General features: G+C 73.5%; 116 protein-coding genes, 4 tRNA genes and 3 pseudogenes (2 of these 123 running past the window's edge). 104 read left to right on the top strand and 19 right to left on the bottom strand.

Features of this window, described 5'->3' with window-relative positions:
• The 11 genes from HL189_RS06795 to HL189_RS06745 all read left to right on the top strand — a co-directional run.
• On the top strand, positions 1-1,414 hold the 3' portion of the coding sequence (locus HL189_RS06795) for a glutamyl-tRNA reductase (RefSeq protein WP_369132926.1). It extends 8 nt beyond the left edge of the window; only the last 1,414 of its 1,422 coding nucleotides appear in the window; its start codon lies off the left edge, out of view; the stop codon is at positions 1,412-1,414.
• Positions 1,411-2,355: a hydroxymethylbilane synthase gene (hemC, locus tag HL189_RS06790; protein WP_369132925.1), complete on the top strand. Its 945-nt coding sequence runs from the start codon at positions 1,411-1,413 to the stop codon at positions 2,353-2,355. The genes HL189_RS06795 and hemC overlap by 4 nt, the downstream gene beginning before the upstream one ends.
• A 107-nt stretch (positions 2,356-2,462) precedes the next feature.
• Positions 2,463-4,025, top strand: coding sequence for a uroporphyrinogen-III synthase (locus HL189_RS06785; protein ID WP_369132924.1), 1,563 nt, complete (start codon positions 2,463-2,465; stop codon positions 4,023-4,025).
• Entirely contained in the window at positions 4,022-5,074 is a 1,053-nt protein-coding gene (gene hemB / locus HL189_RS06780; protein WP_369132923.1) for a porphobilinogen synthase, read from the top strand. The genes HL189_RS06785 and hemB overlap by 4 nt, the downstream gene beginning before the upstream one ends.
• Positions 5,075-5,233: 159 nt before the next feature.
• Positions 5,234-6,601, top strand: coding sequence for a glutamate-1-semialdehyde 2,1-aminomutase (gene hemL, locus HL189_RS06775; RefSeq protein ID WP_369132922.1), 1,368 nt, complete (start codon positions 5,234-5,236; stop codon positions 6,599-6,601).
• Positions 6,602-6,666: 65 nt separating this feature from the next.
• Positions 6,667-7,302 (top strand): histidine phosphatase family protein, encoded by a 636-nt coding sequence (locus HL189_RS06770; protein ID WP_369132921.1) that lies wholly within the window; start codon positions 6,667-6,669, stop codon positions 7,300-7,302.
• On the top strand, positions 7,295-7,873 hold the full coding sequence (locus HL189_RS06765) for a TlpA family protein disulfide reductase (protein WP_369132920.1): 579 nt from the start codon (positions 7,295-7,297) through the stop codon (positions 7,871-7,873). The genes HL189_RS06770 and HL189_RS06765 overlap by 8 nt, the downstream gene beginning before the upstream one ends.
• A 1-nt stretch (position 7,874) precedes the next feature.
• A complete protein-coding gene (locus HL189_RS06760; RefSeq protein ID WP_369132919.1) occupies positions 7,875-8,699 on the top strand; it encodes a cytochrome c biogenesis CcdA family protein in 825 nt (274 codons plus the stop codon).
• Between the two features lie 73 nt (positions 8,700-8,772).
• Positions 8,773-10,404: a cytochrome c biogenesis protein ResB gene (locus HL189_RS06755; RefSeq protein ID WP_369132918.1), complete on the top strand. Its 1,632-nt coding sequence runs from the start codon at positions 8,773-8,775 to the stop codon at positions 10,402-10,404.
• Positions 10,401-11,363 (top strand): c-type cytochrome biogenesis protein CcsB, encoded by a 963-nt coding sequence (ccsB, locus tag HL189_RS06750; protein WP_369132917.1) that lies wholly within the window; start codon positions 10,401-10,403, stop codon positions 11,361-11,363. Before HL189_RS06755 ends, ccsB begins: the two co-directional genes overlap by 4 nt.
• A gap of 125 nt (positions 11,364-11,488) precedes the next feature.
• Entirely contained in the window at positions 11,489-11,776 is a 288-nt protein-coding gene (locus HL189_RS06745) for a hypothetical protein (RefSeq protein WP_369132916.1), read from the top strand.
• Positions 11,777-11,835: 59 nt separating this feature from the next.
• Here the strand turns inward: HL189_RS06745 and HL189_RS06740 are convergent, their stop codons facing one another.
• Complete coding sequence (locus tag HL189_RS06740; RefSeq protein WP_369132915.1) at positions 11,836-12,066, bottom strand: hypothetical protein; 231 nt, start codon at positions 12,064-12,066, stop codon at positions 11,836-11,838.
• Positions 12,067-12,249: 183 nt separating this feature from the next.
• On the opposite strand from HL189_RS06740, the gene HL189_RS06735 reads away from it, so the two are divergent.
• Together HL189_RS06735 and HL189_RS06730 are read left to right on the top strand one after the other, a co-directional pair.
• Positions 12,250-12,678: an Lrp/AsnC family transcriptional regulator gene (locus tag HL189_RS06735; RefSeq protein ID WP_369132914.1), complete on the top strand. Its 429-nt coding sequence runs from the start codon at positions 12,250-12,252 to the stop codon at positions 12,676-12,678.
• The gene (locus HL189_RS06730; protein ID WP_369132913.1) at positions 12,671-12,958 is read left to right on the top strand and encodes a DUF4229 domain-containing protein; all 288 of its coding nucleotides are present in this window, start codon (positions 12,671-12,673) and stop codon (positions 12,956-12,958) included. The genes HL189_RS06735 and HL189_RS06730 overlap by 8 nt, the downstream gene beginning before the upstream one ends.
• Before the next feature lie 47 nt (positions 12,959-13,005).
• Here the strand turns inward: HL189_RS06730 and HL189_RS06725 are convergent, their stop codons facing one another.
• Positions 13,006-13,875, bottom strand: coding sequence for a 1,4-dihydroxy-2-naphthoate polyprenyltransferase (locus tag HL189_RS06725; protein WP_369132912.1), 870 nt, complete (start codon positions 13,873-13,875; stop codon positions 13,006-13,008).
• A complete protein-coding gene (menE, locus tag HL189_RS06720) occupies positions 13,875-15,038 on the bottom strand; it encodes an o-succinylbenzoate--CoA ligase (protein WP_369132911.1) in 1,164 nt (387 codons plus the stop codon). Before menE ends, HL189_RS06725 begins: the two co-directional genes overlap by 1 nt.
• Before the next feature lie 59 nt (positions 15,039-15,097).
• Between menE and HL189_RS06715 the strand changes: the two genes are divergently transcribed.
• Both HL189_RS06715 and menD read left to right on the top strand, forming a co-directional pair.
• Positions 15,098-16,060, top strand: a complete 963-nt coding sequence (locus HL189_RS06715; RefSeq protein WP_369132910.1) for an o-succinylbenzoate synthase — start codon at positions 15,098-15,100, stop codon at positions 16,058-16,060.
• On the top strand, positions 16,057-17,805 hold the full coding sequence (gene menD / locus HL189_RS06710; protein ID WP_369132909.1) for a 2-succinyl-5-enolpyruvyl-6-hydroxy-3-cyclohexene-1-carboxylic-acid synthase: 1,749 nt from the start codon (positions 16,057-16,059) through the stop codon (positions 17,803-17,805). The genes HL189_RS06715 and menD overlap by 4 nt, the downstream gene beginning before the upstream one ends.
• Here menD and HL189_RS06705 read toward each other — a convergent pair.
• Positions 17,802-20,423, bottom strand: coding sequence for a putative bifunctional diguanylate cyclase/phosphodiesterase (locus HL189_RS06705; protein WP_369132908.1), 2,622 nt, complete (start codon positions 20,421-20,423; stop codon positions 17,802-17,804). The genes menD and HL189_RS06705 overlap by 4 nt on opposite strands.
• Positions 20,424-20,540: 117 nt before the next feature.
• Positions 20,541-21,803 carry an isochorismate synthase MenF gene (locus tag HL189_RS06700; RefSeq protein ID WP_369132907.1) on the bottom strand — a complete coding sequence of 421 codons (1,263 nt, stop codon included), beginning with the start codon at positions 21,801-21,803 and terminating at the stop codon, positions 20,541-20,543.
• Between the two features lie 38 nt (positions 21,804-21,841).
• On the opposite strand from HL189_RS06700, the gene HL189_RS06695 reads away from it, so the two are divergent.
• From HL189_RS06695 to HL189_RS06595, 21 genes and pseudogenes are all read left to right on the top strand, one after another.
• Positions 21,842-22,558 (top strand): demethylmenaquinone methyltransferase, encoded by a 717-nt coding sequence (locus HL189_RS06695; RefSeq protein WP_369132906.1) that lies wholly within the window; start codon positions 21,842-21,844, stop codon positions 22,556-22,558.
• 489 nt (positions 22,559-23,047) lie between these two features.
• Positions 23,048-24,280 (top strand): glycosyltransferase family 2 protein, encoded by a 1,233-nt coding sequence (locus tag HL189_RS06690; protein ID WP_369132905.1) that lies wholly within the window; start codon positions 23,048-23,050, stop codon positions 24,278-24,280.
• On the top strand, positions 24,277-25,977 hold the full coding sequence (locus tag HL189_RS06685; protein WP_369132904.1) for a right-handed parallel beta-helix repeat-containing protein: 1,701 nt from the start codon (positions 24,277-24,279) through the stop codon (positions 25,975-25,977). The genes HL189_RS06690 and HL189_RS06685 overlap by 4 nt, the downstream gene beginning before the upstream one ends.
• Before the next feature lie 26 nt (positions 25,978-26,003).
• Positions 26,004-27,059 (top strand): nitrous oxide reductase family maturation protein NosD, encoded by a 1,056-nt coding sequence (locus HL189_RS06680; RefSeq protein WP_369132903.1) that lies wholly within the window; start codon positions 26,004-26,006, stop codon positions 27,057-27,059.
• A 455-nt stretch (positions 27,060-27,514) separates the two neighbouring features.
• Positions 27,515-27,877, top strand: a complete 363-nt coding sequence (locus HL189_RS06675) for an NADH-quinone oxidoreductase subunit A (protein ID WP_369132902.1) — start codon at positions 27,515-27,517, stop codon at positions 27,875-27,877.
• Positions 27,878-27,886: 9 nt separating this feature from the next.
• A pseudogene (locus HL189_RS06670) lies at positions 27,887-28,339 on the top strand (NADH-quinone oxidoreductase subunit B family protein); the annotation flags it as partial.
• A 209-nt stretch (positions 28,340-28,548) separates the two neighbouring features.
• The gene (locus HL189_RS06665) at positions 28,549-29,241 is read left to right on the top strand and encodes an NADH-quinone oxidoreductase subunit C (protein WP_222271636.1); all 693 of its coding nucleotides are present in this window, start codon (positions 28,549-28,551) and stop codon (positions 29,239-29,241) included.
• A complete protein-coding gene (locus tag HL189_RS06660; RefSeq protein WP_369132901.1) occupies positions 29,238-30,563 on the top strand; it encodes an NADH-quinone oxidoreductase subunit D in 1,326 nt (441 codons plus the stop codon). Before HL189_RS06665 ends, HL189_RS06660 begins: the two co-directional genes overlap by 4 nt.
• A complete protein-coding gene (gene nuoE / locus HL189_RS06655) occupies positions 30,563-31,579 on the top strand; it encodes an NADH-quinone oxidoreductase subunit NuoE (protein ID WP_369132900.1) in 1,017 nt (338 codons plus the stop codon). Before HL189_RS06660 ends, nuoE begins: the two co-directional genes overlap by 1 nt.
• 5 nt (positions 31,580-31,584) lie before the next feature.
• Positions 31,585-32,913, top strand: a complete 1,329-nt coding sequence (gene nuoF, locus HL189_RS06650; protein WP_369132899.1) for an NADH-quinone oxidoreductase subunit NuoF — start codon at positions 31,585-31,587, stop codon at positions 32,911-32,913.
• Entirely contained in the window at positions 32,910-35,375 is a 2,466-nt protein-coding gene (locus HL189_RS06645; protein ID WP_369132898.1) for an NADH-quinone oxidoreductase subunit G, read from the top strand. Before nuoF ends, HL189_RS06645 begins: the two co-directional genes overlap by 4 nt.
• Positions 35,372-36,778: an NADH-quinone oxidoreductase subunit NuoH gene (gene nuoH, locus HL189_RS06640; protein WP_369132897.1), complete on the top strand. Its 1,407-nt coding sequence runs from the start codon at positions 35,372-35,374 to the stop codon at positions 36,776-36,778. Before HL189_RS06645 ends, nuoH begins: the two co-directional genes overlap by 4 nt.
• Positions 36,771-37,406: an NADH-quinone oxidoreductase subunit NuoI gene (nuoI, locus tag HL189_RS06635; protein WP_369132896.1), complete on the top strand. Its 636-nt coding sequence runs from the start codon at positions 36,771-36,773 to the stop codon at positions 37,404-37,406. The genes nuoH and nuoI overlap by 8 nt, the downstream gene beginning before the upstream one ends.
• Positions 37,403-38,251 (top strand): NADH-quinone oxidoreductase subunit J, encoded by an 849-nt coding sequence (locus HL189_RS06630; RefSeq protein WP_369132895.1) that lies wholly within the window; start codon positions 37,403-37,405, stop codon positions 38,249-38,251. The genes nuoI and HL189_RS06630 overlap by 4 nt, the downstream gene beginning before the upstream one ends.
• 154 nt (positions 38,252-38,405) lie before the next feature.
• Positions 38,406-38,705: an NADH-quinone oxidoreductase subunit NuoK gene (gene nuoK, locus HL189_RS06625; RefSeq protein WP_369132894.1), complete on the top strand. Its 300-nt coding sequence runs from the start codon at positions 38,406-38,408 to the stop codon at positions 38,703-38,705.
• A gap of 19 nt (positions 38,706-38,724) precedes the next feature.
• Positions 38,725-40,629 (top strand): NADH-quinone oxidoreductase subunit L, encoded by a 1,905-nt coding sequence (gene nuoL, locus HL189_RS06620; RefSeq protein WP_369132893.1) that lies wholly within the window; start codon positions 38,725-38,727, stop codon positions 40,627-40,629.
• Between the two features lie 28 nt (positions 40,630-40,657).
• The gene (locus HL189_RS06615; RefSeq protein ID WP_369132892.1) at positions 40,658-42,289 is read left to right on the top strand and encodes an NADH-quinone oxidoreductase subunit M; all 1,632 of its coding nucleotides are present in this window, start codon (positions 40,658-40,660) and stop codon (positions 42,287-42,289) included.
• Positions 42,289-43,836, top strand: a complete 1,548-nt coding sequence (gene nuoN, locus HL189_RS06610; RefSeq protein ID WP_369132891.1) for an NADH-quinone oxidoreductase subunit NuoN — start codon at positions 42,289-42,291, stop codon at positions 43,834-43,836. The genes HL189_RS06615 and nuoN overlap by 1 nt, the downstream gene beginning before the upstream one ends.
• A gap of 49 nt (positions 43,837-43,885) precedes the next feature.
• Positions 43,886-44,959 (top strand): polyprenyl synthetase family protein, encoded by a 1,074-nt coding sequence (locus HL189_RS06605; RefSeq protein ID WP_369132890.1) that lies wholly within the window; start codon positions 43,886-43,888, stop codon positions 44,957-44,959.
• 52 nt (positions 44,960-45,011) lie between these two features.
• A complete protein-coding gene (locus HL189_RS06600; RefSeq protein WP_369132889.1) occupies positions 45,012-46,226 on the top strand; it encodes a sorbosone dehydrogenase family protein in 1,215 nt (404 codons plus the stop codon).
• Between the two features lie 185 nt (positions 46,227-46,411).
• Positions 46,412-46,888 (top strand): hypothetical protein, encoded by a 477-nt coding sequence (locus HL189_RS06595; protein WP_369132888.1) that lies wholly within the window; start codon positions 46,412-46,414, stop codon positions 46,886-46,888.
• Positions 46,889-47,019: 131 nt separating this feature from the next.
• On the opposite strand, the gene HL189_RS06590 is transcribed toward HL189_RS06595, so the two are convergent.
• Both HL189_RS06590 and HL189_RS06585 read right to left on the bottom strand, forming a co-directional pair.
• On the bottom strand, positions 47,020-48,111 hold the full coding sequence (locus HL189_RS06590) for a 2-oxoacid:ferredoxin oxidoreductase subunit beta (protein WP_369132887.1): 1,092 nt from the start codon (positions 48,109-48,111) through the stop codon (positions 47,020-47,022).
• A complete protein-coding gene (locus HL189_RS06585) occupies positions 48,108-50,036 on the bottom strand; it encodes a 2-oxoacid:acceptor oxidoreductase subunit alpha (protein ID WP_369132886.1) in 1,929 nt (642 codons plus the stop codon). Before HL189_RS06585 ends, HL189_RS06590 begins: the two co-directional genes overlap by 4 nt.
• A 214-nt stretch (positions 50,037-50,250) precedes the next feature.
• On the opposite strand from HL189_RS06585, the gene htpX reads away from it, so the two are divergent.
• On the top strand, positions 50,251-51,123 hold the full coding sequence (htpX, locus tag HL189_RS06580) for a zinc metalloprotease HtpX (RefSeq protein ID WP_369132885.1): 873 nt from the start codon (positions 50,251-50,253) through the stop codon (positions 51,121-51,123).
• Positions 51,124-51,205: 82 nt separating this feature from the next.
• On the opposite strand, the gene HL189_RS06575 is transcribed toward htpX, so the two are convergent.
• On the bottom strand, positions 51,206-51,697 hold the full coding sequence (locus HL189_RS06575; RefSeq protein WP_369132884.1) for a YajQ family cyclic di-GMP-binding protein: 492 nt from the start codon (positions 51,695-51,697) through the stop codon (positions 51,206-51,208).
• A gap of 96 nt (positions 51,698-51,793) precedes the next feature.
• Here HL189_RS06575 and HL189_RS06570 point away from each other — a divergent pair.
• A tRNA-Tyr gene (locus HL189_RS06570) sits at positions 51,794-51,875 on the top strand.
• A 59-nt stretch (positions 51,876-51,934) separates the two neighbouring features.
• Here HL189_RS06570 and HL189_RS06565 read toward each other — a convergent pair.
• Entirely contained in the window at positions 51,935-52,375 is a 441-nt protein-coding gene (locus HL189_RS06565; protein WP_369132883.1) for a pilus assembly protein TadG-related protein, read from the bottom strand.
• A 629-nt stretch (positions 52,376-53,004) separates the two neighbouring features.
• On the opposite strand from HL189_RS06565, the gene HL189_RS06560 reads away from it, so the two are divergent.
• From HL189_RS06560 to HL189_RS06485, 16 genes are all read left to right on the top strand, one after another.
• Positions 53,005-55,542 carry a putative bifunctional diguanylate cyclase/phosphodiesterase gene (locus HL189_RS06560; protein ID WP_369132882.1) on the top strand — a complete coding sequence of 846 codons (2,538 nt, stop codon included), beginning with the start codon at positions 53,005-53,007 and terminating at the stop codon, positions 55,540-55,542.
• 96 nt (positions 55,543-55,638) lie between these two features.
• Positions 55,639-55,711, top strand: a tRNA-Thr gene (locus HL189_RS06555).
• A gap of 43 nt (positions 55,712-55,754) precedes the next feature.
• Positions 55,755-55,828, top strand: a tRNA-Met gene (locus HL189_RS06550).
• 108 nt (positions 55,829-55,936) lie between these two features.
• Positions 55,937-56,101 (top strand): 50S ribosomal protein L33, encoded by a 165-nt coding sequence (rpmG, locus tag HL189_RS06545; RefSeq protein ID WP_222271228.1) that lies wholly within the window; start codon positions 55,937-55,939, stop codon positions 56,099-56,101.
• Positions 56,102-56,140: 39 nt separating this feature from the next.
• On the top strand, positions 56,141-56,587 hold the full coding sequence (locus HL189_RS06540) for a MaoC family dehydratase N-terminal domain-containing protein (protein ID WP_369132881.1): 447 nt from the start codon (positions 56,141-56,143) through the stop codon (positions 56,585-56,587).
• A complete protein-coding gene (locus tag HL189_RS06535) occupies positions 56,584-57,009 on the top strand; it encodes a MaoC/PaaZ C-terminal domain-containing protein (protein ID WP_369132880.1) in 426 nt (141 codons plus the stop codon). The genes HL189_RS06540 and HL189_RS06535 overlap by 4 nt, the downstream gene beginning before the upstream one ends.
• Positions 57,010-57,020: 11 nt before the next feature.
• Positions 57,021-58,427 carry a M1 family aminopeptidase gene (locus tag HL189_RS06530; RefSeq protein ID WP_369133064.1) on the top strand — a complete coding sequence of 469 codons (1,407 nt, stop codon included), beginning with the start codon at positions 57,021-57,023 and terminating at the stop codon, positions 58,425-58,427.
• A gap of 210 nt (positions 58,428-58,637) precedes the next feature.
• Positions 58,638-58,713, top strand: a tRNA-Trp gene (locus HL189_RS06525).
• A gap of 40 nt (positions 58,714-58,753) precedes the next feature.
• Positions 58,754-59,200, top strand: a complete 447-nt coding sequence (secE, locus tag HL189_RS06520) for a preprotein translocase subunit SecE (protein WP_369132879.1) — start codon at positions 58,754-58,756, stop codon at positions 59,198-59,200.
• Positions 59,201-59,240: 40 nt separating this feature from the next.
• Entirely contained in the window at positions 59,241-60,143 is a 903-nt protein-coding gene (nusG, locus tag HL189_RS06515; RefSeq protein ID WP_369132878.1) for a transcription termination/antitermination protein NusG, read from the top strand.
• Positions 60,144-60,248: 105 nt separating this feature from the next.
• Positions 60,249-60,677, top strand: a complete 429-nt coding sequence (rplK, locus tag HL189_RS06510; RefSeq protein ID WP_222271248.1) for a 50S ribosomal protein L11 — start codon at positions 60,249-60,251, stop codon at positions 60,675-60,677.
• 136 nt (positions 60,678-60,813) lie between these two features.
• Positions 60,814-61,533, top strand: a complete 720-nt coding sequence (gene rplA / locus HL189_RS06505) for a 50S ribosomal protein L1 (protein WP_369132877.1) — start codon at positions 60,814-60,816, stop codon at positions 61,531-61,533.
• A 368-nt stretch (positions 61,534-61,901) separates the two neighbouring features.
• A complete protein-coding gene (gene rplJ / locus HL189_RS06500) occupies positions 61,902-62,498 on the top strand; it encodes a 50S ribosomal protein L10 (RefSeq protein WP_369132876.1) in 597 nt (198 codons plus the stop codon).
• Between the two features lie 27 nt (positions 62,499-62,525).
• Entirely contained in the window at positions 62,526-62,906 is a 381-nt protein-coding gene (gene rplL / locus HL189_RS06495; protein ID WP_369133063.1) for a 50S ribosomal protein L7/L12, read from the top strand.
• A gap of 725 nt (positions 62,907-63,631) precedes the next feature.
• On the top strand, positions 63,632-67,024 hold the full coding sequence (gene rpoB, locus HL189_RS06490; protein ID WP_369133062.1) for a DNA-directed RNA polymerase subunit beta: 3,393 nt from the start codon (positions 63,632-63,634) through the stop codon (positions 67,022-67,024).
• 92 nt (positions 67,025-67,116) lie between these two features.
• The gene (locus HL189_RS06485) at positions 67,117-71,016 is read left to right on the top strand and encodes a DNA-directed RNA polymerase subunit beta' (RefSeq protein WP_369132875.1); all 3,900 of its coding nucleotides are present in this window, start codon (positions 67,117-67,119) and stop codon (positions 71,014-71,016) included.
• Between the two features lie 221 nt (positions 71,017-71,237).
• Here the strand turns inward: HL189_RS06485 and HL189_RS06480 are convergent, their stop codons facing one another.
• From HL189_RS06480 to HL189_RS06465, 4 genes are all read right to left on the bottom strand, one after another.
• A complete protein-coding gene (locus HL189_RS06480; protein WP_369132874.1) occupies positions 71,238-72,287 on the bottom strand; it encodes an LLM class F420-dependent oxidoreductase in 1,050 nt (349 codons plus the stop codon).
• Between the two features lie 59 nt (positions 72,288-72,346).
• Positions 72,347-72,586, bottom strand: coding sequence for a hypothetical protein (locus tag HL189_RS06475; protein ID WP_369132873.1), 240 nt, complete (start codon positions 72,584-72,586; stop codon positions 72,347-72,349).
• A gap of 92 nt (positions 72,587-72,678) precedes the next feature.
• Positions 72,679-72,903, bottom strand: a complete 225-nt coding sequence (locus HL189_RS06470; protein WP_369132872.1) for a hypothetical protein — start codon at positions 72,901-72,903, stop codon at positions 72,679-72,681.
• Positions 72,904-72,958: 55 nt separating this feature from the next.
• Positions 72,959-73,999, bottom strand: coding sequence for a hypothetical protein (locus HL189_RS06465; RefSeq protein ID WP_369132871.1), 1,041 nt, complete (start codon positions 73,997-73,999; stop codon positions 72,959-72,961).
• 682 nt (positions 74,000-74,681) lie between these two features.
• Between HL189_RS06465 and rpsL the strand changes: the two genes are divergently transcribed.
• The 36 genes and pseudogenes from rpsL (at position 74,682) to truA (ending at position 97,590) form a co-directional block, all read left to right on the top strand.
• Positions 74,682-75,056, top strand: coding sequence for a 30S ribosomal protein S12 (gene rpsL, locus HL189_RS06460; RefSeq protein WP_012950487.1), 375 nt, complete (start codon positions 74,682-74,684; stop codon positions 75,054-75,056).
• A gap of 1 nt (position 75,057) precedes the next feature.
• Positions 75,058-75,528, top strand: a complete 471-nt coding sequence (gene rpsG / locus HL189_RS06455; RefSeq protein ID WP_222271295.1) for a 30S ribosomal protein S7 — start codon at positions 75,058-75,060, stop codon at positions 75,526-75,528.
• A 91-nt stretch (positions 75,529-75,619) separates the two neighbouring features.
• Positions 75,620-77,719, top strand: coding sequence for an elongation factor G (fusA, locus tag HL189_RS06450; protein WP_369132870.1), 2,100 nt, complete (start codon positions 75,620-75,622; stop codon positions 77,717-77,719).
• A 176-nt stretch (positions 77,720-77,895) separates the two neighbouring features.
• Positions 77,896-79,089 (top strand): elongation factor Tu, encoded by a 1,194-nt coding sequence (tuf, locus tag HL189_RS06445; RefSeq protein ID WP_369132869.1) that lies wholly within the window; start codon positions 77,896-77,898, stop codon positions 79,087-79,089.
• Positions 79,090-79,208: 119 nt separating this feature from the next.
• The gene (rpsJ, locus tag HL189_RS06440) at positions 79,209-79,514 is read left to right on the top strand and encodes a 30S ribosomal protein S10 (RefSeq protein WP_014742859.1); all 306 of its coding nucleotides are present in this window, start codon (positions 79,209-79,211) and stop codon (positions 79,512-79,514) included.
• Positions 79,515-79,528: 14 nt separating this feature from the next.
• A complete protein-coding gene (rplC, locus tag HL189_RS06435) occupies positions 79,529-80,194 on the top strand; it encodes a 50S ribosomal protein L3 (RefSeq protein ID WP_369132868.1) in 666 nt (221 codons plus the stop codon).
• Entirely contained in the window at positions 80,191-80,991 is an 801-nt protein-coding gene (gene rplD, locus HL189_RS06430) for a 50S ribosomal protein L4 (RefSeq protein ID WP_369132867.1), read from the top strand. Before rplC ends, rplD begins: the two co-directional genes overlap by 4 nt.
• Positions 80,988-81,290 (top strand): 50S ribosomal protein L23, encoded by a 303-nt coding sequence (gene rplW, locus HL189_RS06425; RefSeq protein ID WP_091061394.1) that lies wholly within the window; start codon positions 80,988-80,990, stop codon positions 81,288-81,290. The genes rplD and rplW overlap by 4 nt, the downstream gene beginning before the upstream one ends.
• A gap of 41 nt (positions 81,291-81,331) precedes the next feature.
• A complete protein-coding gene (gene rplB / locus HL189_RS06420; RefSeq protein WP_369132866.1) occupies positions 81,332-82,165 on the top strand; it encodes a 50S ribosomal protein L2 in 834 nt (277 codons plus the stop codon).
• A gap of 22 nt (positions 82,166-82,187) precedes the next feature.
• Entirely contained in the window at positions 82,188-82,469 is a 282-nt protein-coding gene (gene rpsS / locus HL189_RS06415) for a 30S ribosomal protein S19 (RefSeq protein WP_153359827.1), read from the top strand.
• A 25-nt stretch (positions 82,470-82,494) separates the two neighbouring features.
• Positions 82,495-82,845 (top strand): annotated as a pseudogene (gene rplV / locus HL189_RS06410) (50S ribosomal protein L22); the annotation flags it as partial.
• A 113-nt stretch (positions 82,846-82,958) separates the two neighbouring features.
• The gene (gene rpsC, locus HL189_RS06405) at positions 82,959-83,912 is read left to right on the top strand and encodes a 30S ribosomal protein S3 (protein WP_369132865.1); all 954 of its coding nucleotides are present in this window, start codon (positions 82,959-82,961) and stop codon (positions 83,910-83,912) included.
• Positions 83,913-83,915: 3 nt separating this feature from the next.
• Positions 83,916-84,332 carry a 50S ribosomal protein L16 gene (rplP, locus tag HL189_RS06400; RefSeq protein ID WP_369132864.1) on the top strand — a complete coding sequence of 139 codons (417 nt, stop codon included), beginning with the start codon at positions 83,916-83,918 and terminating at the stop codon, positions 84,330-84,332.
• Positions 84,332-84,565: a 50S ribosomal protein L29 gene (gene rpmC, locus HL189_RS06395; RefSeq protein ID WP_014742850.1), complete on the top strand. Its 234-nt coding sequence runs from the start codon at positions 84,332-84,334 to the stop codon at positions 84,563-84,565. Before rplP ends, rpmC begins: the two co-directional genes overlap by 1 nt.
• Positions 84,562-84,858 carry a 30S ribosomal protein S17 gene (rpsQ, locus tag HL189_RS06390; protein ID WP_369132863.1) on the top strand — a complete coding sequence of 99 codons (297 nt, stop codon included), beginning with the start codon at positions 84,562-84,564 and terminating at the stop codon, positions 84,856-84,858. Before rpmC ends, rpsQ begins: the two co-directional genes overlap by 4 nt.
• 191 nt (positions 84,859-85,049) lie before the next feature.
• Complete coding sequence (gene rplN / locus HL189_RS06385; protein WP_026844850.1) at positions 85,050-85,418, top strand: 50S ribosomal protein L14; 369 nt, start codon at positions 85,050-85,052, stop codon at positions 85,416-85,418.
• Positions 85,419-85,453: 35 nt separating this feature from the next.
• Positions 85,454-85,768, top strand: coding sequence for a 50S ribosomal protein L24 (rplX, locus tag HL189_RS06380; RefSeq protein WP_369133061.1), 315 nt, complete (start codon positions 85,454-85,456; stop codon positions 85,766-85,768).
• 5 nt (positions 85,769-85,773) lie between these two features.
• Complete coding sequence (gene rplE / locus HL189_RS06375; protein ID WP_222271352.1) at positions 85,774-86,358, top strand: 50S ribosomal protein L5; 585 nt, start codon at positions 85,774-85,776, stop codon at positions 86,356-86,358.
• 22 nt (positions 86,359-86,380) lie between these two features.
• Positions 86,381-86,566: a type Z 30S ribosomal protein S14 gene (locus tag HL189_RS06370; RefSeq protein ID WP_113838243.1), complete on the top strand. Its 186-nt coding sequence runs from the start codon at positions 86,381-86,383 to the stop codon at positions 86,564-86,566.
• Between the two features lie 130 nt (positions 86,567-86,696).
• On the top strand, positions 86,697-87,107 hold the full coding sequence (gene rpsH, locus HL189_RS06365; RefSeq protein WP_369132862.1) for a 30S ribosomal protein S8: 411 nt from the start codon (positions 86,697-86,699) through the stop codon (positions 87,105-87,107).
• Between the two features lie 15 nt (positions 87,108-87,122).
• Entirely contained in the window at positions 87,123-87,662 is a 540-nt protein-coding gene (gene rplF / locus HL189_RS06360) for a 50S ribosomal protein L6 (protein WP_369132861.1), read from the top strand.
• A complete protein-coding gene (gene rplR / locus HL189_RS06355) occupies positions 87,662-88,069 on the top strand; it encodes a 50S ribosomal protein L18 (protein ID WP_369132860.1) in 408 nt (135 codons plus the stop codon). The genes rplF and rplR overlap by 1 nt, the downstream gene beginning before the upstream one ends.
• A gap of 37 nt (positions 88,070-88,106) precedes the next feature.
• On the top strand, positions 88,107-88,721 hold the full coding sequence (gene rpsE / locus HL189_RS06350; protein WP_222271380.1) for a 30S ribosomal protein S5: 615 nt from the start codon (positions 88,107-88,109) through the stop codon (positions 88,719-88,721).
• 1 nt (position 88,722) lies between these two features.
• Positions 88,723-88,905, top strand: coding sequence for a 50S ribosomal protein L30 (gene rpmD, locus HL189_RS06345; protein WP_222271382.1), 183 nt, complete (start codon positions 88,723-88,725; stop codon positions 88,903-88,905).
• Positions 88,906-88,918: 13 nt separating this feature from the next.
• Complete coding sequence (gene rplO / locus HL189_RS06340) at positions 88,919-89,362, top strand: 50S ribosomal protein L15 (RefSeq protein ID WP_369132859.1); 444 nt, start codon at positions 88,919-88,921, stop codon at positions 89,360-89,362.
• A gap of 128 nt (positions 89,363-89,490) precedes the next feature.
• Positions 89,491-90,801: a preprotein translocase subunit SecY gene (gene secY, locus HL189_RS06335; RefSeq protein WP_369132858.1), complete on the top strand. Its 1,311-nt coding sequence runs from the start codon at positions 89,491-89,493 to the stop codon at positions 90,799-90,801.
• On the top strand, positions 90,801-91,400 hold the full coding sequence (locus HL189_RS06330; RefSeq protein ID WP_369132857.1) for an adenylate kinase: 600 nt from the start codon (positions 90,801-90,803) through the stop codon (positions 91,398-91,400). The genes secY and HL189_RS06330 overlap by 1 nt, the downstream gene beginning before the upstream one ends.
• A gap of 82 nt (positions 91,401-91,482) precedes the next feature.
• Complete coding sequence (gene map, locus HL189_RS06325; protein ID WP_369132856.1) at positions 91,483-92,286, top strand: type I methionyl aminopeptidase; 804 nt, start codon at positions 91,483-91,485, stop codon at positions 92,284-92,286.
• Between the two features lie 240 nt (positions 92,287-92,526).
• Positions 92,527-92,748 carry a translation initiation factor IF-1 gene (gene infA / locus HL189_RS06320; RefSeq protein WP_012950459.1) on the top strand — a complete coding sequence of 74 codons (222 nt, stop codon included), beginning with the start codon at positions 92,527-92,529 and terminating at the stop codon, positions 92,746-92,748.
• Between the two features lie 64 nt (positions 92,749-92,812).
• The gene (gene rpmJ, locus HL189_RS06315; protein ID WP_012950458.1) at positions 92,813-92,926 is read left to right on the top strand and encodes a 50S ribosomal protein L36; all 114 of its coding nucleotides are present in this window, start codon (positions 92,813-92,815) and stop codon (positions 92,924-92,926) included.
• 14 nt (positions 92,927-92,940) lie between these two features.
• The gene (gene rpsM, locus HL189_RS06310) at positions 92,941-93,321 is read left to right on the top strand and encodes a 30S ribosomal protein S13 (protein ID WP_369132855.1); all 381 of its coding nucleotides are present in this window, start codon (positions 92,941-92,943) and stop codon (positions 93,319-93,321) included.
• 93 nt (positions 93,322-93,414) lie between these two features.
• Positions 93,415-93,822 carry a 30S ribosomal protein S11 gene (gene rpsK / locus HL189_RS06305; protein ID WP_026844840.1) on the top strand — a complete coding sequence of 136 codons (408 nt, stop codon included), beginning with the start codon at positions 93,415-93,417 and terminating at the stop codon, positions 93,820-93,822.
• Positions 93,823-93,857: 35 nt separating this feature from the next.
• Entirely contained in the window at positions 93,858-94,484 is a 627-nt protein-coding gene (gene rpsD / locus HL189_RS06300) for a 30S ribosomal protein S4 (RefSeq protein ID WP_369132854.1), read from the top strand.
• A gap of 159 nt (positions 94,485-94,643) precedes the next feature.
• Entirely contained in the window at positions 94,644-95,711 is a 1,068-nt protein-coding gene (locus HL189_RS06295) for a DNA-directed RNA polymerase subunit alpha (protein ID WP_369132853.1), read from the top strand.
• Between the two features lie 207 nt (positions 95,712-95,918).
• Positions 95,919-96,269: pseudogene (rplQ, locus tag HL189_RS06290) on the top strand (50S ribosomal protein L17); the annotation flags it as partial.
• Positions 96,270-96,741: 472 nt separating this feature from the next.
• Positions 96,742-97,590, top strand: coding sequence for a tRNA pseudouridine(38-40) synthase TruA (gene truA, locus HL189_RS06285; RefSeq protein WP_369132852.1), 849 nt, complete (start codon positions 96,742-96,744; stop codon positions 97,588-97,590).
• On the opposite strand, the gene HL189_RS06280 is transcribed toward truA, so the two are convergent.
• Together HL189_RS06280 and HL189_RS06275 are read right to left on the bottom strand one after the other, a co-directional pair.
• The gene (locus HL189_RS06280; protein WP_369132851.1) at positions 97,587-98,249 is read right to left on the bottom strand and encodes an SDR family oxidoreductase; all 663 of its coding nucleotides are present in this window, start codon (positions 98,247-98,249) and stop codon (positions 97,587-97,589) included. The genes truA and HL189_RS06280 overlap by 4 nt on opposite strands.
• 32 nt (positions 98,250-98,281) lie before the next feature.
• On the bottom strand, positions 98,282-98,866 hold the full coding sequence (locus tag HL189_RS06275) for a molybdenum cofactor guanylyltransferase (RefSeq protein ID WP_369132850.1): 585 nt from the start codon (positions 98,864-98,866) through the stop codon (positions 98,282-98,284).
• Between the two features lie 44 nt (positions 98,867-98,910).
• On the opposite strand from HL189_RS06275, the gene fdhD reads away from it, so the two are divergent.
• Together fdhD and HL189_RS06265 are read left to right on the top strand one after the other, a co-directional pair.
• On the top strand, positions 98,911-99,741 hold the full coding sequence (gene fdhD / locus HL189_RS06270; RefSeq protein ID WP_369132849.1) for a formate dehydrogenase accessory sulfurtransferase FdhD: 831 nt from the start codon (positions 98,911-98,913) through the stop codon (positions 99,739-99,741).
• A gap of 21 nt (positions 99,742-99,762) precedes the next feature.
• Positions 99,763-100,125 (top strand): nuclear transport factor 2 family protein, encoded by a 363-nt coding sequence (locus tag HL189_RS06265; protein ID WP_369132848.1) that lies wholly within the window; start codon positions 99,763-99,765, stop codon positions 100,123-100,125.
• 15 nt (positions 100,126-100,140) lie between these two features.
• On the opposite strand, the gene HL189_RS06260 is transcribed toward HL189_RS06265, so the two are convergent.
• From HL189_RS06260 to glp, 4 genes are all read right to left on the bottom strand, one after another.
• Entirely contained in the window at positions 100,141-100,500 is a 360-nt protein-coding gene (locus HL189_RS06260) for a VOC family protein (protein ID WP_369132847.1), read from the bottom strand.
• Positions 100,497-100,991 carry a molybdenum cofactor biosynthesis protein B gene (locus HL189_RS06255; protein ID WP_369132846.1) on the bottom strand — a complete coding sequence of 165 codons (495 nt, stop codon included), beginning with the start codon at positions 100,989-100,991 and terminating at the stop codon, positions 100,497-100,499. Before HL189_RS06255 ends, HL189_RS06260 begins: the two co-directional genes overlap by 4 nt.
• Positions 100,984-101,460, bottom strand: a complete 477-nt coding sequence (gene moaC / locus HL189_RS06250) for a cyclic pyranopterin monophosphate synthase MoaC (protein ID WP_369132845.1) — start codon at positions 101,458-101,460, stop codon at positions 100,984-100,986. The genes HL189_RS06255 and moaC overlap by 8 nt, the downstream gene beginning before the upstream one ends.
• A gap of 245 nt (positions 101,461-101,705) precedes the next feature.
• The gene (glp, locus tag HL189_RS06245) at positions 101,706-102,911 is read right to left on the bottom strand and encodes a gephyrin-like molybdotransferase Glp (protein WP_369132844.1); all 1,206 of its coding nucleotides are present in this window, start codon (positions 102,909-102,911) and stop codon (positions 101,706-101,708) included.
• 81 nt (positions 102,912-102,992) lie between these two features.
• Between glp and HL189_RS06240 the strand changes: the two genes are divergently transcribed.
• The 12 genes from HL189_RS06240 to tsaB form a co-directional block, all read left to right on the top strand.
• Positions 102,993-103,478, top strand: coding sequence for a beta-class carbonic anhydrase (locus tag HL189_RS06240; RefSeq protein WP_369132843.1), 486 nt, complete (start codon positions 102,993-102,995; stop codon positions 103,476-103,478).
• 170 nt (positions 103,479-103,648) lie between these two features.
• Positions 103,649-104,092, top strand: coding sequence for a 50S ribosomal protein L13 (gene rplM / locus HL189_RS06235; RefSeq protein WP_369132842.1), 444 nt, complete (start codon positions 103,649-103,651; stop codon positions 104,090-104,092).
• The gene (gene rpsI, locus HL189_RS06230) at positions 104,089-104,508 is read left to right on the top strand and encodes a 30S ribosomal protein S9 (protein ID WP_369132841.1); all 420 of its coding nucleotides are present in this window, start codon (positions 104,089-104,091) and stop codon (positions 104,506-104,508) included. Before rplM ends, rpsI begins: the two co-directional genes overlap by 4 nt.
• Before the next feature lie 22 nt (positions 104,509-104,530).
• Positions 104,531-105,874 carry a phosphoglucosamine mutase gene (gene glmM / locus HL189_RS06225; RefSeq protein WP_369132840.1) on the top strand — a complete coding sequence of 448 codons (1,344 nt, stop codon included), beginning with the start codon at positions 104,531-104,533 and terminating at the stop codon, positions 105,872-105,874.
• 57 nt (positions 105,875-105,931) lie between these two features.
• A complete protein-coding gene (gene glmS / locus HL189_RS06220; protein WP_369132839.1) occupies positions 105,932-107,794 on the top strand; it encodes a glutamine--fructose-6-phosphate transaminase (isomerizing) in 1,863 nt (620 codons plus the stop codon).
• 101 nt (positions 107,795-107,895) lie between these two features.
• Positions 107,896-108,279, top strand: a complete 384-nt coding sequence (locus tag HL189_RS06215) for a holo-ACP synthase (protein ID WP_369132838.1) — start codon at positions 107,896-107,898, stop codon at positions 108,277-108,279.
• On the top strand, positions 108,276-109,718 hold the full coding sequence (locus tag HL189_RS06210; RefSeq protein WP_369132837.1) for an NAD(P)H-hydrate dehydratase: 1,443 nt from the start codon (positions 108,276-108,278) through the stop codon (positions 109,716-109,718). The genes HL189_RS06215 and HL189_RS06210 overlap by 4 nt, the downstream gene beginning before the upstream one ends.
• Before the next feature lie 25 nt (positions 109,719-109,743).
• Positions 109,744-110,898, top strand: a complete 1,155-nt coding sequence (gene alr, locus HL189_RS06205) for an alanine racemase (RefSeq protein ID WP_369132836.1) — start codon at positions 109,744-109,746, stop codon at positions 110,896-110,898.
• The gene (locus HL189_RS06200; RefSeq protein WP_369132835.1) at positions 110,895-112,073 is read left to right on the top strand and encodes an alpha/beta fold hydrolase; all 1,179 of its coding nucleotides are present in this window, start codon (positions 110,895-110,897) and stop codon (positions 112,071-112,073) included. Before alr ends, HL189_RS06200 begins: the two co-directional genes overlap by 4 nt.
• 24 nt (positions 112,074-112,097) lie before the next feature.
• Entirely contained in the window at positions 112,098-112,724 is a 627-nt protein-coding gene (locus HL189_RS06195; RefSeq protein WP_369132834.1) for a uracil-DNA glycosylase, read from the top strand.
• Complete coding sequence (gene tsaE, locus HL189_RS06190) at positions 112,721-113,176, top strand: tRNA (adenosine(37)-N6)-threonylcarbamoyltransferase complex ATPase subunit type 1 TsaE (RefSeq protein WP_369132833.1); 456 nt, start codon at positions 112,721-112,723, stop codon at positions 113,174-113,176. The genes HL189_RS06195 and tsaE overlap by 4 nt, the downstream gene beginning before the upstream one ends.
• 11 nt (positions 113,177-113,187) lie before the next feature.
• A protein-coding gene (gene tsaB / locus HL189_RS06185) for a tRNA (adenosine(37)-N6)-threonylcarbamoyltransferase complex dimerization subunit type 1 TsaB (RefSeq protein WP_369132832.1) crosses the window boundary here: on the top strand, positions 113,188-113,436 show its start. It continues 384 nt past the right edge of the window; the window shows 249 of its 633 coding nt (coding positions 1-249); its start codon is at positions 113,188-113,190; its stop codon lies off the right edge, out of view.

The following is a 113,436-nucleotide window of genomic DNA, read 5'->3' as shown; positions in this document are numbered from 1 at the left end:
GCTCGCCGTCGGCATCAGCCACCAGACCGCCCCGGTCACGCTGCTCGAGCAGGTCAGCATGTCCGGTGACGACACGGTCAAGACGCTGCACGAGCTGGTCGACAGCGACCACGTCAGCGAGGTCCTCGTGCTGGCCACCTGCAACCGCATCGAGGTGTTCGCCGAGGTCGACCGCTTCCACGGTGGCATCACCGACGTCAGCCGGGTCCTCGCCCGGCACGCCGGGGCCACCGTCGAGGAGCTGGCCCCCTACGTCACCGTCTACTACGAGGACCAGGCGATCGCGCACCTGTGCACCGTCGCCGCGGGCCTGGACTCCATGGTGGTCGGCGAGACCCAGGTGCTCGGCCAGCTCCGCGCCGCGTACGCGCTGGCCCAGGAGCAGGGCACCGTGGGTCGCGAGCTGCACCCCATCGCGCAGCGCGCCCTGCGGGTGGGCAAGCGGGTGCACAGCGAGACGGGCATCGACCGGGCCGGCGCCTCGCTGGTGTCGGTCGCCCTGGACCGGGCGTCCGAGGTGCTCGGCGACCTCACCGGCCGGCCGGTGCTCGTGGTCGGCGCGGGCTCCATGGGCGCCCTGGCCGCCACCACGCTGGCCCGTCGCGGGGCCGCGGTGACCGTCAGCAGCCGGACGCCGGACCACGCCGCCCGGCTGGCGGAGGCCGTCGGCGGCCGGCAGGCCGACCTCGAACGGCTCCCGGCCGAGCTCGCGGTCGCCGACGTGCTGATCACCTGCACCGGCGCGACGGGCACCGTCGTCGGCACCGACGTCGTCGGCACGGCCATGGCCGGCCGCGGCCACCGCCCGCTGGTCGTCGTCGACCTGGCCCTGCCCCGGGACGTCGAGCCCGCCGTCGCCGGTCTCCCCGGCGTGCACGTCGTCGACCTGGCGATGCTGCAGGGGGAGCGCGCGGCCAACGACGGGCGCCCGGTCGCGGGCTCGGTCGCCGCCGACGACATCGCCGCCGCGCACGCCCTCGTGGAGCTGGAGACCTCGATGCTCCGCGCCGAGCGGCAGGCCGCGGCGGTCGCCCCGACCGTCTCCGCGCTGCGCAGCCAGGCCGCCGAGGTCGTCGACGCGGAGCTGCTGCGGCTGTCCACCCGGCTGCCGGACCTCGACGCCAAGGCCCGCAGCGAGATCGCGCGCACCGTCCGCCGGGTCGTGGACAAGCTGCTGCACGAGCCCACCGTGCGCGTGAAGGAGCTGGCCGGCGCCCCGGGGGGCACCGACTACGCCGACGCGCTGCGCGCGCTGTTCGGGCTGGGCCTGTCCGGGGACGCCGACGTCGACGGCACCGCGCTGTCCCGGGCGGTCGCCGTGGACCCGCAGCCGGCCGGCGGCATCCGGCTGTCCGCGCTGGACGTCCGGACGCCGGAGACCCCGCGCGACCGCGACGCCGGGGCCACCGCGTGACCGCCCCGCTCCGGCTGGGCACCCGGGGCAGCCAGCTGGCGCTGACCCAGTCCCAGCACGTCGCCGACGCCCTCACCGCCGCCCACGGCGTGCCGGTGGAGCTGGTGCCCGTGAGCACCTACGGCGACCGGTCGCAGGCCGCGATCAGCCAGCTCGGCGGCACCGGCGTCTTCGTCGCCGCGCTGCGCGAGGCGCTGCTGGCCGGCTCGGTCGACCTGGCGGTGCACAGCTACAAGGACCTGCCGACCGCGCCCGCCCCCGGCCTCGCGCTGGCTGCGGTGCCGACCCGGCAGGACCCCCGCGACGTGCTCATCGCCCGCGACGGGCTGACCCTCGGGGAGCTCCCGGCCGGGTCCCGCGTCGGCACCGGCGCGCCGCGGCGGATGGCCCAGCTGCGCGCCCTCGGCCTCGGGCTGGAGGTCGTGCCGATCCGCGGCAACGTCGACACCCGGATGGCCCGGGTCACCGGCCGCGACGGCGGGCCGGGCGACCTGGACGCCGTCGTCCTGGCCCGCGCGGGCTTGGCCCGGCTCGGCCGGCTGGCCGCCGTCACCGAGGTCCTCGACCCGATCCAGGTCCTGCCCGCCCCGGCGCAGGGCGCGCTGGCCGTGGAGTGCCGCAGCGACGACGCCCGGATCCGGGAGCTGCTCGCCGACCTCGAGGACCCGGCCGCGCGGACCTGCGTCGCCGCGGAGCGCGCGGTCCTCGCCGCCCTCGAGGCCGGCTGCAGCGCCCCGGTGGCCGCGCACGCCGAGCTCGCCGAGGACGAGGACGGCGCCGCCGAGCTGTACCTGCGCGCCTCCGTCACCGCCATCGACGGCAGCGACGCCGTCCGCGGCTCGCTCACCGGCCCGGCCGCCGCGCCCGAGGACCTGGGCCGGCAGCTCGCCGCGGAGCTGCTCGACCGCGGCGCCGCCGCGCTCATGGCCGGTCCCCGGTGACCGCCTCCCGGCGGGCAGCAGCGCCGTCCACCCGGCCCACCCCACCCCCCACTCGTCCGGCACCACCCGCAGCGACCCCCGCCAGGGGGCAGGAACAGGAGCACGCGATGACGCGCTCACGCAAGCAGAACACCGGCCGGAAGGGCACCGTCGTCTTCGTGGGCGCCGGGCCCGGCGATCCCGAGCTGCTCACCGCCCGGGCCTCGGCCGCGATCGCCGGCGCCGACGCCGTCCTCGTCGACCCCGACGTGTCCACGGCGGTGCAGGACGCCGTCCGCGAGGCCAACCCGGACCTCGAGCTGACGCCGGCCACCGGCGAGCCCGCCGAGGTCGCGAAGGCGGCCGTCACCGCCGCCAAGACCGGCGGCGTCGTCGTCCGGCTGGTCGCCGGCGACCCGTTCACCAGCGACGCCGTGGTCAAGGAGGCGCTGGCGGTCACCCGCACCAGCATCCCGTTCGACGTCGTCCCGGGCGTCGCGGTGAGCACCGCCGTCCCGGCGTACGGCGGGGTCGCGCCCGGGAGCACGTCGCTGACCGCCGACCTGCGCCCGGGCACCGAGTCCCCGGCCGACCTGGGCGCGCTCGCCGCCGCGGCCGCCCGCACCGGCGCCACCCTGGTGCTGCAGGCGACCGCGGACCAGCTGCCGACCGTCGCCGCCGGGCTGGCCGAGGGCGGCCTGTCCGGCAGCACGCCGGTCCTGGTGACCACCGAGGGCAGCGGCACGTCGCAGAAGAGCGTCGCCGCCAAGCTCGCCGCCGTCGCCGAGAAGAGCGCCGGGCTGGACAGCCTGGCCGGCCCGGTCGTGGTCAGCGTCGGCTCGGCGGTGGACAAGCGCGCCAAGCTCTCCTGGTGGGAGAGCCGGCCGCTGTTCGGCTGGCGGGTGCTGGTGCCGCGCACCAAGGAGCAGGCCGGCGAGATGAGCGACCGGCTGCGCGCCTACGGCGCCGTCCCCGTCGAGGTGCCCACCATCGCCGTCGAGCCGCCGCGCAGCCCCGCGCAGATGGACCGCGCCGTGAAGGGCCTGGTCACCGGCCGGTACGGCTGGATCGTGTTCACCTCCACCAACGCCGTCCGCGCGGTGCGGGAGAAGTTCGTCGAGCTCGGCCTGGACGCCCGCGCCTTCGCCGGGGTCAAGGTCGCCTGCGTCGGCGAGCAGACCGCCCAGGCGGTGCGCGACTTCGGCATCGCGCCGGAGCTGGTGCCCACCGGTGAGCAGTCCAGCGAGGGCCTGCTGGCGGACTTCCCGCCCTACGACGACGTGTTCGACCCGATCGACCGGGTGCTGCTGCCCCGCGCCGACATCGCCACCGAGACCCTCGCCGCGGGCCTGAAGGAACGCGGCTGGGAGATCGACGACGTCACCGCCTACCGCACCGTCCGGGCGGCGCCGCCGGCGGCGGCGGTGCGCGAGGCGATCAAGGGCGGCGGCTTCGACGCCGTCTGCTTCACCTCCTCGAGCACGGTGCGCAACCTGGTCGGCATCGCCGGCAAGCCGCACGCCAAGACGGTCGTCGCGGTGATCGGCCCGGCGACGGCGGCCAGCGCCACCGAGTTCGGCCTGCGCGTGGACGTGCAGCCGGAGACGGCCGCCGTCGGCCCGCTGGTCGACGCGCTCGCCGAGTTCGCCCTGGCCCGCCGGGCCGAGGCGGAGGGCGGGGACACCAAGTGACCGCCGGTCGGGGTGGTGTGGGCGGGGGGCAGCAGGGCGGGTCGGCCCCGGGCTTCGCCCGGGGCCGCCGGCTGCGGTCGACCCCGGCGATGCGCCGCTGGACGGCGCAGACCCGGCTCGCCCCGGCCGACCTGGTCCTGCCGGTGTTCGTCAAGGAGGGCCTCGCCGAACCGCAGCCGATCAGCTCGATGCCCGGCGTCGTCCAGCACACCCAGGAGTCGCTGCGGAAGGCCGCGCACGAGGCGGCCGAGGCCGGGATCAGCGGCCTGATGCTGTTCGGCATCCCGGCGGAGAAGGACCCGGTCGGCTCGCAGGCCGACGCCGCCGACGGCGTGGTCAACGTGGCGCTGCAGCAGCTGCGGGCCGACCTCGGCGACGCGCTGGTGCTGATGGCCGACCTGTGCCTGTGCGAGTACACCGACCACGGGCACTGCGGCGTGGTCACCCCGGCCAGGGGTCCGCTCCGGGGGCAGGGCGGGGCGATGGTCGTGGACAACGACCCGACCCTGGACCGGTACGCCGCCGTCGCGATCGCCCAGGCGCAGGCCGGGGCGCACGTCATCGCGCCCAGCGGGATGATGGACGGCCAGGTCGCGGCGATCCGCGCCGGGCTGGACAGCGCCGCGTCCACCGAGACGCCGATCCTGGCCTACGCGGCCAAGTACGCCTCCGGCTTCTACGGCCCGTTCCGGGAGGCCGCCGAGGGCGCGCCGCAGTTCGGTGACCGCTCGACCTACCAGATGGACCCGCCGAACGCCGACGAGGCGCTGCGGGAGGTCGCGCAGGACCTCGCCGAGGGCGCCGACGCGGTCATGGTCAAGCCGGCGCTGCCCTACCTGGACATCGTCGCGAGGGTCGCCGACGCCGTCGACGTCCCGGTCAGCGCGTACCAGGTGAGCGGCGAGTACGCGATGGTCGAGGCCGCCGCGGCGCACGGCTGGGTGGACCGGCGGCGGGCCGTCCTGGAGACGCTCACCGCGATCCGCCGGGCCGGCGCCGGGTCGGTGCTCACCTACTGGGCGGTCGAGGCCGCCCGCTGGCTCCGCTGAAGAAGGTGGAAGGACCCCGTCCTCCTCACCCCTCGCAAGCTCAGGGCGAGCCTCTGGACGGGGCCTGGCCCCGACACCCGCGAGCTCGTGTCGGGCCCCTGCAGCGGGGCCGTTCCAGTACGTCGCGAGCCACACAGGCACGCCTGGGAGAGTGAGAGCGTGAGCGAGCCGTACGCCTACGAGGCGCCCGTGTCGGCGCGGCTGTTCGAGCGGGCCGGGCGGGTGACGCCGGGCGGGGTCAACTCGCCGGTGCGCGCCTTCCGGGCCGTCGGCGGCACCCCGCGGTTCATGACGCAGGGGTCCGGCGCCTGGCTGACCGACGCCGACGGCCGCCGGTACGTCGACCTCGTGGCCTCCTGGGGCCCGATGATCCTCGGGCACGCCCACCCCGAGGTGGTGGCCGCGGTGACCGAGGCGGCCCGGCGGGGGTTCACCTTCGGCACACCTACCGCCGGTGAGGTCGACCTGGCCGAGGAGATCGCCGGCCGGATCGCGCCGGTCGAGCGGGTGCGGCTGGTCAACTCCGGCACCGAGGCCGTGCTGTCCGCCGTCCGGCTGGCCCGCGGGGTCACCGGCCGCCCGCTGGTGGTGAAGTTCGCCGGCTGCTACCACGGCCACGTCGACGCGCTGCTGGCCTCCGCGGGCTCCGGGGTGGCGACCCTCGGGCTGCCGGACACCCCCGGCGTCACCACCGGCGCCGCCGCCGACACGGTCGTGCTGCCCTACAACGACGTGACCGCGGTCGAGGCGGTGTTCGCCGAGCGCGGGGAGCAGATCGCCTGCGTGATCAGCGAGGCGGCGGCCGGCAACATGGGCGTCGTCCCGCCGCTGGACGGCTTCAACGCCGCGCTGCGCCGGATCACCGCCGCGCACGGCGCGCTGCTGGTGCTCGACGAGGTGATGACCGGTTTCCGGGTCTCCCGCTCCGGCTGGTACGGCCTCGACCCGGTCGACGCCGACCTGTTCACCTTCGGCAAGGTGATGGGCGGCGGCATGCCCGCGGCGGCGTTCGGCGGCCGGGCCGAGGTGATGGACCAGCTGGCCCCGGCCGGGCCGGTCTACCAGGCGGGCACGCTCGCCGGGAACCCGGTCGCGGTGGCCGCCGGGCTGACCACCCTGCGGCTGTGCACCGACGAGGTCTACGCCCGCTGCGACGAGGTCGCGGCCACCCTGCGCGGTGCCGCCGGCGCCGCGCTGTACTCGGCGGGGGTGCCGCACCGGGTGCAGCAGGCCGGCAACATGTTCTCGGTCTTCTTCGTCCCCGACGAGCGGCAGGTGCGCGACTACGACGACGCCCGCAGCCAGGACGTCGCCGCGCACACGGCCTTCTTCCACTCGATGCTGGCGCAGGGCGTCTACCTGCCCCCGTCGGCGTTCGAGGCGTGGTTCGTCAGCGCCGCCCTGGACGACGACGCGGTCGGGCACGTGCTCGCGGCACTCCCCGGCGCCGCACGCGCGGCCGCTGCGGCGCAGGGCGGGCCCGCCCCGTCACCCGAGTCCTACGACGCCCAGGAGCTCTCCCCGTGAGCGGACAGGGGCGTGAGCATCGCAGCGAGGAGCGGAGCGGCCCGCGGAGCGAACCGGAGGACATCGTGACCGAGCGGACCGTCGTCCACCTGCTGCGGCACGGCGAGGTGCACAACCCCGACGGCATCCTCTACGGCCGGCTGCCCGGCTTCCGGCTGTCGGTGACCGGGGAGGCGATGGCGCTCACGGCGGGGGAGTGGTTCGCCGGCAAGGACGTCACGCACCTGGTGTCCAGCCCGCTGGAGCGGGCCCAGCAGACGGCCCGGCCGATCGCGGAGACCCTCGGCCTGCCGATCGGCACCGACGACCGGCTGATCGAGGCCGGCAACTCGTTCCAGGGCAAGACGTTCGGCGTCGGGGACGGTGCGCTGCGCCGGCCGGCCAACTGGTGGCTGCTCCGGAACCCGTTCCGGCCGTCGTGGGGGGAGCCCTACGTCGAGATCGCCGCCCGGATGCTCGGCGCGGTCGAGGCGGCCCGGGACGCCGCGCGCGGGCACGAGGCGGTGCTCGTCAGCCACCAGCTGCCGATCTGGACCCTGAGGCTGCACATGGAGGCCCGCCGGTACGTGCACGACCCGCGCCGCCGGCAGTGCGGCCTGGCCAGCGTCACCTCGCTCACCTACGACGGCGACCGGTTCGTCCGGCTGGACTACGCCGAGCCGGCCGGGGCGACCGACCCCGACGCGGTGCCCGGTGCGTAGGGCGCGGGCCCTGCTCACCGCCGTCCTGGCGCTGGCCGCGCTGACCGGCTGCAGCACCGGGTCGGACGCCGTCGACGTGAACAACGGCGGGGAGTTCCGCTTCGTCGCCGGCACGCCGGCCGGCGAGGTGATCGCCGACGCCGAGCGGCAGACCGCCCCGGAGTTCTCCGGCACCCTGCTCACCGGCGAGGAGTTCACCTCCGGCTCGCTGGCCGGCGACATCGCGGTGCTCAACTTCTGGGGCTCCTGGTGCCCGCCCTGCCGGGTGGAGACGCCGCAGTTCCAGGAGGTCTACACCGAGGTCGCCGACGACGGTGTGCAGTTCCTCGGCCTCAACGTCAAGGACACCGAGCAGCTCGCGACGGCCTTCCTGGAGAGCAGGGCGATCACCTTCCCCTCGCTCTACGACCCCAAGGGCGAGGTGGCGCTGGCGTTCCGGGACTACCCGGCGACGGCGATCCCGTCCACGATCGTGCTGGACCGGGAGAACCGGGTCGCCGCGGTGTACACCGGTGAGGTGCGCCAGGACGACCTGCGCACCGTGCTGCAGCAGCTGATCGGGGAGGCCTGAGGTGGACGACGGCATCACCGGTCTCGTCACCGACGGCCCGCTGCTGGTCGCGGCCGCCGTCGCCGCGCTGGCCGGGCTGATCAGCTTCGCCTCGCCCTGCGTGCTGCCGCTGGTGCCCGGCTACCTGTCCTACGTCACCGGCCTGGTCGGCGCCGGTGCCCCGAGCGCCGCTCCCGTGCCGGCCGGCCCGGGCGGCGCGGTGGCGACGGCGGTGCGCCCGGCGGTCGACGAGCGGTCCCCCCGCGGCCGGATGGTGCTCGGCGCGCTGCTGTTCGTCCTCGGCTTCACCGTCGTCTTCGTCGCGCTGAGCACCGCCGTCGGGGGGCTGGGGCGGCTGCTGATGGAGCACAACGACGTCATCACCCGGGTCATGGGCGTGGTCACCGTCGTGGTCGGGCTGGGTTTCCTGGGCTGGCTGCCGGTGCTGCAGCGGACCAAGCGGCTGGCGGTCCGCCCGGCGGTGGGCCTGGCCGGCGCCCCGCTGCTCGGCGTGGTGTTCGGCCTGGGCTGGACGCCGTGCCTCGGGCCGACCCTCTCCGCGGTGCAGAGCCTGGCGTTCGTCGAGGCCACCGCCGGCCGCGGCGCGTTCCTCGGCCTCGCCTACTGCCTGGGCCTGGGCGTGCCGTTCGTCGTCGTCGCGCTGGGGGCGCGCTGGGCGGTGGGGGCGACGTCGTTCCTGCGCCGGCACGCCCGCGCGGTCACCCGGTTCGGTGGCGCCGTCCTGGTGCTGGTCGGGCTGCTGCTGGTCACCGGCGCATGGACCGAGGCGATGCAGTGGCTGCGCGGCTGGATCGCCGCCGCGGGCCTCGGCGAGTCCTTCCTGTGACCGAGCTCGCGAGGTCACCGATGAGCACAGCACGACCCGGCACAGCGCCGACGAGCGCCGGCGAGGAGGGGCTGTGACGACGACCGCGCCGGCGCGGTCGTCCTCTGCGCCGCCCCCGCCGTCCCGGCCGTCGGCCGGCCGCCGGCTGCTCACCCGGCTGCTGCGCTGGTGGCGCCAGCTCACCGCGATGCGCACCGCGCTGGTGCTGCTGTTCCTGCTCGCGGTGGCCTCCATCCCGGGGTCGCTGCTGCCGCAGCGGTCGCTGTCGCAGAACAGCGTCAGCCAGTACTTCGCCGACCACCCGACGCTCGCGCCGTGGCTGGACCGGCTCTTCCTGTTCGACGTCTTCAGCTCGCCGTGGTTCGCCGCGATCTACCTGCTGCTGTTCATCTCGCTGATCGGCTGCGTGCTGCCGCGCGCGGTGGAGCACGCCCGGGCGCTGTTCCAGCCGCCGCCGGCGGCGCCCCGCCACCTGCACCGGTTGCCGGACAACGCCGCGTTCCCCACCCCGCTGCCCGGGCCGGTGGCGCTGGACGTGGTCGAGGAGGAGCTGCGGGTCCGCCGCTACCGGGTGGCCCGCCGGGACGGCAGGCACGGGCCGGAGGTGGCCGCGGAGAAGGGGTACCTGCGCGAGACCGGCAACGTGCTGTTCCACCTGTCGCTGCTGGCGCTGCTCGTGGGGCTGGCCGGCGGGAAGCTGTGGGGGTACGAGGGCAGCATCCTGGTCACCGAGGGCCAGGGGTTCTGCAACTCCTTCCAGCAGTACGACACCCACCGCTCCGGTCCGCTGGTCGACAGCGGTGACCTCTCCGACCTGTGCGTCGACCTCACCGACTTCGAGGCCGAGTACGAGGAGGACCTGACCGCGTCCTCGTACACCGCCGACATCACCTACGGCCCGGCCGGGGACAGCGGCGCCTCCCGGGAGACCATCGGGGTCAACGACCCGCTGCGGGTGGACGGCGACCGGGTGTACGTCACCGGCCACGGGTTCAGCCCCACCTTCGACGTGACCCTGCCCGACGGGACGGCGTTCACCGGGTTGTCCGCGCCGTTCCTGCCCGCCGACACCGCCACGATGGCCAGCCAGGGCGCGCTCAAGCTCCCCGACCTGGGCGCGGGCCGGACCGACCAGCTGGGCATCGAGGGGTTCTTCGCCCCCACCGGCCTCGTCTCGGGCGGGGTCCTCACCTCGGTCGACCCGCGACCGCTGGACCCGCAGGTCGCGATCGTCGTCTACTCCGGCTACCTGGGCCTGGACTCCGGGCTGCCGCAGTCGGTGTACTCGCTGGACCAGACCCAGATCGACCGGGAGCTGCTCACCCGGGTGGGCGCGGCCAACCTGCGGGCCGGGGAGTCCACCACGCTGCCCGACGGCACCGTGGTCACCTTCAGCGGCTACGCCGAGTACGCGGCGCTGCAGCTGTCGCACGACCCCGGCCAGGTCTACGTGCTCGGCGCGTCCATCGCCGTGCTGGTGGGCCTGCTCGGGATGCTGCTGGTGCGCCGGGAGCGCGTGTTCGCCCGGGTCGGGCCGGGCCCCGAGGGCGGGGGTACCGTGCTGTCGATCGGCTCGCTGACCCGGGGGAGCGCCGAGACCGGCCCGCGGTTCGCCGCGCTGTCCGACGAGGTCGGGGCCGCCCTGGCCACCCGGGCCGCAGCGGGCCCGCCGTCACCGTCCACCGAGGAGACCCCGCCGTCGTGACCGAAGAGCAGCTCGCCGCGCTGTCCGACACCCTGTTCTCGGTCGCGGTGGCCCTGTACTCCCTGGCCGTGGTGGCCTTCTGCGCCGAGCTGGCCTTCGGCCGGCCGGCCCGGGCCCAGGCCCGGCAGCTCGTCGGCGCCGGCGGCGCGCCGGTCGACGAGCCCGCCGACGGGGGGACGGCGGGGGAGCCCCCGCGGGCCCGCCGCCTGGGGCTGCTCGCCATGGCGCTCACCGTGCTCGGTGCGCTGGCGCACGCCGGCGTCCTCGTGGCCCGCGGGCTGGCCACCGACCGGCTGCCCTGGGGCAACATGTACGAGTTCGCCACCGCGGTGGTGCTCGTCGCCGTCGTCGCGTACGCGGTGCTGGCGGTGCGCGCGCCGGTGCTGCGCCACATCGGCGTGTTCGTGCTGGCCCCGGTGGTCGTGTCGATGGTCCTCATCGGCCTGTTCCTCTACACCGAGGCCGGCCCGCTGGTGGCGGCCCTGCGGTCGAGCTGGCTGGCCGTGCACGTCTCGACGGCGACCCTGGGCTTCGGCATCTTCTTCGTCAGCGGCATCGCCAGCGTGCTGTACCTGGTGCGCAGCCGCCGGGACGCCCGGGTCGCCACCGGCGCCGCGGCCCCGTCGCTGCTGGACCGGCTGCCGTCGGCGGCGGCGCTGGACCGCACCGCGCACCGGACGGCCGTCTTCGGCTTCCCGATCTGGACCTTCGCGGTCATCGCCGGGGCGATCTGGGCGGAGAGCGCGTGGGGCCGGTTCTGGGGCTGGGACCCGAAGGAGACCTGGGCGTTCATCGCCTGGGTCGTGTACGCGGCCTACCTGCACGCCCGCACGACGTCGGGCTGGCGCGGCCGCCCCTCCGCCTGGGTGAACGTGGTCGGGCTCGCGGTGATGGTCTTCAACCTGCTGTACGTGAACCTCGTGTCCACCGGCCTGCACAGCTACGCCGGGGTCAGCTGAAGAAGGACCCCACTGCCCCCCACCACTCGCAGGCTCGCGGCGGGACCCTGCAGCGGGGCCGTCCTCGGGTCGTCACTGCCCTCCACGGTCAGGATGGCATGCCATCCTGACCGGCATGACCGGACGTGGTGACCACCGTGGGTAGGCACGCCGCCGACGACGGGGCCGGCGTGCACCCGATCGTCGCCGCGGCGCTGCGGCAGCGCGCTCCCCAGCCGGAGGACGGCGGGTCCCGGCACGTCGTCGGGCAGGGCGGCCTCGGCTGGCCCGGCGACCCTGCGGAGGGCACCGGTCTCGGCTGGCCGGGCGGCACCGAGGCCGAGGGGCAGGGCGCCGTCCCGGAAGCGCCGCAGCCGGTCGAGCAGCCGTCGGCCCGCCGCCGGTCGGTGTGGCAGCGGCTGTTCGCCGCGTGACGGAGAACCCCCTCCCAGGGCCCGCCCGGCGCACGGTCAGGGCGGGGAGGGGTCCTTCCTCAGGCGGGGGAGCCGTCGTCGCGGCGGGTGCGCCGCTCCAGCTCGCGCAGGAAGTCCGGGTCGTCGTCGGGCGCGAGCGGGCGCCCCTGCGGCGGACGGGGACGCCGGGGCGCGCGAGGCCGGCTGACGCCGCCGAAGCCCCCACCGCCGCCGCCACCCTGCGCGGCCGCCGCGCGCATCACGAGCACGACCGCGGCCACCGCGATCACCAGCATCACCACGAAGACCATCCGGCCACCCCCCTCGTCCACAACCAATGTACGTCCGGAGGGATAATCGGGTCGGGTGATACGGCTTCTCCCAGCCGATCCACAGACAACCACAGACGAGCGCCGCCGTCCCCCGACGGACCGGCCCGCGGCGCCCCGGCGCGCCGCCGTCGGCACGAGCAGCCGGAGGGCGTCATCGACGCGGTGGACCAGCAGTTGATCGACCTGCTGCGCAGGAACGGGCGGGCCAGCTGGGCCGAGCTCGCCCGCCAGGTGGGGCTCTCGGCCCCCTCGGTGCACGAGCGGGTGGGCAAGCTCGAGGCCGCCGGTGTCATCACCGGGTACCGGGCCGTGGTGGACCCCGCCGCGGTGGGCCTGGGGGTGACCGCGCTGGTGGGCGTGATCGAGAGCGACCAGGTCGACGACACCGGGCTGGAGCAGGCGATGGCGGAGCTGCCCTCGGTGGAGGACTGCTGGCGGGTGGCCGGCAGCGAGGGGTACGTCCTCAAGGTGCGTGTGGCGGACATCCCGGCACTGGAGGACACCATCAGCGCGTTGAACAGGCTCCGGGGCGTCGCCCGCACCCGGACGACCGTTGTGCTCTCGACGAAGTGGGAAGGCCGACATGGCTGAGCCGACCGGAACCACCTCCACCACCGCCGCGCCGGCGCTGGTGCCGACGCTCGTGCTCTACACCCTGGCCCGGCTGGGGATCCTCGCCGTCCTGGTCGCGGTGATCTGGGTCGCCGGGCTCCCCGGCCCGCCGGCCTTCCTGTTCGGGCTGCTGCTGGCCTTGCCGATCTCCTACCTGGTGCTGCGCCCGCTCCGCGCGCGGCTCACCGCGGCGATCGTGGCCCGCGCGGAGCGCAAGGAGCGGATCCGCGCCGAGCTCGCCGGTTCCGACGGCGCCTGACGGCCCCGTCCGGCCATGTTGGCCAACATGGCCGGACAGGGGAGCCGTCAACTGAGGGCGAGACCGATCGCCAGCAGCACGCCGGTGGCCAGGGTGAGCCGGCCGGTGCCCTGGAGCGCGCCGATCAGCACCGGCCCGCGGCCGCCGGACAGCACGGTCCGCACCGGCGGCAGCGCCAGCGGGACGGCGAGCAGCCCCAGCAGCGCCCACGGCCGGGCGATCCCGATCAGCGCCACGCCGAGGAACACGACGGCCAGCAGCGCGGTGTAGAGGACACGGGTGCGGGCCTCACCGAGGAGCACGGCCAGGGTCCGCTTCCCGACGGCGGCGTCCCCGTGCACGTCCCGCAGGTTGTTCACCACCAGCAGCGCCGTCGAGCACAGTCCGATCGGCACCGCGGCGGCGAAGGCCAGCCCGTCCAGCGAGCGGGTCTGGGCGAACGTCGTCCCCACCACGGCGACCAGGCCGAAGAAGACGAAGACGAACACCTCGCCCAGCGCCCGGTAGCCGTAGGGGATGGGCCCGCCGGTGTAGGTCCAGGCGGCGAGGATCGACACGGCGCCGACGGCGACCAGCCACCAGCTGGACAGCGCGGCGAGCGCCAGCCCGGCTCCCGCGGCGACGGCGAACGCGAGGACGGCGGCGACCAGCACCTGCCGCGGGGTCGCCGCGCCGGAGCCGACCAGCCGCATCGGCCCCACCCGGTCGGCGTCGGTGCCGCGCCGGCCGTCGGAGTAGTCGTTGGCGTAGTTGACCGCCACCTGCAGGGCCAGCGCGACCAGCAGCGCCAGCAGGGCGGGCGCCGGCCGGAACCCGTCGAGGGCCGCGGCCGCGCCGGTGCCGACGAACACCGGCGCCAGGGCGGCCGGCAGCGTGCGGGGGCGGGCGCCCTCCAGCCACTGGGCGGGGGTGGCCACTAGCGGGCTCCTCGGGTCAGGTCGCGCAGCACGGCCCGGCGGTCGGGCTTGCCGGTGTGCAGGGTGGGGACGGCGTCGACCCGGTGCAGCTCCCGTGGCGCGGCGGGCCCGCCGAGCCGTCCGGCCACCCACGCCCGCAGGTCCGCGAGCTGCGGGTCGGCGCCGGGCGCGGGGACGACGACGGCGACGACCCGTTGCCCCCACTCCGGGTCGGGCAGGCCGGCGACCACGGCGTCGGCCACCGCGGGGTGCGCGCGCAGCGCCGCCTCGACCGCCTGCGGGGACACGTTCACGCCGCCGGTGACCACCACGTCGTCGAGCCGGCCGTGCACGGTGAGCCGGCCGTCGCGGTCCAGCGCCCCGGCGTCCCGGGTGCGGAACCAGGTGCTGCCGTCCGGGTCCGGGACGAACGCCGCCGCGGTCGCCGCCGGGTCGAGCCGGTAGCCGTGCGCGAGCACCGGACCGGACAGCTCGACGCCCTCGTCCACCCGCACCGTGACCCGGTCCAGGGGCCGGCCGTCGTAGACGCAGCCACCGGCGGTCTCGCTCATCCCGTACGTCGTCAGCACCCGGACCCCGGCCGCCCGGGCGGCGTCCAGCAGCGGGGCGTCGGTGGCCGCGCCGCCGACGAGCACCGCGTCGAAGGAGGCCAGCGCCTCCGGGTCGGTGGCCAGGAGGCGCCGCAGCTGGGTGGGGACCACCGAGGTGTACCGGCGGTCGCCCGCGGGCAGCCGCGCCACCGCCGCGGCCAGCGGCTCGCCGCGCTCCAGCACGGCCGGCACGCGGCCGGCGAGCGCGCTGCGGGCCAGCACCTGCAGTCCGCCGACGGCGGACGGCGGGAGCATCAGCAGCCAGCTGCCCGGCCCGCCCAGCCGGTGCTCGGTGGCCGCGGCCGACGCCCGCAGCGCTCCGGCGGACAGCAGGACGCCCTTCGCGCCGCCCGTGGAGCCGGAGGTGACCACGACCAGGTCGGTGCCGGGCTCCAGCGGCTCGTCGGGGCGCAGCACCCCGCGGGCCGCGGCGGCCGGGCCGGGAGCGGCGGGGAGGACGGCCAGCGGGGCGTCGCCGTCCAGGCTGCGGCGCAGGGCCGGCCACACGGTGGTCAGCGCCGCACCGGCGGCCTCGGGGGGCGGCGCCGGCACGAGGGTCAGCTGCCGGGCCACGAGGAGTCAGGCTACTGCGCGCCCGGAGGCCCTCCGACGCGGCGATCTACGCTGGCGCCGTGACCGCCCCGGCAGCCGGCGGCGCCGGGCCGGCGCTGGAGACGCACGTCTACCGCGTGCCCCTGCGCACCCGGTTCCGCGGCATCGACGTGCGCGACGGCGTGCTGGTGCGCGGGCCGGCCGGCTGGGGCGAGTTCTCCCCGTTCTGGGACTACGACGTCGCCGAGAGCCGCCGCTGGTGGGCCGCGGCCGCCGAGGCCGCCGAGGACGGCTGGCCGGACCCGGTGCGGGCGAGCGTGCCGGTCAACGTCACCGTCCCCGCTGTCGACCCGGAGCGGGCGCACCGCATCGTCCGGGCGTCGGGCTGCCGCACCGCGAAGGTGAAGGTCGCCGAGCCCGGGCAGAGCGCCGCCGACGACCTCGCCCGGGTCGAGGCGGTGCGTGACGCGCTCGGCCCGGACGGCGGGATCCGGGTGGACGCCAACGCCGCCTGGGACGTCGACACCGCGGCCGCCCGGCTGCGGGAGCTGGACCGGGTGGGCCTGGAGTACGCCGAGCAGCCGTGCGCCACGATCGAGGAGCTCGCCGCGCTGCGCCGCCGGGTGGACGTGCGGGTCGCCGCGGACGAGGTGGTGCGCCGCGCGCCGGACCCGCGGCGGGTGGACCTGCGGGACGCCGCGGACGTCGTCGTCCTCAAGGTCCAGCCGCTCGGCGGGGTGCGGGCCGCGCTGCAGGTGGCCGAGGCGCACGGCCTGCCCTGCGTGGTGTCCTCCGCGCTGGAGAGCTCGGTCGGGATCGCCGCCGGGGTGGCGCTGGCCGCGGCGCTGCCCGAGCTGCCCTTCGCCTGCGGCCTGGCCACGGTCGCGCTGTTCACCGCCGACGTCTGCGGTCAGCCGCTGCTGCCGGTCGACGGCGCGCTGCCCGTGGGTCGGCCGGTGCCCGACCGGCTGGCCGACACGGCCGCCGACCCGTCGACCGAGGAGCGCTGGCGGGCGCGCCTGGCCGCGGTGCGGGCCGCGTGAACCCCGCCACCGCCTTCGGCCGGGTGCTGGTCGACGAGCTGCTCCGCGGCGGTGTGACCGACGCCGTCCTCGCCCCCGGCTCCCGGTCGGCGCCGGTCGCCGTCGCGCTGGCCGACGCGGAGGGAGCCGGCCGGCTGCGGCTGCACGTGCGGATCGACGAGCGCACCGCGGCCTTCCTCGCCCTCGGCCTGGCCCGCGCCTCCGGCCGGCCGGTGCCGGTGCTCACCACCTCCGGGACGGCGACCGCCCACCTGCACGCGGCCGTGCTGGAGGCCGACGCCAGCGGGGTCCCGCTGCTGGCGCTGACCGCCGACCGCCCGCCGGAGCTGCGGTCCACCGGCGCCAACCAGACCATCGAGCAGCCCGGGCTGTACGGGCGGGCGGTGCGCTGGGCCGCCGACGTCGGCGTGCCGGAGGAGGGCCGGGAGGCGGCGCAGAACCGCTACTGGCGGTCCGCGGTGGCCAAGGCGCTGATCGTCGCGCGGGGCGACCTGTCCGGGGACCCCGGCCCGGTGCACCTCAACCTGGCCCTGCGCGAGCCGCTGATGCCCGACGACCCCCAGCGCCCGGCGCCGCTCGACGGCCCGTTCGCCGGCCGCCCCGGCGGCGCGCCGTGGACCGCGCCGGCCGAGCGCGGGCCGGCCCGCTCGCCCGGGGCGGGCGTCGACCCGATCGGCAGCGCCCGCACGCTCGTGGTCGCCGGGGACGCCCCGCCGGCGGTCGGCCGGGTGGCCGCGATCGTCGCCGACCAGCGGGGCTGGCCGGTGCTGGCCGAGCCCAGCAGCGGCGCGTGGGGCGCGGCCGGCGCGGTGCGCGGCCCGGCGCTGCTGCTCGGCGCGGCGGACTGGCTGGCGGAGCACCGCCCCGACCGGGTGCTCGTCGTCGGCCGGGTGACGCTGTCCCGTCCCGTGTCCGCCCTGCTCGCCGACCCCGAGGTGGCCGTGGAGGCCTACGCCCCCACCCCGCGCTGGGCCGACCCTGGCCGGGGCAGCGCGCTGGTCGGCAGCGCGCACCTGGACCCCGCGCCGGCGCTCCGCGGCGCCCCGGCGCGGTCGGCCGCGGCCGACGGGTGGGCCGCCACCTGGGCCGACGCCGCCGCCCGGGTGGGCGCGGCGGTCGACGCGGTGCTCGACGACCCCGCCGTGCGGCGGCCCACCGCCGCCCGGCTGGCCCGGGACCTGGTGGCCGCCCTGCCGGCCGGCGCGCTGCTGGTGCTGGGCTCCTCGACGCCGGTGCGCGACGTGGACCGGCTCGCCGCGCCGCGGCCGGGGGTGATCGTGCTGGCCAACCGCGGCGTCGCGGGGATCGACGGCACGATCTCCACCGCGGTCGGGGCCGCGCTGGCGCACCAGGGCGCCGGTGGTGGACCGGCGTTCGCGCTGATGGGCGACCTGACGTTCCTGCACGACCTGACCGGCCTGCTGCTGGGCGAGGGCGAGCCCCGGCCGGACCTGACCGTCGTCGTCCCCGACAACGACGGCGGCGGCATCTTCGCCCAGCTGGAGCCCGGGCAGCCGCGGTACGCCGGGACCTACCGCCGGGTGTTCGGCACGCCGCACGGCCGCGACCTGGTCGCCGTGGCCCGGGCGCTGGGCTGGGCGGCCACCGCGGTCAGCGACCCCGACCAGCTCGCCGCGGCGCTGTCGGCCGGTGGGCCGCGGGTCGTCGTCGTCCGCACCGACGCCGCCGCCGAGGCGGAGCTGGCCGGGCGGCTGCGGGCGGCGGCCGCGGCCGCGCTCCGCTAGACCCCCGAGGGGGCGGACGGCCGGGCCCGCTCCAGGAGCAGCAGCTCGGCGTCACCGGCCTCCAGCGGCGCGGCGAACAGGTGGCCCTGGGCCAGGTGGCACCGCTCGGCGCGCAGCCGGTCGCGCTGCGCCGCCGTCTCCACGCCCTCGGCGACCACCTCCAGCCGCAGCCGGCGGCCGAGCTGCACCAGCCCGTGCACGATGGCGGCGTCGTCGTCCGGGCCGTCGAGCAGGGCGACGAACGAGCGGTCGATCTTGAGGATGTCCACGGGGAACTGGTGCAGGTAGCTCAACGACGAGTAGCCGGTGCCGAAGTCGTCCAGCGCGAGCCGGACGCCGAGCGCCCGCAGCTCGCCGAGCCGCTCGGCGACCGAGTCCGGGTCGGTGACCAGGGCGGTCTCGGTGACCTCGAGCACCAGGGAGGACGCCGGCAGCCCGCTCTCCGCCAGCGCCTCGGCGACGTGCTGGACCAGCGCGCCGCCGGACAGCTGCCGCGCCGAGACGTTGACCGCCATCGTGATCGGGGCCGGAGACGGGTGCGCCCGCTGCCATCGGGCGGCGGTGCGGGTGGCCTCGGCGAGCGCCCAGCGGCCGATCGGCACGATCAGCCCGGCGTCCTCGGCCACCGGGACGAACCGGTCCGGCCCGACCGCGCCCAGCCGCGGGTGGTCCCAGCGCAGCAGCGCCTCGAAGCCCACGACCCGCTCGGTGCGCAGGTCCACCACCGGCTGGTAGACCAGCCGCAACTGCCCCGCAGCCAGCGCCCCGGCGAGGTCACGCTCGAGCTCGATCCGCGCCAGCTCCTCGGCGCGCATCCCCGGGTCGAAGACCACCCACCGCGCCCGGCCGGCGGTCTTGGCCCGGTACATCGCGATGTCGGCGTCCCGGAACACCGCCAGCGGGGTCGCCTGCGGCTCGGCCACCACGATGCCGATGCTGGCGGCCACCGACACCCGCTGGCCGTCGAGGTCGATCGGCTGCCCGATCTCCGCCAGCAGCCGGTCGGCGAGCGCGGCCGCCGCGGGCAGCCCGCCGGACGCGTCGCCCACCAGGACGGCGAACTCGTCCCCGCCCAGCCGGGCCACCGTGTCCGCGTCCCGGACCGTCCGGCGCAGGCGGCTGGCCACGGTGCGCAGCAACTCGTCGCCGGCCAGGTGGCCCAGGCTGTCGTTGACGTCCTTGAACCCGTCGAGGTCCAGGCACAGCACGATCGGCGGGGCGCCGGACCACCGGGCGCGGCGCAGGGCCTGCTCGGCGCGGTCCAGGAACAGCGACCGGTTGGCCAGCCCGGTCAGCCCGTCGTGGAAGGCCTGGTGGGAGAGCTCCCGCTCGGCGAGCTTGCGGGCGGTGATGTCGTAGACGCTGACCACGGTGCCGGCGACGTCGGGGTCGGCGTGCAGGTCGACCGCCCGCCCGCCCAGCCAGACGGTGCCGCCGGAGGAGCGGGTACCGCACAGCTCGAGCTCGACCGGCGTCCCGGGCTGCGCGGCGGCCCCCTGCAGCACGGCGAGGACGGCGGCCGGGTCGATGCCCACCGCGCCCAGCAGCCGCAGCAGCGACCGGCCGGCGTCGGCGGGCCGGCCGAGCAGGTCGGCCAGCGAGCGTGACCCGGTGGTCAGCCGGCCGGCCCGGTCGACCACGACGACGGCGTCGGAGGAGTTCACCGCCAGGGCCTCGTACCGGCGGGCCTGGGAGCGCACCGCCGCCCACGCCCGCTCGCCGTCGAGGGCCAGCACGCGGGTGCGGATGGAGGCCAGCACCAGCAGCACCGCCCAGACGACGAGGACGGGGACGGGGTTGACCTCCACCCCCTGGTCCCAGCCGACCACCTCCACCACGGCCGGTGCTGCGAACGGGGCGGTGTTGAGCAGCATCCGCCAGCGGCTGTGGGCCGGCCGGCGGGTGGTGCTGGGCTCGGCCGGGGCCGGCCGGGTCCACGGCACGCCGGCCAGCAGGACGATGCCCACCAGCCAGCCGCCGGACTGCCAGCCGCTGGAGACGTCCGGGTCGGCGAGCAGCAGCCAGGCGAGGTCGGCGACCAGCCAGCTGGTGACGCCGGCGAGGCCGAGCAGGGCGCTGAGCCGCACCCGGCCGTCCAGGACGACCCGCCAGGCGACGAGCCCGATGAGCACGGCGTCCAGCACCGGGTAGCCGATCCAGGTGACCCGGGCGAGCGCGCTGACGCCGCCGTCGGCCAGCGTGCCCGCGACGGAGCTCTCGAAGACGACCAGCAGGGCGACGGTCAGCGCGGTGCAGCCGTCCAGCGCCGCGTGCAGCTGGGCGCCTGGGCGGTGCCGGCCCCCGAGCCGGCGGCCGACGAGCGCTCCGGCGAGGGACACGTAGGAGGCGAGCCAGGCGGCGTCGGCGACGGAGACGTCCGGAGCGGTGCCGGCAGTCCAGACGAGCACCTGCCAGAGCACGTCACCGAGGGCGTTGAAGGTGAGGGTCAGGGGCACCCACGGGACCGCGCCCCGGCGGCTGCCCCGGCGCAGCCGGCCGTACCAGGCGGCGCAGGCGCCACCGGTGCTGACCGCCAGGTAGGCGGTCTCGGCGGCCAGGGTCCCCGGCGCCGCGACCACGACGGTGAACAGCGCCGCGACCAGCGCGGCGAGCAGCACGGAGCCCGGCCTCGTCCACCGTGGGACGCTCCGGGCTGCGTTGCTCACCGGTTCGGCTTCGGCCCGTGGCGGACGTCACTTGAGGCCGGGACCGGCGGCCCCGCCCGTCCGGGTGAGTCAGTCCTCCAGGGCCGTTTGGAACGCGGCCAGCTTCGCCTGGGTCTCGGCCAGCTCCGCCGTCGGGTCGGAGCCGGTGACGATGCCGCAGCCGGCGAACAGCCGCGCCTGTCGGCCCCCCTCCGCCCCGGTGAGCTGGGCGCACCGGAGCGCCAGCCCGAACTCGCCGTCGCCCCGCGCGTCCAGCCAGCCGACCGGGCCGGCGTAGCGCCCGCGGTCCATCCCCTCCAGCTCGCGGATCACCTCGGTGGCCCGTGCGGTGGGGGTGCCACCGACGGCCGCGGTCGGGTGCACCGCGCCGACCAGCTCGAGCAGCCCGGAGGGGTCGTCGTCCCGCTGCCGGCCGCGCACGTCGCTGGCCAGGTGGCGGACGTTGGGCAGGGTCAGCACGGTGGGCTGGCCCGGCGCCTCGAGCTCGCTGCAGAACGGCTGCAGGGCGGCGACCAGCGAGTCGACGGCGTAGGCGTGCTCGCTGCGGTCCTTCGCGGAGCCGGCGAGCGCGGCCGCCAGCCGGGTGTCGTCGGCGCCGGCGCCGCGGCGGGCGGTGCCGGCCAGCACCCGGGACTCCAGGACCCGGCCGGTGCGGCGCAGCAGCAGCTCCGGGGTGGCCCCGAGCAGCCCGTCGACGGCGAAGGTCCAGGTGTCGGGGAAGCGTTCGCCCAGCCGCAGCAGCAGGCGGCGCGGGTCGAGCGGGCGGTCGGCGGTGACGAAGAGGTCGCGGGCGAGCACCACCTTGGCCAGCTCGCCGGCGTCGATCCGGGCGACCGCGGTGGAGACCGCGCCGCACCAGGCCATCGGGTCCAGCGCCCCGTCGGCGTAGGCCAGCCGGCCGATGGAGGTGGCCGCCTCCTGCGGGGAGGTCTCGACGACGGCGCGCTCCTCGCTCCCGGCGTCCCCGGTGACGGTCACCCAGGTCCGGCCGTCGCGCCGGCCGACGACGACCTCCGGGACGACGAACACCGACGTCGAGGCCTGCGGGTCGAAGGCGACCGAGCCGAAGACGACCGGGCCGGACCCGGGGACGCCGAGCGGGTCCCGCACCTCGGTGCGCGCGCAGCGGTCGGCCCACCACGCGCCGGCCTCGGCGAGCGCCCCGGGGCCGGAGACCTCCAGGCGGTCGGCCTCACCCCAGCCGACCAGGCCCTCCCCGCGCCGCACCCAGGCCAGCGCGCCGTCGGCGGGCAGGAGGGTGAGCAGCGGGGTGCGCCGGCGGCCGAGGGGCGTGGTCGTGACCGTCGCGGAGGAGACGGCTGCCGTGGTCACCGGTCCAGGGTAAGAGGCGCGCAGGTAGCGTCGCCGCCGTGGCGAGCGGTGGACGACCTGAGGCGGCGGGGATGCGGGCCGGGCTGGACAAGCGCCCCACCGACGTGGCGGCGATGTTCGACCGGGTCGCCGGCCGCTACGACCTCACGAACACCGTGCTCTCCGGCGGACGGGACGCCGGCTGGCGGCGGGCCACCCGGGAGGCGCTCGGCGCGCGCCCCGGGTCGACGGTGCTCGACGTCGCGGCGGGGACGGCGGTCTCGACCGTCGAGCTCGCGGCCGGGGGGGTGTACGCGGTCGCCTGCGACTTCTCCCAGGGCATGCTGCGCGCCGGCGCCGACCGGGACGTGCCCAAGGTGGCCGGCGACGCGATGGCCCTGCCGCTGGCCGACAGGAGCGTCGACGGCGTCGTCATCTCCTTCGGCCTGCGCAACGTGGCCGACCCGCGGGCGTCGCTGCGCGAGTTCCACCGGGTGACCCGCCCCGGCGGCCGGCTGGTGGTGTGCGAGTTCTCCAGCCCGACCTGGCGGCCGTTCCGCACCGTCTACACCGAGTACCTGATGCGGGCGCTGCCGGTGATCGCCCGCGCGGTGAGCAGCAACCCCGAGGCGTACGTGTACCTGGCGGAGTCGATCCGGGCCTGGCCGTCGCAGGCGGAGCTCGCGTCGTGGCTGCAGGAGACCGGCTGGACCGACGTCGCCTGGCGGGATCTCACCGGCGGGGTCGTGGCCCTCCACCGCGGCACCCGGGCCTGAGGCCCCGAGCGACGGAATGGCGTCGGGCATTTCCGGGCGAGCGCCGGGAATGGCACGCGAGAAGGGGGCCGACGTGCCCTCGGCCCTTCGCCGCGACCGACCGTAAAAGGCGGTCCCCCTGGGCGCCAGGGAGCGCCGGAGCGCGCCGGGTGCGGGTGACGAGCAGTGACTTCCTGTGGACGAACGGTGATGTACGAGGCATGGTCGATGGCCTCCCGTCGAGGTCGGCCGCCGATTCCGGCCGACCGAGGCCGAAGTCTCGCGGTCCGTGGTGCCGATCTCACCCGCGGCGACGGCGCGCGCTGGACCCGGCCGCGGACATCCCGGCCGTGTCGCATTCGTAATTTCCGTTCGTTAGATACTCCACACGCCCTGCGAACGGCGAGGAAGCGACCCACGGTCGGGGGTCGCACATTTCCGCGGCGCAATTCCCGAGTCGCCCGTCCGCACTCGCGACCCAGGAGTGCACCTGTGTCAGACGTGTTGTCCGTGATCGTCCGTGACTGGCAGCTGCTGCTGCCGATCGGCGTCATCGGTGCGCTGTCCTGGTCGATCTGGCTCATCCGCAAGGTGCTGTCCGGGCGGTACCGGCCCGTGGTCAACGGCTTCCGGACCACCACGTCGGTGGTGGTGCCCTCCTTCCGGGAGGACCCCGACGTGCTCGAGCGCTGCCTGGACACCTGGCTGGCGCAGAGCCCCACCGAGGTCATCGTGGTGCTCGACGTCGAGGACACCGAGGCGTTCGCCCGGCTCACCGCCCGGCGCAACCCGCAGCTGAGGGTCATCTCCTTCCCGCACCAGGGCAAGCGGTCGGCGCTGGGCGTGGGCATCCGCGCGGCCAGCGGCGAGGTCCTCGTGCTCGCCGACTCGGACACCCTCTGGCGGCCCGGCCTGCTGAGCGCGGTGCAGATGCCGTTCGCCGACCCGGCGGTGGGCGCCGTCGGCACCCGGCAGAACGTCTACCGGCCACGGTCGAGCACCTGGCGGCGGGTCGCGGACTGGATCATCGACCTGCGCTACCTGGACTACGTGCCGGCGACCGCCCGGGCGGGCGCGGTCGTCTGCGTCTCGGGCCGGACGGCGGCCTACCGGCGCAGCGCGGTGCTGCCGGTGCTGGAGCACCTCGAGCACGAGTTCTTCCTCGGTCGCCGCTGCGTCGCCGGGGACGACGGGCGGCTGACCTGGCTCGTGCTGGCCAGCGGCTACCGGACGGTGCACCAGGACAGCGCCCGCGCCCTGTCGATGTTCCCCAACACGTTCCGGGCGTTCTGCAAGCAGCGCGTGCGCTGGGCCCGCAACTCCTACCGCTGCTACCTGACCGCGGCGTGGCAGGGCTGGCTGTGGCAGGTGCCGCTGGTCAGCCAGGTGACGGTGCTGCAGATCCTCTTCACCCCGGTCACGATGTTCGCCGCCGTCTACTACGTGGTGGCGGCGGGGCTCTCCGACCGCGGCTGGCACGCCCTGGCGCTGTCGCTGACCTGGGTGCTCGTCGGACGGGCGATCCGCAGCGTCAGCCACCTGCGCCGTCGTCCCGCCGACCTGGTGATCCTGCCGCTCGTGGCGGTGGTGATCGCGTTCATCGCGCTGCCGATCAAGACCTACGCGCTGTTCACCATGAACCGGCAGGGCTGGCTGACCCGGCGCACGGACCTCACCGGCGGCGAGGCGCAGGACGAGGCGAGCCTCGGTCCGGCCTTCGCCCCCGGGACGGCGACAGCATGAGGAGGCGGACCCGACGGCTGGTCACCCGGCGCCGGCTGGCCGCCGCGGTGGTGCTGACGGCCGGGCTGCTCGCGGCCGGGGGGCTCCCCGGCACCCCCGGCGACGCGGGCGCCCCTGACCCGCCCGCGCCGCCGGCTCCCCGGGAGGCAGCGCTGGCGGGCGCCACCACCGTGCAGGGCGAGCGGCAGAGCGCGGTGCTCGCCGCCGAGGACCGGCGGCTCCTGGAGCTGGTGGGCTCGACCCCCTCCGAGCCGGGCGCCTACGTGCAGGCGGTCGGCGGCGTGGACACCCAGGTGCTCACCGCCAGGGGAACCGCCTGGACGCTGGACGACCTGGTCGCCCTGGGCGCCGCCGAGGTGCAGCCGGACGAGGCGGTGCTGGTGACCCGGCACGTCCTCGTCGCACCGGGCGCCCGGCTGACGATCGAGGCGCCCGGCCGGGCGGTGCGGCTGCGGAGCCAGCCGTCCGGGTTCACCTCGCTGGTCGCCTGGAAGGCGGAGTTGACGCTCAGCGGCGCCGAGGGCAGGCCGCTGCGGCTCAGCAGCTGGGACCCCGGCCGGGGCGCAGCGGACGTCACCCCCGTCGACGGGCGGTCCTACGTGCGCGAGGTCGGCGGCGCGCTGTGGCTGCACGACGTCGACGCGACCCACCTCGGCTTCTGGGCCGGCCGCACCAGCGGCGTCGCCTGGACCGGCAGCGCCACCACGCCGGCCACCGGGGGCGCCGTCGGGTCGTCGTTCCGGTCCAACCACTACGGCGCCTTCTCCTCGGAGGGCGCGGGCCTCGCGTTCACCCGCTCGGTGTTCGCCGACAACACCGTCGACGGGCTCTCCCTCCACCGGCGCACGGTGCGGACGACCGTGCACGACTCGACCGCCCGGGACAACGGCCGGCACGGCTTCTCGGCCGACCAGGGCTCGCAGTCGGTCACCTACCACGGGGTCACCGCGGAGCGGAACGCAGGCGCCGGCGTCCTGTTCGACGGCTCACCGCTGTCGACGGACCTGTCCGCGGGAGGTGCACCGCTGCGTTCCTACGGGCAGCTGACGGTGGACGGCGGCCGGTTCGCCGACAACGGCAGGGCCGGGATCCGGGTGGTGGACGGCCACCGGGTGCTGATCCGCGGCGTGGCGGTGGCCGGCGACCGCGACGGCATCGTGCTGGCCGGCACGACGTCCCCGACCCGGGTGGACGACGCCGTGGTCACCGGGCAGCACCGTTTCGGCATCACCGTGGGCGGCGGGACGGCGACCCTCGCGGGCAACCGGGTCACCGGCAGCACGACCGGCATCCGGGTGCAGGACGCCGACGTGGAGGTCACCGGCAACGCGGTCACCGAGGCCACCGCCCACGGGATCAGCGTGGTCGGGCGGGCGGAGGGCACGGCCCTGGCGGACAACACCGTGGCCGGCCGCGGGCCCAGCGCGCTGGACGCCTACCGGCTGGCCGCCGGGCTGTCCGTCGTCCAGTCGGGCAACGACGTCACCGGCTGGGAGCGGGATCGCGACAACAGCGACTACTGGGCCTCCTTCGTGCCGAACCACCCGATGCTGGCCCTGTGGGTCGTGGTCCTGGGCGTGCCGCTGGCGCTGCGGCTCCGCGCCCGCCGGCACCAGGGCCCGCCGGGGCGGGCGCCGTACCGGGACGGCATCCGCCACGAGCGGTCCTCCCTGCTGCGGGTGGACGCCGCCCGGTGAGCCGGCCCCGCCACCACCGTGGTCCGGTGCGCATCCGGCTCGGCGTGCCGGTGGTCCTCGGGCTCGCCCTGCTCGCCGCCTGCTCCGCGGGGGGCGGGGGTGGCCGGGCCGAGCCCCCGGCGGCAGCGCCGTCCGCGACTGCGCCGGCCGCCGTCCCGCCTCCTCCGCCCGCGCCGGTGAGCTGCGAGGGGAGCCCGGCGGTCGAGGTCGCCGACGCGGCCGGGCTGCAGCGGGCGCTCGACGAGGCGGTGCCCGGTCAGCTGATCCGGCTGGCCGACGGCCGGTACGAGGGCCACTTCACCGCCTCGGCGGTGGCCAGTCCCGAGGCGCCGATCCGGCTGTGCGGGAACCGGGGCGCGGTGCTCGACGGCGGGGACGTGGACAGCGGCTACACGCTGCACCTGAGCGGCGCCGCCTCCTGGCAGGTCCAAGGCTTCACCGTGACCGGCGGGCAGAAGGGCGTGATGGTCGACGGCGGCGTCGGCAACCGCATCGAGGGGCTGCTGGTGACCTCCATGGGCGACGAGGCCGTCCACCTGCGCCGCACCAGCACGGACAACGTGGTGAGCGGCAACACCATCCGGGACACCGGACTCCGCAAGCCGAGGTACGGCGAGGGCGTGTACGTCGGGACCGCGGAGAGCAACTGGTGCCAGGTCAGCGACTGCCGGCCCGACCGCAGCGACCGCAACGTCGTGGAGGGCAACGACATCGCCGGGACGACGGCCGAGGCGGTCGACGTCAAGGAGGGCACCTCGGACGGGGTCGTGCGGGGCAACACCTTCGACGGCGCCGCGATGGTGGAGGCCGACTCGTTCGTGGACGTCAAGGGCAACGACTGGACGGTGGAGGACAACGCCGGCACGACCGCGCCGGAGGACGCCTTCCAGGTGCACGAGGTGGTCGACGGCTGGGGCCGGGGCACGGTGTTCCGCGCCAACTCCGCCAGCGGCGTCCCCGGTCTGCTGGTCAACGTGGCCGGCCCGCGGGAGGTGCGCGAGGCCACGACCGTCGCCTGCGACAACTCGGCGACCGGTGCCGCGGGCGGGCTGAGCAACGTGGACTGCCGGCGCGTCCGCTGACCGCCCGGGGCAGGGGCCGGCGGCGTTGCGCCGTCGGCGGACGGCGGAGGGACCCGTTCCGCCGCAGGGCCCGCAGGAGCAGGGTCGGGGCATGACGTTCCCCCCGCCCCCCGGGCCCCCGCCGCCCTCGCCGTCCCCGTCACCGATCGACCCGATCCCGCCGCCGGACCCCGCGCCGGTGCCGCAGCCCAGCCCCACCGATCCCACCGCGCCGCCGCCGGGCCCCGACCCCGGACCCCTCACCTGACCTCGACGAACGGCCTGTCAGGACCCCTGGTGTGAACTCGATCACCGGGGGTCCTGGCTTTCCGGTATGCGTGGGCATAGGCTTCGGTCAACCGACTTTGTGAAGTTGTTCACAAGCATCACCTGCCGGCCCGCCGGCGCGGAGTGGAGGTCCCTGCAGTGCTCGGCACGACGAGTCGCGCCCCGGGTCGTCGGGAGGGGTGCTGCTGATGCTCGCCACCTACGTCCCGCTGATCGGGCTGTTCGTCCTCGCCGCCGGGTTCGCGGTGTTCTCGGTGACGGTGGCGCCGTTCGTCGGACCGCGCCGTTACAACCGCGCGAAGCTCGAGGCCTACGAGTGCGGCATCGACCCGGTGGACCAGCCGCTGACCGGCGGTCGTTTCCCCGTCAAGTACTACGTCACCGCGATGCTGTTCATCGTCTTCGACATCGAGATCGTCTTCCTCTACCCCTGGGCGGTCGCGAACGACGCCCTCGGGGTCTTCGGCCTGGTCGAGATGGCCGTCTTCATCGGCACCGTCTTCATCGCCTACGCCTACGTGTGGCGTCGCGGTGGCCTCGAGTGGGAGTGAGGCACTGACATGGGACTCGAGGAGAAGCTGCCGAGCGGCGTCCTGCTGACGTCGGTCGAGAAGCTGGTCAACTGGACCCGCAAGTCCTCGCTGTGGCCGGCGACCTTCGGCCTGGCCTGCTGCGCCATCGAGATGATGGCCTCCGGCGCCGGCCGTTACGACCTGGCCCGGTTCGGCATGGAGGTCTTCCGCGCCTCGCCCCGGCAGGCCGACCTGATGATCGTCGCCGGCCGGGTGAGCCAGAAGATGGCGCCGGTGCTGCGGCAGATCTACGACCAGATGCCCGAGCCGCGCTGGGTGCTCGCGATGGGGGTCTGCGCCAGCTCCGGCGGCATGTTCAACAACTACGCGATCGTGCAGGGCGTCGACCACATCGTGCCGGTGGACATGTACCTGCCTGGGTGCCCGCCGCGCCCGGAGATGCTGACCGACGCGATCCTCAAGCTGCACCACAAGATCCAGCACGAGCCGCTCGGCCCCAAGCGCGCCCGGGAGCTCGCCGCGGCGCGGGCCGCGGGGACGGCTCCCGACCTGCACGTCGAGATGCCCTCCACGGTGCGCGCGGACAAGGAGAAGCGGCGCGCCTACGAGGAGGCCGCCGCGGCCGGCCGCACCGGCCAGTTCGCGATCGAGCAGCGCGGTGGGTTCGTGATCGAGCCGGAGCGCACCCGATGACCACCCCGGCCGACGGCTTCCGGCGCGGCGCCTTCGGCGTCAGCGGCAGCGGCGACACCTCCGGCTTCGGCGGCCTGGTCCGCGTCGAGCCCGGCGGGGCCGTCGCGCTGCACTCCACCGAGCGGCCCTACGGCGGCTGGTTCGACGAGGTCACCGACGCGCTCATCGACGCGGTGGGGGAGGCCACCTACGCGGCGGCCGTCCAGCGGGTGCTCGTCGACCGCGGCGAGATCACCTACTTCGTCGTCCGCGAGCACCTGCTCACCCTGGTGCAGGCACTGCGGGACGACGAGGCGCTCCGTTTCGAGCTGCTGTCCAGCCTCTCCGGCGTCGACTACCTGGACAGCGGCGGCCCCGCGGTCGCCCCGGGCCGGCCGCGGCTGCACGTCGTCTACCACCTGACGTCGATGACCTACCGCCGGCGCATCCGGCTGGAGGTCGCGGTGACCGCCGAGGACCCGCACGTCCCCTCGGTCACCCGCGTCTACCCGACGGCGGACTGGCACGAGCGGGAGACCTGGGACATGTTCGGCGTCGTCTTCGACGGCCACCCGGCGCTGACCCGGGTCCTCATGCCCGACGACTGGGAGGGCCACCCGCAGCGCAAGGACTACCCGCTGGGCGGCGTCCCGGTCGAGTACAAGGGCGCGACCGTCCCACCGCCGGACGAGCGGAGGAGCTACCGATGACCACCTTGCAGGACCCCTACGCCGCCGGCTCCCGGGAGACCACCGAGGGGCGGGTCTACACCGTCACCGGCGGCGACTGGGACCAGACCTTCGGCGCGGACCCGCACGAGGACGAGCGGCTCGTCGTGAACATGGGCCCGCAGCACCCCTCGACCCACGGGGTCCTGCGGCTGGTGCTCGACCTCGAGGGCGAGACGGTCACCAAGGCGCGGGTGGTCATCGGCTACCTGCACACCGGCATCGAGAAGACCACCGAGTACCGCACCTGGACCCAGGGCACGACGCTGGTCACGCGGATGGACTACCTGGCGCCGCTGTTCAACGAGACCGCCTACTGCCTGGCCGTGGAGAAGCTGCTGGGCATCGAGGCGCCGCCGCGGGCCCAGACCATCCGGGTCCTGGTCATGGAGATCAACCGGATCGCCTCCCACCTCGTGGGGCTGGCGACCGGCGGCATGGAGCTGGGCGCGCTGACCGCCATGACCAACGGCTTCCGCGAGCGGGAGCTGGCGCTCGACCTGCTGGAGGAGATCACCGGGCTGCGGATGAACCACGCCTACGTGCGGCCCGGCGGCGTCGCGCAGGACCTCCCGGACGGCGCGGTGGAGCGCATCCGCGAGTTCCTCGCGGTGATGCCGGAGCGGGTGGCCGGCTTCCACCGGCTGCTGACCGGCCAGCCGATCTGGCAGCGGCGGCTCAAGGACGTCGGCTACCTCGACGTCACCGGCTGCGTCGCGCTCGGCGTCACCGGCCCGGTGCTGCGGGCCGCCGGGCTGCCCTGGGACCTGCGCAAGGTGGAGCCCTACCTCGGCTACCAGACCTACGACTTCGAGGTGCCGACCGCGGACACCTGCGACGCCTGGGGCCGGTACCTGGTGCGCATGGCGGAGATCAACGAGTCGCTCAAGCTGATCGGTCAGGCCCTCGACCGGCTCGAGCCCGGCCCGGTGATGGTCGAGGACCGGAAGATCGCCTGGCCCGCGCAGCTGTCGCTCGGCGCCGACGGCCTCGGCCAGTCGATGGAGCACGTGCGGCACATCATGGGGCAGTCGATGGAGGCGCTGATCCACCACTTCAAGCTGGTGACCGAGGGCTTCCGCGTGCCGGCCGGCCAGGTGTACGTGCCGATCGAGTCCCCGCGCGGCGAGCTGGGCTACCACGTGGTCAGCGACGGCGGCACGCGCCCGTTCCGGGTGCACGTCCGCGACCCCAGCTTCACCAACCTGCAGGCGACGGCCGCGATGAGCGAGGGCGGCATGATCGCCGACGTCATCGCGGCGATCGCCTCCATCGACCCCGTCATGGGGGGAGTGGACCGCTGATGAGCGCCCTGCCGGGTTCGTACGAGGGGACGGCGGTCACCGGGCTCGACTCGAGCCCGGTCGAGGCCCGCCCCGAGGTGCTGGCCGAGCTCCCGCCGCTGACCGCGCAGACCGAGGCCGAGGCGCGGGAGATCATCGCCCGCTACCCGCAGCCGCGGTCGGCGCTGCTGCCGATGCTGCACCTGGTCCAGTCGGTGCAGGGCTACGTGTCCCCGGAGGGTGTGGGCTTCTGCGCGCGCATCCTCGGGCTGACCAAGGCCGAGGTGGGCGCGGTCGCCACCTTCTACACGATGTACAAGCGGCACCCGACCGGCCGGCACCTGGTCAGCGTCTGCACCAACACGCTGTGCTCCTTCCTCGGCGGGAAGCGCATCTACGAGGCGCTGTCCGCCGACCTCGGCGTCGGCCACGACCAGACCGCGGCCGACGGCTCGGTCACCCTCGAGCACGCCGAGTGCCTGGCCGCCTGCGACTACGCGCCCGTGGTCACCGTCGACTACGAGTTCTACGACCAGCAGGACGTCGAGTCCGCCCGGGCCCTGGTCGCCGCCCTCCGGCGGGGCGAGAAGCCGCTGCCCACCCGCGGCGCCCCGCTCACCGACTTCCGCGGGATCTCCCGGCAGCTCGCCGGCTTCTCGCAGCACCCGGACGTCGCGGCCGAGCGCGCGGCGATCGACGCGCCCTCGGCGGGCGCGCCGACGCTGGTGGGGGTCGTGCTGGCCGCCGAGCGCGGGGAGACCGCGCCGCCCATGCAAGAAGGACCCCGTCCCCCCCACCCTTCGCAAGCTCAGGGCGGGCCCCTGGACGGGGCGGCGAAGACCCCGGAGGTCCGCGCCGCCGACACCGCCGTCGCGTCGGCGGACACCCCGGCCGAGCGGGCCGGCGCCGCACAGCACCACCCGGACACCCCCGAGCCCGCCGGCCGGCAGCCCGCCGAGCGGGGCGCCGAGGGCACCGACACGCCCCCGACCGGCACCGGCGCCGGTCAGCAGAGCTCCGTCGAGAGGGAGGTCTGAACGCCATGCCGCTCACCCCCGTGCTCACCCAGCGCTTCGGCCTCGAGCGCTCGTGGAGCCTGGAGACCTACGAGGCGACCGACGGCTACCGCGCGCTGCGGCAGGCCCTGACGATGGCCCCCGACGAGCTGGTCGCACTGGTCAAGGACTCCGGGCTGCGCGGCCGCGGCGGAGCCGGCTTCCCGACCGGCATGAAGTGGAGCTTCATCCCGCAGCCCAAGCCGGGGGAGACGCCCACCGGGCCGGCCGCGGCCCCCAAGTACCTCGTGGTCAACGCCGACGAGGGGGAGCCGGGCACCTGCAAGGACCTCCCGCTGATGACGACCGACCCGCACGCCCTGGTGGAGGGGGTGGTCATCACCGCCTACGCGATCCGGTCGCACTACGCCGTCATCTACGTCCGCGGCGAGGCGGTGCACGCCCACCGCCGGCTGATGGCCGCGGTGCAGGAGGCCTACGCCGCCGGGTACCTGGGCCGCGACGTCCTCGGCTCCGGCTACGACCTGGACCTGGTCGTGCACGCCGGCGCCGGGGCCTACATCTGCGGTGAGGAGACCGCGCTGCTGGAGTCGCTGGAGGGCTTCCGGGGCCAGCCGCGGCTCAAGCCGCCGTTCCCGGCGGTCGCCGGCCTCTACAGCTCGCCGACCGTGATCAACAACGTCGAGACGCTGATGACCGTGCCGTACGTGGTGCGCGGCGGGGCGGACTGGCTGAAGCTCTTCGGCCCGGAGCGCTCGCCCGGCCCGAAGGTCTACTCGCTGTCCGGCCGGGTGGTCCGGCCGGGGCAGTACGAGGCCCCGATGGGGACGACGATGCGCGAGCTGCTGGAGATGGCCGGCGGCGTCCGCCCGGGCCACCAGCTGAAGTTCTGGACGCCGGGCGGCTCCTCGACCCCCTACTTCACCGCCGAGCACCTCGACGTCCCGCTCGACTTCGACTCGGTGGCCGCCGCCGGCTCGATGCTCGGCACCACCGCGCTGATGGTGTTCGACGACACCGACTCGATCGTCGAGGCCACCCTGCGGTTCACCGAGTTCTACGCGCACGAGAGCTGCGGCAAGTGCACCCCGTGCCGGGAGGGCACGTTCTGGCTGGCCCAGGTCCTGCAGCGGCTGCTGGACGGCGCGGGCACGGCCGGTGACCTCGACCTGCTCACCGACATCGCCGACAACATCCTGGGCCGGTCCTTCTGCCCGCTCGGGGACGGCGCCACCAGCTGCATCGCCAGCTCGATGAAGTACTTCCGCGACGACTACGTCGCCCTGCTGCCCCCGGACGAGCAGGCGCGGCTGGGCCGCTCGCTCCGGATCGAGCCCGTGGGAGTGGCCTCGTGACGTTGACCCCCGCCGTCCCCGAGCCGGCTCCGGCGCTGCCGCCGGGCGCCCCCGGCCCGCACACGCCGCCGGACGCCGTGCACTGCACCATCGACGGCTTCCCCGTCGCCGTGCCCAGGGGCACGCTGATCATCCGGGCCGCCGAGCAGATCGGCGTGCAGATCCCGCGGTTCTGCGACCACCCGCTGCTCGACCCGATCGGCGCCTGCCGCCAGTGCATCGTCGAGGTCGAGGGGCAGCGCAAGCCGGTCGCCTCCTGCACCACCCCGGTCGCCCCGGACATGGTGGTCCGCACGCAGCTGACCAGCCCGGTCGCCGACAAGGCGCAGCAGGGCACGATGGAGATGCTGCTGATCAACCACCCGCTGGACTGCCCGGTCTGCGACAAGGGCGGCGAGTGCCCGCTGCAGAACCAGGCGATGAGCAACGGCCGCGCCGAGTCCCGGTTCGTCGACGTCAAGCGCACCTACCCCAAGCCGCTGCCGATCTCGTCGCAGGTCCTGCTCGACCGGGAGCGCTGCGTGCTGTGCGCCCGCTGCACCCGGTTCAGCCAGCAGGTGGCCGGCGACCCGTTCATCGAGCTGTTCGAGCGCGGGGCGCTGGAGCAGGTCGCGATCTACGAGGACGAGCCGTTCTCCTCCTACTTCTCCGGGAACACCACCCAGATCTGCCCGGTCGGCGCGCTGACCAGCGCGACCTACCGGTTCCGGGCCCGCCCGTTCGACCTGCGCAGCGAGCCCAGCGTGTGCGAGCACTGCGCCAGCGGCTGCGCGCAGCGCACCGACTACCGCCGTGGCGTCGTGACCCGCCGGCTGGCCGGGGAGGACCCCGCGGTCAACGAGGAGTGGAACTGCGACAAGGGCCGGTACGCGTTCCGGTACGCCACGTCGAACGAGCGGCTCATGACGCCGCTGGTGCGCCGGGACGGCGAGCTCCGGCCGGCCTCCTGGCCGGAGGCGTGGACGGCGGCCGCCGAGGGGCTGGCCGCGGCCCGCGCGGCGGGAGGCGTGGGGGTGCTGCCCGGCGGCCGGCTCACCGTCGAGGACGCGTACGCCTACGCCAAGTTCGCCCGGGTGGTGCTGGGCACCAACGACGTCGACGCGCGGGCGCGGGCGCACTCCGCCGAGGAGTCGGCGTTCCTCGCCGCGCACGTGGCCGGCACCGCCCCGGGTGCGGGCGCGCTGAGCTACGAGGAGCTGACCTCCGCCCCGGTGGTCCTGCTCGTCGGGTTCGAGCCGGAGGAGGAGTCGCCGATCGTCTTCCTGCGGCTGCGCCGCGCGGTCCGCACGAAGGGCATGCGGGTCTTCGACGTCGCGCCGTTCACCACCCGGGCGGCGGAGAAGCTGCAGGCCACCGTGCTCAGCACCGTCCCCGGCGACGAGGCGCGCTCGCTGACGGCGCTGGCCGCGGGCACCTGGGGTGGCCCCGCCGTCGAGGCGGTCCGCGAACCGGGGGCCGTGGTCCTCGTCGGCGAGCGGCTGGCCGAGGTGCCCGGCGGCCTCTCCGCGGTCGTCGCACTGGCCCGGGCCACCGGTGCCCGGATCGGCTGGGTGCCGCGGCGGGCCGGCGAGCGCGGGGCGGTGGAGGTCGGAGCGCTGCCGGGCCTGCTGCCCGGCGGGCGCCCGGTGACCGACGCCGCGGCCCGCGCCCAGGTGGCCGAGCGCTGGGGCGCGCCGGTGCCCGCCACCCCGGGCCGGGACACCACCGGCATCCTCACCGCCGCGCGGGACGGCGTCCTCGGCGGGCTGCTGGTCGGCGGCGTCGACCCCGCGGACCTGCCCGACCCGGCCCTCGCTGCCGCGGCGCTGGCCGCGGCCGGCTTCGTGGTCAGCCTCGAGCTCTTCCCCTCGGCGGTCACCGCGCACGCCGACGTCGTCCTGCCGGTGGCCGCCGCGCCCGAGAAGGCGGGCGCGTACCTGGACTGGGAGGGCCGGGTGCGGGCCTTCGACGCCACCCTGCACGGCAGCGGGCAGCTGAGCGACGCCCGGGTCCTGCAGGGACTGGCCGCCGCCCTGGGGGTCGAGCTCGGCCTGCCCACGGTGACCGCCGCGCGCGGCGAGCTGATGGCCCTCGGCGGTGCCACGTCGGCGCCGCCGTCCACCGGGCTCGACGTCGCGCCGCGGCCGGCCCCGCCGGTCGGCCGGGACCAGGCAGTGCTCGCCACCTGGCGGCAGCTGATCGACGACGGCACCCTGCAGCGCGAGGAGCCGGCGCTGGCCGGCACCGCGCGGCCGCCCGCCGCCCGGCTGGGCAAGGACGACGCCCGCCGGCTGGGACTGGCCGACGGCGACCTGCTCACCGTCACCGGCCCCGCGGGCTCGGTGACCCTCCCGGTGCTGGTGACCGAGATGCCCGAGCAGGTGGTCTGGCTGCCCATGCGCTCCCCGGGCAGCCACGTGCGTACGGCCCTGGGCGCCGGCCCGGGCTCCGTCGTGACCCTCAGCGCAGGAGGTGCGGCATGAGCCCGCTGGCCGCCGCGGACTCGCCGACGCTGGCCGACTTCGGCTCCGACCCGTGGTGGATCGTGCTCATCAAGGTCGTCGGCGTCTTCGTCGTGCTGGTCCTGATGACGCTGTTCGCCATCGTCTTCGAGCGCAAGGTCGTCGCCCGCATGCAGCAGCGGATCGGCCCCAACCGGGTCGGCCCCCGCGGCAGCCTGCAGAGCCTCGCCGACGGGCTGAAGCTGGCGTTCAAGGAGGACATCATGCCGGCGCTCGCCGACCGGCCGGTGTACTTCCTGGCCCCGGTGATCTCGACGATCCCGGCGTTCCTCGCCTTCTCCGTCATCCCGCTCGGGCCGACGGTCAGCATCTTCGGCGAGCGCACCCCGCTGCAGCTCACCGACGCCCCGATCGGGGTGCTCATCGTGCTCGCCTGCTCGGCGATGGGCGTCTACGGCATCGTGCTGGGCGGCTGGGCGTCGGGCTCCACCTATCCGCTGCTCGGCGGGTTGCGCAGCGCCGCGCAGATGGTCAGCTACGAGATCGCGATGGGGCTGTCGATCGTCGCGGTGTTCCTCTACGCCGGCACGATGTCCACCTCGGAGATCGTCGCCGCCCAGGCCGACGGGGTGCCGCTGTTCGGTGGCGCGGTCACCGGACCGAGCTGGTTCGCCGTCCTGCTGCCGGTCTCCTTCGTCATCTACGTGATCGCGGTCGTCGGCGAGACCAACCGGGCGCCCTTCGACCTCCCCGAGGCCGAGAGCGAGCTGGTCGGCGGGTTCCACACCGAGTACTCGTCGCTGAAGTTCGCCCTGTTCTTCCTGGCCGAGTACATCAACATGGTCACCGTCTCGGCGCTGGCCGCCACCCTCTTCCTCGGCGGCTGGCGGGCACCGTGGCCGCTGTCGGCGTGGGACGGCGCCAACTCCGGCTGGTGGCCGATGCTGTGGTTCTTCGGCAAGGTCATCGCCGCGCTGTTCGTCTTCATCTGGCTGCGCGGCACCCTGCCCCGGCTCCGCTACGACCAGTTCATGCGGTTCGGCTGGAAGGTGCTGGTCCCCACCGCGCTGGTCTGGATCCTCGCCGTCGCCACCATGCGCACCGTGGCCCGGGAGAGCGGGGCCGACGTCGGCGAGGTCGCCGTCTTCGTCGGTGTGCCGCTGGCCGTGCTGGTGGTCGCCGGGCTGCTCATCGCCTCGCGGGCCAGCAACCGCGACACCCGGCTGGCGGCCCGTGCGGCCGCGGCGGGGTCCACCACGCCCACCGTTCCGGAGGTGCTGCCCCCGGCCGGGACGCAGCGGCCGGCCGCCGGCGGGTTCCCGGTCCCGCCGATGGACCTCGTCGTCCCGCCTTCCCCGCGGCTGGGCCGCCGGGAGCCGGTCGGCGCCGGCGCCCCGTCACCGCAGGAGGACGCGGATGTCTGAGAACACCCCGGCCCGCCGCGAGCCCGGCGCGCTCGCCCGCCGGTCGGGCGACGCGCCGGCCGCACCGGCCAAGCGCATCAGCCGGCTCCCCGGGCCCGCGCAGGGCTTCGGCGTCACCTTCGCCACGATGTTCAAGAAGGTGACGACGGAGGAGTACCCCTACGACCCCAAGGTGACCAAGCCCCGCTACCACGGGCGGCACGTGCTCAACCGGCACCCGGACGGGCTGGAGAAGTGCGTGGGCTGCGAGCTGTGCGCCTGGGCGTGCCCGGCCGACGCCATCTACGTCGAGGGCGGGGACAACACCGAGGACGCCCGCTTCAGCCCCGGTGAGCGCTACGGCCGCGTCTACCAGATCAACTACCTGCGCTGCATCTTCTGCGGGCTGTGCATCGAGGCCTGCCCGACCCGATCGCTGACCATGAGCAACGACTTCGAGCTGGCCGACGACGACCGGCAGAGCCTGATCTTCACCAAGGAGCAGCTCATGGCGCCGCTGCTCCCCGGCATGGAGGCGCCGCCGCACCCGATGCGGCTCGGCGACGACGAGCAGGACTACTACGTGCGCCCGCCCGGGCAGGCGGAGACCGGCGCCGCCGATGCCCCGGTGGCCGGAGCGCAGGCGTGACGCCGCTGGCCGCGGCGGCCGAGGGGGTGCAGATCGGCACCGGCGAGGCCGTCGCGTTCTGGATCCTGGGGCCGATCGCGCTGGCCGGCGCGCTGGGCATGGTGCTGTCCCGGAACGCCGTGCACTCGGCGCTCTGGCTGGTCAACACGATGCTCGCGCTGGGCGTGTTCTACGTCGTCCAGGGGGCGCCGTTCCTGGGCGCGGTGCAGATCATCGTCTACACCGGCGCCATCATGATCCTCTTCCTGTTCGTCCTCATGCTGGTCGGGCGCGAGTCCTCCGACTCGGTGGTGGAGACGCTGCGCGGGCAGCGGGTGGCGGCGATCGTGCTGGGCTTCGGGTTCGCCGGGCTGGTCGGTGCCGGGGTCGCCCGGGCGGCCGAGGGTGCCGTCGTCCGCGGTCTGGGTGAGGACGCCGGCGGCGAGGGCAACATCCACGCGATCGCCGAGCTGCTGTTCACCCGCTACCTGCTGGCCTTCGAGGTCACCAGCGCGCTGCTCATCACCGCCGCCGTCGGCGCGATGGTGCTGGCGCACGTCGAGCGCGAGCCCGGTGAGCGCCGCACGCAGAAGGAACTCTCCCGGGCGCGGTTCCTGGACGGCGACCACCCGCAGACCCTGCCCGGGCCCGGCGTGTACGCGCGGGGCAACTCGATCGCCCTGCCCGGCCGGCTGCCCGACGGCGCCCCGTCGCGGCTCAGCCTCGCCACCGGGGTGGAGCCGCAGCAGGTCGAGGAGCTGCCGCCGACCGGCTCGCTCGGCATCGAGCGCGAGGGGCTGGCCCACGCCGGCGGGACGGACGCGGCGCTGGGCACGGCGGCCCGCGGAGAGGACGCGCCCCGATGAGCCTCGCGAAGACGACGGGCGAGCGAGCATCGCAGCTCGGCCGGAGCCGGCAGGGAGTGAGCATCGCAGCGAGCGCCAGCGAGCGAGGAGCGGAGGGACCGCGGAGGCGACGGATGTCCTCGAGCGAGGAGCGGAACGAGCCCGGAGTGGAGCAATGAGCCTCGCGAACTACCTGGTGCTGGCCGCGGTGCTGTTCACCATCGGCGCGATCGGGGTGCTGGTCCGGCGCAACGCGATCGTCGTGTTCATGTGCGTGGAGCTGATGCTCAACTCGGTGAACCTCACCCTGGTCACCTTCGCGCGGGCCAGCGGCACCCTCGACGGCCAGGTGATCGCCTTCTTCGTCATGGTGGTCGCCGCCGCCGAGGTCGTCGTCGGGCTGGCGATCATCATGTCGGTCTACCGCACCCGCCGGTCCGCCTCCGTCGACGACGTCAACCTGCTGAAGTACTGAGAGACGGGGACCCCGCCGGATGGAGACCGTGCCCGCCACCGGGCTGCTCAGCGCCTCGTGGCTGCTCATCGCCCTGCCGCTCGCCGGCGCCGCCGTCCTGCTCCTGGGCGGCCGGCGCACCGACCGGTGGGGCCACCTGCTGGCCACCGCGACCGTCCTCGCCGCGTTCGTGCTCGGCCTGCTGTGCACCGTGCAGCTGGCCGGCCTGGAGGGGCGTTCGGCCGGCGTGGAGCTGTACACCTTCATCTCCACCGGCAGCCTCGACGTGCGGGCCGGGCTGCTGCTCGACCCGCTGTCGGCGGTGTTCGTGCTGCTCATCACCGGGGTCGGTGGCCTGATCCACGTGTACTCGATCGGCTACATGGCGCACGATCCCGGCCGGCGCCGCTTCTTCGCCTACCTCAACCTGTTCGTCGCGGCGATGCTGCTGCTCGTCCTCGGCGACAGCTTCGTGGCCCTCTACGTCGGCTGGGAGGGCGTCGGCCTGGCGTCCTACCTGCTGATCGCGTTCTGGTACACCCGCCCGGCCGCCGCCACGGCGGCCAAGAAGGCGTTCCTGATGAACCGGGTCGGGGACGTCGGCCTCGCCCTCGCCATCTTCGTGATGTTCGCCCAGCTCGGGACGACGAGCTACGCGGGCGTGCTCGGCTCGGTCGGGCTGCTCGCCGGCGGCACCGCGACCGCGCTGGGCCTGCTGCTGCTGCTCGGGGCCTGCGGCAAGTCCGGGCAGTTCCCGCTGCAGGCGTGGCTGCCCGACGCGATGGAGGGCCCGACCCCGGTCTCCGCGCTGATCCACGCGGCGACCATGGTCACCGCGGGCGTCTACCTCATCGCGCGCAGCGCGCCCATCTACGACGCCACCCCGACCGCCCGGAACGTGGTGCTGGTGGTCGGCGCGCTGACCCTGCTGATCGGGGCGATCGCCGGCTGCGCGCAGGACGACATCAAGAAGGTCCTCGCGTACTCGACGGTCAGCCAGATCGGCTACATGTTCCTGGCCGTCGGGCTCGGGCCGGTCGGCTACGCCGCGGGCATCGCGCACCTGCTCACCCACGGGTTCTTCAAGGCCGGGCTGTTCCTCGGGGCCGGGTCGGTGATGCACGCGATGGGCGACCGGACCGACATCCGCCGGTTCGGCGGGCTGGCCCGGCGCCTCCCGGTCACGTTCGTCACCTTCGGCCTGGGCTACCTCGCGCTGATCGGCTTCCCGTTCCTGTCCGGCTACTGGACCAAGGACGCCATCATCGAGGCCGCCCTCGACCGGGGCGGGTGGTCGGGCTGGCTGCTCGGCGCGGTCGCCGTCGTGGGCGCGGGGCTGACGGCCTTCTACATGACCCGGCTGGTGCTGATGACCTTCTTCGGCCGGCCCCGCTGGGAGGACGACGTCCACCCGCACGAGGCCCCGGCGGTGATGACCGCGCCGATGGTGCTGCTGGCTGTCGGGTCGGTGGCCGCCGGGTTCCTGCTGGTGCAGGTGTTCCCGCTGGACGCCTGGCTCGAGCCGGTGTTCGGCGAGCCGGCGGAGGCCGCGCACGTCGTCGCGCCGGCCGTCGTCGGGGTGGTGGTGACCGCCGTGATGGCGCTCGGGGTGCTGGCGGCCTGGCTGGTCGTCGGCCGCCGCGAGGTGCCGACGACGGCGCCCGCCCGGGTCTCCCCGGTGGTGACCGCCGCCCGCCGGGCGTTGTACGCCGACGCGGTGAACGAGGCGCTGGTCATGCGGCCGGGTGTGTGGCTGACCCGGGCGCTGGTCTTCCTGGACAACCGCGGGGTCGACGGACTGGTGAACGGCACGGCGGCGGCGCTGGGCGGCTCGTCGTCCCGGCTGGGCCGGGCGCAGAACGGCTTCGTGCGCAGCTACGCGCTCGGCATCCTCGGCGGCGCGGTGCTGGTCGCCGGGGCGCTGGTGGCCGGGACGACGGCATGACCCACACGACCCGACCGGAGGGGAGCCGATGAGCGACGTCCCGTGGCTGCTGGCGATGATCGTGGTCCCGGCGGTGGGGGCCGGCGTCGTCGCGGCGCTGCCGGCCGCGAAGGCGGGCCTCGCCCGGCTGCTGGCCCTCGCGGTCAGCCTCGTCGTCCTGGTGCTCGCCGTGCTCGCCGCGCTGGCCTTCGACCCGGGCGGCCCGCGCTTCCAGCTGACCAGCTCGGCACCCTGGATCCCCGACTTCGGTGTCGAGTTCGCCCTCGGCGTCGACGGCATCGCCCTGGTCATGCTGCTGCTGGTCGGGGTGCTGGTGCCGGTCGTCGTGGGGGCGTCCTGGCACGAGACGTCCACCGGCAAGCGCTCGATGCGGACGTTCTGGGCCTGGCTGCTGGCCCTCGAGTCCACGATGGTCGGGGTCTTCGCCGCCACCGACGTCTTCCTCTTCTACGTGTTCTTCGAGGCGATGCTGGTCCCGATGTACTTCCTCATCGGCGGCTTCGGCGGGCCGAACCGGCAGTACGCGGCCATCAAGTTCTTCCTCTACAGCCTGCTCGGCGGGCTGGTCATGCTCGCCGCGGTCATCGGGCTGTACGTGGTGAGCAACTCGCAGCTGGGGGAGGGCACCTTCGCCTTCGACGCGCTGCGCCAGCTCGACATCGACCCGGGCGTGCAGAAGCTGCTGTTCGCCGGGTTCGCGGTCGCCTTCGCGATCAAGGCGCCGCTGGTGCCGTTCCACACCTGGCTGCCCGACGCCGGTGCCGAGGCCCCGATCGGCGGGGCGGTGCTGCTGGTCGGCGTCCTGGACAAGGTGGGCACGTTCGGCTTCCTGCGCTACTGCCTGCCGCTGTTCCCCGACGCCTCCCGTGAGCTCGCCCCGTGGGTGCTCACCCTCGCGGTCATCGGCATCCTGTACGCCGCGCTGCTCGCGGTCGGGCAGACCGACCTCAAGCGGCTGGTCTCCTACACCTCGATCGCCCACTTCGGCTTCATCGCGCTGGGCATCTTCGCGTTCAGCACCGAGGCAGCCACCGGCGCGGTGCTGTACATGGTCAACCACGGCATCGCGACCGGCCTGCTGTTCGTGGTGGTCGGCATGCTGATCGCCCGCGGCGGCTCCCGGCGGATCGCCGACTACGGCGGCGTCGCCTCCCGGGCGCCGCTGCTGGCCGGCGTGTTCCTCCTGGCCGGCCTGGCGTCGCTCGCGCTGCCCGGCACCAACAGCTTCGTCAGCGAGTTCCTGGTGCTGATCGGCTCGTTCCCGAACCGGCCGGTCTTCACCGTCGTCGCGACGGTGGGCATCGTCCTGGCCGCGCTCTACGTGCTGCTGGTCTACCAACGCACCATGCACGGGCCGTTCCGCGGCGTGCTCGTGGCGGCGGAGGACGAGCCACCACCCCCGAGCGCGCCCGCACCGGACGGGGGCGGCGCGACCGCCGTGCTCACCGCCCCCGCGCCCCGCCGGACGGCGCCCGTCCGTGACCTCTCCCGGCGGGAGCTGGCCGTCGTCACGCCGCTGGTCGCGCTGGTCCTGCTGCTCGGCTTCTTCCCGCAGCCGCTCATCGCGCTGGTGGAGCCGGCGGTGCAGGCCACGATGAGCGACGCGGGCGTCGACCCGGCCGGCACCAGCCCCGCCGTGGGCGAGGGAGGAACCGACTGATGCCCCCGATCGAGGCACCCGACCTCTCCTTCGCGGCGCTCGCCCCGCTGCTGCTCGTCCTCGGCGCCGCCTGCGTCGGCGTGCTGGTGGAGGCGTTCGCCCCGCGCGCCGTCCGGCACCCGGTCCAGGTGGGGATCGCGCTGGCCGGAATGGTCGGCGGCTTCGTCGCCACCCTGCTGCTGGCCGGCACCGACGAGACCACCACGGCCGGTGGGGCGCTGGCCGTGGACGGCGTGGCGTTGTTCCTGCAGGCGACGATCACCGCGCTCGGCGCCCTGTCGGTGCTGCTGTTCGCCGAGCGGTCGCTGGACCCGGCCCGGTCGGCGTTCGTCGCCTCCGCCGCCGTGCCCGCCGGCAGCACCCGGGACCGGGAGCTGGCCGTCTCCGAGCGGGTGCAGACCGAGGTCTACCCGCTGGTCACCTTCGCCGTCGGCGGCATGATGCTGTTCACCAGCGCCAACGACCTGCTGGTGATGTTCGTCGCGCTCGAGGTGCTCAGCCTGCCGCTGTACCTGCTCTGCGGGATGGCCCGCCGCCGCCGGCTGCTCTCCCAGGAGGCCGCGGTGAAGTACTTCCTGCTCGGGGCCTTCGCCTCCGCCTTCTTCCTCTACGGCCTGGCGCTGGTCTACGGCGCGACCGGCAGCGTCCGGCTCGCGGTGATCCGCGAGCAGGCGGCCGGTGCGGGCACCGACCTGCTGCTGGTCCTCGGACTGGCGCTGCTCGTCGTCGGGCTCATGTTCAAGGCCAGCGTCGCGCCCTTCCACGTCTGGACGCCGGACGTCTACCAGGGCGCGCCTACCCCGGTCACCGCCTTCATGGCCGCGGCCACCAAGGTCGCCGCGTTCGGGGCCGTGCTGCGGCTGCTCTACGTGGCCTTCGGCACCGCGGAGGAGGTCTGGCGGCCCCTGGTCTACGCCCTGGCGATCGTCTCCATGGTCGTCGGCGCGGTGCTCGGCCTCACCCAGACCGACCTCAAGCGGCTGCTCGCCTACTCCTCCATCGCGCACGCCGGCTTCCTGCTCACCGGCGTCATCGGGCTGAGCGGGGACGGCGAGGCCCCCGGCCTCGCCGCGACGATGTTCTACCTGCTCACCTACGGGCTCACCACCGTCGGCGCGTTCGCCCTGCTCACCCTCGTCCGGGACGGCTCCGGGGAGGCCACCCACCTGTCCCGGTGGGCCGGCCTGGCGCAGCGCTCGCCGCTGACCGCGGCGCTGATGACCCTGTTCCTGCTCGCTCTCGCCGGGATCCCGCTCACCAGCGGCTTCACCGGCAAGTTCGCCGTCTTCCGGGCCGCGATCGAGACCGGGGCGTGGCCGCTGGCCGTCATCGCGCTCGTCGCCAGCGCGGTCGCGGCCTTCTACTACCTGCGCGTCGTCGTGCTCATGTACTTCGCCGACCCGGCGCCCGACGGTCCCACGATCGGCGTGCCCGGCTCCCCGACCACGGCGGTGCTGGCGGTGACCGCGGCCGCCACCCTGGTGCTGGGCATCGTGCCGGGGTCGGTGCTGGACCTGGCGAGGTCCGCTGCGGTGCTGGTCGGATGAGGGAACCGCTCTCGGGGACACCAGGAACGGGCTGTATCTTCCTCGGTTGATGACCGGAGCCGGCACCACCAGCCCTCGGGGCGGGAACGACACGCAGGTGGACGCCCAGTCGTGGCACCGGCCCTCGACCCCTGCCTCGACGATCGGGCCCTGGCTGCCCGAGGGGGCGCTGGGGGAGTCGATGTCCGCGGGGCTGGCCCGGGTCGAGGCCGCGCTCACCGCGGCCGCCGCCAGCGAGCACGCCTTCGTCAGCGAGACCGCCGGGCACCTGATGGCCGCCGGGGGCAAGCGGTTCCGGCCGATGCTCGCGCTGCTGGCCGCGCAGCTCGGCGACCCCGACGCCCCCGAGGTGGTGCGGGCCGCCGTCGTCTGCGAGCTCACCCACCTCGCGACGCTCTACCACGACGACGTGATGGACGAGGCCTCCGTGCGCCGCGGCGCCCCCAGCGCCAACAGCCGCTGGGGCAACAGCGTGGCGATCCTCACCGGCGACTTCCTCTTCGCCCGGGCCTCGGACCTGCTGGCCGACCTCGGCCCGGAGGCGGTCCGGGTGCAGGCCCGGACCTTCGAGCGGCTGGTCACCGGCCAGCTGCGGGAGACGGTCGGCGCCCAGCCGGGGGAGGACCCGGTCGACCACTACCTCGGGGTCCTCGCCGACAAGACCGGCTCCCTGGTGGCCACCTCGGCGCGCTTCGGCGCCTCGTTCGCCGGTGCCGCCCCCGAGCTGGTGTCCGCCCTCACCGCGTTCGGTGAGGAGGTGGGGGTCGCCTTCCAGCTGTCCGACGACCTGCTGGACATCCTCAGCGAGGAGGGGGCCTCCGGGAAGTCCCCCGGCACCGACCTGCGCGAGGGGATCGCCACCCTGCCGGTGCTCTTCGCGCTGGCCGACGACGACCCGGCCGAGGCCCGGCTCCGGGAGCTGGTCGCCGGCCCGGTCGTGGACGAGGCCGAGCACGCCGAGGCGCTGGCCCTGCTGCGCGGCTCGGCGTACCTCGAGCGCGCCACCGACGTGCTGGCCGAGTACGCCGAGCGCGCCCGGGCCCGGCTGGTCGACGTCCCGGCGGGGCCGGTGCGCGAGGCGCTCTCCGCGCTGTGCTCCTACGTGGTGACGCGCACCAGTTAGAGAAGGGACCCCCATGCCCCCCACCGGTCGAACGCTCCTGGCGGGACCCTGCGTGGGGGCCGTGCTGCTGCTGCTCGGGTGCGGGGTCGGGAACGGCGACCCGGCCGCGGCGTCCGCACCGACCAGCCCGGGGTCCCTGTCCCCGGCGCCGTCCGACCCGACGCCGGCCGGGCCGTCCACCGCGGCGTCGACCGTGGTGCCCGCCCTGCGGGTGGAGGTGCTCGCCGACGGCCTCGACCACCCCTGGGACGTCGCGCAGGCCCCGGACGGCACCCTGCTGCTCGACGAGCGGTCCGGCGGCCTGACCGCGGTGCGGCCGGACGGGACCGTGCAGGAGGTGGACGCCGACTTCAGCGACCTGTTCGCCCGCGGGGAGACCGGGCTCATGGGCCTGGTGCTGGACCCGTCGTTCGCCGCGGACCGGCGGTTCTACACCTGCGCGGGCATCCAGGAAGGCGGCGGCGCCGAGGTGCAGGTGACCGCCTGGACCGTGGACGAGCAGTGGCGCACCGCCACCCGGGTCGCCGATCCGCTGCTCGGCGGCATCCCGGTCAACGAGAGCAGCGGCCGGCACGGTGGCTGCCGGCTGCGTTTCGACGCCACCGGCGCCCTGCTCGTCGGCACCGGCGACAACGCCGTCGGCACCCACCCGCAGGACCGCGCCACCCTGGCCGGCAAGGTGCTGCGGATCGACCCGGCCACCGGCGGGCCCGCGCCGGGCAACCCGTTCGCCGCCGACCCCGACCCGCGGACCCGCCTGCTGCTCAGCTACGGGCACCGCAACGTGCAGGGGCTGGCCGTGGAGCCGGGCACCGACCGGGTCTTCATCGCCGAGCAGGGCACCCGGCGGGACGACGAGATCAGCCCGTCGGTGCCCGGTGGCGACTACGGCTACGACCCGGACGGCCCGGGCGGCAGCTACGACGAGAGCGTGCCGATGACCGACCTCACCCGGCCCGGCGTCGTCCCCCCGGTGTGGGCGTCCGGCGCCCCGACGATCGCCACCTGCGGCATCACCTTCCTCGAAGGCACGGCCTGGGGTGCCTACGAGGGGCTGCTGCTGGCCGGCGTGCTGAAGGACACCGGGGTGCTCGCGCTGCGGCTGGACGGCGCCGGCGCGCTGGTCGAGCAGTTGCGGCTGCCCGAGCTGGAGGGCACGTACGGCCGGATCCGCACGCCGCAGGCGGGGACGGACGGCGTCCTCTACGTCACCACCGACAACGGGAACGACACCGACCAGCTGCTGCGGGTCACCCCGGCGAGCTGAGCCGCCGGGTCTCCCACCACAGGCAGGGTGCGGCCTGCTGCCGCGGGTGACGCCCCGCCGAGGTTACGAAACCGTTCATCCTCGATTCGCCTGCGGGTGCGTTGTGATCGCCGTCACGCGTCGGCCAGGGTCGGTCGCGTCAACGGAGACCGGCCGCACCCGCGGCCGTCGGAGGGGGAGATCCCATGCGTTCTGCTCGACTGTTCCTGGTCGCACCCGCGGTGACCGCGCTCGTCCTGACCGGCGCCTCGCCCGCCATGGCGGGTGGCGGCGACCACGACAAGGACGACGACCTGTACGCCAAGGTCCTCGAGATCGACGACGAGGGGACGATCGAGGAGCACGGTGACGAGGTCGTCGTCGAGTTCGACTACAAGTGCGAGGACGACGACAAGGACGGCGACAACATCACCACCAAGGTCACGCTGGAGCACTGGGACGGCGATGTCGAGTACGAGGCGGAGTTCGACAACGAGCTGAAGTGCGACGGCGAGGAGCAGACCAAGGAGGTGACCCTCGAGAAGGAGGGCGAGGACGACGCCGAGGAGGGCAAGGCCGAGGTCACCGTGCGCTTCGAGGACGAGGACGGCGACGAGCTCGACGAGGAGTCGGAGCACGTGGACCTCGAGGAAGCGGATGACGACGACAAGGACAAGCACTGACCGCCTGACCTGACGGACGAGGGGCGTCCGGCACCACCCGGTGCCGGACGCCCCTCGTCGTCTGTCTCACGGCCTCCCTGCAGGGGCCCGCCGCGAGCTCGCGAGCGGCGGGGGGCAGGGAGGTCCTCCGGTCAGCTGACGGTCCAGCTGTCGGCGCCGGTCAGCAGCGCGTCCAGGTCGGCCGGCGCCTGGTCGGCGGCGTCGGTGAGCTGGTCGGCCATCATCCGCTCGTAGGTCGGCTTGACGACCTTCCGGAACACGCCCATCGGCGTGTAGCGCAGGTCCTGCGTCGAGAGCCGGGACAGCGCGAACGCGTAGGACGGGTCCTGCCGCTGCGCGTCGTGCACCACGATCTCGGCGGCGTCGACCTGGTTGGTCTCGGCGATCCGCAGGCCACCGAAGTCGTCGCGGACGACGCAGGAGGCGCCGTCGGGGCCGAACACCAGGGGCTTGCCGTGCTCGAGCGGGATCGTCCACATGGGGCCGGTGGTCGGGTCCTTGAGCAGCTCGAAGGCGCCGTCGTTGAAGATGTTGCAGTTCTGGTAGATCTCCACCAGCGCGGTCCCCTGGTGCTCCGCAGCCTGGCGCAGCACGTCGGTGAGGCCCTTGCGGTCGGAGTCCATCGCCCGGCCGACGAAGGTCGCGTCCGCGCCCAGCGCCAGCGACACCGGGTTGAACGGGTGGTCCAGCGAGCCCATCGGGGTGGACTTGGTGACCTTCCCGACCTCGGACGTGGGGGAGTACTGGCCCTTGGTGAGCCCGTAGATCCGGTTGTTGAACAGCAGGATCGTCAGGTTCACGTTGCGGCGCAGGGTGTGGATCAGGTGGTTGCCGCCGATGGACAGCGCGTCGCCGTCCCCGGTCACGACCCACACCGACAGGTCCGGCCGCGACGCGGCCAGGCCGGTCGCGATCGCCGGCGCCCGGCCGTGGATCGAGTGCATCCCGTAGGTGTTCATGTAGTACGGGAAGCGCGAGGAGCAGCCGATGCCCGAGACGATGACCATGTCCTCGCGGGCGATGCCGAGGGTGGGCAGGAAGCTCTGGACGGCGTTGAGGATGACGTAGTCACCGCACCCGGGGCACCAGCGGACCTCCTGGTCGGTCTTGAGGTACTTGGCCTTGAGCGCGGTGGTCTTCTCGCCGGAGGCGGCGACCGCGTCGGCGATGGGACCTGGCGCGGGCATGCCGAGGTCGTGCACGTGGGCGTCGAGCGTGGTCACAGGGCTGCTCCGTTCCCGGCCGGGACAGCGGCCGGTGTGCTGGTGCTGTCGATGACGTCCTGCAGCACCCCGGCGAGCTCGGCGGCCCGGAAGGGCAGCCCGCGCACCTGGGTGTGGCTCACGACGTCGATGAGGTACTTGGCCCGCAGGACCAGCGCCAGCTGGCCGAGGTTCATCTCGGGGCACACCACGCGGTCGTACCGGGCCAGGACGGCGCCGAGGTCGGCCGGCAGCGGGTTGAGGTGCCTCAGGTGCACCTGCGCGATCGGCCGGCCCGACGCGCGGATCTGCCGGCAGGCGGCGCCGATCGGCCCGTAGGTCGAGCCCCAGCCGACCACCGCGACCCGGGCGTCACCGTCCGGGTCGTCCACCTCGGTGGCCGGGATGGACGCCGCGATGCCGTCGACCTTGGCCTGGCGGGTGCGGGTCATGAAGTCGTGGTTCGCCGGGTCGTAGGAGATGTTGCCGGTGCGGTCGGCCTTCTCCAGCCCGCCGATCCGGTGCTGCAGCCCCGCCGTGCCGGGCACCGCCCACGGGCGCGCCAGGGTCTCCGGGTCGCGCAGGTACGGCAGGAACTCGCCGTCCTCGCCGTTGGGCGCCGTCGCGAACTCGACCCGCAGGTCGGGCAGGTCCTCCTCGGCGGGGATGGCCCACGGCTCGGCCCCGTTGGCCAGGTAGCCGTCGGAGAGCAGGAACACCGGGGTCCGGTAGGTGAGCGCGATCCGGGCGGCCTCGAGCGCGGCGTCGAAGCAGTCGCCGGGGGACTTCGGCGCGATCACCGGGACCGGCGCCTCGCCGTTGCGCCCGTAGAGGGCCTGCAGCAGGTCCGACTGCTCGGTCTTGGTGGGCAGGCCCGTGGACGGGCCACCGCGCTGCACGTCGACGATCACCAGCGGCAGCTCGGTCATCACGGCCAGGCCGATGGTCTCGGCCTTGAGGGCGACGCCGGGGCCGGACGTCGTCGTCACGCCCAGCGCACCACCGAAGGAGGCGCCCAGCGCGGCGCCGATGCCGGCGATCTCGTCCTCGGCCTGGAAGGTGCGCACACCGAAGGCCTTGTGCCGGCTCAGCTCGTGGAGGATGTCGCTGGCCGGGGTGATCGGGTACGCGCCGAGGAACACTGGCAGCCCTGAGCGGCGCCCGGCGGCCACCAGCCCGTAGGCCAGCGCCTGGTTGCCGGAGATGTGCCGGTAGCGGCCCGGTGCCATCGGGGCGGGCTTCACCTGGTAGGAGACGGCGAAGGCCTCGGTGGTGTCGCCGTAGTTGTAACCGGCGCGGAAGGCGGCGATGTTCGCCGCGGCGATCTGCGGCTTGCGGCGGAACTGCCGCTCCAGGAAGCGGACGGTGCCCTCGGTGGGCCGGTGGTACATCCAGGACAGCAGGCCGAGGGTGAACATGTTCTTGCTCCGCTCGGCCTCCTTCTTGCCCAGGCCGGAGCCCGCGAGCGCCTCGAGCGTCATCGCGGTCAGCGGCACGCTCACCAGCTGCCACTTGTCCAGCGAGCCGTCCTCGAGGGGGTTGCTGGCGTAGCCCACCTTCGCCAGGTTGCGGCTGGTGAACTCGTCGGAGTCGGCGATGATGAGCCCGCCGCCGGGGAGGTCGGGCAGGTTCGCCTTCAGCGCGGCCGGGTTCATCACGACCAGGACGTCGGGGGCGTCACCCGGCGTCATGATGTCGTGGTCGGCGAAGTGCAGCTGGAAGGAGCTGACCCCCGGCAGGGTCCCCGTCGGTGCGCGGATCTCGGCGGGGAAGTTGGGCAGCGTGGACAGGTCGTTGCCGAAGGACGCCGTCTCGCTGGTGAAGCGCCCGCCCGTCAGCTGCATGCCGTCGCCCGAGTCCCCGGCCAGCCGGATGACCACGCGGTCGAGCTCGACGACGCTCTTGACGAGCCCGCCCGGGGCGGAGCTGTGGGCTGCGGTGTCCATGGTGGGGACAACACCGTCCGCGAGTGGGGTGATTCCGGGCCTGGTGCCAGTCATGGTGTGAGCTACCTCCGGATGGCCAGGTTACGTGCGGAGCGTGCCCGCACCGACTCCTCGCGGCGCGAACGTGAGACAAGCCACAGTCCGGCCGTCACCCGTGCGCGTACCCCGCGTCCCACCAGGGGAACGGCCCGGAGCCCCGTCGCGTTCGAAGGGCGTGCGACGGTGGAACAACGGGCTGAAGACGGCCGTGCTGCTGGGCCTGATGGCCGGCGTCATCCTGCTGGTCGGCAGCTTCTTCGGTCGCACCGGGCTGTTCGTCGCCCTGCTCGTGGCGCTCGGCGTGAACGGGTACGCCTACTTCAACTCCGACCGGCTGGCGCTGCGGGCGATGCGCGCCTTCCCGGTGACCGAGACGCAGGCGCCGCAGCTGTACGCGATCGTCCGCGAGCTGGCGACCGAGGCCCGCCAGCCGATGCCGCGGCTGTACGTGAGCCCCACCAACCAGCCGAACGCCTTCGCCACCGGGCGGAACCCGCGCAACGCCGCGGTCTGCTGCACCCAGGGGATCCTGGAGCTGCTGGACCGGAGGGAGCTGCGCGCCGTCCTCGCGCACGAGCTCTCGCACGTCTACAACCGCGACATCCTGATCAGCTCGGTCGCCGGCGCCATGGCCACGGTCATCACCTACCTGGCGCACATGGCGATGTTCGCCTCGATGTTCGGCGGCCGCTCCGACGAGCGCGCGGGCGGGAACGCCCTGGGCGGGCTCCTGCTGGTGTTCCTCGGCCCGCTCGCCGCCGGGGTGGTGCAGATGGCGGTCAGCCGCAGCCGCGAGTACCAGGCCGATGCGTCCGGCGCCGAGCTGTCGCAGGACCCGCTCGCGCTGGCCAGCGCGCTGCGCAAGCTCGACCGGGGCGTCGCGGCGCGGCCGCTGCCGCAGGAGGACCGGCTGGTCGCGCAGAGCCACTTGATGATCGCCAACCCCTTCCGGGGGCAGGGGATGGCCTCGATGTTCTCCACGCACCCGCCGATGCCCCAGCGCATCGCGCGGCTGGAGGAGATGGCGCGGCAGCGCGGCCAGAGCTGAGGAAGGACCCCCTCGCCCCCACCCCTCGTTCCTCGGGGCGGGCCCCTGCGAGGGGTGGGGGCGAGGGGTCCGCTCCCTCAGCTCACCTGTAGTTGTCGAACTGCAGGGCGACGTCGAGGTCCTTGCCGCGCAGCAGCTGCTGCACCGCCTGCAGGTCGTCCCGCTTCTTGCCGCTGACCCGCAGCTGGTCGCCCTGGATCTGCGCCTGGACGCCCTTCGGGCCCTCGTCGCGGATGATCTTCGCGATCTTCTTGGCGGTGTCGGACTCGATGCCCTGCTTGATCGTCGCGCCGATCTTGTACGACTTGCCCGAGGCCTGCGGCTCCCCGGCGTCGAGCACCTTCAGCGAGATCCCCCGCTTGACCAGCTTCTCGCGGAAGACCTCGAGGGCGGCGCTCACCCGCTCCTCGGTGTCGGCCTGCAGCGTGACACCGCTCTCCCCGGCCCAGGCGATCGAGGCGTTCGTGCCCCGGAAGTCGAACCGCTGGGACAGTTCCTTGCCCGTCTGGTTCAGCGCGTTGTCGACCTCCTGCCGGTCGACCTTGCTCACCACGTCGAAGGACGCGTCGGCCATCTCGCCACCTCTCTCTGCCGCGCGGGCGACCCGCGCGCACCGGGACCCTGGGCTGACCCCGGTCCGTCGTCTTGTACGCTCTCCCGGTACCACCACGGCGGGTTGCCCGAGTGGCCAATGGGAGCGGACTGTAAATCCGTCGGCTTAGCCTACGAAGGTTCGAATCCTTCACCCGCCACGCCTGGTGCCACGGCCCCCGACCTCACCGGTCGGGGGCCGTTCTCGTCGCCGGGCGGGTCACGGCGCCGTCGGCGCGCGGGCACCGGCGACCGCCGTGCGCTCCAGCGGGCCACCGCCGAGGAACAGCCAGTCGAAGGCCACCCGCACCCACCGCGTGCAGGTCACGGTGACCTCGGCCCCGTCCGTCGCCGCCGACCACGAGTCCAGCCGCACCCCGGCGTCGGCGAGGTGGTCGGCCACGGCCGCCTCCGCCGTCCCCCGCGTGAGCGGCAGCTCGCTGCCCACCCCCCGCGTGTAGACGACCGCCTCGTCGGCCTGGTTCGCGGCCGCGAGAGCAGCCCCGTCGCACGCCGACTGCACGTCCTGCTGCTCCAGGAAGGCGTCGGAGGCGGTGATCGCGCCGAGCACCATCAGGGCGGCGACGAGCCAGCAGACCAGCACGAAGGGCAGCGTCGAGCCCGCCTCCGGGTCGACGGCGGCAGTCCGGCGGCCTCGCACGGCGCGGAGGGTAACCGGTCCGGGCGGCCGGCCCATCGTCGTCCACCGGTTGTGGACAGCGGCTGTGGATGGTGTGGACGGCGGAGGACCGACGCCGCTGACGCGGGCCACAGGCTGTGGACGGCGGCCAGCCGGACTCCCGCGCCCGATCCTCGGACGAGTCGACGAGGTGACGCTGCCGCCGCCGGCGCGGCACCGGCGCCCGATGGATGTCCCCCGATGATGATCTTGTAGCAGCGATGGTCACGCAGTGTCACGACACTCGCGCTGCCCGGGACACGTCCGTGTCAAGACTTGCATCGTGTGGGTGACCCCCTGCAGTCTCGCGATTGCGGTCTGTGCCGGACGACGCTCTGCCCCCGCGTGGGCGGCTGCCGCATCCCTGCAGCCTGTCCGCGTTCCGAAGGAGCACCCATGTCCGCTCACGCCTCCGTCTTCGCCGCTCAGACCGCCGACGCCTCCCGCGGGTGGCGCTGGGGCCGCGGGTGGCGCTGGGGCCGCTGACGCGGTGACGACCCCGGCGGGGCGGCGCCCGCACGTGCCTGCCCCGTCGGGGTGAGACGTGTGCCACCGGCAGATGCCGCGCTGTTACCGTCGCGCCGACGCCGCTCCTATCAGACAGGTCCACGTTGGCCGACACCATCGCCCCCGAGCAGCAGGGGGTCCCCCTGCTCCGGCGGCCCTGGAGCATCGCTGCCATCGCCGTCGGCGTGGCCTTCCTCGTGGCCGTGCCCACCATGCCCGGAGCGTGGACCACCCCGTCGGTCTGGGCCGTCGTCGCGCTTCTCGGGGCGTTCCTGCTCACCGAGTCGGTCCAGTGGGACCTCGAGGTGGGCAAGCAGACCGTCGCGCTGTCCCCGGCCGAGATCGCCGTCGTGGTCGGGCTCGTCGAGGTCGGCGGCACCTGGACGGCGATCACGCGCGTGGTCGCGATCGCCCTCGTGCTCTCCTGGCAGCACTATCCGCCGGCCAAGCTCGCGTTCAACGCCGCGCTCGCCGTCACCGAGTTGTGTGCCGCGCTGGCGGTGCTGTCGTTGCTGCCGCCGCTGGACATCACCGACCCGGTCACCTGGCTGTCGCTGGTGCTCGCGATCCTGGTCACCGGGCTGGTCGGGATGGTCGGCGTGGGCGTGGCCATCTCCGTCAGCCAGGGGTTCCCCGGCTGGTCGTTCTGGCTCTCCGCGCTCCCCAACACCGCGGTCGGCCCGCTGAGCGTGGTCGTCGGCGTGATCGCGCTGCTCCTGGTCGAGGAGAACTCCTGGGCCTGGACGCTGATCCTCCCGCTGCTCCTGGGCTTCGTGGCGATCTTCCGCCAGTCCAGCCGGGCCTCCCGCGAACGCCGCACGGTGCAGCGGGTCTACGACTTCGCCCGCCGCGTCGAGCTGGTGACCCCGGACGAGGCCGGCACCCGCGAGATCGTCAGCGCGGTCCGCGAGCTGCTCAACGCCGAGCGGGTGGCACTCTGGCTGCCGCCCTACCTGGACGAGGGGCCGCAGCTCGTGGTCGACGGGGAGGGTGGCCTCCACTGGTACGCGGGGCCGGGTGACCCGGACGACCTGGTGCGCCGCCGCGCGCTCGCCCCCGAGGCCGACGGCCCGGTCCTGCTGTCGGCGGCCCGGGCGGACGCCGCGGAGCTCGCCGCGCTGGCCCGGCGCGGCGCCCGTGAGGTGCTCGGCGCCCCGGTGACCACGGCGGCGGGTGAGCCCGGGTACCTCGAGGTCTGCGACCGGCGCAGCGACATCGTGTCCTTCGCCTCCGGTGACCGGGGTGCGCTCGACTCGATGCTCACCCACGTCAACGCCGCGATCCGGCAGCAGCAGCTGCTCAGCCAGATCCGCCACGACGCCGACCACGACCGCCTCACCGGCCTGCCCAACCGGCAGCGGCTGGCCGTCGAGATCGACGCGATCCTGCGCGAGGACCCCGCCGGGTCCCGTGCTGGACTGGTGCTCGCCTCCCTCGACGGCTACACCAACGTCACCGACACGCTCGGTCACGGGGCGAGCGACGAGTTGCTGGTCGTGACGGCCGGCCTGCTGCGCGAGCACGCGCCGCCCTCGGCGGTCGTGGCCCGGATGGAGGGCGGCCAGTTCGCCGTCCTGCTGCCGGGGCTGTCGCTGCCGGCCACCGAGCGGGCCGCGCGCCGGCTCCGGGAGGCGGCCTCCACCCGGGCCTCGGTGGCGGGCCTGGACCTGGAGGTGTCGCTGACCATCGGCGTCGCGGCCGCCCCGGTGCACGGCTCGGACGCCGGCACGCTCATCCAGCGCGCGGACGTCGCCCTGCTCGCCGCGCACGGCTCCGGTGGGGTGGCGACCTACCACCCGGTCCTGGACCAGCAGAGCCTCCGTCGCCTGCAGTTGGGCACCGAGCTGGAGACGGCGATGGCCGAGGGGCAGATCTCGGTCGTCTTCCAGCCCATCGTGGACACCAGGACCAACGACATCGTCTCGGTCGAGACGCTGCTGCGCTGGTCGCATCCGCGCTACGGGCCCGTGCCGCCCGACGACTTCATCGGCCTCGCCGAGCAGATCGGCCGGATCGGCCCGCTCACCGACTTCGTCCTGGACCGCGCGCTGGACCGGTGCCGGCGCTGGCTCGACCAGGACATCGCGCTGTCGGTCGCGGTCAACCTCTCCGCCCGGTCGCTGTCCGAGCCCGACCTGGTCGACCGGGTGCGGCGGGCGCTGCGCCGGCACGGCGTCCCCGGGGAGCTGCTCACCCTGGAGCTCACCGAGGGCAGCGTCATCGAGGAGCGGGTCCGCAACGGGACGGTCCTCGCCGACCTGCACGCGCTGGGCCTGCGGCTGTCGATGGACGACTTCGGCACCGGCTACTCGTCGCTGTCGCTGCTGCGCCAGCTGCCGCTGGACGAGCTCAAGATCGACAAGAGCTTCGTGCTCGGGATGTCCACCAGCCAGAACGAGTCGTTCATCGCCCGGTCGATCGTGGAGCTGGCGCACAACCTCGGTATGCGCGTGGTCGCGGAGGGCGTCGAGGACGAGGTCACCCGCGACCTGCTGACCCACATGGGCTGCGACAAGGTGCAGGGCTTCCTGGTCAGCCGGCCGCTGCCGGAGGACCGCCTGGAGGGCTGGCTGCTCGCCCGCACCGGGGTGCGCACCGCCGCGCCGGGCGCCGTCCACCGCCGTCTGTTCGTCCGGACCTGAGGAGGGCCTCCCTGCCCCCCGCTCGCGGGCTCGCGGCGGGCCCCTGCAGAGAGGTCGAAGGCGTCAGGTAGAGTCTCCGACAGCTCCTCGGAGCACGCCCCTTTAGCTCAGTCGGCAGAGCGTCTCCATGGTAAGGAGAAGGTCTACGGTTCGATTCCGTAAAGGGGCTCTGACCACCGGTCCTGTCGCGAGACCGGGCCGTGGGGTCACCCGGCGGTGTAGCTCAGCCTGGTAGAGCAAGCGGCTCATAATCGCTGTGTCACCGGTTCAAGTCCGGTCACCGCTACCCATGACGGACCCCGGCACCGGGGTCCGTCGTCGTGTCCGGCACCCGTCGGGCACGTCGGACACGACTGTTCCCGACAGTCGTCCAGAACAAGGCGAGGATGCGCTCATGGCAGCCACTGACGTCCGTCCGAAGATCACCCTGGCGTGCCAGGAGTGCAAGAACCGCAACTACATCACCCGCAAGAACCGGCGGAACGACCCCGACCGGATCGAGCTGAAGAAGTACTGCCCGAAGGACCGCAAGCACACGGTCCACCGCGAGACCCGCTGACCCCAGCGGACGTCGCAGGACGAGCGAGAGGGCGGGAGCATGGCGCTGGACGCGGGACTGGTCGGGCGCAGCTACCCGCCCTCTGCCGTCTACGAGGTCGGGCGGGAGAAGATCGCCGAGTTCGCCACGGCGCTCGGTGACCCCGACCCGGCCTACCGGGACCCGGCCGCGGCCCGCGCGCTCGGCCACCCCGACGTCATCGCGCCGCCCACCTTCGCGATCGTGCTGAGCCTCGGCGCCGGCTCCGTCGTCGTGGAGGACCCCGACGTCGGCATCGACTACAGCCGGGTGGTGCACGGCGAGCAGCGGTTCACCCACCACCGGCCGGTCCGGGCCGGTGACCGGCTGATCGCCACCGCGACCATCGACGCGGTGAAGACGGTGGCCGGCAACGACATGCTCACCACCCGGGTCGACCTCACCACCGAGGACGGCGAACCGGTGTGCACCACCCGCTCCATGCTGGTCGCCCGGGGCGCCGCGTGAGCCGCCCGCGCGCGGCCGACGTCGCGGTCGGCACCGAGCTCCCCGAGCAGACCACCCGGGTCACCCGCGCCGACCTGCTGCGTTACGCCGGCGCGTCCGGTGACTTCAACGTCATCCACTGGAACGAGCGGGTCGCCCGCGAGGTGGGCCTGCCGGGGGTCATCGCGCACGGCATGCTCACCGCCGGGCTCGCTGCCCGGGCGGTCACCGCCTGGGCCGGGGACCCGGGCGCGGTGGTCGACTACCACGTCCGGTTCAGCCGTCCGGTCGTCGTCCCCGACGACGACGCCGGCGCCGAGGTCACCGTCCGCGGGCGCGTGGCGGCCGTGCTGGACGGCGGCCGGGTGCGGGTCGACCTGACGGTGACCAGCGGCGGCGAGAAGGTCCTCTCCCTCGCCCGCGCCGTCGTCGCCCTGGGGTGACGGCCCCGACGATGCGCCGGGTGGCGGGCCTGGTCCTGGCCGGCCTCCTCGCCGCCGGGTGCACCGCGTCCGGGCCGGCGGCGGCACCAGCGCCGGCGAGCTCCCCGCCGGCCGACCCGGGGAGCTGCCCGGCCGAGCGGGCGGCGCCGGACCCCGACCGCCCCGTCATCGACCTGCGGTTCTCCCTGGCCGAGGACCGGCGCACGGTGACCGGCACCGAGACCGTCGTCTTCACCCCGGACCTCCCCACCGCCGAGCTGGTCTTCCGGCTCGTGCCCAACGGGTCCGACAGCACCGCCCGCGGCAACCGGCTCGCCGTCGACGCCGTCCGCGGCCCGGACGTGGTGGGCAGCCGCTACGAGGGCGCGCAGGCCGAGGAGCCCGGCGGCCTGTACGTCGTCCTCCTCCGGGACCCGCTCGCAGCGGGCGAGTCGACGGAGGTGGCGCTGGACTTCACCCTGCAACTCGGTGGCGCCGGCTTCGAGCGGCTGGGCGTCGCCGAGGACGTCTCCTGGTGGGGGAGCGGGGCGCCGTTGCTGGCCTGGGAGCCGGGCGTCGGCTGGGCGCGCGACCCGTTCGTCCCGCTGGCCGGGGAGACCACGGTCAGCCCGGTCGCCGACACCACGGTCACCGTCGAGGCGCCCGCCGACCTCACCGTGCTGATGACCGGGGCGCAGGACGAGCCCCCCCGGCCGCGTGAGGGCCGGCGCACGTGGACGGCGCACGAGCCGGTGGCCCGGGACGTCAGCGTCGCGGCGGGGGAGTTCGTCACCGCGGAGCTCGACGTGGCCGGCGTCCGGGTGACCACCGGCGTGCTGCCCCGGTCCGGGCGGGACCCCGCGCGGCTGGCCCGGGAGGCCGGTGCGGCGATCGAGCGGCTCGCCGACCGCTTCGGCCCCTTCCCCTACGCGTCGCTGACCATCCCGTGGCTGCCCGAGGCCGGCGGCGGGATCGAGTACCCGTCGTCGATCCTGCTCGCCACCGGGTCCGGGCAGGTGCTCGTGCACGAGGTGGCGCACATGTGGTTCTACGGGATGGTCGGGGACTCGCAGTTCCGCGACCCCTGGCTGGACGAGGCCTTCGCCAGCTACGCCGAGTCCGTGGCCGCCGAGCGGCCCGCCGCACGGGTGGCCCGGGCGCTCGCGGCCGAGGGGGACGTCGGCGGGTCGATGGCGGAGTTCCCCGACGACCGCCGGTACGTGACGACGGTCTACGCCAAGGGGGCGGCGATGCTGCTGACCGCCCGGGAACGGGCCGGCGCCACCGCGTTCGACGCGGCGCTGCGCTGCTACGCCGACGCGCAGGCGTGGGCGATCGCCACCCCGGCGGACGTCGCCGCCGCACTGGCCGACCTGCCGGCCGCCCTCGCGGTGCTCCAGGAGGCGGGCGCGCTGGACCCGGAGGACCTACCCCGCTGAGAGCGCGGTGGAAGCCGGTGCGCGGGGGTGTGCCGGCCGTGTTCGCCGCCGCTCGCACGGGTCCCGTACACTCGTCGTCCTGGGGCCCGTGTGACCCCGCCACCGGCGTGCCCCGGGGCCCCTCTCGGGGGGCCGAGCGTGGGAGCAGGGACGCGCCGCGGTGCGGTCCGGTCGGCCCCAGACGGTGGTCCCCGTGCGACGGGGTGCCATAGGGGTGTAGCTCAATTGGCAGAGCAGCGGTCTCCAAAACCGCAGGCTGCAGGTTCAAGTCCTGTCACCCCTGCCACCACCGACGACCTGGACCCGACCGAGAAGAGCGAGGCGCTGTGAGCGAGAAGGACCGCGAGCCGACCGGCGAGCGGCTCGACGCCGAGACGCCGGGCGTCGACGACGCCGCCGAGCTCGAGGCGGCCGAGGCCGAGGTCGCCGAGGACGCCGCGGCGGACGAGGACAAGGTCGTCGCCACCCCGACCCGGCGTCGCTCCCGGGCCGCCGACCGTCCCGCCGGCCGGACGGCGGAGCCCCGCACCGGCGAGGGCACCCGCTCCCGGGCCGCCGCCGAGCGGGCGCGGGCCGCGGAGCTGCGGGAGAAGCGGAGCATCGGACGGTTCCTCCGGGAGGTCGTCGCCGAGCTGCGCAAGGTCATCTGGCCGGGCCGCAAGGAGCTGATCACCTACACCACCGTGGTGATCATCTTCGTCGCCGTCATGGTCGCGCTCGTCGCCGGCCTCGACCTCGTCTTCGCCCAGGGCGTCCTCGCCGTCTTCGGCTGACCCGCCCGCGCCTGCACCGCCACCCAGGAGGAACACACACGTGACCGACCCCCGCGAGCCCTTCGAGACCGACAGTGCGATCGAGGGCACCGACCTCGACGACGCCCGGTCCGACGTGCGCGGCAGCGTCGACCTCGAGACCGGCGCCGACGAGCCCGGCTCCGCCGAGGGCTCGTCCGACACGACCGACCAGGACACCGCCACCGGCGTCGCCGACGTGACGCCCGTGGTCGAGTCCGGTGGACGGGACAGCCTGGTGGGCGACCCCCTGGCCGCTCCCGCCCCCGACCACGACCCGCTGGTCACCGAGACGCTCGAGGCCGCGGCCGAGGCGGACGAGGACCCGCGCCAGGCGCTGCTCACCACGCTGCGCCAGCAGTTCGGCGACTGGTACGTCATCCACTCCTACGCGGGCTACGAGAACAAGGTGAAGACCAACCTCGAGTCCCGCATCCAGTCGCTGGACATGGAGGACTACATCTTCCAGATCGAGGTGCCCACCGAGGAGGTCACCGAGATCAAGAACGGCAAGCGGACGCTGGTCAACCGCAAGAAGCTGCCCGGGTACCTGCTCGTCCGGATGGACCTCAACGACGAGTCGTGGGGCGCCGTCCGCAACACCCCCGGCGTCACCGGGTTCGTCGGCGCCACCTCGCGGCCCTCCCCGCTGAGCATCGACGAGGTCGTCAACCTGCTCGTCCCCGCGACCCCGGCCAAGCCCGCCGCGGTCGCCACCGAAGCGGCCTCCCCGGCCGCCGGGCCGACGCCGGTCGTCGACTTCGAGATCGGCGAGTCGGTCACCGTCATGGACGGGCCCTTCGCCACCCTGCCGGCCACGATCAACCAGATCAACGCCGAGCAGCAGAAGCTGCAGGTCCTCGTGTCCATCTTCGGCCGCGAGACGCCGGTCGAGCTGTCGTTCACCCAGGTCGCGAAGTTGTAGGACCTCGGTGCCCCCCACCCCACGCTCCGCGCGGGGCGGGGCCCTGCACCGAGGCCTCCCAGCCCAGACCAGGCAATCCCAGCCAGTCACGAGAAGGAAGAAGTCATGCCCCCCAGGAAGCGGTTGACCGCGGTCATCAAGCTCCAGATCAACGCCGGCGCGGCCACCCCCGCGCCGCCCGTGGGCCCCGCCCTCGGTCAGCACGGCGTGAACATCATGGAGTTCTGCAAGGCGTACAACGCGGCGACCGAGTCGCAGCGCGGCAACGTCATCCCCGTCGAGATCTCGGTCTACGAGGACCGCTCGTTCACCTTCGTCACCAAGACGCCGCCGGCAGCCCGCATGCTGCTCAAGGCCGCCGGGGTGGAGAAGGGCTCGGGCGAGCCGCACAAGACCAAGGTCGCCACGGTCACCCGTGACCAGGTGCGCGAGATCGCGCAGACCAAGATGGCCGACCTGAACGCCAACGACCTCGAGCAGGCCGAGAAGATCATCGCCGGCACCGCCCGGTCGATGGGCATCACCGTCAAGTAACCCGATGGAACGGCCCCGCTGCAGGGGCTCCCGCCGAGCTCGCGAGGCGTGGGGGGCAGTGGGGTCCTTCTAGTGGGAGGGCCTGCCAGGCCCGTTCACCACACGACCCCCGGTTCCGGGGGGAAGGAGCACCACCATGGCGAAGCACGGCAAGAAGTACCGCGAGGCGGCCGCGCAGGTCGACTCCGAGAACCTGTACAGCCCGCTGCAGGCGGCCGGTCTGGCCAAGCAGACCTCCACCACCAGCTACGACGCCACCGTCGAGGTCGCGATCCGGCTGGGCGTCGACCCGCGCAAGGCCGACCAGATGGTGCGCGGCACGGTCAACCTGCCGCACGGCACCGGCAAGACCGCCCGCGTCATCGTCTTCGCGACCGGCGACAAGGCCGCCGAGGCCGAGGCGGCCGGCGCGGACGTCGTCGGCGCCGAGGACCTGATCGAGCGGATCCAGGGCGGCTTCCTGGACTTCGACGCCGCGATCGCGACGCCCGACCAGATGGCCAAGGTCGGCCGGATCGCGCGCATCCTCGGTCCCCGTGGCCTGATGCCGAACCCGAAGACCGGCACGGTGACCCCCGACGTCACCAAGGCCATCACCGACATCAAGGGCGGGAAGATCAACTTCCGCGTCGACAAGCAGGCCAACCTGCACCTGGTGATCGGCAAGACGTCCTTCGAGGAGACCAAGCTGGTGGAGAACTACGCCGCCGCCCTCGACGAGGTGCTCCGCGCCAAGCCGGCCGCGGCCAAGGGTCGGTACCTCAAGAAGGTCACCATCTCCACCACCATGGGCCCGGGCATCCCGGTCGACCCGAACCGCACCCGCAACCTGACGGTCGACGAGCCCACCTCCTGAAACCCCCTGCCCCCCGCCACTCGCAGGATCGCGGCGGGACCCTGCAGGGGGCCGGGCCCCGCAGCGCACGTCGCTGCGGGGCCCTCGCGCGTCAGGGGTCCGACGGGGCGTGTACTCTTGTCGACGTTCCCCCCAAGACCGCTGGTCGTCGCACGTCCGCGTGCGATCGAAGGTCCGGACACCCGGACGGCCCGCGCAGGAGGACGGTTCGACGAACGTGTCGTCGCCCCGGGTCCCGGCCCGTCGGCTGTGGCCTTCCTCGCCCCGTGCGCCCTGCGCCGGGGCGTTCCGTGTGTCTGGGCCCCCCCGACCGCCCGTGTGCGCGCACCGGCCGGTGGTCGCCCGACCGACGAGAGGAGGCCCAGCCCATGCCCACGCAGGCCAAGGCCGCGGTGATCGAGGAGATCACCGAGCGGTTCAACGAGTCCAGCGCGGCCGTGCTCACCGAGTACCGCGGGCTGACCGTGGCTCAGCTGACCCAGCTGCGCCGTTCCCTCGGTGCGGGCAGCAGCTACGCCGTCGTCAAGAACACCCTGACGAAGCGGGCGGCGGACTCGGTCGGCTTCTCCGACCTGGCTCCGCTGCTGAACGGCCCCACCGCGATCGCCTTCATCCAGGGCGACCCGGTCGAGGCCGCCAAGGCCATCCGTGACTTCGCGCGCGCCAACCCGATGCTCGTCGTCAAGGGCGGCGTGGTCGAGGGCCGCACGGTCGACGCCGCCGAGGTCACCCGCCTCGCCGACGTCGAGTCGCGTGAGGTCCTGCTGGCCAAGCTGGCCGGCGCGCTCAAGGGCACCACGACCAAGGCCGCCGGGCTGTTCCAGGCCCCGCTGTCCCAGGTCGCCCGCCTGGCCGCCGCGCTGCAGGAGAAGAAGTCCGCCGACGCTCCCGCCGCCGACGCTGCTGCTGACACCACCCCCGAGACCACCGACGCTGCCGCGGACACCGCGGTCAGCGCCGACTGACCCCCCCAAGGAGAGATCATGGCCAAGCTGTCCAACGACGAGCTGCTCGACGCCTTCAAGGAGATGACGCTCCTCGAGCTGTCCGACTTCGTGAAGCTGTTCGAGGACACCTTCGACGTCACCGCCGCCGCGCCGGTCGCCGTCGCCGCTGCCGGCCCCGCCGCTGGTGGCGCCGCTGCCGAGGCTCCCGCCGAGCAGGACGAGTTCGACGTCGTCCTCGAGGCTGCCGGCGACAAGAAGATCCAGGTCATCAAGGAGGTGCGCGGCCTGACCTCGCTCGGCCTCAAGGAGGCCAAGGACCTGGTCGACAACGCGCCGAAGCCGGTCCTGGAGAAGGTCGCCAAGGACGCCGCGGAGAAGGCCAAGGCCGCCCTCGAGGGCGCCGGCGCCACCGTCACCGTCAAGTAAGGACCCCGGCGCGCTCGCCGGGCTGCTCCACCGCGTCACCACAGGGGCCGTCCTCCTCCGGGAGGGCGGCCCCTGTCGTGTCCGCGCACCCGACGGGGTGGGCGGACGGCGTGCCCGTACGTGATCTCGGACACCGCGGGGCCCGGCGTCCCCCGGCGCCCCAGCGGCACCGCCCGGTTCCGGAGACGTCGGCGTGGCGGTCCTCCTCCGGGCCCGTGCCTGGCATCATCGACGCGCGACCGCACCTGGTCAGCCCGCCCAGTGGCCCGGCCCCCTCCGCGGGGTCGCCACGGTCCCCGTGCGGGGAGCGCCGGACACCCCTCGCGGGTGGGCCCCCCGGGTTCGGCTCCCCCCCGGGGGCCCGGACCCGACGTGGACACCGGCGCGGATCAGGGGTAGGGTCTCCTGTTGCGCTGCCCTCTGACTGCCTGCCCCGCCGAGCCGGGTCACCAAGGGTGCCCGGGACCAGGAGTGAGACCCCCGGGTGACCCGTGGAGACCTCCGGTGGGAGCCCCGGCCGTCGCGGGCAGCCTCGCCGAAACCGACGACGACCCAGGACGAACTGCACCCACCGCCCGCACGTCGTGAGGTCCTTGGAAGGACGCATCTTGGCAGGCTCTCGCCCCACCAGCATCACCCCCGGCACCACCGAGTCCAGCACCACCCAGACCACTCCGCAGGAGCCGCAGCCGGGCACCCGCACCGCGGAGACCGACTCGCAGAAGATCCCCGGCGCCCCGCTCCGCGTCTCCTTCGCCAAGATCCACGAGCCCCTCGAGGTGCCGGATCTGCTGGCCCTGCAGACCGCCTCCTTCGACTGGCTGGTCGGCAGCCCCGCCTGGAAGGCCACCCTCCCGGCCGACGAGCAGGCCGGCGCCATCGGGGGCCTCGCGGAGATCCTCGAGGAGATCTCCCCGATCGAGGACTTCAGCGGCTCCATGTCGCTGTCCTTCTCCAACCCGCGCTTCGAGGACGTCAAGGCGTCCCTCGAGGAGTGCAAGGACAAGGACATGACCTACGCGGCGCCGCTGTTCGTCACCGCGGAGTTCATGAACAACACCACCGGCGAGATCAAGAGCCAGACGGTGTTCATGGGCGACTTCCCGGTCATGACGCGCAAGGGCACGTTCGTCATCAACGGGACCGAGCGCGTCGTCGTCTCGCAGCTGGTGCGCAGCCCGGGCGTCTACTTCGACAAGACCCTGGACAAGACGTCGGACAAGGACGTCTTCAGCGCCAAGGTGATCCCCAGCCGTGGTGCGTGGCTGGAGTTCGACGTCGACAAGCGCGACACCGTCGGCGTCCGGATCGACCGCAAGCGCCGTCAGCCGGTCAGCGTCCTGCTCAAGGCGCTGGGCTGGACCGAGGAGCGCATCCGCGAGCACTTCCAGTGGTCGCCCACGATGCTGGCCACGCTGGAGAAGGACCACATCGCCGGGCAGGACGAGGCGCTGCTGGACATCTACCGCAAGCTGCGGCCGGGCGAGCCGCCGACGCGAGAGTCGGCGCAGGCGCTGCTGGAGAACCTGTTCTTCAACCCCAAGCGCTACGACCTCGCGAAGGTCGGCCGGTACAAGGTCAACAAGAAGCTGGGCGTCGACCTCCCCACCCCGACGACCACGCTCACCGAGGACGACATCGTCGCCACCATCGAGTACGTGGTGCGCCTGCACGCGGGCGAGCCCGACCACGGTGTCGACGACATCGACCACTTCGGCAACCGCCGGCTGCGCACCGTCGGTGAGCTGATCCAGAACCAGATCCGGGTCGGCCTCTCCCGCATGGAGCGCGTCGTCCGCGAGCGGATGACGACCCAGGACGTCGAGGCGATCACGCCGCAGACCCTGATCAACATCCGGCCGGTCGTCGCCTCCATCAAGGAGTTCTTCGGCACCAGCCAGCTGTCCCAGTTCATGGACCAGACCAACCCCCTCGCGGGCCTGACCCACAAGCGCCGCCTGTCGGCGCTGGGCCCCGGCGGTCTGTCCCGTGAGCGGGCCGGCATGGAGGTCCGCGACGTGCACCCGAGCCACTACGGCCGGATGTGCCCCATCGAGACCCCCGAGGGTCCGAACATCGGCCTGATCGGCTCGCTGTCCTCCTACGGCCGGGTCAACCCGTTCGGCTTCATCGAGACGCCGTACCGCCGGGTCCAGAACGGTGTCGTCACCGACCAGATCGACTACCTGACCGCCGACGAGGAGGACCGCTTCGTCGTCGCCCAGGCGAACTCGCCGCTGGACGCGCAGGGCCGGTTCGCCGAGGACCGCGTCCTGGTCCGCACCAAGGGCGGCGAGGTCGACTACCTCGTCCCGGAGAACGTCGACTACATGGACGTCTCGCCGCGGCAGATGACCTCGGTCGCGACGGCGATGATCCCGTTCCTCGAGCACGACGACGCCAACCGCGCGCTCATGGGCGCGAACATGCAGCGCCAGGCGGTGCCGCTGCTGCGCAGCGAGGCCCCGCTGGTCGGCACCGGCATGGAGCTGCGTGCCGCCGTGGACGCCGGCGACGTCGTGGTGGCCGAGAAGGCCGGTGTGGTCGAGGACTCCACCGCCGACTACGTCACGGTCATGGCCGACGACGGCACCCGGCAGACCTACCGGCTGCTGAAGTTCCGCCGCTCGAACCAGGGCACCTCGATCAACCAGACCCCGGTCGTCGAGGAGGGCCAGCGGGTCGAGGTCGGTCAGGTCATCGCCGACGGGCCGTGCACCGACCAGGGCGAGATGGCGCTGGGCAAGAACCTGCTCGTCGCCTTCATGCCGTGGGAGGGCCACAACTACGAGGACGCGATCATCCTGTCGCAGCGCCTCGTGCAGGACGACGTCCTGTCCTCGATCCACATCGAGGAGTTCGAGGTCGACGCCCGCGACACCAAGCTCGGTGCCGAGGAGATCACCCGGGACATCCCGAACGTCTCCGAGGAGGTCCTCGCCGACCTCGACGAGCGCGGCATCATCCGGATCGGTGCCGAGGTCGTCCCCGGCGACATCCTCGTCGGCAAGGTCACGCCCAAGGGCGAGACCGAGCTGACCCCCGAGGAGCGCCTGCTGCGGGCGATCTTCGGTGAGAAGGCCCGCGAGGTCCGCGACACCAGCCTCAAGGTCAAGCACGGCGAGTCCGGCAAGGTCATCGGCGTCCGCGTGTTCTCGCGCGAGGACGGCGACGAGCTGCCCGCCGGCGTCAACGAGCTCATCCGGGTCTACGTGGCCCAGATGCGCAAGATCAGCGACGGCGACAAGCTGGCCGGCCGCCACGGGAACAAGGGCGTCATCTCCAAGATCCTCCCGGTCGAGGACATGCCGTTCCTCGAGGACGGCACGCCGGTCGACATCGTGCTCAACCCGCTGGGCGTGCCCGGCCGGATGAACATCGGCCAGGTGCTGGAGACCCACCTCGGGTGGATCGCCAAGCAGGGCTGGGAGGTCGAGGGGACGCCGGAGTGGGCGGCCAAGCTGCCGCCCGCGGCGCGTCAGGCGGCGCCGGGCACCCGCACCGCCACCCCGGTGTTCGACGGCGCCAAGGAGGAGGAGCTCATCGGGCTGCTCGGCTCCACCGTCCCGAACCGGGACGGCGACCGGATGGTCCAGGAGACCGGCAAGGCGCGGCTGTTCGACGGCCGCTCCGGCGAGCCGTTCCCGGAGCCGATCTCGGTCGGCTACGTGTACATCCTGAAGCTGCTGCACCTGGTCGACGACAAGATCCACGCCCGGTCGACCGGCCCGTACTCGATGATCACGCAGCAGCCGCTGGGTGGTAAGGCGCAGTTCGGTGGCCAGCGCTTCGGTGAGATGGAGTGCTGGGCGATGCAGGCCTACGGCGCGGCCTACGCGCTGCAGGAGCTGCTGACCATCAAGTCCGACGACATCCTCGGTCGCGTCAAGGTGTACGAGGCCATCGTCAAGGGCGAGAACATCCCCGAGCCGGGCATCCCCGAGTCGTTCAAGGTGTTGCTCAAGGAGCTGCAGTCGCTCTGCCTGAACGTGGAGGTCCTCTCCGGCGACGGTCAGGCGATCGAGCTGCGTGACACCGACGACGAGGTCTTCCGGGCCGCGGAGGAGCTGGGCATCGACCTGTCCCGCCGCGAGCCGTCGTCCGTCGAGGACGTGTGATCGGCAGCCGGCCGGCCCTGAGCAGTCAGGGCCGGCCGGCCGCCCCCCTTCATCAATGAAGAAGAACTAGCCCCGGGAAAGGGGTCCCCCTAGTGCTCGACGTCAACTTCTTCGACGAGCTCCGCATCGGCCTTGCCAGCGGCGACGACATCCGTCAGTGGTCGCACGGTGAGGTGAAGAAGCCCGAGACCATCAACTACCGCACCCTCCGTCCGGAGAAGGACGGTCTGTTCTGCGAGAAGATCTTCGGTCCCACCCGGGACTGGGAGTGCTACTGCGGCAAGTACAAGCGCGTCCGCTTCAAGGGCATCATCTGTGAGCGCTGCGGCGTCGAGGTGACCCGCGCCAAGGTGCGTCGTGAGCGGATGGGCCACATCGAGCTGGCCGCGCCGGTCACGCACATCTGGTTCTTCAAGGGCGTGCCCTCGCGCCTGGGTTACCTGCTCGACCTGGCGCCCAAGGACCTCGAGAAGATCATCTACTTCGCCGCCTACCTGATCACCTCGGTCGACGACGAGACCCGCCACCGGGACCTCCCGACCATCGAGGCGGAGATCAGCGCGGAGAAGCACAACCTGGAGACCCGTCGCGACGCCGACGTCGAGGCCCGCCAGCAGAAGCTGGAGGCCGACCTGGCCGAGCTCGAGGCCGAGGGTGCCAAGTCCGACGTGCGCCGCAAGGTGCGCGAGGGTGGCGAGCGCGAGATGCGCCAGCTGCGTGACCGCGCCCAGCGGGAGATCGACCGCCTCGAGGAGGTGCTCGACACCTTCCGCAAGCTGGAGGTCAAGCAGCTCATCGCCGACGAGGGGCTGTACCGCGAGCTGCGGGACCGCTTCGGCGAGTACTTCGAGGGCGGCATGGGCGCCGCGGCGCTGCAGAAGCTGCTCGCCGACTTCGACCTGGACGCCGAGGCGGTCTCGCTGCGCGAGACCATCCGCAGCGGCAAGGGGCAGCGCAAGCTGCGGGCGCTCAAGCGGCTGAAGGTCGTCGCGGCGTTCCAGCAGACCCAGAACTCGCCCATGGGCATGGTGCTGGACTGCGTGCCGGTCATCCCGCCGGACCTGCGCCCGATGGTGCAGCTCGACGGTGGCCGCTTCGCGACCAGCGACATGAACGACCTGTACCGGCGCGTGATCAACCGGAACAACCGGCTCAAGCGGCTGCTCGACCTGGGCGCTCCGGAGATCATCGTCAACAACGAGAAGCGGATGCTCCAGGAGTCCGTGGACGCGCTGTTCGACAACGGCCGCCGCGGCCGGCCGGTCACCGGCCCGGGCAACCGCCCGCTGAAGTCGCTCTCGGACCTGCTCAAGGGCAAGCAGGGCCGGTTCCGCCAGAACCTGCTCGGCAAGCGCGTCGACTACTCCGGCCGTTCGGTCATCGTCGTCGGCCCGCAGCTGAAGCTGCACCAGTGCGGCCTGCCCAAGCAGATGGCGCTGGAGCTGTTCAAGCCCTTCGTCATGAAGCGGCTGGTGGACCTCAACCACGCGCAGAACATCAAGTCCGCCAAGCGGATGGTGGAGCGCGCGCGGCCGGTCGTGTGGGACGTGCTCGAGGAGGTCATCACCGAGCACCCGGTGCTGCTGAACCGTGCGCCCACGCTGCACCGTCTGGGCATCCAGGCCTTCGAGCCGCAGCTGGTCGAGGGCAAGGCCATCCAGATCCACCCGCTGGTCTGCACCGCCTTCAACGCGGACTTCGACGGTGACCAGATGGCGGTGCACCTGCCGCTGTCGGCCGAGGCGCAGGCCGAGGCCCGGATCCTGATGCTGTCCAGCAACAACATCCTGAGCCCGGCCGACGGTCGTCCGATCACCGCGCCGACCCAGGACATGGTGCTGGGGCTGTACCACCTGACCACGCTGAGCGGTTCCGTGGAGCTGGCCGAGGGCGAGCGTCCGAAGGCGTTCGGCTCGACGTCGGAGGCCATCATGGCCTTCGACAAGGGCGCGCTGGGCCTGCAGGAGCGGGTGCTCATCCGCCTCGACGAGGTGTTCGGCGTCGACAGCGGCCCCAACGAGCCGTGGGACGCCCCCGAGGGCTGGGAGCCCGGCCAGCCGGCCGTCGTCTCCACCAGCCTGGGCCGGGTGCTGTTCAACGAGGCCCTGCCCGAGGACTACCGCTTCGTCAACTACCAGGTGCCGAAGAAGGCGCTGGGCGCGATCGTCAACGACCTCGCCGAGCGCTACCCGAAGGTCCAGGTGGCCGCGACGCTGGACGCCCTCAAGTCGGCCGGCTTCCGCTGGGCGACCCGCTCGGGCGTGACTATCGCGATCGACGACGTCGTCACCCCGCCGGTCAAGCAGTCCATCCTGGACCGGCACGAGGACGAGGCGCGCAAGATCGAGCGTCAGTACGAGCGCGGTGTCATCACCGACGCCGAGCGCCGGTCCGAGCTCATCGAGATCTGGACCCGGGCCCGGGCCGAGGTCAGCCAGGCGATGGTCGACAACTTCCCGACCACCAACCCGGTCTGGGTCATGGTCAACTCGGGCGCCCGGGGCAACATGATGCAGATCAGCCAGATCGCCGGCATGCGTGGTCTGGTGGCCAACCCGAAGGGCGAGATCATCCCGCGGCCGATCAAGGCCAACTTCCGGGAAGGTCTGTCGGTGCTGGAGTACTTCATCTCCACGCACGGCGCCCGCAAGGGCCTCGCGGACACCGCGCTGCGGACCGCGGACTCCGGTTACCTCACCCGCCGGCTGGTCGACGTCTCGCAGGACGTCATCATCCGCGAGGAGGACTGCGGCACCGAGCGCGGCGTGATCATGCCGATCGGCACGGTGCACGAGGGCGTCGTCACCCGTGACGCGCACGTCGAGACCAGCGTCTACGCACGCTCGCTGGCCACCGACGTGGTCGCCGCGGACGGCACGCTGATCGCGCAGGCCGGGTCCGACCTGGGTGACGTGCTGATCGGCCAGCTGGTCGACGCCGGTGTCTCCGAGGTCAAGGTCCGCTGCGTGCTCACCTGCGAGTCGCTGCTGGGGACCTGCGCCACCTGCTACGGCCGGTCGCTGGCGACCGGCAAGCTCGTGGACGTCGGCGAGGCGGTCGGCATCATCGCCGCCCAGTCGATCGGTGAGCCCGGCACCCAGCTCACGATGCGCACCTTCCACACCGGTGGTGTCGCGGGTGAGGACATCACCCACGGTCTGCCGCGTGTGGTGGAGCTCTTCGAGGCCCGCGTCCCCAAGGGCAAGGCCCCGATCGCCGAGCTGGCCGGCTCGGTCCGGATCGAGGACGGCGAGCAGTTCCGCAAGCTGACCATCACCCCGGACGACGGCTCCGACGAGGTCGTCTACGACAAGCTGTCGCGTCGCTCGCGGCTGCGGGTCGAGGACGGCGGCCACGTCGAGGTCGGCGAGCAGCTGACCGAGGGTGCGGTGGACCCGCACGAGGTGCTGCGGATCATGGGCCCGCGCGAGGTGCAGCTGCACCTGGTCCGGGAGGTCCAGGAGGTCTACCGCAGCCAGGGCGTGTCGATCCACGACAAGCACATCGAGGTGATCATCCGCCAGATGCTGAAGCGGGTGACCATCATCGACTCGGGCGCGACGGAGTTCCTGCCCGGTGCGCTGGTCGAGCGGACGCTGTTCGAGACCGAGAACCGTCGGGTCGTCGCCGAGGGCGGCGAGCCCGCCTCGGCCCGTCCGGTGCTGATGGGGATCACCAAGGCGTCGCTGGCGACGGAGTCGTGGCTGTCCGCAGCCTCCTTCCAGGAGACGACCAAGGTCCTCACCGACGCCGCGATCCAGGGCAAGAGCGACAGCCTGCTCGGCCTCAAGGAGAACGTGATCATCGGGAAGCTGATCCCGGCCGGCACCGGCATCAGCCGCTACCGGAACATCACGGTCGAGCCGACCGAGGAGGCGCGCGCCGCCGTCTACACCATGGCCGGCTACGACGACGGGCAGTACTACAGCCCGGACGTCTTCGGTCAGGGCTCGGGCGAGGCCGTCCGCCTCGAGGAGTACGACTGGCGTTGATGCGCTGAGTGACGGAGAGGCCCCGCACACCACCGGTGTGCGGGGCCTCTCTGCGTCGCGCCACGTGACCCGGCGCGGCGGTGATCAGGTCACCTGATCGGAGGCCGGCTTTCCGTACCAACGCTGGTGGCCGCAGCCAGTGGGTGACCAGGTCACCTCATCACCGCAGCGGATGAACCGGGGCGCGTCACGTGACGGAACGGCGGGTGGTCCCGCCCTGTTCACCGGACGGCGTCGGTCAACCGGCGCATGGTCTCGACCGTCCGCAGCCGGCCCTCCCGGCTGTCGTCCAGCGGCTGGAGGCTCAGCGTGGTGACCCCCGCCTCGGCGAAGGCGGCGATCCGCTCGGCGACGTAGGACTCCGGCCCGATGAGGGACGTCGCCCGCACCAGGTCCTCCGGGACGGCGGCCGCCGCCTCCTCCCTGCGACCGGCCAGGTACAGCTCCTGGACGGCCTCCGCCTCGGCCTCGTAGCCGTAGCGGCGGGCCAGGTCGTTGTAGAAGTTCTTCCCCTTGGCGCCCATGCCCCCGACGTAGAGGGCGATCCCCGGGCGGACCGCCTCCACCAGGTGGCCGACGTCCTCGCCGACCGCGACCGGCACCCCGACGACGACGTCGAGGTCACCGAGCTCCGGGTCCCGCTTGGCCTTCCCGGCCGCGAGGGACGCCCCCCAGACGTCAGCCGCCCGCTCGGGGTGGAAGAGGATCGGCTCCCACTTCTCCGCGATCTCGGCGGCCAGCTCGACGTTCTTGGGGCCCAGCGCGGCGAGCAGCACGGGCACCCGCTCGCGGACCGGGGTGTTGATGAGCTTCAGCGGCTTCCCCAGCCCGGTGCCCCGGTCGGCCGGCAGCGGCACGGTGTACTTGGGGCCGTCGTGCACGAGCCGCTCGCGGCGCCACACCTGGCGGCAGATCTCCACGACCTCCCGTGTCCGCTGCAGCGGGGCGTCGTAGGGGACCCCGTGCCAGCCCTCCACGACCTGCGGCCCGGAGGCGCCCAGCCCGAGGGTGAACCGCCCGCCCGAGACGAGGTCCAGCCCGGCGGCGGTCATCGCGATCAGCGCGGGGGTGCGGCTGTAGATCGGCAGGATGGCGCTCATCAGCTCGACCCGCTCGGTCACCGCGGCCAGGTACCCCAGCTGGCTCACCGCGTCGAAGGTGTACACCTCGGCGACCATCGCGACATCCAGCCCGGCCGACTCGAGGTCGCGGATCTCCGCCGCCGTCTGCCTGAAGTCCCCGGCATAGCCGGCCTGGATCCCGATCCGCATGGGCGCAGGCTAGCGGTGGGGGCAGGAGTTCCTTCCCCGGAGCGGGCGGACCGGGCCGGTCACATGGGTCCCGGGCTGGTGGACCCCGAGTCCCCCCAGCCGATGGTCGAGTTGTCACCGCCCAGGCTGCTCAACGGCGTGCCCTGAGCGCGCGCCCTGCGGACATCGCGCACCGCCAGCCCGACGACCAGCGCCACACCTCCCGCGAGGACCACCAGGATGGCGAGGCCGGCCATCCAGCCGACGAGGTCACCGGGCACGTCGTCCTCCTGGGGCTTCGGCGGAGCGGGGTCGTCCACCGCCCATCCTGCCTGGTCCCAGGCGCAGCGGTGGGCATCCGCGCAGGCCGCCGGCCGTGCGTTCCGCCACCCGGGCGCGGGCGGCAGGCGGGTCAGAGGGGACGGACCGGGCCGATCACGTGCGTGACCACGCGGACGCCGTCGACGTCGCGGGGGACCCTGGCTCGCGCGCCCGCCTCGGTGAGGTCGACCCGGACGACGTACTCCGCGTCCTGCCGGGCCAGCCCCACGGCGGCGACCCCGGGGTCCCCGGCGAAGCGGGAGGCCAGCGCGGTCTTGGCGGCGCGGGCGGCGGCACGGTCGGTCACCCGGACCATGGTGCCCGGGTCGGAGGCCGATGGCGAGTGCCGACGGCTCCGCCGCGGGGGACGGTCAGCGGCCGAGCGAGGGCTGGGGCGCGGTGAGGTCGTTCACCCACTCCACCTCGAGGCTGCGCAGGACGGTGGCCAGGGGGTTGGCGAACGTCACCCCACCGCCGGCACTGCCCCCGGTCGACGAGCCGGCGAACAGCAGGGCCAGCGGAGCCCGGTCGGCGCTCCGCCAGATCACCGAGCCGCTGTCCCCGCCGCCGCTGAAGGCGCCGGCCAGTCCCTCGATCTCCACCTGGTCGTCGAAGGTGTGCACGCCGTCGTCGTACCGCACGCCCACCCCGTCCACCTCCACCGCGGTGATCCGGCCCCGTGTGTGACCGGTGGTCCGGCCCACCTTCTCGACCAGCTCGTCGGGGTCCAGCTCGTCGGGCGCGGCGACCGTGGGCAGCAGCGCGCCACCGGGGTAGCCGGCCGGGTCGGCGTGGACCCCCTCGTCCAGGGCGGCCACCGCGGCGTCCACCAGGTTCCCGGGCTCGGGGGCCAGCCGGACGAAGCCGGCCAGCGTGCCGATCCGGTCGGCCGCCGTCCCGCCGTCGGCCGTGCCCGGCTGCAGGGCCGGGTCCCCGACCGTCGCCGCGTTGCCGTCGGCGAGCACGTGGTTGTTCGACAGCACCAGCAGCCCGTCGGAGCCCGGCCGCCGCACGAACCCGCCGAGGGTCCCGGCGGACACGTCGGGGTGGCTCACCGACAGGCCGGGACGCAGTGGCCGCACCCGCTGCTGCAGTTGGTCGGGGGCGGGGGAGCCCAGCGGGTGGACCTGCCCGATCACCCGCACGTCGACCTCCGCGCGGGCGCCGTCGGGCAGGCCCGCCAGGACCACGTCGGCGTCGGCCTGGTCGATCACCCGGATGGCCAGGTGCACCTGGCGCGGTCCCACCGGCCGCAGGCCCAGGGCCACCCCGCTCCACCGGCTCTTCCCGCCGGCGGCGGTCGTGCCGGAGCCCCGGTCGCCGAGGCTGCTGGCCTCGACGCTGCTGTCGTACGCCTGCCACAGCCGCCGGGACAGCCGTGCCTTGAGTTCGCGAGCGGAGTCGGGGAGCACGGCGTACCTCCGGGAAGGGCCCGCGGAGTGCGGGGTGATCGGGTCGCCACTGACGGTAGGGCTGGGGGCCGACAGGAGCGACGTGGGCGACACGGGGGAGGGACACCGGCGACAGGCAGGGGTGTCCGGCGCTACATTCCTGCGGAACGGTCCCGGCCGGTCACCGCTCCGGCGTCCGGCAGCCCCTCCGGGTTGCCCGCCGCGGTGACCGGGCGCCGGTGCCGCCGACCACCGGGCGACGACGATCACACGGGCGGGACGGCGGGTCAGGAATGGCCCGCGCCACCCCGTGGTTCTCCCGGCAGTCGGCTGACTCGGTGCCCGCACAGGCATCTGGACCCGGTTTGCACCGGGTCGACATGCCCGGGTATCGTGGTCAGCCGTGCCCGAGGTGACTTGGGCCTGCTCCCGTTCGCGGTGCACCTGGGCGTCCGATGGTCCTCCCGACCGCCGGCCGCCGGGGGCCACCTCCACCGTCCGGTGGGGAAGTGGTGGTGCCGAGTCGCGAGGGGCGACGAGTCCGGCTCAGACCAGCTGGCCGGTTCTTGCGAAGGGTGACACGCCCGAGCGCGGGGGCCGGACGGTACGTCACGTGCAGACTCGGGGCCGGGACACCGGGCGCACACAGCACGCACCACCATCCAGAGCACGACCCAGCGCAGGTAGGAGATCAAGGCCACCCATGCCCACGATCAACCAGCTGGTCCGCAAGGGCCGCGAGGACAAGGTCGAGAAGACCAAGACCCCGGCGTTGAAGGGTTCCCCCCAGCGCCGCGGCGTGTGCACGCGCGTCTACACGACGACGCCGAAGAAGCCGAACTCGGCGCTGCGCAAGGTCGCTCGCGTTCGTCTCACCAGTGGCATCGAGGTGACCGCCTACATCCCGGGCGTGGGTCACAACCTGCAGGAGCACTCGATGGTGCTCGTGCGCGGCGGCCGCGTGAAGGACCTGCCCGGCGTCCGCTACAAGATCATCCGTGGCTCGCTGGACACCCAGGGCGTCCGCAACCGCAAGCAGGCTCGCAGCCGGTACGGCGCGAAGAAGGAGAAGAGCTGACATGCCCCGCAAGGGTCCCGCTCCCCGCCGTCCGCTCGTCGCCGACCCGGTGTACCAGTCGCCGCTGGTTACCCAGCTGGTGAACAAGGTGCTCGTCGACGGCAAGCGCTCGGTCGCCGAGTCGATCGTCTACGGCGCCCTCGAGGGCTGCCGCGCCAAGAACGACACCGACCCGGTCGTCACGCTCAAGCGTGCGCTGGACAACGTCAAGCCGGCCCTCGAGGTCCGCAGCCGCCGCGTCGGCGGTGCGACCTACCAGGTCCCGGTCGAGGTCCGCGCCTCCCGCAGCACCACGCTCGGCCTCCGCTGGCTGATCCAGTACAGCCGGGCCCGTCGGGAGAAGACGATGACCGAGCGCCTCATGAACGAGCTGCTCGACGCCAGCAACGGCCTGGGCGCCGCGGTCAAGCGCCGCGAGGACACCCACAAGATGGCCGAGTCGAACAAGGCCTTCGCGCACTACCGCTGGTAAGGCACCACCACCACCGGCGCCGCCGTCGGCGGGGCCCCCGGGCGATCCCCGGCACCCGCACACGGACACACACGTAAGAGGAGTTCAGGACATGGCCAGCAACGCGGCCCAGCTCGCCAAGACCCGGAACATCGGGATCATGGCGCACATCGACGCCGGCAAGACGACGACGACCGAGCGCATCCTCTTCTACACCGGCATCAACTACAAGATCGGTGAGGTCCACGACGGCGCGGCCACGATGGACTGGATGGAGCAGGAGCAGGAGCGCGGCATCACCATCACGTCGGCCGCGACCAAGTGCACCTGGAACGACCACGACATCAACATCATCGACACCCCTGGGCACGTCGACTTCACCGTCGAGGTGGAGCGGTCGCTGCGGGTGCTCGACGGTGCGGTCGCCGTCTACGACGGCGTCGCCGGCGTCGAGCCGCAGACAGAGCAGGTCTGGCGGCAGGCGGAGAAGTACGGCGTCCCGCGCATGTGCTTCGTCAACAAGCTCGACCGCACCGGCGCGGACTTCTTCCGCTGCGTCCAGATGATGATCGAGCGGCTGGCTGCCAACCCGCTGGTCCTGCAGCTGCCGATCGGTGCCGAGGCCGACTTCATCGGTGTCGTCGACCTGGTGCGCATGAAGGCCCTCACCTGGCGCGGTGAGACCAAGATGGGCGAGGACTACGCCATCGAGGAGATCCCCGCCGAGCTCGCCGACCAGGCCGCCGAGTACCGCGAGAAGCTCCTCGAGAACATTGCGGACTTCGACGACGCGCTCATGGAGGCCTACCTCGGCGGCGAGGAGATCTCCGTCGACCGGCTGAAGGCCGCGATCCGCAAGGCGACCATCGCCGCGCAGGTCAACCCGGTGCTCACCGGCACGGCCTTCAAGAACAAGGGCGTGCAGCCCCTGCTCGACGCGGTCGTCGACTACCTGCCCAGCCCGCTGGACGTCGAGGCCATCGTCGGCACCGCGCTCGACGGTGAGACCGAGGTGCTGCGGCACGCCGACGAGGACGAGCCGTTCTCGGCGCTGGCGTTCAAGATCCAGACCGACCAGCACCTGGGCAAGCTGACCTACGTACGGGTCTACTCCGGCAAGCTCGACTCGGGCTCCCCGGTGCTGAACAGCACCAAGGACCGCAAGGAGCGGGTCGGCAAGATCTACCAGATGCACGCCAACAAGCGCGAGGAGCGCCAGGGCGTGGGTGCCGGCGAGATCGTCGCGGTGAACGGCCTGAAGCAGACCACCACCGGTGACACGCTCTGCGACCCGCAGAAGCCGGTCATCCTGGAGTCGATGACCTTCCCGGCCCCGGTCATCTCGGTGGCCATCGAGCCGAAGACCAAGGGCGACCAGGAGAAGCTGGGCACCGCGATCCAGAAGCTCGCCGAGGAGGACCCGACCTTCCAGGTCCGCCTGGACGAGGAGACCGGCCAGACCGTCATCTCCGGCATGGGCGAGCTCCACCTGGAGATCCTGGTCGACCGGATGCGCCGTGAGTTCCGCGTCGAGGCGAACGTCGGCAAGCCGCAGGTCGCCTACCGGGAGACCATCCGCAAGCGGGTCGAGAAGGTCGACTACACCCACAAGAAGCAGACGGGTGGGTCCGGCCAGTTCGCCAAGGTGCAGGTGACGATCGAGCCGCTGGAGGTCGCGGCCGACGGCCCGACCTACGAGTTCGAGAACGCCGTCACCGGCGGCCGCATCCCGCGCGAGTACATCCCCTCGGTCGACGCGGGCATGCAGGACGCCATGCAGTACGGCATCCTGGCCGGCTACCCGATGGTCGGGGTCAAGGCGACGCTGCTCGACGGCCAGTACCACGAGGTCGACTCCTCGGAGATGGCCTTCAAGATCGCCGGCTCGATGGTCTTCAAGGAGGCCGCCCGCAAGGCCAGCCCGGCCCTGCTCGAGCCGATGATGGCCGTCGAGGTCGTCACGCCCGAGGACTACATGGGCGATGTCATCGGCGACCTGAACTCCCGCCGCGGCACCATCCAGGCGATGGACGAGCGCTCCGGCGCCCGCGTCGTCCGGGCGTTGGTCCCGCTGTCGGAGATGTTCGGCTACGTGGGCGACCTGCGCAGCCGCACCCAGGGACGGGCGAGCTACACCATGGTGTTCGACACGTACGCCGAGGTGCCGGCCAACGTCGCCAAGGAGATCATCGCGAAGGCGACGGGAGAGTGAGCACCGCAGGGCCGGCCACGGCCCGAGGAGCGGAGCTCTCCCGGAGCCGAGCAACGGTGGAAGCCAAGGCGACCGGCGAGTAATCGGTGGGCGGCTGACGCCGCCGGCCACCGCGAGCTCTGCTCGCACCCCCAGACACGCGAACGACTGCGAAGAACCGACCGAGAGGAACCTCAGTGGCCAAGGCCAAGTTCGAGCGGACCAAGCCGCACGTCAACATCGGCACCATCGGGCACATCGACCACGGCAAGACGACGCTGACCGCGGCGATCACCAAGGTGCTGCACGACAAGTACCCGAACCTCAACGAGGCGTCCGCGTTCGACCAGATCGACAAGGCGCCCGAGGAGAAGGCGCGTGGGATCACGATCTCGATCGCGCACGTCGAGTACCAGACCGAGAACCGGCACTACGCGCACGTCGACTGCCCCGGGCACGCCGACTACATCAAGAACATGATCACCGGTGCGGCCCAGATGGACGGCGCGATCCTCGTGGTCGCCGCCACCGACGGCCCGATGCCGCAGACGAAGGAGCACGTCCTCCTGGCCCGCCAGGTCGGCGTCCCCTACATCGTCGTGGCGCTCAACAAGGCCGACATGGTCGACGACGAGGAGATCCTCGAGCTCGTCGAGCTGGAGGTCCGCGAGCTGCTGTCCGAGTACGAGTTCCCGGGCGACGACGTCCCCGTGGTCCGCGTCTCGGCGCTGAAGGCCCTCGAGGGCGACGCCGAGTGGGGCGACAAGCTCATGGAGCTCATGACCGCCGTCGACACGGCGATCCCCGAGCCCGAGCGTGAGATCGACAAGCCGTTCCTCATGCCCGTCGAGGACGTCTTCACCATCACCGGCCGCGGCACCGTGGTGACCGGTCGCGTGGAGCGCGGCATCGTCAAGGTGTCGGAGGAGGTCGAGATCGTCGGCATCCGCCCGACCTCGACCAAGACCACCGTCACCGGTGTCGAGATGTTCCGCAAGCTGCTCGACCAGGGCCAGGCCGGTGACAACGTCGGTCTGCTGCTGCGCGGCATCAAGCGCGAGGACGTCGAGCGCGGCCAGGTCGTCGTGAAGCCGGGTTCCATCACCCCGCACACGAACTTCGAGGGCTCGGTCTACATCCTCTCCAAGGACGAGGGTGGCCGGCACACGCCGTTCTTCAACAACTACCGCCCGCAGTTCTACTTCCGGACCACGGACGTCACCGGCGTCGTCACGCTGCCCTCGGGCACCGAGATGGTCATGCCCGGCGACAACACGGAGATGACGGTCGAGCTGATCCAGCCCATCGCCATGGAGGAGGGCCTCCGGTTCGCCATCCGCGAGGGTGGGCGCACCGTTGGCGCCGGCCGGGTCGTCAAGATCAACAAGTGACACCCTGACGGGCGGCGGCCGCCACCGGCCGCCGCCCGTCACCGGGTCGGGAGATCCGCCCCCGGGTCAGCAGACCCATCTGTACTTTCACAACCGATCGGCAGGAGCGAAGACAACCGATGGCGGGACAGAAGATCCGCATCCGGCTGAAGGCCTACGACCACGAGGCCATCGATGCCTCGGCGCGGCGCATCGTGGACACGGTGACGAAGACCGGAGCGCGCGTCGTCGGCCCGGTGCCGCTGCCGACGGAGAAGAACGTGTACTGCGTCATCCGCTCGCCGCACAAGTACAAGGACTCGCGCGAGCACTTCGAGATGCGTACGCACAAGCGCCTCATCGACATCCTCGACCCGACGCCGAAGACGGTCGACGCGCTCATGCGCATCGACCTGCCGGCCTCGGTCGACGTCAACATCCAGTAAGGGCTGTCCCAGACATGGCGAGCACATTCCGTGGGCTCCTCGGCGAGAAGCTGGGGATGACCCAGGTCTTCGACGAGAACAACCGCATCGTGCCGGTGACCGTCGTCAAGGCCGGTCCCTGCGTGGTCACCCAGGTGCGCACCCCCGAGCGCGACGGCTACTCCGCCATCCAGCTCGGGTTCGGCGAGATCGACCCGCGCAAGGTGAACCGCCCCGAGGGCGGCCACTTCGCGAAGGCGGGCGTCACGCCGCGGCGGCACCTGGTCGAGCTGCGCACCGAGGACGCCGGCCAGTACGAGGTCGGCCAGGAGGTGACGGCCGAGGTCCTCTCGGACGTCGCCAAGGTCGACGTGATCGGCACCAGCAAGGGCAAGGGCACCGCTGGTGTCATGAAGCGGCACGGCTTCAAGGGCCTGGGCGCCGCGCACGGCACCCAGCGCAAGCACCGCTCACCCGGCTCCATCGGTGGGGCCTCGACCCCCGGCCGGGTGTTCAAGGGACTGAAGATGGCCGGGCGCATGGGCGCGGTCACCACCACCACCCTCTCGCTGAAGGTCCACGCGGTGGACACCGAGAAGGGCCTGGTGCTGATCAAGGGTGCCGTCCCCGGCCCCCGGGGTGGGCTGCTGCTGGTCCGTTCCGCGGTCAAGGGCGGCCCCGTGGGGAGTGACGCGAAGTGACCACCTCGACGAGCGAGCGCGCCGACCGCCAGGTCGACGTCCGGACGCCGGCCGGCACCACCTCGGGGCAGGTCACCCTGCCCGGTGCGCTGTTCGACGCCCCGGCCAACGTGGCGCTGCTGCACCAGGTCGTCGTGGCCCAGCTGGCCGCGGCCCGCCAGGGCACGCACTCGACCAAGACCCGCGCCGAGGTCAGCGGTGGTGGCGTCAAGCCCTACCGCCAGAAGGGCACCGGCCGCGCGCGGCAGGGCTCGATCCGTGCCCCGCAGTTCGCCGGCGGTGGCATCGTCCACGGCCCGCAGCCGCGGAACTACGAGCAGAAGACCCCCAAGAAGATGAAGGCCGCCGCGCTGCGCGGCGCCCTCTCCGACCGGGCCCGGGAGAACCGGGTGCACGTGGTCACCGGCTTCGTCGAGGGCGACGCCCCTTCCACCAAGGCCGCTCTCAAGGTGCTCGACGCCCTCACCGCCGCCAAGCGGGTGCTGGTCGTCCTGGACCGCGAGGACGTCCTGAACTGGATCAGCCTGCGCAACGAGCCCCGGGTCCACCTGATCGAGGCCGGCCAGCTGAACACCTACGACGTGCTGGTCAGCGACGAGGTCGTCTTCACCGAGGCCGCGCTCGCCGAGTACGTCGCGGGTCCCGCCAAGGGCGGCAAGGGCCGGGCCACCTCGGCCGAGCTCCCCGACCTGCACACCAGCGAGGTCGACGACGTCGTGCCGTCGATCGTCCTGCCCGCCGACGGTGCGGCCACCGCGCAGTCGGCGACCGACGAGACCACTGAGGAGAAGGCGTGAGCGTCCGCGACCCCCGGGACGTCCTGCTGTCCCCGGTCATCTCGGAGAAGAGCTACGGCCTCCTGGACGAGAACAAGTACACGTTCATCGTCCGCCCGGACGCCAACAAGACCCAGATCAAGATCGCTGTTCAGCAGGTCTTCAACGTGAAGGTCCTGTCGGTCAACACGATCAACCGTCAGGGGAAGAGGAAGCGCTCCAAGGGCGCTGTGATGGGCAAGCGCAAGGACACCAAGCGCGCCATCGTCTCCGTGGCCCCCGGCGACCGCATCGAGCTCTTCGGGGGGCCGGGCGCCTGACGCCCGGACCCACCGATCGGACCAGAGGACTCTGAGGAACCATGGCCATCCGTAAGTACAAGCCGACGACGCCGGGCCGCCGCGGCTCGTCCGTCGCCGACTTCGCCGAGGTCACCCGCGACCACCCCGAGAAGTCGCTGGTCCGGCCGCTGCACGGTCGCGGCGGGCGCAACGTCCACGGTCGCGTCACCGCGCGGCACCAGGGCGGCGGGCACAAGCGCGCCTACCGGGTGATCGACTTCATCCGCGCGGACAAGGACGGCGTGCCGGCCAAGGTCGCGCACATCGAGTACGACCCCAACCGCACCTCGCGGATCGCGCTGCTGCACTTCGCCGACGGCGAGAAGCGGTACATCATCGCGCCGGCGAAGCTCAAGCAGGGCGACGCGGTCGAGTGCGGCCCCGGGGCCGACATCAAGCCCGGCAACAACCTGCCGCTGCGCAACATCCCGGTCGGCACCGTCGTCCACGCCATCGAGCTGCGGCCCGGTGGCGGGGCGAAGATCGCCCGCTCGGCCGGCACCAGCGTCCAGCTGGTCGCCCGTGAGGGCCGCTTCGCGCAGCTGCGGATGCCCTCCGGCGAGATCCGCAACGTCGACGTGCGCTGCCGCGCCACCGTCGGCGAGGTGGGCAACGCCGAGCAGTCGAACATCAACTGGGGCAAGGCCGGCCGCATGCGGTGGAAGGGCAAGCGCCCCACCGTCCGCGGTGTCGCGATGAACCCGGTCGACCACCCGCACGGTGGTGGTGAGGGCAAGACCTCCGGTGGTCGCCACCCGGTGAACCCGAAGGGCAAGCCGGAGGGCCGGACGCGCAAGCGCAAGGCCAGTGACGCCCTGATCGTGCGCCGCCGGCGCACCAACAAGAAGCGCTGAGCGGGAGAGGAGTCCGTCAGACATGCCACGCAGCCTGAAGAAGGGCCCGTTCGTCGACGACCACCTGCTCGCGAAGGTGGACGCGCAGAACGACAAGGGCACCAAGAACGTCATCCGCACCTGGTCGCGGCGCTCGACGATCATCCCCGACATGCTCGGGCACACGATCGCCGTGCACGACGGCCGCAAGCACGTCCCGGTGTTCGTCACCGAGGCGATGGTCGGGCACAAGCTCGGCGAGTTCGCGCCCACCCGCACGTTCCGTGGGCACGTCAAGGACGACCGCCGGTCGCGGCGCGGCTGAGCGACCAGGTAGAGAAGAGAGTCAGATGACTTCCCAGTTGGGACAGGAGACGCCGGTCGCCCGGGCCACCGCCCGGTTCGTCCGCGTCACCCCCATGAAGGCCCGCCGGGTGGTGGACCTCGTCCGCTACCTGCCGACCGACGAGGCACTGGCGCTGCTGCGGTTCGCGCCGCAGAGCGCCAGCGAGCCGGTGGCCAAGGTCGTCGCCAGCGCCGTCGCCAACGCCGGGCACAACCTGCGGCTGGACCCGGCAGCGCTCGTCGTCAGCGCCGCGTTCGTCGACGAGGGCCCGACGCTCAAGCGGATCCGTCCGCGGGCGCAGGGCCGGGCGTTCCGGATCAACAAGCGCACCAGCCACATCACCGTCGAGGTGAGCGAGGTGAGCTCGTCCGCCGAGCTCGCCCAGCGTTCCCGCAAGGCCCGTCGGGACACCGGCCAGTCCGGCCCGGCGACCCAGCAGAAGAGCAACACGAGGGGAGGGACCCGCTAGTGGGTCAGAAGGTCAACCCGCACGGGTTCCGGCTCGGCATCACCACCGACTACAAGTCCCGGTGGTACGCCGACAAGCTGTACGCGGACTACGTCAAGGAGGACGTGGCGATCCGCAAGCTCATGGGCAAGGGCATGGAGCGCGCCGGCATCTCGAAGGTGGAGATCGAGCGCACCCGTGACCGCGTCCGTGTCGACATCCACACCGCCCGTCCGGGCATCGTGATCGGCCGCCGCGGCGCCGAGGCCGACCGGATCCGTGGCGAGCTGGAGAAGCTCACCGGCAAGCAGGTGCAGCTGAACATCCTCGAGGTGAAGAACCCCGAGGCCGACGCGCAGCTGGTCGCCCAGGGCGTAGCCGAGCAGCTCTCCAGCCGGGTCAGCTTCCGTCGCGCCATGCGCAAGGCCATGCAGTCCGCCCAGCGCAGCCCGCAGGTCAAGGGCATCCGGGTGCAGTGCTCCGGTCGCCTGGGCGGCACCGAGATGAGCCGGTCGGAGTTCTACCGCGAGGGGCGCGTGCCGCTGCACACCCTGCGCGCGAACATCGACTACGGCATCTACGAGGCCCGCACCACCTTCGGTCGCATCGGCGTCAAGGTGTGGATCTACAAGGGCGACGTGAGCGGGTCGCGTGCCGAGCGGGAGGCCCTCGAGGCCCTCGCCCAGCGTCAGGCCCGCCGCGAGCGCCCGCAGCGTCCGCGTCGGTCCGGGTCCTCGGGCACCACCGCCGGGGGCACCGAGGCCGGCCGCGCCGCCGCCGAGGGCACGACCGGTCCCGCCGAGGGCACGACCGGTCCCGCCGAGGGGACGACCGGTCCCGCGGAGGACACCGTCGCGGCCAGCTCGGGTGACGTCGCCGTGGAGCAGACCGTGGCCACGGCCGCCGGCACCGAGGGCGCCGCGACCGCCGAGGCGGCTGCCACCGAGAACACCACGTCAGAGCAGGGGGCCTGAGCCATGCTGATCCCCCGTCGGGTCAAGCACCGCAAGCAGCACCACCCGGACCGGTCCGGCCGGGCCAAGGGCGGCACGGCGATCAACTTCGGTGACTACGCCATCCAGGCCCTGGAGCCGGCGTACGTGACCAACCGGCAGATCGAGTCCGCTCGTATCGCCATGACCCGTCACATCAAGCGTGGCGGCAAGGTGTGGATCTCGATCTACCCCGACCGCCCGCTGACCAAGAAGCCCGCCGAGACCCGCATGGGCTCCGGTAAGGGCTCGCCCGAGTGGTGGGTGGCCAACGTCAAGCCGGGCCGGATCATGTTCGAGCTCTCCGGTGTGGCCGAGCCCGTCGCCCGCGAGGCCATGCGCCGCGCGATCCACAAGCTCCCGATGAAGTGCCGCTTCATCACGCGTGAAGGAGAAGTGTGATGGCCGCCGGACTGACTGCGCCCGAGCTGCGCGAGCTGTCCGCCGACGAGCTGGCCACCCGGCTGCGCGAGTCGCGTGAAGAGCTGTTCAACCTGCGCTTCCAGGTGGCCACCGGCCAGCTGGACAACAACCGGCGACTGCAGACCGTCCGCCGCGACATCGCCCGGATCTACACGATCATGCGTGAGCGCGAGCTGGGTCTCTCGGTCGCCCCGAACGAGGGTGTGGCATGAGCGAGAGCGAGCAGACGCAGGCGAGCGGCCCGGGTCTTGCCGGTCGCGGCTACCGCAAGGTCCGTGAGGGCCTCGTGGTGAGCGACAAGATGGAGAAGACCATCGTGGTCGAGGTCGAGGACCGGGTGAAGCACGGCCTGTACGGCAAGGTCATCCGGCGCTCCAGCAAGCTGAAGGCGCACGACGAGCAGAACGTCGCCGGCATCGGCGACCGCGTGCAGATCATGGAGACCCGGCCGCTGTCCGCCACCAAGCGGTGGCGACTGGTCTCCGTCGTCGAGAAGGCCAAGTGACCCGGTCGGCTGCGCAGGCCGACTGAGCGCCAGGTACTCTGGACGACTGGCGCACCCCGGTGGTGCGCCGCATCCCGGTACCCGTGCACGGACGGCCGGTGGCGCACGCCACCGGCTGTCCGCACGTGGGTGCCGGACAGCCGGTTCACCGATCCGGCCCGGCTGTCGAATCAAGGACTGAGGAGCAGGAAGTGATCCAGCAGGAGTCGCGTCTGCGGGTCGCCGACAACACCGGTGCCAAGGAGATCTTGTGCATCCGCGTGCTCGGTGGCTCGGGGCGCCGCTACGCGGGCATCGGCGACGTCATCGTCGCCACCGTGAAGGACGCGCTGCCCGGCGCCGGCGTGAAGAAGGGCGACGTCGTCAAGGCCGTCATCGTCCGCACGGTGAAGGAGCGTCGGCGTCCCGACGGCTCCTACATCCGCTTCGACGAGAACGCCGCGGTGATCATCCGCGACAGCGGTGACCCGCGCGGCACGCGCATCTTCGGCCCCGTCGGCCGGGAGCTGCGCGACAAGCGCTTCATGCGGATCATCTCGCTCGCTCCGGAGGTGTTGTGACCATGGCTCAGCAGTCCAGCGGGAAGACCCCGTCGATGAAGGTCAAGAAGGGTGACGAGGTCGTCGTCCTGTCCGGCAAGGACCGGGGCGCGAAGGGCCGCGTCATCGCCGCCTTCCCCAAGACCCAGAAGGTCCTGGTCGAGGGCATCGGCCGGGTGAAGAAGCACACCCGCATCAGCACCAGCCAGCGCGGAGCCCAGCAGGGCGGGATCGTCACGCAGGAAGCGGCCATCCACGTGAGCAACGTGATGGTCGTCGACAGCGAGGGCACGCCGACCCGGGTCGGTCACCGCAAGGACGAGGAAGGCCGCAGCATCCGGGTCTCGCGGCGCACCGGTAAGGACCTCTGAACGCCATGAGCGCACCCACCCGTGAGCTGCCCCGCCTGCTCGCCCGCTACCGCGCCGACATCGCGCCTGCTCTGCAGAACGAGTTCGGCTACCCCAACGTCATGCAGATCCCCGGTCTGGTGAAGATCGTGGTCAACATGGGCGTCGGCGAGGCCACCCGCGACGCCAAGCTGATGGACGGCGCGGTCCGCGACCTCACCGCCATCACCGGCCAGAAGCCGGCCGTCGTCCGCGCCCGCAAGTCCATCGCGCAGTTCAAGCTGCGCGAGGGCATGCCGATCGGCGCGAAGGTCACCCTCCGCGGCGACCGCATGTGGGAGTTCCTGGACCGCCTGCTGTCGCTGGCCCTGCCGCGCATCCGCGACTTCCGCGGCCTGAACCCGAAGCAGTTCGACGGGAACGGCAACTACACGTTCGGTCTGACCGAGCAGTCGATGTTCCGCGAGATCGACGTCGACAAGATCGACCGGCCCCGCGGCATGGACATCACCCTGGTGACCACCGCCACCACCGACGAGGAGGGCCGCGAGCTGCTCACGCTGCTCGGCTTCCCCTTCGCCGGCCAGACCGTCGTGAACGCGACCCGCTGAGCGCGGGCGAGGAGATCCCGAGATGGCCAAGAAGGCTCTGATCAACAAGGCGGCGCGCAAGCCGAAGTTCGCCGTCCGTGGCTACACCCGTTGCCAGCGGTGCGGGCGTCCGCACGCCGTCTTCCGCAAGTTCGGCCTGTGCCGGATCTGCCTGCGCGAGATGGCGCACGCCGGGGAGCTCCCCGGTGTGAGCAAGTCGAGCTGGTAATCACCACCGGGCGGCCGGCCCCCGACGGACCGGCCGCCTCGCTCCCGAGCACGACCCGGGGCACCCCCCAGTTCGCCGACAGGCCCACGCACACCGCGTGTGGAACCGCGGCGAGGAAGGCAACACACCCATGACGATGACCGACCCGATCGCGGACATGCTCACGCGGCTGCGCAACGCCAACCAGGCGTACCACGACGCAGCGACCATGCCGTCGTCGAAGCTGAAGACGCACATCGCCGAGATCCTCCAGAAGGAGGGTTACATCGGCGGGTGGACCGTCAACGACGTCGAGGTGGACGGCCACGTCCGCAAGGAGCTCGTGGTCACCCTCAAGTACGGCCCCAACCGTGAGCGGAGCATCGCCGGCGTCCGGCGGGTGTCCAAGCCGGGCCTGCGGGTCTACGCGAAGTCGACCGCTCTGCCCAAGGTCCTGGGCGGCCTCGGGGTGGCGATCATCTCCACCTCCACCGGGCTGCTGACCGACAAGCAGGCGACCAAGAAGGGCGTGGGTGGGGAAGTCCTCGCCTACGTCTGGTAAGAGGAGCGAGCAGACATGTCACGGATCGGACGACTCCCGATTCCGGTGCCCAGCGGGGTGGACGTCGCCATCGACGGGCGCACGGTCAACGTCTCGGGCCCGAAGGGGGCGCTGAGGCACACGGTCGCAGCCCCCATCACCGTCGAGCGCGGTGAGGACGGCACGCTGCTGGTGCAGCGTCCGGACGACGCGCGGGAGAGCCGGGCCCTGCACGGCCTGTCCCGCACGCTCATCGCCAACATGATCACCGGGGTGACCCAGGGGTACGACAAGACCCTGGAGATCGTCGGCGTCGGCTACCGCGTGCAGGCCCGTGGCGCGGACCTCGAGTTCGCCCTCGGCTTCAGCCACCCGGTCGTCGTGAAGGCCCCCGAGGGGATCTCCTTCACGGTCGAGGCCCCGACCCGCCTGCGGGTCAGCGGCATCGACAAGCAGCGAGTGGGTGAGGTCGCCGCGAACATCCGCAAGATCCGCAAGCCCGACCCGTACAAGGGCAAGGGCGTGCGGTACCAGGGCGAGGTCGTCAAGCGCAAGGTCGGGAAGACGGGTAAGTGATGGCCACCACCGAGAAGACCGCTCGGGTGCACAAGCCCGTCGGTACCGACATCAGCACCGCCCGCCGCGTCTCGCGGCTGCGCCGCCACAACCGGCTGCGCAAGCGGGTCTCCGGCACGCCGGAGCGCCCCCGCCTGGTGGTCAACCGCAGTTCGCGGCACATGCACGTCCAGGTCGTCGACGACACCGTCGGCCGTACCCTGGTCAGCGCCTCGACCCTGGACACCAGCCTGAAGGGCGCCGAGGGCGACAAGTCCGCGCTCGCCCGCCGGGTGGGCACCCTCGTCGCCGAGCGCGCGAAGGCCGCCGGCATCACCGCCGTCGTCTTCGACCGCGGTGGCAACCGGTACGCCGGCCGCATCGCGGCGCTGGCCGACGGTGCCCGTGAGGGTGGGCTGGACTTCTGATGAGCGACACCGTGATCGAGATCGAGAGGGACGTCTGATGCCAGGACCACAGCGACGCGGCGGCGGCGCCGGCGGCGGCAACGACCGCCGGGACCGCCGTGACGGCGGGCGGGGGCCCGGGGGCGCGCCCGCCGAGAAGAGCAACTTCATCGAGCGCGTGGTGGCCATCAACCGCGTGTCCAAGGTCGTCAAGGGCGGTCGGCGCTTCAGCTTCACCGCCCTGGTGATCGTGGGCGACGGCGACGGCACCGTGGGCGTCGGCTACGGCAAGGCCAAGGAGGTGCCCGCGGCGATCGCCAAGGGCGTCGAGGAGGCCAAGAAGCACTTCTACCGCGTGCCGCGGATCGCCAGCACCATCCCGCACCCGGTCCAGGGTGAGGCGGCGGCCGGTGTCGTGCTGCTCAAGCCGGCCAGCCCGGGTACCGGTGTCATCGCCGGTGGTCCGGTGCGCGCCGTCCTCGAGTGCGCCGGCATCCACGACGTGCTCTCCAAGAGCCTCGGGTCCTCGAACCCGATCAACATCGTCCACGCGACCATGCAGGCGCTGAAGGACCTCGTCCGCCCCGAGGAGATCGCGGCCCGCCGCGGTCTGCCCCTGGAGGACGTCGCCCCGGCCGCCATGCTGCGCGCGCGGGCCGGTCAGGGGGTCTGATATGGCTCAGCTGAAGGTCACCCAGATCAAGTCCGCGATCGGCACCAAGCCGAACCAGCGTCAGACGCTGCGTTCGCTCGGGCTGAAGCGCATCAGCGACTCGGTCGTCAAGGAGGACCGTCCCGAGATCCGCGGGATGGTCGCGACGGTGCCGCACCTGGTCACCGTCGAAGAGATCGTCTGAGCAGGGGAACACCATGACTCTCAAGGTCCACCACCTGCGTCCCGCCCCCGGTGCCCACACCAAGAAGACCCGCGTGGGTCGTGGTGAGGGCTCCAAGGGCAAGACCGCGGGTCGCGGCACCAAGGGCTCCGGCGCCCGCACGCAGGTCTCGGCCCGCTTCGAGGGTGGCCAGACCCCGCTGCACATGCGGCTGCCGAAGCTCTCGGGCTTCAAGAGCCCCAACAAGGTCGTCTTCCAGGTCGTCAACCTGGACCGGATCGCCTCCCTCTTCCCGGAGGGTGGCTCGATCAACCCGGACACGCTGGCTGACGCCGGCGCCGTCCGGCGCGGTCAGCCGGTCAAGGTCCTCGGCACCGGCGAGCTCGGCGGGGTCCAGGTCGTCGTGCACGCGCACGCCTTCTCCAAGTCCGCCGAGGAGAAGATCGCCGCGGCCGGGGGCAGCACCACCCAGATCTGAACAAGGCCCCTCGCCCCCCGCCGCCCGCACGCTCGCGGCGGGGTCCGGCGAGGGGGCCTTCGGCCCGCCCGGCACCCGTGCCGGGCGGGCCGATTGCTAATGTCACTCGACCGACTCGGGGAGGACCAGTGCTGCAGGCGTTCGCCGCGGCGTTCCGGACGCCAGACCTCCGGCGGAAGCTGCTGTTCTCCCTCGGGTTGATCGCGGTCTACCGGCTGGGGGCCAGCGTGCCCGGCCCGGGCGTCTCCATCACAGCGATCAACAGCTGTCTGGAGCAGGCCCAGGCATCCGACCAGCGAGACCTGTACTCGCTGGTCAACCTGTTCTCCGGTGGTGCGCTGCTGCGCCTGTCGGTGTTCGCGCTCGGCATCATGCCGTACATCACCGCGAGCATCATCGTGCAGCTGCTCGTCGTCGTCATCCCGCGCTTCGAGCAGTTGAAGAAGGAAGGGCAGTCGGGCCAGGCGAAGCTGACCCAGTACACCCGCTACCTGACCATCGCGCTCGCCGTCCTGCAGAGCACCGGCATCATCGCCCTGGCCCGCAGCGGTCAGCTGTTCGTCAACTGCTCGCTGGACGTCATCCCCTCGGACTCGGTGTGGACCACCGTCGTCCTGGTCATCACGATGACCGCCGGCACTGCGGTGATCATGTGGCTCGGTGAGCTGATCACCGAGAAGGGGATCGGCAACGGCATGTCCGTGCTGATCTTCACCTCGATCGCCGCGCGCATCCCGGCCGAGGGCGGCGCGATCCTGCAGACCCGTGGCGGCTTCGTCTTCACGCTCGTCTGCGTGCTCGCCGTCGTGATCATCGCCTCGGTGGTCTACGTCGAGCAGGCGCAGCGGCGGATCCCCGTGCAGTACGCCAAGCGGATGGTCGGCCGGCGGATGTACGGGGGCACCTCCACGTACCTGCCGCTGAAGGTCAACCAGGCCGGCGTCATCCCGGTGATCTTCGCGTCCTCGCTGCTGTACCTGCCCCAGCTGATCAGCCAGCTGCAGGGCAACGAGACCGGCCCGGTGCGCCGCTTCATCGAGAACTACATCATCGACCAGAGCAGCCCGGTGCACATCGCCGTCTACTTCGGCCTGATCGTGTTCTTCACGTACTTCTACGTGTCGATCACCTTCAACCCCGAGGAGCGGGCCGACGACATGAAGCGGTACGGCGGCTTCATCCCCGGCATCCGCCCCGGACGCCCGACGGCCGAGTACCTGCAGTACGTGCTCTCGCGGATCACCTTGCCGGGGGCGATCTACCTCGGCCTGGTGGCCGTGCTGCCCAACTTCTTCCTCTCCATCACGCAGGAGGGGCAGAACCAGAACTTCCCGTTCGGCGGAACGGCCGTGCTGATCATGGTGGGAGTGGGCTTGGAGACGGTGAAGCAGATCGAGACGCAGCTCAACCAGCGCAGCTACGAAGGGTTCCTGCGGTAGTGCGCGTCGTGCTGCTGGGCCCGCCCGGAGCCGGCAAGGGGACCCAGGCCCAGATCATCGCCGGCCGCCTGCACGTCCCGGCCATCTCGACCGGCGACATCTTCCGCGCCAACGTGAGCGGGCAGACCGAGCTCGGCCAGAAGGCCAAGACCTACATGGACGCCGGGGACCTGGTGCCCGACGAGATCACCGTCGCGATGGTCACCGACCGGTTGGCCGAACCCGACGCCAGGGGCGGCTTCCTGCTCGACGGGTTCCCCCGGACCATCGCCCAGGCCGAGCAGCTGCAGGGGGCGCTGGGCGAGGTGGGGGACTCGCTGAACCGCGTGCTGGAGCTCGTCGTCGACGAGGAGGAGCTGGTGCGCCGGCTCTCCGGGCGGCGCATGCTCGTGGACGGCGAGTGGGTGCAACGCGACGACGACAAGCCGGAGACCATCCGGCACCGTCTCGAGGTCTACCGGGAACAGACGGCGCCGCTGTCGGGCTACTACGAGCAGGTCGGGCTGCTGAGCCGGATCGACGCGATGGGCGGCATCGACGAGGTCACCGAGCGGGCGCTCCAGGCGCTCGGCGCGGCCGACGGCCCGGCCGGGGCCTGAGCGCGCGAGACGCGAGGTGCACGGCGACCGCGGTGCCGCCCTCCTGGCCCGGCTGCCCCTGCTGGCGAAGTGGAGTGGACGGATGATCCAGATCAAGACGGCGCACGAGATCGAGCTCATGCGGGCCTCCGGGCTCGTCACGGCGGGGGCGCTGAAGGCGGTGCGCGCCGCCGTCCGCCCGGGGGTCACCACCAAGGAGCTCGACGCCGTCGCCGAGGACCACATCAGGTCCCACGGTGCCGTGCCGAACTTCCTCGGCTACCACGGGTTCACCGGCACGATCTGCGCGTCGGTCAACGACGAGGTCGTGCACGGCATCCCCGACCCGGACCGGGTGCTCGCCGAGGGCGACAACATCTCCATCGACTGCGGCGCGATCCTGGACGGCTGGCACAGCGACTCGGCGATCACCGTCACGGTGGGGGAGCCCTCGGCGGAGGACGCCGCGCTCATCGACGTCACCGAGCGGTCGATGTGGGCCGGGCTGGCCCGGGCGCTGGCCGGTGGCCGGCTCACCGACATCAGCCACGCGGTCGAGGAGTCGATCCGCTCCGCCGAGCGCCCGTACGGGATCGTCGACCACTACGGCGGGCACGGCATCGGCACCGAGATGCACCAGGACCCGCACGTGCTCAACTACGGCCGCGCGGGCCGCGGTCCCCGGCTCGTCCCCGGCATGGCGCTGGCCATCGAGCCGATGGTGACCGTCGGCGACCCGGCCACCGTGGAGCTCGACGACGGCTGGACGGTCGTCACCAAGGACGGCTCGCGCGCCGCCCACTTCGAGCACACCGTGGCCATCACCCCCGAGGGTCCCTGGGTCCTCACCGCCGAGGACGGCGGCGTGGCCGGGCTCGCCCCCTTCGGGATCACCCCTCGCTCCTGACGGCCCGAAGCTCGCGAGCGGTGGGGCAGAGGGTCCTGCATCACCCCGGGCCGGGTTGGTGACGGGTCCACGGCTGGAGTACAGTTGCCGATGGCGTTCGCGCCGTCCGTCGCTCTGCTGTGGCCGCAGAACGCCGGACGCCCTCTGCGAGATCGTCATCCAGAGCAGTTCCGCATCCAGCACGACGTCCGTGCCGCCCCGGCATGGACGACGCAGTCGAACGAGGAGGCCGTGTAGGGCATGGCGAAGAAGGACGGGGCCATCGAGGTCGAGGGTCGCGTCGTCGAGCCGCTGCCCAACGCGATGTTCCGGGTCGAGCTGCAGAACGGACACCGGGTGCTCGCCCACATCAGCGGCAAGATGCGACAGCACTACATCCGCATCCTGCCCGAGGACCGCGTGGTCGTGGAGCTCTCGCCCTACGACCTGACGCGCGGTCGCATCGTCTACCGCTACAAGTGACCGTCGGCGCCGCGCGCACCGCGCGACGTCGGCACATCGACATGAGGAATGAGGGGCGGCACCGGTGAAGGTCCAGCCGTCGGTGAAGAAGATCTGCGACAAGTGCAAGGTGATCCGCCGGCACGGCCGGGTCATGGTCATCTGCGACAACGCCCGGCACAAGCAGCGCCAGGGCTGAGGGAGTACCTGAACATGGCACGACTGGCTGGCGTCGACCTCCCCCGCGACAAGCGGATGGAGATCGCGCTCACCTACATCTACGGGATCGGCAAGACCTCCGCGAAGGAGACCCTGGCCGCGACGGGCGTCAGCCCCGACCTGCGCGCCCGGGACCTCACGGACGAGGACCTGCTGAAGCTGCGCGACTACATCGACGAGCACTTCCGGGTCGAGGGGGACCTCCGCCGCGAGGTCTCCGCCGACATCCGTCGCAAGATCGAGATCGGTTGCTACCAGGGCCTGCGGCACCGTCGCGGCCTCCCGGTCCACGGTCAGCGCACCCGCACCAACGCGCGCTCCAGCAAGGGCCCGCGCAAGACCATCGCCGGCAAGAAGAAGGCCGGCAAGAAGTAAGCAGCCCGGCGCGCCGTCGCAGCGCACCCGCAGGGGGGAGCGACGGCGCGCTGCTGCGACATCTGGCCACGAGCAGACAGGACACGCTGAAGAATGCCTCCCAGGGCCCGCGCGGCAGCCGGCACCAAGAAGGTGCGCCGCAAGGAGAAGAAGAACGTCGCCCACGGCGCGGCGCACATCAAGAGCACGTTCAACAACACCATCGTGTCGATCACCGACCCGACCGGGAACGTGATCAGCTGGGCCTCCGCCGGCCACGTCGGCTTCAAGGGCTCGCGCAAGTCGACCCCCTTCGCCGCGCAGATGGCCGCCGAGAACGCGGCCCGCAAGGCGCAGGAGCACGGCATGCGCAAGGTCGACGTCTTCGTCAAGGGCCCGGGTTCGGGCCGCGAGACCGCGATCCGCTCGCTGCAGGCCACCGGCCTCGAGGTGGGACAGATCCAGGACGTCACGCCGCAGCCGCACAACGGCTGCCGCCCCAAGAAGCGCCGCCGGGTCTGACCGGTCACTGACGAGAAGAACGAGGAGTACCTGACGTGGCCCGTTACACCGGAGCCGACTGCCGCCTGTGCCGGCGCGAGAAGATGAAGCTGTTCCTCAAGGGCAGCAAGTGCGAGTCCCCGAAGTGCCCGATCGAGATCCGGCCCTACCCGCCGGGCGAGCACGGCCGGGGCCGCAGCAAGGACAGCGAGTACCTGCTGCAGCTGCGTGAGAAGCAGAAGGCGCGCCGCATCTACGGCGTGCTGGAGAAGCAGTTCCGCGGCTACTACGAAGAGGCCAACAAGAAGACCGGCAAGACCGGTGAGGTCCTGCTGCAGATCCTGGAGTCGCGGCTGGACAACGTCGTGTACCGGGCCGGCTTCGCCGAGTCCCGTGACATGGCCCGCCAGCTCGTGCGCCACGGCCACATCAAGGTCAACGGCCGCAAGGTGGACATCCCGTCCTACCGGCTGAGCGCCCAGGACATCGTCGAGGTGACCGCGAAGTCCACCGAGATGGTGCCGTTCCAGATCGCTCAGGCGAAGGCCGGGCAGCGTCCGGTCCCGCCGTGGCTGGAGGTCATCAGCACGCAGCTGAAGGTGCTGGTCCACAGCATCCCGGCGCGCCAGGTGATCGACACCCCGGTGCAGGAGCAGCTGATCGTGGAGCTCTACTCCAAGTAGTAGGAGGACCCCCTTGCCCCCCACGCCACGCTTCGCGCGGCGCGGGGCCCGGCAAGGGGAACCGTACGGCGGCGGGACGGGCGGACCGATGTCCGTCCCGCCGGCACCACCCCTCTCGGCGTCATATGGCGGGTGCCGGAGGACCTGAAGGAGATCACCATGCTCATCGCACAGCGTCCGACCCTCACCGAGGAGACGATCGACGCCCAGCGTTCCCGGTTCGTCATCGAGCCGCTGGAGCCGGGTTTCGGCTACACCCTCGGCAACTCCCTGCGTCGCACCCTGCTGTCCTCGATCCCCGGCGCTGCTGTCACCAGCATCCGCATCGAGGGCACCCTGCACGAGTTCACCACCGTGCCGGGCGTCAAGGAGGACGTCACCGAGATCATCCTGAACCTCAAGGGCCTGGTCGTCAGCTCCGACTCCGACGAGCCGGTGACCATGTACCTGCGCAAGCAGGGTCCCGGTGAGGTCACGGCTGCCGACATCGCGCCGCCGGCCGGCGTCGAGGTGCACAACCCCGAGCTGCACATCGCGACGCTGAACGCCAAGGGTCGGCTGGAGATCGAGCTTGTCGTCGAGCGGGGTCGCGGTTACGTGCCGGCCACGCAGAACAAGCAGCCCGGTCAGGAGATCGGCCGCATCCCGGTCGACTCGATCTACTCGCCGGTGCTCAAGGTGACCTACGCCGTGGAGGCCACGCGCGTCGAGCAGCGGACCGACTTCGACCGCCTGGTCGTCGACGTCGAGACCAAGCCGTCGCTCGAGCCCCGCGACGCGATCGCCAGCGCCGGCTCCACCCTGGTCGAGCTGTTCGGCCTGCTCCGCGAGCTGAACATCGACGCCGAGGGCATCGAGGTCGGGCCGAGCCCGGCCGAGGCGGCCGACATCGCGAACTTCTCGATGCCGATCGAGGACATGGACCTCACCGTCCGGTCCTACAACTGCCTCAAGCGCGAGGGCGTCCACACGGTCGGGGAGCTCGTCACCCGGTCCGAGGCCGACCTGCTCGACATCCGCAACTTCGGCGCGAAGTCGATCGACGAGGTCAAGATGAAGCTCGCCGCCATGGGCCTGGCCCTCAAGGACAGCCCGCCCGGGTTCATCCCCACCTCGGTGGAGAGCTACGACGAGGGCTACGAGACCGACGCGTACCAGGGCGACGCCTCCTACGGCGACCCGGCCCAGTACGACGAGGGCAACTACCAGGAGACCGAGCAGCTCTGAGCAGCACCCCGCTGCAGGAGGACCCCGTCCTCCTCGCCCGCTCGGGGCGAGCCTCGGGACGGGGCCTGCAGCGGGACCGGGCCGGACGGCGGTGAACCCGCCGTCCGGCTCGGCCACCGGACCGGCCACACTGGCCCGGACGCAGCACGACGCAGTACGGAGACGCAGCCGGCAGCCCCGCGCCCGGCAGCCTGAGGAAGGACCGACATGCCCACCCCCACCAAGGGCCCCCGTCTCGGCGGTTCGCCGTCGCACGAGCGGCTGATGCTGGCCAACCTGGCCACCTCGCTGTTCGAGCACGGGCGGATCACCACCACCGAGACCAAGGCCAAGCGGCTCCGTCCGTACGCCGAGAAGCTGGTCACCTTCGCCAAGCGTGGTGACCTGCACGCCCGTCGCCAGGTGATGACGCAGATCCGGGACAAGGACGTCGTCCACCACCTGTTCGCCGAGATCGGGCCGCGCTACGCGAACCGCCCCGGTGGCTACACCCGCATCACGAAGGTCGGCCCGCGCAAGGGCGACAACGCCCCCATGGCGATCATCGAGCTGGTCGAGGGCCTGACGGTCGCCCAGGAGGCGGTCGGCGAGGCCGAACGCGCCCGCGGCACCCGGTTCGCCGCCGGCGCCGGCGCCGCCTCGGCGGCCGGGGAGGTCACCGCCGACGCGGTCGACACCACCGACGAGGGCCTGACCGACACCGACGTGACCACCGGCCCGGGCGGGGACACCAGCCCGGCCGTCACCGGCGGTGCCGAGGGCGTCGAAGACGCCCAGGAGGTCGTCGCCGACGTGTTCAACCCGGACGGCGACCGGCAGGACGACGGGGACGTCACCCCGGAGCCCATGGCCGAGAACCTCGCCGTGGTCGACGACCCGGGGCTGTCCCCGGACGTGGCCAGGGCCGCGGCCGCCGAGGTGGAGGCCGCCGAGCTCGGCGACGCCGCCACCGCCGGCACGCACGCCCCGGGCGGCGAGCCCGAGGTCGACCCCAAGTGACCCGGCCGGCCTCACGCTGAGGCCGGGGTCGATGGACCACCCGCACGCCACGGACGAGCCCGCCACCGCACCCGGTGGCGGGCTCGTCCGCGTCCGGCTGGACGTCTCCTACGACGGGACGGCGCTGCACGGCTGGGCGCGCCAGCCGGCCCAACGCACCGTGCAGGGCGAACTGGAGCTGGCCCTGGCCACCGTGCTGCGGCACGACGTCGACCTCACCGTGGCCGGCCGCACCGACGCCGGGGTGCACGCCACCGGCCAGGTCGCGCACACCGACCTGCCCGCCGAGCTGTTCGCGCAGCACGAGCCGCGGCTGCTGCGCCGGCTGCGGGGCGTGCTGGCGCCGGACATCGCGGTCACCGCCGTCCGGGCGGTCAGCGCCCACTTCGATGCCCGGTTCGCCGCGCTGGCCCGCCACTACGTCTACCGGCTCACCGACGCCGACGCGGGGGCCCCGCCGCTGCGTCGCGCGGACACCGTGGCGTGGCCGCGGACCCTCGATGCCGAGGCGATGCGGCTGGCGGCCGGGCTGCTGCTCGGTGAGCACGACTTCGCCGCCTTCTGCCGGCGCCGCGAGGGCGCGACGACCGTCCGGACGCTGCTGGACCTGCGGGTGCGCCGCGACGGCGACCTGATCGAGGTGGCGGCCTCGGCGGACGCCTTCTGCCACTCCATGGTGCGCAGCCTGGTCGGCGGGCTCACCGCGGTGGGCGAGGGACGCCGTCCGCCCGAGTGGCCGGCCTCCCTGCTGTCCCGGCGGGAGCGGGCCGACGACGTGCCGGTGGCCCCGGCGGGCGGGCTCACCCTCGTGCGGGTCGACTACCCCGGCGACGACCAGCTCGCCGCGCGGACCCAGGTCACCCGCGCCCGACGGGTCTAAGGGAGCGCGGCGACGGCCTCGGGGATCGGGGTGTCCCCGCCGACCAGCTCGACGACCGCGTTCCACTTGCCGGCGAGGAGCACCTCGGCGAGCACGGCCGCGACGTCGTCCCGGGGGACGGTCCCGCGTTCGACGCCGTGGGCGAGGGTGACCCGCCCGGTGCCCGGCTCGTCGGTGAGGCCGCCGGGCCGCACGACCGTGGTGTCCAGCGCCGTCCGGGGCAGGATCCGGTCCTCGGCGGCCAGCTTCGCCTGCAGGTACGCGGCGAAGACCGGGTCCATGTCCGGCGGCGTGCCCTGCCGGGCGCGCTCGACGCCCATCGAGGAGACGAGCAGGTAGGGCCGCACGCCCGCGCGCTCGGCGGCGTCGGCGAGCAGGACGGCGGCGCCCTCGTCGACGGAGGACTTCCGCTCGGCGCCGCTCCCCGGGCCCGCGCCGGCGGCGAAGACGACCGCGTCGGCGCCGGCCAGGACGGCGGCGACCTCGTCGACCGTGGCCCGCTCGAGGTCCAGCACCACCGGCTCGACCCCGTCGGACTCCAGGTCCGCGCGGTGGTCGGGGTTGCGGATGATGCCGGCGACCGGGTGGCCGTCGCCGGTGAGCAGCCTGCCGAGGCGACGGGCGACCTGACCGTGGGCTCCCGCGATGACGACGCGCATGCCCGGGGGCTACCCGCTGGATCGCCGGGCAGTCAGCGGCGGCGGGGGACGGCGCGGGCGCGGGCCAGCTCGGCCGGGGTGTCGCAGTCGGTCCACGGCGGGGGCGCGCCGGGCGGCACCGGCGGGTGGTACCGGCGGACGGCCAGCGGGGAGAGCACGGCGCGCAGCGGGGCGTGCGGCCGGACGCCGACCAGCGCGCGGCGCAGGACGGCGGTGCGCCAGACCCCGAGCAGCAGCTGGTCGGTGCCGGTGTCGTCCACGACCAGCACGCCGTCCCCGGTGAGCCGGGACCGCAGCCCGGTGACCACCGCCGGGGTCACGAACGGCAGGTCGCCGGCCAGGACGGCGACCACCTCGGTGTCCACGGCTGCCAGGCCCGCGGCCAGCGCGGGCACCGGTCCGCCGCCCGGCGGGTCCTCCCGCACGACGAGCACCCCGTCGGGGACCGGTTGCGGCGGGCCGACGACCACCCGTGGGCGGGCCCCCTCGACCGCCGCCAGCACGGCGGCGAGCATGCTGCGGCCGCCCACCTCGAGCTGGGGCTTGGCCTGCCCGCCGAGGCGCTTGGCCCGCCCGCCGGCGAGGACGACGGCGCCGAACGGCGGCAGAGCGGTCATGGGGAGGAACGGTAGGGCGCAACGGGTGGGTACCGTCAGTCCCCGTGGGACGAGTCACCAGCCGGATGCCCGTGCTGCGCATCCGTGGACCGGTGCACACCCGGCGTCCGGACGCCGTCGCCGCCGAGGAGCCGCTGGAGATCCGGCTGGCCGGGCGGCCGCTCGCGGTCACCATGCGCACGCCCGGGCACGACTTCGACCTGGTGCACGGCTTCCTGGCCACCGAGGGCGTGATCCGCACGTCGGCGGACCTGTCCGGGCTGCGGTACTGCAACTCGGTGGACGACGAGGGCCGCAACACCTACAACGTGGTCGACGTCGACCTCGCCCCGGGCATCGAGGCGCCCGACACCGCGCTGGACCGGAACTTCTACACATCCAGCTCCTGCGGTGTCTGCGGCAAGGCGAGCATCGACGCCATCCGGACCAGGACGCCCTACGACGTGGCGGCGGACGGCGTCCGGGTGCCGCTGGAGACCCTGCTCGCCCTGCCCGACCGGCTGCGCGCCGCGCAGGAGGTGTTCGACCGGACCGGTGGGCTGCACGCAGCGGGCCTGTTCACCGCGGGAGGTGAGCTGGTCGCCCTGCGCGAGGACGTCGGCCGGCACAACGCGGTGGACAAGGTCGTCGGCGACGCCGTGCGGGAAGGGCGGGTGCCGCTCACCGGGCACGTCCTGATGGTCAGCGGCCGGTCCTCCTTCGAGCTGACCCAGAAGGCGGCGATGGCCGGGGTGCCGGTGCTGGCCGCGGTCTCCGCGCCGAGCTCGCTCGCCGTCGAGCTCGCCGCGGACGCCGGCATCACGCTGATCGGCTTCCTCCGGGGCGACGGCTGCAACGTCTACACCCACCCTGACCGGATCGTCCTGCCCGAGTGACCGACCGGAGAGGACCCTGCCGTGCCCACCCCACGCGACGTCGCGGAGGCCTTCCCCGGTCACCGCTTCCCCGACACCTACGGCGCCCTGCACCCCGAGGTCCGCTGGACGCAGGTCGGCCAGGAGGTGCTCACCGGCCGGCGGGCGGTGATCGACGCCTGCGAGGCCACGCTCGCTGAGCTGGGGACGACGACGGTGGAGTTCTCCCGCTTCCTCGTGGTCGTCGACGGCGACGCCGCAGCCGTGGACGTCGTCGGCCGGTACGTCGGCGCCGACGGCGCGACGAGTGCGGTGTCCTCCTGCGACGTCTACGAGTTCCGCGACGGTCTGGTCACCGCCATCACGTCCTACGCCGTCGAGCTGGACCCGCCGGCCGTCGACTGAGACCTCCGCCGGCGGTCAGCCGAAGACCAGGCAGAACGGGTGGCCGGCCGGGTCGACGAACACCCGGAAGCCGGACTCCCGTTCCGCGGGCAGCCGCCGCCCCCCGGCGGCCAGGACCGCGCGCTCGGCTGCGTCCACGTCCTCCACGCGGATGTCCAGGTGCAGCTGCTGGGGTCGCCGGGGGTCCGGCCACTCGGGCGGCACGTACGTCTCGGCCCGCTGGAACGCCAGCTCGCGCCACCCGGCGTCCCGCCCGATCACCACCCAGTCGTCGCTGTCCTCGTTCACCCGCATCCCCAGCAGCCCGGCGTAGAACGCGGCGAGCGCCCGCGGGTCCGGGCAGTCCAGGACCGCCTTCTCCAGCCGTCCGATCACCCGTGGTCTCCTCCGCGCAGTTGGCTGACGACGTGCGGCAGGAGGGGGCCGAGCACAGCCAGGCCGTCCTTCACGCCGCCGGTCGAGCCCGGCAGGTTGACGATGAGCGTGCGCCCCGCGACGCCGGCGATCCCGCGGGACAGCACCGAGGTGGGCACCTTCTGCTCACCCGCGCGGCGCACCGCCTCGGCGACGCCCGGGGCCTCGCGCTCGAGCACCGCGCGGGTCGCCTCCGGGGTGACGTCGGTGGGGGACAACCCCGTCCCGCCGGTGGTCAGCACGACGTCGGCACCGGAGGCGACGGACTCGCGCAGCACCTGCTCGAGCTGCCCGACGTCGTCGGGCCGCACGTGCGGGCCGTCGACGGTGAAGCCGAGCTCGCGCAGGCCCTCGGCGAGCGCCTGGCCGCTGCGGTCGGCGTAGACGCCGGCCGCGGCCCGGTTCGAGGCGGTGATGACGACGGCGCGCGGATCGGGGGGCAGCTCACTCACGGGTCCAGTCCCCGCTCTTGCCGCCGCTCTTGGCCAGCAGCCGCACGTCGGTGATCGAGGCCCGCGGGTCGACGGCCTTGACCATGTCGATCATGGTGAGCCCCGCGACGGTGACCGCGGTGAGCGCCTCCATCTCCACGCCGGTGCGGTCGGCGGTGCGGGCGGTGGCGGTGATCTCCACGGCCTCGTCGGTGACCTCCAGGTCGACCGTCACGCCGTGCAGCGCGATCGGGTGGCACAGCGGCACCAGGTCCGGTGTCCGTTTGGCGCCGGCGATGCCGGCGATCCGGGCCACGGCGATCGCGTCCCCCTTGGGGACCCCGCTGCCGCGCAGCAGGGCGACCACCTCCGGGCCGACCAGCACCCGGCCGGCCGCCGTCGCCACCCGGGCGGTCACCGGCTTGGCGGTGACGTCGACCATCCGGGCGGCGCCGGTCTCGTCGACGTGGGTCAGCCGGGCATCGGTCACCGTGCACCCCTGTTCGTCTCCGCCTGCGTTCCGCTCCTCGGTCGCTGGCGCTCCCTGCGATGCTCGCTCCGGCGTCGACTCACTGCGCACCCCTGTTCGTCTCCGCCTGCGTTCCGCTCCTCGGTCGCTGGCGCTCCCTGCGATGCTCGCTCCGGCGTCGACTCACTGCGCACCCCTGTTCGTCTCCGCCTGCGTTCCGCTCCTCGGTCGCTGGCGCTCCCTGCGATGCTCGCTCCGGCGTCGACTCACTGCAGGGCTCCTTCGATCAGGACGACGGTCACCTCGGCGCCCGCGGGCAGCTCGGTGACCTCCTCGGGGACGACCACCAGGCAGTTCGCCCGCGCCAGGTGGGCGACCAGGTGCGACCCGGGCCCGCCGACCTGCGAGACCTCACCCGCGTCGAAGCGCCCGCGCAGGAACTGGCGCCGGCCGGCGGGGGAGCGCAGCGGGGCGGTGAGCCGGGCGGAGGCGCGCAGCCGCTCCGGGGAGGCGTGCCCGAGGGCGCGGCGCAGCGCCGGTCGCACGAACACCTCGAAGGACACGAACGCGCTCACCGGGTTGCCCGGCAGCGTCACCACCGGGACGCCGTCCACGGTGCCCGCGCCCTGCGGGCCACCCGGCTGCATCGCGACCTTGCCGAACCCGACCGTGCCGAGGCCGCCGAGCGCGTCCTTGACCACCTCGTAGGCCCCCGCGCTGACCCCGCCGCTGGTGACCAGCAGGTCGGCGGTGGGCAGCTCCGCCCGGACCGCGGTCAGGAACTGGTCGACGTCGTCCGGCACGAAGTGCAGCGTGCGCGCCTCACCCCCGGCGTCGGTCACCGCGGCCGCGAGCAGGACCGAGTTCGACTCGTAGATCTGCCCGGGCAGCAGCGGGCGGCCCGGCTCGACGAGCTCACTGCCGGTGGAGAGCACCAGCACCCGGGGCCGCCGCCGGACCGGCACCGCGGCGTGGCCCACGGCCGCGGCCAGGCCCAGCTGGGCGGCGCCCAGGGGGGTGCCGGCGGGCAGGGCCAGCTGACCGGTGCGGATGTCCTCCCCGGTGTGGCGCAGGTGGGTGCCGACGGCGGGAGAGCCGGTGATGGTCACCACGTCGGTGCCGGCGTCGGTGCGCTCGACCGGGACGATCACGTCCGCGCCCGCGGGCACCGGCGCGCCGGTCATGATCCGGTGCACCGTGCCCGGCGCGAGCGGGGGGACGGAGGTGCGGCCGGCCGGGACGTCCTCGGCCACCGGCAGCCGCACGGGCGCGGTGTCGCTCGCCGTCCCGACCTCGGCGTGCCGGGCGGCGTAGCCGTCCATGGCCGAGTTGGTGAAGGTCGGCAGGTCGACCAGCGCGACCAGGTCCCGGGCCAGCACCCGCCCCGCCGCGGCGCCCACGGGTACCTCTTCGACCGGCAGGGGGCGCAGCAGCGCCGCCACGACCGCCTGGTGTTCCTCGACGCTGCGCACGCGCCCATCCTCACCGATGCCGGTACGGCGGGCAGGTGCCCCCCGGCGGCGCTACGTTCCCTGGGCACGGAGGAGGTGCGGATGAGCGAGATCGACCGCATGCTGGCGGCCAACGAGCGGTGGCTGGACGCGTTCCCGGGGAACCTGCCGGTCGCGCCGGCCCGCAGGGTCGCCGTCGTCGCGTGCATGGACTCCCGGATGCCGCTGTTCGGGATGCTGGGCCTCGCCGTCGGCGACGCGCACGTCATCCGCAACGCCGGGGGCGTGGTCACCGAGGACACCATCCGGTCCCTGACCATCTCCCAGCACGTGCTCGGCACCCGGTCGGTGGTGCTCGTGCACCACACCGACTGCGGACTGCAGAAGTCCACCGACGAAGAGATCGCCGACCTCGTCGAGCGCACCACCGGGCACCGGCCGCCGTGGACCGCGCGCACGTTCACCGACGTGGACGCCGACGTCCGGGAGTCGGTGCGCATCCTGCGGGCGACGCCCTACCTGATCAGCGACGAGGTGCGCGGGACGGTGTACGACGTGGCGACCGGCCGGCTGCGCGAGGTGGCCTGACGGCCGGGAGGGCGTCGGCCGGCGGCTGGTATCGTGACCTGCTGGCGCGCGCCGCTGGTTGGTGCACGCGCGTCCGGGGCCTTCCCGACCTGGTCGGGGCCCGCGTCTCCCGTGCTCGGTGAGGCGATCCCACCAGCCGCCCGCCCGACTGACGAAGGACAGTGAGCCTCGTGCGCACGTACAGCCCCAAGCCCGGTGACATCACCCGGGCCTGGCACGTCATCGACGCCACCGACGTGGTGCTCGGTCGACTCGCCAGCCAGACCGCGCAGCTGCTGCGCGGCAAGCACAAGCCCCAGTTCGCCCCGCACGTGGACGCCGGCGACTTCGTCGTCATCGTCAACGCGGGCAAGGTGGCGCTGACCGGCTCGAAGCGCGACGAGAAGATCGCCTACCGCCACTCCGGGTACCCGGGTGGCCTCCGCCGGACCAAGGTCGGCGACGAGCTCAAGACCCGCCCCGACCGCGTCATCGAGCGCGCCGTCAAGGGGATGCTGCCGCACAACACGCTGGGCCGGCAGATGCTCTCCAAGCTCAAGGTCTACGCCGGGCCCGAGCACCCGCACGCCGCCCAGCAGCCCCAGACCTTCGAGATCAAGCAGGTGGCCCAGTGACCAGCGCACTGACCGTGACCGACGCCGACGGGCGTCCCATCCAGACCGTCGGCCGCCGCAAGGAGGCCATCGTCCGCGTCCGGCTCGTGCCGGGCACCGGCGAGTTCCGCCTCAACGGCCGCAGCCTGGAGCAGTACTTCCCGAACAAGGTTCACCAGCAGCTCATCCGTGAGCCGTTCGTTACCCTGGAGAAGGCCGAGCAGTACGACGTCATCGGCCTCCTCAAGGGCGGCGGCGTCACCGGCCAGGCCGGTGCCCTCCGGCTCGCGATCGCGCGTGCCCTCATCCAGGTCGAGGCCGAGGACCGCCCGGCGCTGAAGAAGGCCGGCTTCCTCACCCGTGACCCGCGGGTCAAGGAGCGGAAGAAGTACGGCCTGAAGAAGGCCCGCAAGGCTCCTCAGTACTCCAAGCGCTGACCGGCGCAGCGACACTCGACCAGTGGGTCGCCTCTTCGGGACCGACGGTGTCCGTGGCCGGGCCAACGCCGACCTGACGCCGGAACTGGCGCTCTCGGTGGCCCGCGCCGCCGCCAGCGTGCTCGCCGACCGCGACGGGACCTCGCGTCCCGTCGCGGTCGTCGGCCGTGACCCCCGGGCCAGCGGGGAGATGCTCGAGGCGGCGGTGGTCGCCGGGCTGTCCAGCGCCGGCGCCGAGGTGCTGCGGGTCGGCGTGCTGCCGACCCCGGCCGTCGCGCACCTCACCGACCGGACCGACGCCGACCTCGGCGTCATGATCTCGGCCAGTCACAACCCGATGCCGGACAACGGCATCAAGCTGTTCAGCCGGGGCGGTCACAAGCTGCCCGACGCGGTCGAGGCCGCCATCGAGCGGCGGGTGGCCAGCCCGGACGGCGACGACCACCGGCCCACCGGCGGAGGGATCGGCCGGGTGCGGGACCTCCCCGGCGCCGCCGACGACTACACCGCGCACGTGCTGTCGGCCCTCCGCGAGCCGCTGCGCGACCTGCGGGTGGTCGTCGACTGCGCGCACGGCGCCGCCTTCCGCGCCGCCCCTGAGGTGTACCGCCGCGCGGGTGCGGAGGTGCACGTCATCGGCGGCGAGCCCGACGGCTGGAACATCAACGACGGCATCGGCTCGACCCACCTGGGGCCGCTGATCGCCGCCGTCGCCGAGCAGGGCGCCGACATCGGGATCGCGCACGACGGCGACGCCGACCGCTGCCTGGCGGTGACCGCCAACGGCGACGTCGTCGACGGCGACGGCATCCTCGCCATCTGCGCGCTCGCCCTGCACGAGAGCGGCAACCTCACCGACGACACCGTGGTGGCCACGGTGATGAGCAACCTGGGCTTCCACCACACGATGCGCCAGGCGGGCATCACGGTGCAGACGACGGCGGTCGGTGACCGCTACGTGCTCGAGGCGCTGCGCTCCCGCGGCCTGTCCCTGGGCGGGGAGCAGAGCGGCCACCTGGTCTTCCGGGACTGGGCCACCACCGGCGACGGCCTGCTCACCGGCCTGGCCCTGCTCTCCCGCATGAGCTCCACCGGCGCCTCGCTCGCCGAGCTGGCGTCCGTGGTGCGCCGGCTGCCGCAGACCCTGGTCAACGTGCCGGTCAGCGACCGGCTCGCGGTGGTGGAGAGCGACGAGGTCGCCCAGGCGGTCAACGCGGTCGAGGCGGAGCTCGGGGACACCGGGCGGGTGCTGCTGCGCCCCTCGGGCACCGAGCAGCTCGTGCGGGTGATGGTCGAGGCCCCCACCCAGGAGCAGGCGGACGCCGTCGCGGGCCGGCTGGCGGAGATCGTCGCCGCCACCGGGTGACCGCCGTCCCCCGCCGGCGGGCGGAGGGACTCCAGGCGCGCCGGTACCATCGGTCCAATGTGCGGCATCGTGGGGTACGTCGGCCCGCAGGACTCCCTCTCCGTGGTCCTGGAAGGTCTTCGGAGGCTCGAGTACCGGGGGTACGACTCCGCCGGTGTCGCCGTCCTCGCGGACGGGCAGCTGAGCACGGCCAAGAAGGCCGGCAAGCTCGCCAACCTGGAGAAGCAGCTCGCCGAGGCGGACCTGCCGGCCGCCACGATCGGCATCGGGCACACCCGGTGGGCCACCCACGGCGGCCCGACCGACCGCAACGCGCACCCGCACGTCTCGGCCGACGGCCAGGTGGCGGTCGTCCACAACGGGATCATCGAGAACTTCGTCCCGCTGCGCGCCGAGATCCAGGCGACCGGCGTGGAGTTCGCCTCCGAGACCGACACGGAGGTCGTCGCGCACCTGCTCACCGCGACGTACCGCGAGCTGCCCGCGGGCCCGGACCGGCTGGCCGAGGCGATGCGGGCGGTCAGCCGCCGCCTCGAGGGCGCCTTCACCCTGGTGGCCACGCACGCCGACGAGCCGGACACCATCGTCGCCTCCCGGCGCAACAGCCCGCTGGTGGTCGGGGTCGGGGACGGCGAGTACTTCCTCGGCTCCGACGTCGCGGCCTTCATCGGGCACACCCGCAACGCCCTCGAGCTCGGCCAGGACCAGGTCGTGGAGATCCACCGCACCCGCGGCGCCACCGTCACCGACTTCTCCGGCAACCGGGTCGAGCCCACCGCCTACACCGTCGACTGGGACGCCGCGGCCGCCGAGAAGAGCGGCTACCCCTGGTTCATGCTCAAGGAGATCGCCGAGCAGCCGCGGGCGGTCGCCGACACGCTGCTCGGCCGCCTCGGCGAGTCCGGGGAGCTGGTGCTGGACGAGGTCCGCCTGTCCGACCAGGAACTGCGCGACATCGACAAGATCTTCGTGGTCGCCTGCGGCACCGCCTTCCACGCCGGCCTGCTCGCCAAGTACGCCATCGAGCACTGGACCCGGATCCCGGTCGAGGTCGAGGTGGCCAGCGAGTTCCGGTACCGCGACCCGGTGCTGGACCGCTCGACGCTCGTCGTGGTCATCAGCCAGTCGGGCGAGACCATGGACACCCTGATGGCGCTGCGGCACGCCCGGGACCAGAAGGCCCGCGTGCTCGCGATCTGCAACGCGAACGGGTCCACGATCCCGCGCGAGTCCGACGCCGTGCTCTACACCCACGCCGGCCCGGAGGTCGCCGTCGCCTCCACGAAGGGCTTCCTGACCCAGGTCGTCGCCTGCTACCTGGTGGGGCTGTTCCTCGCCCAGGTGCGCGGGGTCAAGTACGCCGACGAGATCGCCGCCATCGTCGAGGACCTGCGCGCGCTGCCCGACGGCGTGGCCCGGGTGCTGGAGCAGATGGAGCCGGTTCGCGAGCTCGCCCGCTCCCTGGCCGACGCGAACACGATCCTGTTCCTCGGCCGGCACGTCGGCTTCCCGGTCGCCCTGGAGGGTGCGCTCAAGCTCAAGGAGCTGGCCTACATCCACGCGGAGGGTTTCGCCGCCGGTGAGCTGAAGCACGGGCCGATCGCCGTCATCGACCAGGGGACGCCGGTCGTGGTGATCGTGCCCTCGCCGCGCACCCGCGAGTCGGTGCACGGCAAGGTCGTGTCGAACATCCAGGAGATCCGCGCCCGGGGTGCCCGCACGATCGTCATCGCCGAGGACGGCGACGACGACGTGGTGCCCTTCGCCGACCACGTGATCCGGGTGCCGCGCACCCCCACCCTGCTGGCGCCGGTGGTCACCACCGTGCCGCTGCAGGTGCTCGCCTGCGAGATCGCCGACACCCGCGGCCTGGACGTCGACCAGCCGCGGAACCTCGCCAAGAGCGTCACCGTCGAATAGTCGAAGGACCCCTCTGCCCCCCACCGCTCGCACGCTCGCGGCGGGACCCCTGCAGAGGGGCCGCTCCAGCACGTCACCTCGCCGGCGGGCAGACTGACCGCGTGATCATCGGGGTCGGCATCGACGTCTGCCCGGTGGAGCGGTTCGCCGCCTCGCTGGACCGCACACCCGGCCTCCGGGACCGGCTGTTCACCACCGACGAGCAGACCACCCCCTCGGGTGGCCGGCGCACCGGGGAGTCGCTGGCGGCCCGGTTCGCGGCGAAGGAGGCGCTGGCCAAGGCCCTCGGCGCGCCTGGTGACCTGAACTGGCACGACGCCGAGGTGACGGTGGGGGACCACGGCCGCCCCCACCTCGTCGTCCGGGGCACGGTCGCCCGCCGGGCCGCCGAGCTGGGGGTCACCTGCTGGCACGTGTCGCTGAGCCATGACGGGGGCGTCGCGTCGGCCGTGGTGGTCGCCGAGCGCGGGGACGTCGCGTCGTGATCGGCCTGTACACCGCGGCCGGGGTGCGGGCCGCCGAGGACGCGGTGCTGGCGACGGTCCGCGAGGGCGCGCTCATGCAGCGGGCCGCGACCGGCCTGGCCACGATCTGCCTCCAGCTGCTGGGCCGGGCGCACGGCGTCCGGGTGGTCCTGCTGGTGGGCGCGGGCCACAACGGCGGGGACGCGCTCTACGCGGGGGCGCACCTGGCCGCCCGCGGCGCGCGGGTGACCGCCGTCCTGCTCGCCCCGGAGCGGGCGCACGCCGGCGGGCTGGCCGCACTGCGCCGGGCCGGCGGCCGGACCGCCGACCCCGGGCACCCGGGCCTGGACCGCGCCGACCTGGTCCTCGACGGGATCGTGGGCATCGGCGGCAGCGGGGGACTGCGGGAGCCCGCGGCGGCGCTGGTCGCCGAGGCGGTCGCGGGGCCCGGGCTACTGGTGGCGGTCGACGTCCCCAGCGGCGTGGCCGCGGACACCGGCGAGGTGCCCGGCGCCGTCTTCCCCGCCCAGCACACGGTCACCTTCGGAGCGGTGAAGACCGGGCTGGTCGTCGGCGCGGGACGGCAGGCGGCCGGCACGGTGCACCTGGTCGACATCGGGCTGGGCGAGGCGCTCGGGACGCCGGACGCCCGGCAGCTCACCGACGCCGACGTCGCCGTCCACCTCGACGCCCCGGACCCCGGCGACGACAAGTACTCGCGCGGGGTCGTCGGCGTCCTCGCCGGGTCAGCGACCTACCCGGGCGCGGGCGTGCTCTGCACCGGGGCCGCGCTGCGCGCCCGGCCGGGGCTGGTCCGCTACGCCGGCACCGCGGCCGAGGGTGTGCGCGCCGCCTGGCCGGAGGCGATCGTCACCTCCGGGCGGCCCGCGGACGCCGGCCGGGTGCAGGCCTGGGTCGCCGGACCCGGCATGGGCCTGGACGACGACGCGCGCAGCGTGCTGGCCGAGGTGCTGGCCACCGACCTGCCGGTGGTGGTGGACGCCGACGGCTTGACGCTGGTCGCCGGCCGGCCGGAGCTCGTCCGGGACCGCGCCGCGCCCACCGTGCTGACCCCCCACGACCGGGAGTTCGCCCGCGTCTTCGGCGGCGAGGTGGGGCCCGACCGGGTCGCCGCGGCCCGCCGCGGTGCCGCGGCACTGGGCTGCACCGTGCTGCTCAAGGGCGACGCGACCGTCGTCGCCGACGCGGTCGGCGAGGCCTACGTCAACGGCACCGGCACCTCGTGGCTGGCAACGGCCGGCACCGGTGACGTGCTCGCAGGGATCCTCGGTGCGCTGCTGGCCGCCGGACTGCCGGCGGTCGAGGCGGCCGCGGTGGCGGCGCACGTGCACGGCCGGGCCGGGCAGCTGGCCGCCGAGCGGGGCCCGCTGATCGCCGGGGACCTGGTGCGCGTGCTGCCGGACGCCGTCGGCCGGTTGCGCCGCGGGGGCGCGGCCTGAGCTCCGCGCCTGGGAGAGTGGAGTGGTGACGTCGCTGGACACCGCACTCCTCCACCGGGCCGAGGTGGTCGTCGACCTGGACGCCATCGCGGCGAACACCGCCGTGCTCCGCGAGCGGGCCGGCCGCCCGCTCATGGCCGTGGTGAAGGCCGACGGCTACGGGCACGGCCTGGTCCCCGCCGCGCGGGCGGCCCTCGCCGGCGGTGCCGACGCGCTGGGCGTCGCCGTCGTCGCAGAGGCGCTGGCGCTGCGCGCGGCCGGGGTGACCGCTCCGCTGCTGGCCTGGCTGCACGCGCCCGGTGAGGACTTCGCCGCGGCCCTGGCCGCCGACGTGGAGGTGTCGGTCAACGCCGACTGGGGCCTGGCCGAGGTGGTCGCGGCCGCCCGCGCGACCGGCCGGACGGCCCGGCTGCACCTGTGCGCCGACACCGGGCTGTCCCGGGAGGGCGCCACCCCGGCCGACTGGCCGGGCCTGGTGGCGGCCGCCGCCCGCGCGCAGGCCGACGGCGACGTCGAGGTGGTCGGGCTGTGGAGCCACATGGCCTACGCCGACGCCCCCACCCACCCGACGATCGGCCGCCAGGTGCGGGTCTTCGAGGAGGCCGTGGACATCGCCCGTGCCGCCGGCCTGACCGGCGCGCGCCGGCACCTGGCCAACTCGGCGGCGACGATCGCCCTGCCGGAGACCTGGTACGACATGGTCCGCCCCGGGGTCGCCGTGTACGGGCTCGACCCGCTCGGCGGCGACCCCGCCGCCTACGGGCTGCGCCCGGCGATGACGGTGCAGGCTCAGGTGGCGCTCACCAAACGGGTGCCCGCCGGCGCCGGGGTCTCCTACGGCCACACCTACTCCGCCCCGCGGGAGACGACGCTCGCGCTGGTGCCGGTGGGCTACGCCGACGGCGTGCCCCGCGCGGCGGGCAACCGCGCACCGGTGCTCGCCGCGGGTGCGCAGCGCACCATCGCCGGGCGGGTGTGCATGGACCAGTTCGTGCTCGACGTCGGGGACGACGCCGTGGCGCCCGGCGACCGGGTCGTCCTCTGGGGGCCCGGGGACGGCGGCGAGCCGACCGCCCAGCAGTGGGCCGACGCCCTCGACACGATCCACTACGAGCTGGTCACCCGGGTCGGCGGCCGGTTCCGGCGGCGGCACGTCGGCACCGCCGGGACCGGGCGATGACCGCCCACCCGCACCTGCACCCGCACCGGCCCACCGGGCGCACGGTCGGCATCGTCGGCGCGGCGCTCGGGCTCGCCGCGGCCGGCACCGCGGTGGGGGTCGCGGTCACCCGGGCGGCCACCTCGCGGATCCGGGCCGACCGCGTCGCCGGCCGGCTGCCGGAGGTCGACGGCGTCCCGGAGTGGGAGCTGCGGCAGGACGACCCGCTCGGCCTCGCCTCCCGGCCCGCGGACCGCACCGCGGTCGTGCCGGCCGACGACGGCGTGCCGCTGTCCGTCGAGGAGGTCGGCCCGCTCGACGCGCCGCTGACGGTGGTCCTCGTGCACGGCTACGCTCTGTCGATGGCGTCGTGGACCTTCCAGCGCCGGGACCTCGGCGCGCAGCTGGCCACGGCCAACGGACACCGGCCCACGGCGCGGCTGGTGTTCTACGACCAGCGCGGGCACGGCGCCTCCGGTCGCGGGGACGCCGAGAACTCGACGATCGAGCAGCTCGCCGCCGACCTGGAGGCGGTGCTGGCCGCCCGGGTGCCGACCGGCCCGGTGGTCCTGGTCGGGCACTCGATGGGCGGGATGACCGTGCTGGCGCTGGCCCGCCGCCGTCCGGAGCTGTTCGGCAGCCGGGTCGCCGCGGTGGCGCTGGTGTCGACCTCCAGCGGCAACCTGGACGACCTGGACCTCGGCCTGCCGCAGCTGCTCACCCGGGTGCGGGCCGCGGTGCTGCCGGTGGCCGCCTGGACCATGCGGCGCCGTCCGGGGTTCGCCGAGCAGACCCGCCGGATCGCCAAGGACCTCGTCTCGGCGGCCACCCGGTCCCTGTCGTTCTCCTCCGCCGACGTCGCCCCCGAGCTGGGGCACTACGTCGACGCGATGATCGCCGGGACGCCGGTCGACGTGATCGCCGAGTTCTACCCGGCGTTGGTCGGGCTGGACGAGAGCGGCGCGCTCGAGCCGCTGCGCCGCGTCCCGGTGCTGGTGCTCACCGGCGACAAGGACAAGCTGATCCCGATGGGGCACAGCGAGCTGATCACCGAGCGGCTGGGGACGGCGGAGTTCGTCGTCGTCCCCGACGCCGGCCACCTGGTGCCGCTGGAGCACCCGGAGCAGGTGACCCGCGCGCTGGCCGGGCTCATCCGCCGGGTCGCCGCCGAGCAGCCGGGCCGGACACCCGGCTGAGCTGCTCGACCGTAGGGTGCTGGCGTGGCCGTTCCTCGCTCGCCCCGCCTCGACGCCGCCGCCGAGGAGGTCGCCCGCACCGCCGCCGCGGCCCCGGACTGGGCCGCGCTGGCCACCGCGGCCAGGGGCTGCCTGGCCTGTCCCGAGCTGGCCGCCGCCCGGCAGCACGTCGTGGTCGGCGACGTGCCGGTTGGCGGCCGGCCGAGGCTGGTGCTGGTGGGCGAGGCCCCGGGGGCGACCGAGGACGGGACCGGCCGCCCGTTCGTCGGGCGGTCCGGCGCGCTGCTGGACCAGTTGCTGGCCGAGGCGGGCCTCGACCGCGCCGAGGCCGCCGTGCTGAACGTGGTGAAGTGCCGCCCCCCGGGCAACCGGACGCCGAAGGCCCCCGAGGTGGCCCGGTGCAGCGGGTGGCTGCACCGCCAGCTGGACCTGCTCGACGCCCGGGTGGTGGTGGCGCTGGGGCTGTCCTCGGCGAAGTGGTTCCTCGGCCCGCGGACCGTGCTCGCCGCCGTCCGCGGCCGGCCGCACGAGGTCGACGGCCGCGCGGTGTGGGCCACCTACCACCCGTCGGCGGCGATCCGGTTCGGCCCGAACGGCGCGCCCCGCGCCGGGCTGCTGGCCGACCTGCGCGCCGTGGCGGGCGCGCTGTGAAGCGCGAGCACGTGCTGCCCACGGTCGCCGACACCCGGGCGTTCGGCCGCGAGCTCGCCGCCGTCCTGCAGCCCGGGGACCTCGTCGTCCTGGCCGGCCCGCTGGGTGCGGGCAAGACGGCGCTCACCCAGGGGATCGGTGCCGGGCTCGGTGTCCCGGGGCCGGTCACGTCGCCGACCTTCGTGCTGGCCCGCGTGCACCGCGGCGGCCGGGTGCCGCTCGTGCACGTGGACGCCTACCGGCTCACCGGCATGGCCGACGTCGACGACCTCGACCTCGACGCCACCACCGAGGAGTCGGTCACCGTCGTCGAGTGGGGGCACGGGCTGGTCGAGCAGTTGGCCGACGAGCACCTCGTGGTCGAGCTGGACCGCCGGGACGACGACGTCCGCACCGCCCGCCTGGTGCCGGTCGGGCCGGGGTGGGAACGGCGGCTCGACACGGCGGCCTAGGCTGGTCGGTCGTGCTCGTCCTCGCCCTCGACACCGCCACCCCGACCCTCGTCGCCGGAGTGGCCCGCTGGTCACCCGGAGGCGTCCAGCTGCTGGCCGAGCGGGCGCTGCCCTCCGGCAACCGGCACGCCGAGCTGCTGACCCCCGCTGTCCGCGACGTGCTGGAGGAGGCGGGCGTGCGCATGCGCGACCTGGACGCCGTCGTCACCGGGCTCGGCCCGGGGCCGTTCACCGGGCTGCGGGTCGGGATCGTCACCGCC

The sequence above is a fragment of the Modestobacter sp. I12A-02662 genome (assembly GCF_041028325.1).
In the GTDB taxonomy this organism is placed as follows: Bacteria; Actinomycetota; Actinomycetes; order Mycobacteriales; family Geodermatophilaceae; genus Modestobacter.
Note: the sequence above shows the minus strand (reverse complement) of the source record. Positions and strands in the feature narration are given on the sequence as shown.

Coding starts and splice junctions, on each gene's coding strand:
- rplJ (WP_369132876.1), top strand. CDS start 61,902: ATGCCCACGCAGGCCAAGGCCGCGGTGATCGAGGAGATCACCGAGCGG.
- rplE (WP_222271352.1), top strand. CDS start 85,774: ATGAGCGCACCCACCCGTGAGCTGCCCCGCCTGCTCGCCCGCTACCGC.
- HL189_RS06275 (WP_369132850.1), bottom strand. CDS start 98,866: ATGACCGCTCTGCCGCCGTTCGGCGCCGTCGTCCTCGCCGGCGGGCGG.
- HL189_RS06660 (WP_369132901.1), top strand. CDS start 29,238: ATGACCACCTTGCAGGACCCCTACGCCGCCGGCTCCCGGGAGACCACC.
- HL189_RS06615 (WP_369132892.1), top strand. CDS start 40,658: ATGAGCGACGTCCCGTGGCTGCTGGCGATGATCGTGGTCCCGGCGGTG.
- HL189_RS06575 (WP_369132884.1), bottom strand. CDS start 51,697: ATGGCCGACGCGTCCTTCGACGTGGTGAGCAAGGTCGACCGGCAGGAG.
- nuoF (WP_369132899.1), top strand. CDS start 31,585: ATGCCGCTCACCCCCGTGCTCACCCAGCGCTTCGGCCTCGAGCGCTCG.
- rpsJ (WP_014742859.1), top strand. CDS start 79,209: ATGGCGGGACAGAAGATCCGCATCCGGCTGAAGGCCTACGACCACGAG.
- nuoE (WP_369132900.1), top strand. CDS start 30,563: ATGAGCGCCCTGCCGGGTTCGTACGAGGGGACGGCGGTCACCGGGCTC.
- rplA (WP_369132877.1), top strand. CDS start 60,814: ATGGCGAAGCACGGCAAGAAGTACCGCGAGGCGGCCGCGCAGGTCGAC.
- rplB (WP_369132866.1), top strand. CDS start 81,332: ATGGCCATCCGTAAGTACAAGCCGACGACGCCGGGCCGCCGCGGCTCG.
- HL189_RS06665 (WP_222271636.1), top strand. CDS start 28,549: ATGACCACCCCGGCCGACGGCTTCCGGCGCGGCGCCTTCGGCGTCAGC.
- HL189_RS06675 (WP_369132902.1), top strand. CDS start 27,515: ATGCTCGCCACCTACGTCCCGCTGATCGGGCTGTTCGTCCTCGCCGCC.
- rpsH (WP_369132862.1), top strand. CDS start 86,697: ATGACGATGACCGACCCGATCGCGGACATGCTCACGCGGCTGCGCAAC.
- HL189_RS06595 (WP_369132888.1), top strand. CDS start 46,412: ATGCGTTCTGCTCGACTGTTCCTGGTCGCACCCGCGGTGACCGCGCTC.
- rpsS (WP_153359827.1), top strand. CDS start 82,188: ATGCCACGCAGCCTGAAGAAGGGCCCGTTCGTCGACGACCACCTGCTC.
- rplO (WP_369132859.1), top strand. CDS start 88,919: ATGACTCTCAAGGTCCACCACCTGCGTCCCGCCCCCGGTGCCCACACC.
- HL189_RS06530 (WP_369133064.1), top strand. CDS start 57,021: ATGCGCCGGGTGGCGGGCCTGGTCCTGGCCGGCCTCCTCGCCGCCGGG.
- rpmG (WP_222271228.1), top strand. CDS start 55,937: ATGGCAGCCACTGACGTCCGTCCGAAGATCACCCTGGCGTGCCAGGAG.
- rpsG (WP_222271295.1), top strand. CDS start 75,058: ATGCCCCGCAAGGGTCCCGCTCCCCGCCGTCCGCTCGTCGCCGACCCG.
- rplF (WP_369132861.1), top strand. CDS start 87,123: ATGTCACGGATCGGACGACTCCCGATTCCGGTGCCCAGCGGGGTGGAC.
- nuoI (WP_369132896.1), top strand. CDS start 36,771: ATGTCTGAGAACACCCCGGCCCGCCGCGAGCCCGGCGCGCTCGCCCGC.
- infA (WP_012950459.1), top strand. CDS start 92,527: ATGGCGAAGAAGGACGGGGCCATCGAGGTCGAGGGTCGCGTCGTCGAG.
- HL189_RS06295 (WP_369132853.1), top strand. CDS start 94,644: ATGCTCATCGCACAGCGTCCGACCCTCACCGAGGAGACGATCGACGCC.
- rplC (WP_369132868.1), top strand. CDS start 79,529: ATGGCGAGCACATTCCGTGGGCTCCTCGGCGAGAAGCTGGGGATGACC.
- rpsL (WP_012950487.1), top strand. CDS start 74,682: ATGCCCACGATCAACCAGCTGGTCCGCAAGGGCCGCGAGGACAAGGTC.
- nuoH (WP_369132897.1), top strand. CDS start 35,372: ATGAGCCCGCTGGCCGCCGCGGACTCGCCGACGCTGGCCGACTTCGGC.
- rplX (WP_369133061.1), top strand. CDS start 85,454: ATGAAGGTCAAGAAGGGTGACGAGGTCGTCGTCCTGTCCGGCAAGGAC.
- glmS (WP_369132839.1), top strand. CDS start 105,932: ATGTGCGGCATCGTGGGGTACGTCGGCCCGCAGGACTCCCTCTCCGTG.
- HL189_RS06200 (WP_369132835.1), top strand. CDS start 110,895: ATGACCGCCCACCCGCACCTGCACCCGCACCGGCCCACCGGGCGCACG.
- HL189_RS06740 (WP_369132915.1), bottom strand. CDS start 12,066: ATGGTCTTCGTGGTGATGCTGGTGATCGCGGTGGCCGCGGTCGTGCTC.
- HL189_RS06685 (WP_369132904.1), top strand. CDS start 24,277: ATGAGGAGGCGGACCCGACGGCTGGTCACCCGGCGCCGGCTGGCCGCC.
- rplP (WP_369132864.1), top strand. CDS start 83,916: ATGCTGATCCCCCGTCGGGTCAAGCACCGCAAGCAGCACCACCCGGAC.
- HL189_RS06370 (WP_113838243.1), top strand. CDS start 86,381: ATGGCCAAGAAGGCTCTGATCAACAAGGCGGCGCGCAAGCCGAAGTTC.
- rpsQ (WP_369132863.1), top strand. CDS start 84,562: ATGAGCGAGAGCGAGCAGACGCAGGCGAGCGGCCCGGGTCTTGCCGGT.
- rplK (WP_222271248.1), top strand. CDS start 60,249: ATGCCCCCCAGGAAGCGGTTGACCGCGGTCATCAAGCTCCAGATCAAC.
- HL189_RS06240 (WP_369132843.1), top strand. CDS start 102,993: ATGAGCGAGATCGACCGCATGCTGGCGGCCAACGAGCGGTGGCTGGAC.
- HL189_RS06540 (WP_369132881.1), top strand. CDS start 56,141: ATGGCGCTGGACGCGGGACTGGTCGGGCGCAGCTACCCGCCCTCTGCC.
- nuoK (WP_369132894.1), top strand. CDS start 38,406: ATGAGCCTCGCGAACTACCTGGTGCTGGCCGCGGTGCTGTTCACCATC.
- HL189_RS06605 (WP_369132890.1), top strand. CDS start 43,886: ATGACCGGAGCCGGCACCACCAGCCCTCGGGGCGGGAACGACACGCAG.
- HL189_RS06480 (WP_369132874.1), bottom strand. CDS start 72,287: ATGCGGATCGGGATCCAGGCCGGCTATGCCGGGGACTTCAGGCAGACG.
- truA (WP_369132852.1), top strand. CDS start 96,742: ATGGACCACCCGCACGCCACGGACGAGCCCGCCACCGCACCCGGTGGC.
- rpsK (WP_026844840.1), top strand. CDS start 93,415: ATGCCTCCCAGGGCCCGCGCGGCAGCCGGCACCAAGAAGGTGCGCCGC.
- map (WP_369132856.1), top strand. CDS start 91,483: ATGATCCAGATCAAGACGGCGCACGAGATCGAGCTCATGCGGGCCTCC.
- HL189_RS06280 (WP_369132851.1), bottom strand. CDS start 98,249: ATGCGCGTCGTCATCGCGGGAGCCCACGGTCAGGTCGCCCGTCGCCTC.
- rpmC (WP_014742850.1), top strand. CDS start 84,332: ATGGCCGCCGGACTGACTGCGCCCGAGCTGCGCGAGCTGTCCGCCGAC.
- nuoL (WP_369132893.1), top strand. CDS start 38,725: ATGGAGACCGTGCCCGCCACCGGGCTGCTCAGCGCCTCGTGGCTGCTC.
- rplR (WP_369132860.1), top strand. CDS start 87,662: ATGGCCACCACCGAGAAGACCGCTCGGGTGCACAAGCCCGTCGGTACC.
- rpsM (WP_369132855.1), top strand. CDS start 92,941: ATGGCACGACTGGCTGGCGTCGACCTCCCCCGCGACAAGCGGATGGAG.
- HL189_RS06785 (WP_369132924.1), top strand. CDS start 2,463: ATGACGCGCTCACGCAAGCAGAACACCGGCCGGAAGGGCACCGTCGTC.
- HL189_RS06585 (WP_369132886.1), bottom strand. CDS start 50,036: ATGGACACCGCAGCCCACAGCTCCGCCCCGGGCGGGCTCGTCAAGAGC.
- HL189_RS06470 (WP_369132872.1), bottom strand. CDS start 72,903: ATGGTCCGGGTGACCGACCGTGCCGCCGCCCGCGCCGCCAAGACCGCG.
- fusA (WP_369132870.1), top strand. CDS start 75,620: ATGGCCAGCAACGCGGCCCAGCTCGCCAAGACCCGGAACATCGGGATC.
- nuoN (WP_369132891.1), top strand. CDS start 42,289: ATGCCCCCGATCGAGGCACCCGACCTCTCCTTCGCGGCGCTCGCCCCG.
- rpsE (WP_222271380.1), top strand. CDS start 88,107: ATGCCAGGACCACAGCGACGCGGCGGCGGCGCCGGCGGCGGCAACGAC.
- HL189_RS06730 (WP_369132913.1), top strand. CDS start 12,671: ATGGCTGAGCCGACCGGAACCACCTCCACCACCGCCGCGCCGGCGCTG.
- rpmD (WP_222271382.1), top strand. CDS start 88,723: ATGGCTCAGCTGAAGGTCACCCAGATCAAGTCCGCGATCGGCACCAAG.